General features: G+C 44.2%; 100 protein-coding genes, 1 other RNA gene and 1 pseudogene. 42 read left to right on the top strand and 60 right to left on the bottom strand.

Features of this window, described 5'->3' with window-relative positions; genetic code table 11:
* Positions 1-532: 532 nt before the first annotated feature.
* The 4 genes from rapA to EV690_RS01755 all read left to right on the top strand — a co-directional run bounded on the left by rapA (position 533) and on the right by EV690_RS01755 (position 6010).
* Complete coding sequence (gene rapA / locus EV690_RS01770; protein ID WP_131911232.1) at positions 533-3439, top strand: RNA polymerase-associated protein RapA; 2907 nt, start codon at positions 533-535, stop codon at positions 3437-3439.
* Between the two features lie 43 nt (positions 3440-3482).
* Complete coding sequence (locus EV690_RS01765) at positions 3483-4142, top strand: RluA family pseudouridine synthase (protein ID WP_131911237.1); 660 nt, start codon at positions 3483-3485, stop codon at positions 4140-4142.
* A gap of 67 nt (positions 4143-4209) precedes the next feature.
* Positions 4210-4968, top strand: coding sequence for a DUF3530 family protein (locus EV690_RS01760; RefSeq protein ID WP_131911231.1), 759 nt, complete (start codon positions 4210-4212; stop codon positions 4966-4968).
* 88 nt (positions 4969-5056) lie between these two features.
* Entirely contained in the window at positions 5057-6010 is a 954-nt protein-coding gene (locus EV690_RS01755; protein ID WP_131911230.1) for a D-2-hydroxyacid dehydrogenase, read from the top strand.
* Between the two features lie 18 nt (positions 6011-6028).
* Here the strand turns inward: EV690_RS01755 and djlA are convergent, their stop codons facing one another.
* Complete coding sequence (gene djlA / locus EV690_RS01750; RefSeq protein WP_131911229.1) at positions 6029-6886, bottom strand: co-chaperone DjlA; 858 nt, start codon at positions 6884-6886, stop codon at positions 6029-6031.
* 291 nt (positions 6887-7177) lie between these two features.
* Between djlA and lptD the strand changes: the two genes are divergently transcribed.
* The 5 genes and pseudogenes from lptD to EV690_RS01725 all read left to right on the top strand — a co-directional run bounded on the left by lptD (position 7178) and on the right by EV690_RS01725 (position 13122).
* Positions 7178-9469: an LPS assembly protein LptD gene (gene lptD, locus EV690_RS01745; RefSeq protein ID WP_131911228.1), complete on the top strand. Its 2292-nt coding sequence runs from the start codon at positions 7178-7180 to the stop codon at positions 9467-9469.
* A 51-nt stretch (positions 9470-9520) separates the two neighbouring features.
* Positions 9521-10819 (top strand): annotated as a pseudogene (gene surA / locus EV690_RS01740) (peptidylprolyl isomerase SurA); the annotation flags it as partial.
* A 232-nt stretch (positions 10820-11051) separates the two neighbouring features.
* Complete coding sequence (rsmA, locus tag EV690_RS01735) at positions 11052-11852, top strand: 16S rRNA (adenine(1518)-N(6)/adenine(1519)-N(6))-dimethyltransferase RsmA (protein WP_131911226.1); 801 nt, start codon at positions 11052-11054, stop codon at positions 11850-11852.
* A 22-nt stretch (positions 11853-11874) separates the two neighbouring features.
* A complete protein-coding gene (gene apaG, locus EV690_RS01730) occupies positions 11875-12255 on the top strand; it encodes a Co2+/Mg2+ efflux protein ApaG (protein ID WP_131911225.1) in 381 nt (126 codons plus the stop codon).
* A gap of 48 nt (positions 12256-12303) precedes the next feature.
* The gene (locus EV690_RS01725) at positions 12304-13122 is read left to right on the top strand and encodes a symmetrical bis(5'-nucleosyl)-tetraphosphatase (RefSeq protein ID WP_131911224.1); all 819 of its coding nucleotides are present in this window, start codon (positions 12304-12306) and stop codon (positions 13120-13122) included.
* On the opposite strand, the gene folA is transcribed toward EV690_RS01725, so the two are convergent.
* The 4 genes from folA to rplU form a co-directional block, all read right to left on the bottom strand.
* Positions 13104-13598 carry a type 3 dihydrofolate reductase gene (folA, locus tag EV690_RS01720; protein ID WP_207907498.1) on the bottom strand — a complete coding sequence of 165 codons (495 nt, stop codon included), beginning with the start codon at positions 13596-13598 and terminating at the stop codon, positions 13104-13106. The genes EV690_RS01725 and folA overlap by 19 nt on opposite strands.
* 161 nt (positions 13599-13759) lie before the next feature.
* Positions 13760-14926, bottom strand: coding sequence for an Obg family GTPase CgtA (gene cgtA, locus EV690_RS01715; protein ID WP_131911223.1), 1167 nt, complete (start codon positions 14924-14926; stop codon positions 13760-13762).
* Between the two features lie 115 nt (positions 14927-15041).
* Entirely contained in the window at positions 15042-15299 is a 258-nt protein-coding gene (gene rpmA / locus EV690_RS01710; RefSeq protein ID WP_131911222.1) for a 50S ribosomal protein L27, read from the bottom strand.
* A 15-nt stretch (positions 15300-15314) separates the two neighbouring features.
* Positions 15315-15626, bottom strand: coding sequence for a 50S ribosomal protein L21 (gene rplU, locus EV690_RS01705; RefSeq protein WP_131911221.1), 312 nt, complete (start codon positions 15624-15626; stop codon positions 15315-15317).
* A 241-nt stretch (positions 15627-15867) separates the two neighbouring features.
* On the opposite strand from rplU, the gene ispB reads away from it, so the two are divergent.
* Entirely contained in the window at positions 15868-16842 is a 975-nt protein-coding gene (gene ispB, locus EV690_RS01700) for an octaprenyl diphosphate synthase (protein ID WP_131911220.1), read from the top strand.
* 245 nt (positions 16843-17087) lie between these two features.
* Entirely contained in the window at positions 17088-17816 is a 729-nt protein-coding gene (locus EV690_RS01695) for a glutathione peroxidase (RefSeq protein WP_131911219.1), read from the top strand.
* A gap of 197 nt (positions 17817-18013) precedes the next feature.
* On the opposite strand, the gene EV690_RS01690 is transcribed toward EV690_RS01695, so the two are convergent.
* The gene (locus tag EV690_RS01690; RefSeq protein WP_131911218.1) at positions 18014-18886 is read right to left on the bottom strand and encodes a LysR family transcriptional regulator; all 873 of its coding nucleotides are present in this window, start codon (positions 18884-18886) and stop codon (positions 18014-18016) included.
* Between the two features lie 125 nt (positions 18887-19011).
* Between EV690_RS01690 and EV690_RS01685 the strand changes: the two genes are divergently transcribed.
* Both EV690_RS01685 and fghA read left to right on the top strand, forming a co-directional pair.
* Entirely contained in the window at positions 19012-20139 is a 1128-nt protein-coding gene (locus EV690_RS01685; protein ID WP_131911217.1) for an S-(hydroxymethyl)glutathione dehydrogenase/class III alcohol dehydrogenase, read from the top strand.
* 75 nt (positions 20140-20214) lie between these two features.
* Complete coding sequence (fghA, locus tag EV690_RS01680) at positions 20215-21066, top strand: S-formylglutathione hydrolase (RefSeq protein ID WP_131911216.1); 852 nt, start codon at positions 20215-20217, stop codon at positions 21064-21066.
* Positions 21067-21270: 204 nt separating this feature from the next.
* On the opposite strand, the gene rnpB is transcribed toward fghA, so the two are convergent.
* Together rnpB and rsmI are read right to left on the bottom strand one after the other, a co-directional pair.
* An RNA gene (gene rnpB, locus EV690_RS01675) (RNase P RNA component class A) lies at positions 21271-21645 on the bottom strand.
* A 47-nt stretch (positions 21646-21692) separates the two neighbouring features.
* Entirely contained in the window at positions 21693-22532 is an 840-nt protein-coding gene (rsmI, locus tag EV690_RS01670; RefSeq protein WP_131911215.1) for a 16S rRNA (cytidine(1402)-2'-O)-methyltransferase, read from the bottom strand.
* 161 nt (positions 22533-22693) lie between these two features.
* Between rsmI and EV690_RS01665 the strand changes: the two genes are divergently transcribed.
* Genes EV690_RS01665 through dolP form a run of 4 tightly spaced genes read left to right on the top strand, consistent with a single transcriptional unit; the run spans position 22694 to position 26082 of the window.
* Positions 22694-24523 carry a penicillin-binding protein activator gene (locus EV690_RS01665; RefSeq protein WP_131911214.1) on the top strand — a complete coding sequence of 610 codons (1830 nt, stop codon included), beginning with the start codon at positions 22694-22696 and terminating at the stop codon, positions 24521-24523.
* Positions 24492-24887, top strand: a complete 396-nt coding sequence (locus EV690_RS01660) for a YraN family protein (protein ID WP_131911213.1) — start codon at positions 24492-24494, stop codon at positions 24885-24887. Before EV690_RS01665 ends, EV690_RS01660 begins: the two co-directional genes overlap by 32 nt.
* A 1-nt stretch (position 24888) precedes the next feature.
* Positions 24889-25479, top strand: a complete 591-nt coding sequence (locus tag EV690_RS01655; protein WP_131911212.1) for an SIS domain-containing protein — start codon at positions 24889-24891, stop codon at positions 25477-25479.
* 24 nt (positions 25480-25503) lie between these two features.
* Positions 25504-26082, top strand: a complete 579-nt coding sequence (gene dolP / locus EV690_RS01650) for a division/outer membrane stress-associated lipid-binding lipoprotein (protein ID WP_224054979.1) — start codon at positions 25504-25506, stop codon at positions 26080-26082.
* A 48-nt stretch (positions 26083-26130) separates the two neighbouring features.
* Here dolP and sspB read toward each other — a convergent pair whose 3' ends face one another.
* The 5 genes from sspB to zapE all read right to left on the bottom strand — a co-directional run bounded on the left by sspB (position 26131) and on the right by zapE (position 29638).
* Entirely contained in the window at positions 26131-26610 is a 480-nt protein-coding gene (sspB, locus tag EV690_RS01645) for a ClpXP protease specificity-enhancing factor (RefSeq protein WP_224054978.1), read from the bottom strand.
* Between the two features lies 1 nt (position 26611).
* A complete protein-coding gene (gene sspA, locus EV690_RS01640; protein ID WP_131911211.1) occupies positions 26612-27247 on the bottom strand; it encodes a stringent starvation protein SspA in 636 nt (211 codons plus the stop codon).
* Positions 27248-27476: 229 nt separating this feature from the next.
* A complete protein-coding gene (gene rpsI, locus EV690_RS01635) occupies positions 27477-27869 on the bottom strand; it encodes a 30S ribosomal protein S9 (RefSeq protein ID WP_131911210.1) in 393 nt (130 codons plus the stop codon).
* Positions 27870-27885: 16 nt separating this feature from the next.
* Complete coding sequence (rplM, locus tag EV690_RS01630; protein WP_131911209.1) at positions 27886-28314, bottom strand: 50S ribosomal protein L13; 429 nt, start codon at positions 28312-28314, stop codon at positions 27886-27888.
* A gap of 220 nt (positions 28315-28534) precedes the next feature.
* On the bottom strand, positions 28535-29638 hold the full coding sequence (gene zapE, locus EV690_RS01625; RefSeq protein WP_131911208.1) for a cell division protein ZapE: 1104 nt from the start codon (positions 29636-29638) through the stop codon (positions 28535-28537).
* Positions 29639-29862: 224 nt separating this feature from the next.
* Between zapE and EV690_RS01620 the strand changes: the two genes are divergently transcribed.
* The 3 genes from EV690_RS01620 (at position 29863) to degS (ending at position 33192) form a co-directional block, all read left to right on the top strand.
* Complete coding sequence (locus tag EV690_RS01620; protein WP_131911207.1) at positions 29863-30291, top strand: Z-ring associated ZapG family protein; 429 nt, start codon at positions 29863-29865, stop codon at positions 30289-30291.
* Between the two features lie 287 nt (positions 30292-30578).
* Entirely contained in the window at positions 30579-31958 is a 1380-nt protein-coding gene (locus EV690_RS01615) for a Do family serine endopeptidase (protein WP_131911206.1), read from the top strand.
* A 133-nt stretch (positions 31959-32091) separates the two neighbouring features.
* A complete protein-coding gene (degS, locus tag EV690_RS01610; protein ID WP_131911205.1) occupies positions 32092-33192 on the top strand; it encodes an outer membrane-stress sensor serine endopeptidase DegS in 1101 nt (366 codons plus the stop codon).
* An 85-nt stretch (positions 33193-33277) separates the two neighbouring features.
* Here the strand turns inward: degS and murA are convergent, their stop codons facing one another.
* The 7 genes from murA to EV690_RS01575 are packed head-to-tail and all read right to left on the bottom strand — an operon-like array spanning position 33278 to position 37860.
* Complete coding sequence (gene murA / locus EV690_RS01605) at positions 33278-34537, bottom strand: UDP-N-acetylglucosamine 1-carboxyvinyltransferase (protein WP_131911204.1); 1260 nt, start codon at positions 34535-34537, stop codon at positions 33278-33280.
* Positions 34538-34552: 15 nt separating this feature from the next.
* Entirely contained in the window at positions 34553-34810 is a 258-nt protein-coding gene (locus EV690_RS01600; protein ID WP_131911203.1) for a BolA family protein, read from the bottom strand.
* Between the two features lie 9 nt (positions 34811-34819).
* Positions 34820-35128 carry an STAS domain-containing protein gene (locus tag EV690_RS01595; RefSeq protein ID WP_131911202.1) on the bottom strand — a complete coding sequence of 103 codons (309 nt, stop codon included), beginning with the start codon at positions 35126-35128 and terminating at the stop codon, positions 34820-34822.
* The gene (locus EV690_RS01590) at positions 35121-35804 is read right to left on the bottom strand and encodes an MlaC/ttg2D family ABC transporter substrate-binding protein (protein ID WP_131911201.1); all 684 of its coding nucleotides are present in this window, start codon (positions 35802-35804) and stop codon (positions 35121-35123) included. The genes EV690_RS01595 and EV690_RS01590 overlap by 8 nt, the downstream gene beginning before the upstream one ends.
* On the bottom strand, positions 35804-36286 hold the full coding sequence (gene mlaD / locus EV690_RS01585) for an outer membrane lipid asymmetry maintenance protein MlaD (protein WP_131911200.1): 483 nt from the start codon (positions 36284-36286) through the stop codon (positions 35804-35806). Before mlaD ends, EV690_RS01590 begins: the two co-directional genes overlap by 1 nt.
* 3 nt (positions 36287-36289) lie before the next feature.
* On the bottom strand, positions 36290-37069 hold the full coding sequence (gene mlaE / locus EV690_RS01580) for a lipid asymmetry maintenance ABC transporter permease subunit MlaE (protein ID WP_131911199.1): 780 nt from the start codon (positions 37067-37069) through the stop codon (positions 36290-36292).
* On the bottom strand, positions 37066-37860 hold the full coding sequence (locus EV690_RS01575) for an ATP-binding cassette domain-containing protein (protein WP_131911198.1): 795 nt from the start codon (positions 37858-37860) through the stop codon (positions 37066-37068). Before EV690_RS01575 ends, mlaE begins: the two co-directional genes overlap by 4 nt.
* Before the next feature lie 141 nt (positions 37861-38001).
* Between EV690_RS01575 and EV690_RS01570 the strand changes: the two genes are divergently transcribed.
* The 11 genes from EV690_RS01570 to mgtE all read left to right on the top strand — a co-directional run bounded on the left by EV690_RS01570 (position 38002) and on the right by mgtE (position 47082).
* Positions 38002-38991, top strand: coding sequence for a calcium/sodium antiporter (locus EV690_RS01570; protein ID WP_131911197.1), 990 nt, complete (start codon positions 38002-38004; stop codon positions 38989-38991).
* Between the two features lie 34 nt (positions 38992-39025).
* Positions 39026-39994: a KpsF/GutQ family sugar-phosphate isomerase gene (locus EV690_RS01565; RefSeq protein WP_396022820.1), complete on the top strand. Its 969-nt coding sequence runs from the start codon at positions 39026-39028 to the stop codon at positions 39992-39994.
* On the top strand, positions 39994-40554 hold the full coding sequence (gene kdsC, locus EV690_RS01560; protein WP_131911195.1) for a 3-deoxy-manno-octulosonate-8-phosphatase KdsC: 561 nt from the start codon (positions 39994-39996) through the stop codon (positions 40552-40554). Before EV690_RS01565 ends, kdsC begins: the two co-directional genes overlap by 1 nt.
* Positions 40551-41108: an LPS export ABC transporter periplasmic protein LptC gene (gene lptC / locus EV690_RS01555; protein ID WP_131911194.1), complete on the top strand. Its 558-nt coding sequence runs from the start codon at positions 40551-40553 to the stop codon at positions 41106-41108. Before kdsC ends, lptC begins: the two co-directional genes overlap by 4 nt.
* On the top strand, positions 41095-41607 hold the full coding sequence (gene lptA, locus EV690_RS01550) for a lipopolysaccharide transport periplasmic protein LptA (protein WP_131911193.1): 513 nt from the start codon (positions 41095-41097) through the stop codon (positions 41605-41607). The genes lptC and lptA overlap by 14 nt, the downstream gene beginning before the upstream one ends.
* 7 nt (positions 41608-41614) lie before the next feature.
* Positions 41615-42340 carry an LPS export ABC transporter ATP-binding protein gene (gene lptB / locus EV690_RS01545; RefSeq protein ID WP_131911192.1) on the top strand — a complete coding sequence of 242 codons (726 nt, stop codon included), beginning with the start codon at positions 41615-41617 and terminating at the stop codon, positions 42338-42340.
* A gap of 57 nt (positions 42341-42397) precedes the next feature.
* Positions 42398-43873 (top strand): RNA polymerase factor sigma-54, encoded by a 1476-nt coding sequence (locus EV690_RS01540; RefSeq protein WP_131911191.1) that lies wholly within the window; start codon positions 42398-42400, stop codon positions 43871-43873.
* A 184-nt stretch (positions 43874-44057) separates the two neighbouring features.
* Positions 44058-44501, top strand: a complete 444-nt coding sequence (ptsN, locus tag EV690_RS01535) for a PTS IIA-like nitrogen regulatory protein PtsN (protein ID WP_131911190.1) — start codon at positions 44058-44060, stop codon at positions 44499-44501.
* Positions 44502-44510: 9 nt separating this feature from the next.
* The gene (rapZ, locus tag EV690_RS01530; RefSeq protein WP_131911189.1) at positions 44511-45395 is read left to right on the top strand and encodes an RNase adapter RapZ; all 885 of its coding nucleotides are present in this window, start codon (positions 44511-44513) and stop codon (positions 45393-45395) included.
* The gene (locus EV690_RS01525) at positions 45367-45639 is read left to right on the top strand and encodes an HPr family phosphocarrier protein (RefSeq protein ID WP_131911188.1); all 273 of its coding nucleotides are present in this window, start codon (positions 45367-45369) and stop codon (positions 45637-45639) included. The genes rapZ and EV690_RS01525 overlap by 29 nt, the downstream gene beginning before the upstream one ends.
* Before the next feature lie 66 nt (positions 45640-45705).
* A complete protein-coding gene (gene mgtE, locus EV690_RS01520) occupies positions 45706-47082 on the top strand; it encodes a magnesium transporter (protein ID WP_131911187.1) in 1377 nt (458 codons plus the stop codon).
* Positions 47083-47142: 60 nt separating this feature from the next.
* On the opposite strand, the gene pmbA is transcribed toward mgtE, so the two are convergent.
* On the bottom strand, positions 47143-48483 hold the full coding sequence (gene pmbA / locus EV690_RS01515) for a metalloprotease PmbA (protein WP_131911186.1): 1341 nt from the start codon (positions 48481-48483) through the stop codon (positions 47143-47145).
* Between the two features lie 148 nt (positions 48484-48631).
* On the opposite strand from pmbA, the gene yjgA reads away from it, so the two are divergent.
* Positions 48632-49165: a ribosome biogenesis factor YjgA gene (yjgA, locus tag EV690_RS01510; protein ID WP_131911185.1), complete on the top strand. Its 534-nt coding sequence runs from the start codon at positions 48632-48634 to the stop codon at positions 49163-49165.
* A 28-nt stretch (positions 49166-49193) separates the two neighbouring features.
* On the opposite strand, the gene tldD is transcribed toward yjgA, so the two are convergent.
* The 9 genes from tldD to EV690_RS01465 all read right to left on the bottom strand — a co-directional run bounded on the left by tldD (position 49194) and on the right by EV690_RS01465 (position 62064).
* Positions 49194-50639: a metalloprotease TldD gene (tldD, locus tag EV690_RS01505; protein WP_131911184.1), complete on the bottom strand. Its 1446-nt coding sequence runs from the start codon at positions 50637-50639 to the stop codon at positions 49194-49196.
* A gap of 5 nt (positions 50640-50644) precedes the next feature.
* Positions 50645-51493, bottom strand: a complete 849-nt coding sequence (locus EV690_RS01500; protein WP_131911183.1) for a carbon-nitrogen hydrolase family protein — start codon at positions 51491-51493, stop codon at positions 50645-50647.
* A complete protein-coding gene (locus tag EV690_RS01495; RefSeq protein ID WP_131911182.1) occupies positions 51480-55406 on the bottom strand; it encodes a YhdP family protein in 3927 nt (1308 codons plus the stop codon). Before EV690_RS01495 ends, EV690_RS01500 begins: the two co-directional genes overlap by 14 nt.
* Before the next feature lie 4 nt (positions 55407-55410).
* Positions 55411-56880: a ribonuclease G gene (gene rng / locus EV690_RS01490; RefSeq protein WP_131911181.1), complete on the bottom strand. Its 1470-nt coding sequence runs from the start codon at positions 56878-56880 to the stop codon at positions 55411-55413.
* Between the two features lie 21 nt (positions 56881-56901).
* Positions 56902-57465 (bottom strand): Maf family protein, encoded by a 564-nt coding sequence (locus EV690_RS01485; protein WP_131911180.1) that lies wholly within the window; start codon positions 57463-57465, stop codon positions 56902-56904.
* The gene (mreD, locus tag EV690_RS01480; protein WP_131911179.1) at positions 57465-57950 is read right to left on the bottom strand and encodes a rod shape-determining protein MreD; all 486 of its coding nucleotides are present in this window, start codon (positions 57948-57950) and stop codon (positions 57465-57467) included. The genes EV690_RS01485 and mreD overlap by 1 nt, the downstream gene beginning before the upstream one ends.
* On the bottom strand, positions 57947-58825 hold the full coding sequence (gene mreC, locus EV690_RS01475; RefSeq protein ID WP_131911178.1) for a rod shape-determining protein MreC: 879 nt from the start codon (positions 58823-58825) through the stop codon (positions 57947-57949). Before mreC ends, mreD begins: the two co-directional genes overlap by 4 nt.
* A 30-nt stretch (positions 58826-58855) precedes the next feature.
* A complete protein-coding gene (locus tag EV690_RS01470) occupies positions 58856-59899 on the bottom strand; it encodes a rod shape-determining protein (RefSeq protein ID WP_131911177.1) in 1044 nt (347 codons plus the stop codon).
* Positions 59900-60159: 260 nt separating this feature from the next.
* Entirely contained in the window at positions 60160-62064 is a 1905-nt protein-coding gene (locus EV690_RS01465; protein WP_131911176.1) for an EAL domain-containing protein, read from the bottom strand.
* A 152-nt stretch (positions 62065-62216) separates the two neighbouring features.
* On the opposite strand from EV690_RS01465, the gene EV690_RS01460 reads away from it, so the two are divergent.
* From EV690_RS01460 to EV690_RS01450, 3 genes are all read left to right on the top strand, one after another.
* A complete protein-coding gene (locus tag EV690_RS01460) occupies positions 62217-62798 on the top strand; it encodes a DNA-3-methyladenine glycosylase I (protein ID WP_131911175.1) in 582 nt (193 codons plus the stop codon).
* 13 nt (positions 62799-62811) lie between these two features.
* On the top strand, positions 62812-63432 hold the full coding sequence (locus EV690_RS01455) for a LysE family translocator (protein ID WP_131911174.1): 621 nt from the start codon (positions 62812-62814) through the stop codon (positions 63430-63432).
* Positions 63433-63635: 203 nt separating this feature from the next.
* Entirely contained in the window at positions 63636-64202 is a 567-nt protein-coding gene (locus EV690_RS01450) for a YfaZ family outer membrane protein (RefSeq protein WP_165872626.1), read from the top strand.
* Between the two features lie 33 nt (positions 64203-64235).
* Here EV690_RS01450 and EV690_RS01445 read toward each other — a convergent pair whose 3' ends face one another.
* From EV690_RS01445 to EV690_RS01425, 5 genes are all read right to left on the bottom strand, one after another.
* On the bottom strand, positions 64236-64598 hold the full coding sequence (locus EV690_RS01445) for a sirohydrochlorin chelatase (protein WP_165872625.1): 363 nt from the start codon (positions 64596-64598) through the stop codon (positions 64236-64238).
* 108 nt (positions 64599-64706) lie between these two features.
* A complete protein-coding gene (locus EV690_RS01440) occupies positions 64707-64979 on the bottom strand; it encodes an HU family DNA-binding protein (RefSeq protein WP_131911171.1) in 273 nt (90 codons plus the stop codon).
* 170 nt (positions 64980-65149) lie between these two features.
* Positions 65150-65734, bottom strand: coding sequence for a YjaG family protein (locus tag EV690_RS01435; RefSeq protein ID WP_131911170.1), 585 nt, complete (start codon positions 65732-65734; stop codon positions 65150-65152).
* 343 nt (positions 65735-66077) lie between these two features.
* Positions 66078-66785, bottom strand: a complete 708-nt coding sequence (gene nfi, locus EV690_RS01430; protein WP_131911169.1) for a deoxyribonuclease V — start codon at positions 66783-66785, stop codon at positions 66078-66080.
* A 15-nt stretch (positions 66786-66800) separates the two neighbouring features.
* Positions 66801-67439 (bottom strand): hypothetical protein, encoded by a 639-nt coding sequence (locus EV690_RS01425; RefSeq protein ID WP_131911168.1) that lies wholly within the window; start codon positions 67437-67439, stop codon positions 66801-66803.
* A 179-nt stretch (positions 67440-67618) separates the two neighbouring features.
* On the opposite strand from EV690_RS01425, the gene EV690_RS01420 reads away from it, so the two are divergent.
* Positions 67619-68461 carry a 5'-nucleotidase, lipoprotein e(P4) family gene (locus EV690_RS01420; RefSeq protein ID WP_131911167.1) on the top strand — a complete coding sequence of 281 codons (843 nt, stop codon included), beginning with the start codon at positions 67619-67621 and terminating at the stop codon, positions 68459-68461.
* Positions 68462-68497: 36 nt separating this feature from the next.
* Here EV690_RS01420 and EV690_RS01415 read toward each other — a convergent pair whose 3' ends face one another.
* From EV690_RS01415 to nudC, 3 genes are all read right to left on the bottom strand, one after another.
* On the bottom strand, positions 68498-69280 hold the full coding sequence (locus EV690_RS01415) for a sulfite exporter TauE/SafE family protein (protein WP_131911166.1): 783 nt from the start codon (positions 69278-69280) through the stop codon (positions 68498-68500).
* Between the two features lie 70 nt (positions 69281-69350).
* A complete protein-coding gene (hemE, locus tag EV690_RS01410; protein ID WP_131911165.1) occupies positions 69351-70430 on the bottom strand; it encodes a uroporphyrinogen decarboxylase in 1080 nt (359 codons plus the stop codon).
* A 75-nt stretch (positions 70431-70505) separates the two neighbouring features.
* Positions 70506-71330, bottom strand: a complete 825-nt coding sequence (nudC, locus tag EV690_RS01405; protein ID WP_131911164.1) for an NAD(+) diphosphatase — start codon at positions 71328-71330, stop codon at positions 70506-70508.
* Positions 71331-71441: 111 nt separating this feature from the next.
* Between nudC and rsd the strand changes: the two genes are divergently transcribed.
* Positions 71442-71915, top strand: a complete 474-nt coding sequence (rsd, locus tag EV690_RS01400; protein ID WP_131911163.1) for a sigma D regulator — start codon at positions 71442-71444, stop codon at positions 71913-71915.
* A gap of 54 nt (positions 71916-71969) precedes the next feature.
* On the opposite strand, the gene fkpA is transcribed toward rsd, so the two are convergent.
* Positions 71970-72749, bottom strand: a complete 780-nt coding sequence (fkpA, locus tag EV690_RS01395) for an FKBP-type peptidyl-prolyl cis-trans isomerase (RefSeq protein ID WP_263433844.1) — start codon at positions 72747-72749, stop codon at positions 71970-71972.
* Positions 72750-72858: 109 nt separating this feature from the next.
* Here fkpA and EV690_RS01390 point away from each other — a divergent pair, with 109 nt between their 5' ends.
* The 3 genes from EV690_RS01390 to EV690_RS01380 are packed head-to-tail and all read left to right on the top strand — an operon-like array spanning position 72859 to position 74600.
* Positions 72859-73863, top strand: coding sequence for a WD40 repeat domain-containing protein (locus EV690_RS01390; protein WP_131911161.1), 1005 nt, complete (start codon positions 72859-72861; stop codon positions 73861-73863).
* A gap of 4 nt (positions 73864-73867) precedes the next feature.
* Positions 73868-74083, top strand: coding sequence for a SlyX family protein (locus EV690_RS01385; protein ID WP_131911160.1), 216 nt, complete (start codon positions 73868-73870; stop codon positions 74081-74083).
* Between the two features lie 16 nt (positions 74084-74099).
* The gene (locus EV690_RS01380) at positions 74100-74600 is read left to right on the top strand and encodes a GNAT family N-acetyltransferase (protein ID WP_131911159.1); all 501 of its coding nucleotides are present in this window, start codon (positions 74100-74102) and stop codon (positions 74598-74600) included.
* Here EV690_RS01380 and EV690_RS01375 read toward each other — a convergent pair.
* On the bottom strand, positions 74597-74794 hold the full coding sequence (locus tag EV690_RS01375) for a YheV family putative zinc ribbon protein (protein ID WP_131911158.1): 198 nt from the start codon (positions 74792-74794) through the stop codon (positions 74597-74599). The two genes, EV690_RS01380 and EV690_RS01375, sit on opposite strands and share 4 nt — an antisense overlap.
* 82 nt (positions 74795-74876) lie before the next feature.
* Between EV690_RS01375 and EV690_RS01370 the strand changes: the two genes are divergently transcribed.
* Entirely contained in the window at positions 74877-76781 is a 1905-nt protein-coding gene (locus EV690_RS01370) for an ABC transporter ATP-binding protein (protein WP_131911157.1), read from the top strand.
* 65 nt (positions 76782-76846) lie between these two features.
* Here the strand turns inward: EV690_RS01370 and EV690_RS01365 are convergent, their stop codons facing one another.
* The 3 genes from EV690_RS01365 to EV690_RS01355 all read right to left on the bottom strand — a co-directional run bounded on the left by EV690_RS01365 (position 76847) and on the right by EV690_RS01355 (position 82183).
* The gene (locus EV690_RS01365; RefSeq protein WP_131911156.1) at positions 76847-77434 is read right to left on the bottom strand and encodes an FMN-dependent NADH-azoreductase; all 588 of its coding nucleotides are present in this window, start codon (positions 77432-77434) and stop codon (positions 76847-76849) included.
* Positions 77435-77545: 111 nt separating this feature from the next.
* The gene (gene metH / locus EV690_RS01360) at positions 77546-81226 is read right to left on the bottom strand and encodes a methionine synthase (protein ID WP_131911155.1); all 3681 of its coding nucleotides are present in this window, start codon (positions 81224-81226) and stop codon (positions 77546-77548) included.
* Between the two features lie 21 nt (positions 81227-81247).
* Entirely contained in the window at positions 81248-82183 is a 936-nt protein-coding gene (locus EV690_RS01355) for a homoserine O-succinyltransferase (protein WP_131911154.1), read from the bottom strand.
* Between the two features lie 145 nt (positions 82184-82328).
* On the opposite strand from EV690_RS01355, the gene EV690_RS01350 reads away from it, so the two are divergent.
* Positions 82329-83534 (top strand): HD-GYP domain-containing protein, encoded by a 1206-nt coding sequence (locus tag EV690_RS01350; protein ID WP_131911153.1) that lies wholly within the window; start codon positions 82329-82331, stop codon positions 83532-83534.
* A 55-nt stretch (positions 83535-83589) separates the two neighbouring features.
* Here EV690_RS01350 and rplQ read toward each other — a convergent pair whose 3' ends face one another.
* From rplQ to rplN, 17 genes are all read right to left on the bottom strand, one after another.
* Complete coding sequence (gene rplQ / locus EV690_RS01345; protein WP_131911152.1) at positions 83590-83973, bottom strand: 50S ribosomal protein L17; 384 nt, start codon at positions 83971-83973, stop codon at positions 83590-83592.
* Positions 83974-84014: 41 nt separating this feature from the next.
* Positions 84015-85001, bottom strand: a complete 987-nt coding sequence (locus EV690_RS01340; RefSeq protein ID WP_131911151.1) for a DNA-directed RNA polymerase subunit alpha — start codon at positions 84999-85001, stop codon at positions 84015-84017.
* A 24-nt stretch (positions 85002-85025) separates the two neighbouring features.
* On the bottom strand, positions 85026-85646 hold the full coding sequence (rpsD, locus tag EV690_RS01335) for a 30S ribosomal protein S4 (protein ID WP_131911150.1): 621 nt from the start codon (positions 85644-85646) through the stop codon (positions 85026-85028).
* A gap of 27 nt (positions 85647-85673) precedes the next feature.
* Positions 85674-86063 carry a 30S ribosomal protein S11 gene (gene rpsK / locus EV690_RS01330; RefSeq protein ID WP_131911149.1) on the bottom strand — a complete coding sequence of 130 codons (390 nt, stop codon included), beginning with the start codon at positions 86061-86063 and terminating at the stop codon, positions 85674-85676.
* A gap of 11 nt (positions 86064-86074) precedes the next feature.
* Positions 86075-86431 (bottom strand): 30S ribosomal protein S13, encoded by a 357-nt coding sequence (gene rpsM / locus EV690_RS01325; RefSeq protein WP_131911148.1) that lies wholly within the window; start codon positions 86429-86431, stop codon positions 86075-86077.
* A gap of 108 nt (positions 86432-86539) precedes the next feature.
* Positions 86540-86653, bottom strand: coding sequence for a 50S ribosomal protein L36 (rpmJ, locus tag EV690_RS01320; protein WP_131911147.1), 114 nt, complete (start codon positions 86651-86653; stop codon positions 86540-86542).
* Between the two features lie 44 nt (positions 86654-86697).
* Positions 86698-88023, bottom strand: a complete 1326-nt coding sequence (secY, locus tag EV690_RS01315) for a preprotein translocase subunit SecY (protein ID WP_131911146.1) — start codon at positions 88021-88023, stop codon at positions 86698-86700.
* 7 nt (positions 88024-88030) lie between these two features.
* A complete protein-coding gene (gene rplO, locus EV690_RS01310) occupies positions 88031-88465 on the bottom strand; it encodes a 50S ribosomal protein L15 (RefSeq protein ID WP_131911145.1) in 435 nt (144 codons plus the stop codon).
* A 1-nt stretch (position 88466) separates the two neighbouring features.
* Entirely contained in the window at positions 88467-88646 is a 180-nt protein-coding gene (rpmD, locus tag EV690_RS01305; protein WP_131911144.1) for a 50S ribosomal protein L30, read from the bottom strand.
* A 6-nt stretch (positions 88647-88652) separates the two neighbouring features.
* Positions 88653-89153, bottom strand: coding sequence for a 30S ribosomal protein S5 (rpsE, locus tag EV690_RS01300; RefSeq protein WP_131911143.1), 501 nt, complete (start codon positions 89151-89153; stop codon positions 88653-88655).
* Between the two features lie 10 nt (positions 89154-89163).
* Positions 89164-89514 carry a 50S ribosomal protein L18 gene (rplR, locus tag EV690_RS01295; RefSeq protein ID WP_131911142.1) on the bottom strand — a complete coding sequence of 117 codons (351 nt, stop codon included), beginning with the start codon at positions 89512-89514 and terminating at the stop codon, positions 89164-89166.
* Positions 89515-89523: 9 nt separating this feature from the next.
* A complete protein-coding gene (rplF, locus tag EV690_RS01290; RefSeq protein WP_131911141.1) occupies positions 89524-90051 on the bottom strand; it encodes a 50S ribosomal protein L6 in 528 nt (175 codons plus the stop codon).
* A gap of 14 nt (positions 90052-90065) precedes the next feature.
* Positions 90066-90458 (bottom strand): 30S ribosomal protein S8, encoded by a 393-nt coding sequence (rpsH, locus tag EV690_RS01285; RefSeq protein WP_131911140.1) that lies wholly within the window; start codon positions 90456-90458, stop codon positions 90066-90068.
* Positions 90459-90484: 26 nt separating this feature from the next.
* Positions 90485-90790, bottom strand: coding sequence for a 30S ribosomal protein S14 (rpsN, locus tag EV690_RS01280; protein WP_131911139.1), 306 nt, complete (start codon positions 90788-90790; stop codon positions 90485-90487).
* A 13-nt stretch (positions 90791-90803) separates the two neighbouring features.
* On the bottom strand, positions 90804-91343 hold the full coding sequence (gene rplE / locus EV690_RS01275; protein ID WP_131911138.1) for a 50S ribosomal protein L5: 540 nt from the start codon (positions 91341-91343) through the stop codon (positions 90804-90806).
* A 13-nt stretch (positions 91344-91356) separates the two neighbouring features.
* Positions 91357-91674 carry a 50S ribosomal protein L24 gene (gene rplX, locus EV690_RS01270; RefSeq protein WP_131911137.1) on the bottom strand — a complete coding sequence of 106 codons (318 nt, stop codon included), beginning with the start codon at positions 91672-91674 and terminating at the stop codon, positions 91357-91359.
* 13 nt (positions 91675-91687) lie between these two features.
* A complete protein-coding gene (gene rplN / locus EV690_RS01265) occupies positions 91688-92056 on the bottom strand; it encodes a 50S ribosomal protein L14 (protein ID WP_131911233.1) in 369 nt (122 codons plus the stop codon).
* Positions 92057-93069: the final 1013 nt, after the last annotated feature.

Here is a 93069-nt window from a genome sequence, read left to right as displayed (position 1 = left end):
TCTGTGAGTGCCCACACAGATTGCTTGATAGATTGTTAAAGAACGTTGCTTCATCAGCACTTTGCCGTTGAAGCGGATGCGCATCTTACGCATCAACGGAAAGTCTGTCAACGATTATTTTCGTTTTTTGCTTTCCGTTTCAACCGTGATAAACCCGGCTGAAACCCTGATAGAGCAACCGTTGAAGCGGTGTGCCGTGTCAGTGGTGGTGCATTATAGGGATACGGCAGTTTTACGCAAGGGCTTTTTATGAAAAACTTCGTTTTTTTATTTACTTGCACAATATTCAAACAAATTCAGAAACTCTTCTATATAAGACTCTCAAGGTTCTGTTGTATGCCTTAATTGGTCGACCAAATATGACAGTTGATTTTTCTTGGGTAGCATTCTTTATTCAAATTAAATGTGTTTTATTTAATAAAGAAAATTCCTGTATAGAAGAGCTAAATGGAGGTGACTTCACTAGCGCCCATCGGTTAACATAGCCGCCTTTTTCTTGAAGCTATATAAATATCCTAGGAGTAATTGTTCAATGGTTTTTTCCCTCGGTCAACGTTGGATTAGTGATTCCGAATCAGAGTTAGGTCTAGGTACAGTTGTTGGTGTTGAAGGCCGCATGATTACAGTGTTGTTTCCGGCAACGGGTGAGAGCCGACTTTATGCAAAAGAAGATGCCCCTATTACACGCGTTGTTTTTAATCTCGGTGATGAAATCACCCATGTTGATGGCTGGCATTTGAGCATCACGAATGTCATTGAGCAAGATGGCTTACTCGTCTATCAAGGAACACGCCATGACAATGACCAAGAAGATGAAATAAAGGAAGTCTTTTTAAGTCATTTCTTAAAATTTAATAAACCGCAGGACCGACTGTTTGCCGGACAGATTGATCGCTTTGATCGCTTTGTGATTCGTCATAATGCCCTATTACAACGATATTCAAACCAACGATCTCCTCTTCGAGGATTACTTGGGGGTAAAGTCAGCTTAATTGCGCATCAATTATACATTGCCAAGGAGGTCGGTCGACGCTTTGCTCCTCGGGTCATGCTTGCCGACGAAGTCGGATTAGGTAAGACCATTGAAGCGGGATTAATCATCCACCAGCAACTAACCGCAGGACTTGCCCAGCGTATTTTGATTGTGGTCCCCGAAACTCTCCAGCACCAATGGTTAGTCGAAATGCTGCGCCGTTTTAATTTATCATTTAGTCTATTCGATGAGCAGCGTTGTGTTGAAGCCTATGCGGATTCGGATAACCCATTTGACACCGCTCAGTTGGTATTAGTAAGCATGGATATGCTGAAGGCGAAAAAACGCCGCTTTGAGCAGATTTGCGAAGCACAATGGGATTTAATGGTTGTTGACGAAGCGCACCACCTTGAATGGCATGCGGAACAACCAAACCGACAGTTCCAGATTGTGGAAGCCCTCAGCGATGAAATTCCCGGTCTATTACTATTAACGGCAACCCCTGACCAACTCGGCCACTTTAGCCATTTTGCTCGTCTGCGACTCCTCGACAGTGCCCGTTTTCATGACTATGACGCTTTCTTAGAAGAAGAGAAGCATTATCACCAATTAGCCGAAATTGCTGAACCACTGATGAGTGACGCAGCGATTAGTGCACAGCATTTGGATAATCTAACATCTTTAAGTGGCATCTCTTTAACCGCTTCTCTTGAACAGATTAACCATTCACAAAACGATATTCGTCAATCAGCTCGCCATAAATTGTTTAATGAACTTTTAGATTGTCATGGAACCGGTCGAGTTATGTTCCGTAATACTCGTTCAGCGGTGGATGGTTTTAAACAGCGCCGGTTGCAAGCCCATCCGTTAAAACTCCCTAGTCAATACCAGACCGCTTTACGAGTACATAATATGATGAGTGCTCAACAAAGCCATGAAAGCCGAGCCGAGCAGTTACTGTATCCGGAATCACTCTACCAAGCTCTCGAGGGAGAAGGAATTCAGTGGACTCACTATGACCCTCGAGTACAGTGGCTCATTGATTTTCTACTCGCAAATAAACGCGAAAAAGTGTTAGTGATCTGTGCCAGTGCACAAACGGCCTTGGCTATCGAGGAAGCGGCCCGAACCGAAGAAGGGATTCGTGGTACGGTTTTCCATGAAGAAATGAGTATTCTCGAGCGTGACAAAGCAGGCGCTTATTTTGCCCAAGAAGAAGCCGGTGCCCAGGTCATGGTATGCTCAGAAATTGGTTCTGAAGGGCGCAACTTCCAATTTGCGCGTCATCTGGTGTTATTTGATTTACCAACTAATCCGGATTTACTTGAGCAACGGATTGGTCGACTGGATCGAATCGGGCAACAACATGATATCGCCATTCATGTCCCATTTATGCAAGACACAGCTCAGGATAAACTGTTGCAATGGTACCATCATGGACTTAATGCGTTCGAACAACCGTGTGCTACAGGCAGTGCCTTATATCAAAAATATGCGCCACATTTAATGGAAGTTCTAGCTACCGGGCAAAGTGATAAATTAGAGACCCTGATTGAACAAACTCATCAAGATCATCTGGCGCTGCTAGCTCAGATGGAAGCTGGCCGAGACCGCTTACTCGAAATGCATTCCAACGGTGGCGAGCAAGCCCATCAACTTGTTACTGAAATTAGCGAACACGAAAACCACCCAGAATTTATCAACCAAACGTTACGTCTCTTTGATGTTCTGGGAGTTCAGCAGGATGATTTAGGCGAACAGATTATGCTGTTTAAACCGACCGAACATATGCTCGTTGCTTCACTGCCAGGATTAGCAGCCGAAGGGCAATTAGTAACATTTGATCGGGACAGTTCTCTGCATCGGGATGAAGTTGCGCTGCTCAATGAAGAACACCCGCTTTTCGAAGCAGCATTGGATGCCATTTTATCTTCCGAAACAGGTTCAACATCAGTTGCTCTACTAAAAAATAATGCTCTTCCAGCAGGGAATTTCTTTTTAGAGTGTTTGTTTGTCGTTGAAACTTCCGCACCACCACAGTATCAGGTTAGCCAATACCTCCCAGCAACACCAATCCGTATACTACTGGATAAAAATGGTAATGATCTTTCGGCCAAAGTAGGCTTCGAAACGTTTAACAAACAGCTCAGTGCAGTTAACCGTCACATTGGTAGTAAATTAGTGAATGCCTCACAAACTCAGATCCATGAATTGCTACGGCAAGCCCAACAGCGGGTAAAACCGCAGGTCGAAACGTTAGTTAAGCACGCGGCAATGCGAGCCAAAACTCAATTAGGCGATGAATTAAGCCGCATGCAGGCACTGAAACAACGTAACCCAGCTATTCGCGATGATGAACTGGAGTTCTGGCAGACGCAACAACAGGAAGTGCTAAATTATCTGGATAAAGCTCAACTTAAACTCGATGCACTGCGCTTTATTGTGATTGCACCTTCAAAATCTTAACTACATTAAAAATAGAATGAATACATTAAGCACTGCAATCGCAATGGATGGTTTTGTTTATCAGCCACCCCAGTCACCTTATATGCCGGTGATCTATCATGATGATGATATTGTGGTCTTTAACAAACCCTCGGGGTTACTTTCAGTGCCCGGTCGACAACAAGCCCACCGCGAGAGTCTAGCTCTTCGAGCATTGCGCGTCTGGCCAGATGTCCGGGTCGTTCATCGTTTGGATATGGCGACCTCAGGATTAATCGTAATGGCTCTGAATAAGGCGGCCCAAAGTCATTTGAGCCGCCAGTTCCAGCAGCGGCAACCTAAGAAAACCTATTTAGCAGAGGTTTGGGGACATCCATGTGAAAGTCAAGGTGGCATTGAACTGCCTTTACGTTGCGATTGGCCTAACCGGCCAAGACAGATCGTTGATCATACACAGGGAAAATACGCGCTCACTCACTGGCAAATCATCGAGTGGCGCGAGCAAACCGCACTGGTAAAACTCATGCCGGTTACGGGCCGTTCCCATCAGCTACGTGTCCACATGCAAAGCCTCGGTCACCCGATTATCGGAGATAAGCTCTATGCCAGCACTCCAGCATTAGCTGCAGCCTCCAGACTGCACTTGCATGCGGCCCAACTTAGCTTTTATCATCCTCGCAGCAATCAATGGTTAAGCTTTGAATCACCAGCGCAATTCAGTTAAATTTTATATTTTCTGTGATAAGCCGATAATGACAGCATAATCTTAACCCTTTATAAGGATTAAACTTATGCTGCGCTGGATTTTGCTAGCGATTGTTGCCATATCATCGAGTATTCAGGCTCAAACCATCTCTGCGCTTTGGCAACAGGTTCCCGGTTTTAAGCCCCTTGATGTCGGGACTCATCAAGAAGTTTCGCTATGGCTCAATGAACGCACCGCAAAAAAAATGGGGAGCATTATTTTATTACCTGACTGGGGTAATCGTCCTACTGATGACGATGCTATCGAACCACTACGCCAACAGCTTCCCAATTGGGGATGGCAAACCATCGCAATTACTCCACCCCAGCCAGCCAAGCGTGACACGCTCATTGAAGGTAAAGATACACAAGCCATTGAGGACTATCAAAAGCAGTTACTGGCAAGCCTCGATGCACTAGATAAAGCTAGAAACGAGCGATTTGGATATCAGGTCGTCGTCGCGCAAGGGGCAATGGCAGCTTGGATCATCCGTATTTATGCACAGCGGCAACGGCCACTGCCAGATGCATTAGTCATTATTGACAGTTATTACCCAAATTTGGCGCTGAACAAAGCAATCGCCAAAGAACTTGCACAACTAACCTGCCCAGTTTACGACTTGTATTTCCGCGATGCTAACAACTGGGCATTAGCCGGTGTCAACGCTCGGCGTATAGCAATGCAAAAAGCTCAAAAAAGTAATTATCGCCAAAGTGAAATTCAAAGTGCAGCTTATCTTTCGGTATCCGGGAGTTTACTCGCGAAACGCTTATATGGCTGGCTAAGTTCGTTAGGTTGGAATTAAATTGTGAATCGTTCAATTCAGACATACCGTTGACAAACATAACACGTTACCATAAACGCCCAAGCTAAAAACAATAAAGGAGCATCGAATGGCTATAGTCGTTTGTCTAGAACGTGATAGTCTGGGCCAGCAATTTACCCTCCCAAGCCTCAACGGCGATCATGAGTGGCGGGATTATCCCAGCACAACGCCTGAGCAAGTTGCCCCCAGACTACGCGATGCCGATGTGGTTGTTGTCAATAAAGTCGTCCTTAATGAAAGTTTGTTAAGTCAGTTGCCCAAGCTTAAATGCATCGCGGTCAGTGCAACTGGTGTGAATAATGTTGATTTAAGCGCCGCAAGCCGTCTTGGAATTAAAGTTTGCAATATCCAGCGCTATTCAGGGGATGGTGTCGCCGAGCATACCTTTATGCTGATGCTGGCGCTGCGCCGCAGTTTGATCTCCTATCATCAAGCCCAACAAAACGGTCATTGGCAAGCATGTGGGCAATTCTTCTATGCCGATTTTCCAATCGATAATTTAAAAGGTCAGACTCTTGGACTCATTGGCAGCGGAGACTTAGGTCAGCATGTTGCTCACATTGCCCAAGCATTTGGTATGAAAGTACTATTTGCTGCTCGCAAAGGACAAGCAGCGAGTAATGGCAAGGTGGCCTTTGAACAATTGCTGGAACAAAGTGATATTATTTCGCTTCATTGTCCACTAACCCCCGAGACACAAAATCTAATTGGTGAACCTGAATTTGCGAAAATGAAGGAAACGGCCATCTTGATCAATACCGCTCGTGGGGGGATAGTCAATGAGCAGGCGTTATTGCAGGCTCTTGAGACAAAACAAATAGCTGGCGCTGGATTTGATGTCAGTGAACAAGAGCCTCCCAGTGATAACTCACCATTAATGCAAGCAGCTCAATACGATAATTGCATTGTGACCCCCCATATCGCTTGGGCGAGTCAACAAAGTCGCCAAATATTAATCGATCAACTGATTCATAATATCCAGAGCTTCTTAGATGGTCACCCTAAGCATCTGGTAAACTAACAATGCTTATAAAGCAGGCTAACGCATCCCGCGTTCCTGCTTTATTAACTCATAAGCATGCTGAATTTCCTGAGCCTTTTTCTTAGCCAGCTCCAACATCTGTGGTGGCAATCCCTTCGAAACCAATTTATCAGGGTGATGCTGGCTCATTTGGCGACGATAGGCCCGCTTTACTTCTTGATCCGTTGCCGAAGCTTCAATATTCAATAGCTTATATGCATCAGACAACGACTGTTTAGAACTCTCATAGTGATCCCTCGAAGACGACCCTGAATAACTATTTCCCTCAGCCCCTCGATGCGACCAATGTCCCCCGCTTTGACGACGTTGTTGAAAACGCATTTCAGCTTCCCAGCGCGCAATGACTCGTTCTAAATCAATTTGACTAAATCCTAGAGCTCGGCCTACACGCTCAATCATCTGTCGTTCAACCGGATCAATGATGCCATCAGCAAAAACACCTGACATTTGCAACTCCAAAAACATCTGCAACATGTCAGAACGCCCTCGCACTAATTTAACGAGCTTCTGCAATTCTTGTTCAAGTGGATAGTCGCTGCGTTTACCATCGCGGAAAGCTTCTTGTGCTTGTTGGCGAGCTTCACCTTGTAATCCCATCTGGTCCATTAACATACTAGCGATCTGGATCTCTTGAGAAGTGACCACTCCTTTCGCTTTGGCAATGTGCCCCATCACAGCAAAAGTAGTTACAAAAAACTGAGACTGCCCATCAGCGCTACTAAATGAACCTAAGTTAAAGTTCTGACCTAATGCTCGATCGAACATATGGCCAAGCCATAATCCAATGATTGCGCCCAACCATCCTGCGAACATCAATCCAAATATAAAACCGAAAATTTTTCCCAAAATACGCATTAACTAACCTTGCACTCGATAAAATTAAGAAGGCACTTCACTTTCAGACCGCGAAAATAAAATTTGGTTGCAGCAACCATAAGCTACCATTTAGATTGCAATAAAGACCGACAAGTCTCAATAACTATGAATAAATTCATGAATTATTCACCATTTAATTGGTCTTACGATAGCCGAATAGCATAATTTCCAGTAAGATGACCAATTAAAGTTCACAATGGTCCCTGCCCGACATAAATATTTTAAATGGGCAGCATTTGACCCAATGATGATGAGTATGATTCAAAGGATATGACCAGCCCTAAATCTCTTTTATTTTGTGCAACATCTATTGCATTGCTTTCTTTGAGCGCTAAAAGCTACGCGGATGTCAATTCGAATCAACCTTTACCGAATGGCAGGTGTTATGTACCACCAGCGCCGCGATTAAACACGCCTCAAACACAAAATAATAAACAAATTGCGATCCGCTCCAAAACTGCGAAGTTAGTCCGTGGGAAAAATGCAGAATTTAACGATGACGTTGCGGCCACGCAAGGCAAGCGTCGCATGGTATCCGATAAAGCATCGCTGAATCAGCAGACTCAAACATTAACTGCTCAGGGTAATGTCAAATATCAAGATAACCTGATAGATGTTGACAGTAATAAGATCCAGACTAACTTAAAATCGCACGCCACAACGATTGATCAAGCAAAATATCGCTTTAATGGCCAGAGTGGACGCGGGGCAGCGGATAACCTGAAACTAGAAACCAATAAAGCTTTGTTGATGGATAACGCCGTTTATACGGCATGCCCACCGGGCGATGAGAGCTGGTCCATTAGTGCATCAAGTCTTTATATTGACAAAAATAGGGATTGGGCAACCGCTCATAATGCAGTATTTCATGTCCTAGATGTGCCGGTTTTTTATCTTCCTTACTTCAGTTACCCTATTAGTAACAAACGGCAAACAGGTTTTCTCTACCCACAATTTACCAGCTCATCTAATAATGGTTTTGATCTAAAAACGCCATTTTATTGGAACATGGCTCCTAACTATGATTTAACTCTGACCCCTCGATTAATGACCAAACGTGGTCAACAATTGACCACCAGTTTTCGTTATTTAACACTAGGGCAGTTAGGCCAACTTGACTATGAATACCTACCCAATGACAAGATTACTCATAGAAACCGTTATCTGATTCACTGGCAGAACAACGGTGGGATTGGTGATCACTGGCGACTGCACAGTGATTATTCACGGGTAAGCGATCCAAACTATTTTTCTGATCTTGGTAGCACAACAATCGGTAGTACAGATGAATTGCTCCAACAAGGTAAGGTTGACTATCGAGATGAAACTTGGAATGCGGGGTTACTGGTTAATAATTATCAGATCTTAGGGAGTACCGAAGACCCCCATAAAGTCTTGCCTGAACTGCATTTTAATGGCCTTTGGGATACTGGATTAGGCAGTTTGAAATTTGGATTAAAGGGGCAGATGGTCAATTTTACTGATAGTGACCCAACTGTTTATACCGCCCAACGCTACCATATTGAACCTACTCTGAAACTACCATTAAGTGTTCCTGGCGGGTATCTCAACAGCCAGATATCCTTAATGCAAACTTATTACAATCAGGATACAAAAGGCGACAGCGCACTTAAAGCACATATCAGCCGGACGCTCCCTGAGTATCGAGTCAAAGCTGGCCTTAACTTCGACCGTTCAATGAACTGGTTTGGTGAAAAATATCAGCAGACCTTCGAACCACAGGTTCAGTACTTATATATTCCATATAAAAATCAATCAGATATTGGTATTTACGATACTGCAACTTTAGAGCAGGATTATTTTGGTATGTTCCGTGACCGCCGCTATAGTGGTTTAGACCGGATCTCGGATGCCAATCAGATCACAGCAGGGGCAACGACACGTTTTCTGAATGCCAATAACGAAGAAAAATTGCGATTATCGGCCGCACAGATCTTTTATTTGCAATCACCTAAAGTAACCATACCCGACAATGACGACCAATATACCTACAGCTCTGACCGGTCAGCACTAGCCATTGAAGGTGACCTAAATGTATATCATGATTGGTTTTTCCACTCAGGTATGCAGGTTAATGACACCACTTGGAAAATTAATAAAAGTAATACCGCACTGGAGTGGAAACCCGGTGTCAACAAGATGATCCAACTTAATTATCGTTATGGACGCGATGATAACGGAACCTTACGCAATGAAATTAATCAAATAGGTACGAAGATGGTCTGGCCGCTACGCCCGAACATTCATTTAGTAGGAAGCTACTATCGTGATTTGTACTTGAATCGTAGTATTGAATCAATTCTGGGAGTCCAGTACGATTCATGCTGCTGGGCATTTCAGATTTCATTCCAACGCGCGCTGACTACGCATTATGAATATAACGGCGCAACGGATCCACGAGGTGAAATTGATAACGCGATTAAATTCCAGTTCATCCTCAAAGGAATCGGGAGTGGAACCAGCAATGACTCAGATGCTTATCGTAAAATGATGGATTCAGGTCGATTGCCTTATGGTCATCCTTTTTACTTAAACAATTAATCAAATACAAATAACTAACAGGCAGTCTCATCAGACTGCCTCAGCAATTTTAGGGTTCACATGAAAGTAGTATATCGATTATCACTGCTCCTATTAGCTTTACTCAGCCCAATCTTATGGGCCAAGCCAGTGCTAGTGGATCAGGCCATTGCCATCGTCAACAACGAAATCATCACACAAACAGATTATGATCAGCTCAAAGCTACGGTTGAACGTAATGCCCGAGAAGATAATCGTCAACTTCCACCAGCAAAAGCGCTGCGCCGCCAATTGATGGATAAATTAATCGATGACCAGTTGATCTTGCAACAAGCTAAACGCATGGGGATTGAAATTAGTGATGCCCAGTTAGATCAAACGATTGAAAATATTATTCAGCAGTCAGGTAAAAGTCGCCAACAGTTTATCAAAGACTTAAAAAGTCAGCAGAATCTATCTTATAAAGAATTTCAGCGTCAAATTCGCCAACAGCTATTAATTAGTCAAACCTCACAAAGTGCGGTTCGTCGTCAGATCAGTATTGATAAACAAGCGGTTAAATCCATGGTTAAACTCCTGGATCAGCAAGGCGAAAAACGGATCCGCTACCATATTGAGCATATCATGGTGAAATTTTCCGACTCAGCGAGCCCACAAGCCGCGCAAAAACAAGCGCAGCATATTATGGCACAGTTAAAAGCGGGGGCAAATTTCACCAAGCTTGCTTTAAGTGAATCTCAAGGGCCGAAAGCGCTCAAAGGAGGTGACTGGGGCTGGATGGGGATTAATGAGATGCCGACAATCTTTGCTCAGGTGATTCATCAACAACCTGCAGGCACCCTCATTGGGCCATTTAAATCGGATGCTGGCTACCACATTCTGAAAATAGCCGGGGTGAAAGGTATCGATAAAGTCGAAGCCACCGAAGTCAAAGTTAGGCACATTTTGATCAAACCATCCATCATTATGAGCGATGCCAAAGCAAGAGAGCTACTCAGCCAGATCCGTAAAGACATTTTATCGGGTAAAGGAACCTTCGCCCAATATGCCCGGAAGTATTCTCAAGACACAGGCTCAGCCGTAAAAGGAGGGGAACTGGGGTGGACAGATCCGAGCTCGTTTGTACCCGCTTTTCGTAAAATGGTCGAAACCTTGCCAATCGGTAAAATTAGCCAACCATTTCATAGTCAGTTTGGTTGGCACATCGTTGAAGTTGAAGCACGGCGTAAAACAGATAAAACAGCCGAGTCGAAACAGCAACAAGCATTTCAGATCCTCTATCGCCGTCAATACCAAGAACAGATGCAGAACTGGCTCGACGATTTACATCGGCACGCCTATATTAAAAAACTTAACGTTAGCATCCATTAACCTCAATTCGGAGCCGATTCTCTTCGGCTCCGATTATATTTTGAACAGATTGGACATCATCCAGATATTCACATCAAGCAAAGCAAGGTAAAATTATTCACTACAGCCACATTCTGTTACTATAGTGAATTAGTCTCAATTTGCGATTCAGACTATCTGGACGTATTTTCTTCGCGCGCTAAGATAGCGCAACGTAGCCGTATAAATTACACCCAAATGGTTAATAACCTTAATGAATAACAAGCTCCATCAAGGCCACCAAGCTCGTAAACGGTTTGGTCAAAACTTCTTAAGCGATGACTACATCATTAGTCAAATCGTCTCAGCAATCTATCCCCAACCCAGCGAAACACTTGTTGAGATTGGGCCTGGATTAGCCGCGCTGACTAAACCTGTCGCTGAACAGGCAGGCCACCTGAATGTCATTGAATTGGATCGCGACTTGGCTGACCGACTTCGTCATCGCTCCGATTTAAGTGATAAATTAACGGTTTACGAAGCAGATGCAATGAAGTTCGATTTTACCCAGTTGCAGCAAGGTGATCAGAAAATACGTGTGTTTGGGAATTTGCCTTATAACATATCGACTCCGCTGATTTTTCATCTACTCTCATTCAGCTCACTAATTAATGACATGCATTTCATGCTGCAAAAAGAAGTCGTACAACGTATGGCCGCCGGACCGGGAAGCAAAGCCTATGGAAGACTAAGTGTCATGACCCAATACCACTGTAAGGTGATTCCTGTTATGGAAGTACCACCGGAATCATTTAAGCCAGCTCCAAAAGTTGATTCGGCGGTTGTCAGATTAGAACCTTATGAGCAAGTGCCCTATCCTGTTAGCAATATCAAAGCATTAGATCGGGTTTGCCGAGAAGCCTTCAATAAACGACGTAAAACATTGCGCAACGCATTAGGACAGTTATTTAGTAGTGAACAATTAGAAGAGCTTGGTTTTGATCTCAGCCTACGGCCCGAACAGTTAAGTGTAGCCGATTTCGTTAAGCTGGCTAGCCACCTCGATTTACAATAAAAGCTTGTCACGGAGAAACCGAATGTGTTCAGCCTCTGCAACCATCCAGATTGGTGTTGAAACCGAATATTTAGAAGAACACTCTTCTGAGCAAGATGAACAATTTACGTTCGTCTATACCATCACAATTACCAATCAGGATGATATTCCTCTTAAACTACTTCGCCGCCACTGGCATATCACTGATGGCAATGGCAAAACTAATGAAGTAGAAGGTGAAGGAGTCGTGGGCAAACAACCTACCCTGAAACCGAAAAAGCCGTTTACCTATACCAGCAGTGTCGTGATTCAAACCCCAGTTGGAGTAATGGAAGGAAACTACACTCTGCAAACTGAAAAAGGTGAGCTTCTAAGCGCTCCTATCCCTGCCTTCCGCTTGGCCAAGCCCAATAGCTTACACTAAGCAATTGATCTTACAGGTAATGATAATTATAGAGTATACAGGTAGTTAATAATGCATTATATGATTGGGGATCTCCATGGTTGCTACGACGAGTTACGCCAGTTATTGGAGATTGCAGACGTTAATCTTGATGATAATCAATTCTGGTTTACGGGTGATTTAATCGGACGAGGCAACCAGCCTTTGGAAACCCTGCGATTTGTTCGCTCCTTAGGAAAAAATGCTCAAGTCGTACTTGGTAATCACGACCTGCATTTTTTAGCCGTCGCCGATGGTGTTGCAAAGGTAAAAGCTAAGGATAAAATCGATACACTGCTTGAGGCACCCGATCGAGATGAACTCATTGACTGGCTTTGGAACCAACCATTGCTCGCTCAATTAGATCCACAAACCGTCATGGTTCATGCCGGAATAACACCGCAATGGTCACTTGAAAAAGCCTTAGATTGCGCCGCCGAAGTCCATAACCTGTTTGTTCAACCACAGCTACGCCATGAGCTGTTGATGAATATGTATGGCGATGAGCCGAATTTATGGGATGAAAATCTAACAGGTGCAGAGCGTTATCGCTTTATCATTAACAGTTTTACTCGCATGCGTTTTTGTTACCATGACTTCACCCTAGATTTCAGCTATAAAGAAGGGCTAGCAAATGCCCCGAAAGAACTGATCCCATGGTATAAACTCCGTCAGGATGAGACAGTCATTATCTTTGGTCATTGGGCCGCTTTAATGGGTCAAGTCGATAACCCGCAGATAAAAGCCATGGATACTGGTTGCATCTGGGGAAACCAGCTATCCATGCTTGAGTGGGAAACAGGCCGTCTCTATCAGAGCCAATGTGATGCTTACCGACGTTCGAACTGAACAAAACGGTAATTATATGGATTATGCTCATCGGCTTGATGAGCACTCTCAACACTAACTTGCCATTGGTCTGGCTCATAATCAGGAAAGAATGTATCGGCATCACCCACATTCAAATCGATAAACGTTAGATACAAGCGTTGAGCGAATGGCAGAAACAGCCGATACAGCTCACCACCGCCTATAATTACTAGTTCTTCCGTTTCATTCAGCTGTTCTAACTCGATTGCTTGTTGCAATGCAGTAATTGCAATCACCCCATCAGATTGCCAATGGCTATCTCGGGTTAGAACATAGTTATGCCGTCCAGGTAGTGCACGCCCAATCGACTCATAAGTTTTGCGTCCCATAACGATAGGCTTACCTAAAGTGGTCTGCTTAAAGTGCTTTAAATCTGCAGGCAAATACCAGGGCATCTGATTGCCTCGTCCAATAACTCGATTATTTGCCATGGCAGCAATCATAGATATCAACATAACTATCCTTTATACAGCAGCTAACTTAGAACGGCTCATTATATACGCAAAGCATCGTATCGATACAACCGGACATAAGGCATGCATCCACTTATCCAATAAAAAGTCAGCTTATCGCTGACTTTTTATGCATGATTTAGCCGAAATTTTAAATCGAAAATTTAATCACGGACATAAATGACTTCAACCCCATCATCGTCATCATCATCGTCATCCCAATCATCCTTTTCATAAGCTGGCGCCTGTTCAGCAATTTTCGACTGGTGGTATTCATCCCACTGAAAATCAACTTGCTCAGTGAGTGGTTCATCCTCAATATCAGGCAACGTTTCAATATAGTCCATGAGATCTTTACAAAGCTCATCTGTGCCTTGTTGTGTAATAGCTGATATTTCATAAACAGGACCTTTCCAGTCAAGTGCCTGACAGACCTGCTCTTTTACTTGGATAAGTGTTTCCCTATCAAGTAATTCAACTTTATTTAAAATCAACCAACGAGGTTTATCACAAAGTTTTTGACTATATTGACACAATTCATCAATAATCGTTTGAGCATGCACCGCAGGTTCACCGCCATCGACGGGACAGACATCGACCATGTGTAATAAAACACGGCACCGTTCCAAATGTTTTAAGAAGCGAATACCAAGCCCAGCCCCTTCAGCAGCACCTTCGATCAACCCTGGTATATCTGCAATGACAAAACTCCGTTGGCTTGACTGACGAACCACACCAAGATTAGGTACTAACGTGGTAAACGGATAATCTGCAACTTTAGGTTTCGCCGCTGAAACACTACGAATAAACGTTGATTTCCCCGCATTTGGCAAACCTAATAGCCCTACATCAGCAAGGAGCATTAGCTCTAGCTGCAACATGCGAACTTCACCCGGAGTTCCATTGGTTTTTTTTCGAGGGGCTCGATTCACACTGCTTTTAAAGCGTGTATTACCTAATCCGTGAAAACCACCCTGAGCGACTTTAAGCCGTTGACCATGACGTGTTAAATCGCCAATCACTTCAGCTGTATCAGCATCTGTGGCACGCGTTCCAACTGGCACTTTAAGATCAATACTGCCGCCTCTCCGTCCAGTACAGTTACTCCCTTGCCCATTTTCGCCACGCTGAGCCCGGTGAAATCTCTCAAACCGATAATCAATAAGCGTATTTAAATTTTCATCCGCGACCAGATAGACACTTCCGCCATCGCCGCCATCACCGCCATCGGGCCCACCTTTAGGAACGTATTTTTCCCGGCGGAAACTAATACACCCATTACCACCATCTCCGGCTTCGACTCGGATTGTCGCTTCATCTACGAATTTCATGTTCGCTCCGTCGGTTATTACCGAACAACTTTAACTATCGTGCTTATGGTTTTTAGTATACAAATAAAAAGCCCCGCTTGATAAGCGGGGCTTTGCTATTTTCTAAAAGGTCTAGTTATTCAGCGATAACACTGACGAACTTACGATTCTTAGGACCTTTTATTTCAAACTTCACTGTTCCTTCAGCAGTCGCAAACAAGGTATGGTCTTTACCTAAACCAACGTTTGCACCGGCATGGAATTTAGTACCACGCTGACGAACAAGAATGTTACCCGCTAAAACAGATTCACCACCAAAACGTTTAACGCCCAGGCGTTTACTTTCTGAGTCACGACCGTTACGGGTGCTACCACCTGCTTTTTTATGTGCCATGAGTGAGACTCCTAATTAAGCGTTAATACCGGTAATACGAACTTCAGTAAACCACTGGCGGTGACCAGCTTGTTTCCGAGCATGTTTACGGCGACGGAACTTGACGATTTTCACTTTATCGCCACGACCGTGAGAAACAACTTCTGCTGTTACTTTACTACCTTCAACATAAGGCGCGCCGATTTTAACATCTTCACCGTTGGCTATCATCAGAACGTTGTCAAACTCGACAGTAGCGCCAGTTTCAACTTCTAACTTTTCCAGGCGAATGGTTTGACCTTCGGCGACACGGTGCTGTTTACCACCACTTTGGATAACCGCGTACATAATTCAAACTCCGCTAGCGCCTAAATTACTTTTCGATGTATAGGCGCATTAAATTCTTAACAATGGCCGCGAATTCTACGCAAAATCGAGCAGCTCGGCAAGTCCAAACTGTAAAAAAGTCTAAAAAACATTCACTCTTAAGAAAAAAGCACCATCAAAGCTGCGTTTATGCGACTTTTCATGTAAAATTTGCCTCATTCTTGCCTTGCGCCAAACTAATAAAAGGTAATCGTACAACTTTATGGATCTCCAAGCCATTCGCGATTTATCCGAAAAGGATATGAACGCCGTCAACCAATTGATCTATCAAGAATTAAGTTCTGATGTTGCACTGATAAACCAAGTGGCAGTCTATATTGTCAACAGCGGTGGCAAACGGATGCGCCCTCTCCTTGCGGTGCTAGCCAGCCAAGCGCTTGGTTATAATCAAGGTGACGATCATATAAAGATGGCTGCCATCATTGAGTTTATTCATACTTCGACTCTGCTGCATGACGATGTCGTCGATGAATCAGAACAGCGTCGGGGACAAGACACTGCTAATGAGCGTTTTGGTAATGCTCCAAGTGTCTTAGTCGGGGACTTTCTTTACACCCGGGCATTTCAGTTGATGACGCAGCTACACGACCTAAAAATCATGAATATTTTGGCCGAAGCGACAAACATCATCGCCGAAGGTGAAGTTCAACAGCTGATGAATTGCAATAACCCGGATATTAGCGAAGCGGATTACTTCAAAGTCATTTATTGTAAGACAGCAAAACTGTTTGAAGCCGCAACGCGACTGGCCGCAGTACTAGCCAAACAGGATGAAAAAATAGAGCAGGCACTTGCTAATTACGGCAAATATTTGGGGACTGCATTTCAGATTATGGACGATATTCTTGATTATGACGCTGACACGTCCAAAACTGGTAAAAATGTCGGCGACGATTTAGCCGAAGGAAAGCCCACCTTACCGCTTCTTTATGCTATGCACCATGGGAATACAGAGCAAGCCCAAATGATTCGTCAAACGATTGAACAAGGTGATGGCCGTGGTCGGTTTGATGAGGTTCTTAGTACCATGCGTGAAACCGGTGCGCTAGAATATAGTCATCGCGCGGCCCAAGCGGAAGCAGATAAAGCCATTGCCGCGTTATCTATTCTTGAAGATTCACCCTATAAAGAAGCATTAATTGGCTTGGCTCATATTGCGGCGGAACGCCAAAATTAATGACCAAGAGCGGTACTCAGTCACCGCTCTTAGCTCTTCTTCTCTGGTTTTGGACTCAATGTCGCAAGACACTCTCCCCAGCAAAAACTGATCTAATACATCTTTAATAATTTATTGAGATGTAATACTGAGGAAGTCGCTGCCTTATTTTCCTTATATGCCTTTATTTAGTTGATAATCAATTTAACTAATTGATTAGAAACGCTATGCTTAATATACATATTATCAACTAGAGGAAGTCTTATATGTTTGAATCTAAAGAAGGTCAAGCCGTCCCTCAGGTCACCTTCCCGATTCGTCAAAATGATGAATGGATAAATATCACCAGCGACGCGCTCTTTAAAAATAAAACGGTCATTGTATTTAGTCTCCCCGGGGCTTTTACTCCAACATGTTCATCGGCTCATCTGCCGCGTTATAACGAGCTGTATTCTGTTTTTAAAGCGCACGGAATCGATGATATTCTTTGTGTTGCAGTCAATGATACGTTTGTAATGAATGCTTGGAAAGATAGCCAAGAAGCAGACAATATCACCTTTGTGCCCGATGGTAATGCTGAATTTACCGACGGTATGGGGATGTTGGTTGATAAAAAAGATCTCGGTTTTGGCAAACGCTCATGGCGTTATAGCATGCTAGTTAAAGATGGCATCATCAAAAAAATGTTTATTGAACCTGATGAACCAGGTGACCCATTCAAAGTTTCTGATGCAGATACCATGCTCCAATATATTGCACCGGATTATCAGACTCAAGAATCAGTTACCATGTTTACCAAACCAGGTTGCCCATTTTGTGCCAAAGCCAAACACTTGCTCTCTGACAAAGGGCTCCAGTTTGAAGAAGTTGTTTTAGGTAAAGACGCGACCACGGTTAGTTTAAGGGCAGTTTCTGGCTCGGTGACAACACCACAAGTATTTATTGGCGGTAAACTCATCGGTGGCAGTGAAGATTTAGCAGCTTACTTAGCTTAACGTTTAAAGCCCCCGAGGGGGCTTTTTTATAGACAGGGTTGGTTTTTCGTAAGCGCTAACCAATCACAGTCTCATCATGCACAAATCGTTCTGTTCCTTTATATGGGAACGAACATTCCTAACCTTTAAGCGTCAATACACTTCATCAAGAGCTAATTTCAATATACTCCAGTAGTATCACGAGAATACAAGAGGTTTTAACCGCCTAAATGTTCGGCTAAATAATCCACCATTAAGCGCACTTTAAGCGACAATAACCGATTATGCGGAAACAGCGCCCAAACGCCTTCACGGTCATCTCGCAATGCAGGCAGTACTTCAATGAGCTCACCATTTTTGAGGTATTCACTGATGTAATAATCTGGTAACTGCACCAACCCCATCCCTTTGCGCGCTGCATCTAAAAGTGCATAACCACTATTACAGGCAACTTTACCACTCACTTTTAAAGTGCGAGCATAGCCATCGACTTTAAATCGCCAATGATCATAGGTTCCCACCAAGCACTGATGCCCATTCAGTTCAGAAAGGGTATGAGGTGTACCATATCGTTCTAAATAATCTTGAGTTGCACAGACATAGAGTTGACGATTACATAGCTTTCGATAAGCAAAGCTTGAGTCATCTAACTGCCCCAGTCTTACCGCGATATCGACGCTCTGCTCAATCAAATCTAACTTACGGTTAGTCAGCACTAACTCTAATTCAAGCTCTGGATACACTTTTAAAAAGTCATGTAACAGCGGTGCTATTTTACGCTCACCATAATTAACTGGCGCAGTGACTTTGACTTTCCCTTTAGGCGTTTGTTGCATCTGTGTCACAACGAGCTCAGCCTGAGAGAGCCCTTCCACTAATAGCCGACAATGCTGATAATAAAGCTCGCCAGCTTCACTCAGAGACACCTTACGTGTCGTTCGATGCAAGAGTTTTACACCTAAGCGTTGCTCCAGCAGATTGACTCGCCGGCTAATATTGGCAACCGACGTAGCTAATCGCTTGGCGGCATGGGTAAAACTACGAGTATCAGCCACAGCCACAAATTCATTAACGCCTTCCCAATTCGCCATACCATCTCAATTATTACAAATATGTAAAAGTAATTCTTATTTTGCCCTGATTATCAATCAAAATCGAACAACTATAATTAAATTTTGGTTCAACCAGCCATCTCAATCAAAAAGAGGAAGCGCACATGCCACAAGATAAGTTTATTAAATCCCGAGCAGCGGTTGCTTGGGGACCCAATCAACCTCTCAAAGTTGAAGAAGTTGATGTCATGTTGCCACGTAAAGGTGAAGTACTCATTCGTATCGTGGCTTCCGGAGTTTGCCATACGGATGCCTTCACCCTCTCAGGCGATGATCCAGAAGGCGTATTCCCGGCCATTTTGGGCCATGAAGGTGGCGGCATTGTCGAGATGGTTGGTGAAGGTGTTACCAGTGTCGAAGTGGGCGATCACGTCATTCCCCTTTATACCGCTGAGTGCGGCGAATGCAAATTTTGTAAATCAGGTAAAACAAACCTTTGTTCTGCCGTGCGCGAAACGCAAGGGAAAGGCCTGATGCCAGATGGAACCACACGTTTTTACAAAGATGGCGAGCCGATTTACCACTACATGGGATGCTCCACATTCTCCGAATACACAGTCTTGCCAGAAATTTCTCTGGCAAAAGTCAATAAAACAGCACCATTAGAAGAAGTTTGTCTGCTGGGCTGCGGCGTCACAACAGGCATGGGAGCGGTCATCAATACCGCCAAAGTTCAAAAAGGTGACAATGTCGCAATTTTCGGACTGGGTGGCATTGGCTTGTCGGCTGTTATCGGTGCAAGAATGGCAGGTGCCGGACGTATTATCGGTATTGATATCAATGAGTCTAAATTCGAGCTTGCCAAACAATTGGGAGCAACAGATGTCATTAACCCACAAAAATTCGATAAACCAATTCAAGAAGTCATTATCGATATGACCGATGGTGGCGTTGAATTCTCCTTTGAGTGTATTGGCAATGTCAATGTGATGCGCCAAGCATTGGAATGCTGCCATAAAGGCTGGGGAGAATCCGTGATCATTGGTGTGGCGGGAGCTGGGCAAGAAATTTCGACTCGGCCATTCCAACTGGTCACAGGCCGGGTTTGGCGTGGCAGTGCGTTTGGCGGAGTGAAGGGGCGTTCACAACTACCAGGCATCGTCGAACAATATCTGGCTGGTGAGTTTGGCTTACAAGAGTTTATCACTCATACCATGAGCTTAGATGATATTAACGATGCATTTGAGCTAATGCACAAGGGAGAAAGTATTCGCTCGGTTATTCATTTTTAATTCACTTCCAGAGCTGCTCGCTATGCAGCTCTGGAGACTATCGTTTTGTATTTCCAAATCCCCGAGGAAGCTCTTATGGATTTATCACATGTCAGTCAATCAAAAGTATTTGGCGGTTGGCACAAACAATACCGACATGACTCTAAGATACTGAACTGCCCCATGCGCTTTAGTATTTTTCTCCCTTTGAATGCAACGGATACCACACCAGTTCCGGTATTATATTGGCTGTCAGGTCTCACCTGTACTGATGAAAACTTCATGCAAAAGGCTGGCGCATTTCGCAAAGCAGCCGAGTTGGGCATCGCTATTGTCGCACCAGATACCAGCCCTCGAGGCGACTCGGTTCCAGACGATCCACAGGGCAGTTATGACTTCGGTCTAGGAGCTGGATTTTATCTCAATGCGACTCAAGAACCTTGGAAAAAACATTACCAAATGTATTCGTATATCACTAATGAGCTTCCCAAGCTGATTGAAAAAAATTTTCCGGTCACATCGCGTAAAGCCATTTCAGGGCATAGTATGGGGGGGCATGGCGCATTGACCATTGGTCTTAAAAACCAGGATCAATATGTGTCTATTTCAGCGTTTAGCCCTATTTGCCATCCCAGTATTGTTCCTTGGGGACAAAAAGCCTTTCGCCATTATTTAGGTGAAGATAAATCCAGTTGGTCAGAATATGATGCGACAGAGCTGCTTAAAGCATGGTCATTGAAACGTCCGATTCTTATTGATCAAGGCGATGCAGATAACTTTCTGGAAGAACAGCTCAAACCTGAAATACTACAATCCGTTGCATTACAAAAACAGCTCCCAGTTACTTTGCGCATGCAACCGGGATATGATCACAGTTATTTTTTCATCCAGACTTTTATCGGAGAACATCTTAAGTTCCATGCTCATCATTTAAGTGAGTCTTTATAAACAATTCACTTCCAATATTCAGCAACAGCTGCTCACATCATGGCAGCTGTCCTCTCTTTTCGTTGCCTCGAACATCAAAACTGTGTGTCTGATTAGTCAATCTATTAGGCAAGTCAAAATATAACTATGAATGCTGAAATGACTATTCGTCACGTTTACCAGCCATTGTAGATAACCCCACCGCTAAGGCTGGTTAAAGAAGGGAGAGGGAGTTGGCCGATAAGCCGGGTTCTGTCGTGGACAACCATTCCTCTAGGCCATCAGTCGCCCGATGGCTCAAGCAGCCTACCCGCCCCCAACGCGGGCCGCGCCGTACGGGGGCCTATTTGGCCTTGCTCCGGGTGGAGTTTACCATGCCATGAACAGTTACCTGCCACGCGGTGCGCTCTTACCGCACCCTTTCACCCTTACCTGTGCCCGAAGGCCATCGGCGGTTTGCTCTCTGTTGCACTTGTCGTAAGCTTTCGCTTCCCAGGCGTTACCTGGCACCCTGCCCTATGGAGCCCGGACTTTCCTCCCCTTTGCCCGTCTGCCCAACCAAGGACACAACGACAAAGCGGCGATTGTCTGGCCAACTCCGCGGCGCAGCATAGGGGATGGAGGCACAAGAGTCAAGCAAAGTTCGCCTACAACCCCATCTCCAACCCTAATTTATAGAGCATATTCTTTTTCAACTGATAAATTTGTGCTGTTAGCGCTGCCGCCTTTTTAAGTGGTAACTCTTGGCTTAACAAACTTAGCGTCTGCCTAGCCTCACCAGAGATGGCATCAGGATCTTTTACAAATCCTGCGATCATTAATACGATTTCGCCTTTTTGCTGGTCACTGTCACTTTTGACCCAAGCCAACATATCACCCGCACTTTTACTCGCAAAAGTCTCGAATGTTTTGGTTAACTCGCGAGCCAATACCAACTGCCGATCAGCCCCGAGCACCTCGATAATATCACTGAGAGTGTCGACAATCCGATGAGGAGATTCATAAAAAACTAACGTAGCGGACTGTTCTTTTAATGCCTCAAGAGTTTGCTTACGCGCATGCGATTTAGCTGGAAAAAAACCTTCATAGTGAAACCGATCAGTAGGCAAACCAGCAGCAGACAACGCAGTAATTGCAGCACAAGCCCCCGGAACAGGAATCACTTGAATATCAGAGCTCCGGCAGAGGTTTACCAATCGATAGCCGGGATCATTAATTAAAGGCGTGCCCGCATCCGAAACCAATGCCAGATTTTGCCCTGCAACAAGTCGCTCAACCATTGCGGCTGCCTTTTGTTGTTCATTATGGTCATGAAAAGCAATGCACGGTGTCGCAATATCAAAATGTCGTAACAGTCGCCCCGTATTGCGCGTATCTTCAGCACAGATAAAATCGACCTCGGCGAGGGTTGTCAACGCTCTTTGCGATATATCAGCTAGGTTACCAATCGGCGTTGCCACTACATATAACGAGCCTTGCTCAGCCATTATTCTTCGCTCCTTAATCAAGATGTTGCAACTGTAAAGAAAAGCACTGGCAAGCTCAATGACTAATGTTGATTGTCGATGGTCGCTGGATTATTTGGCGCTAGACTTTTAAGATATCACCTGTATTTATCTCTATTTAGCTACAGCAGGTCATTTTGTTCATGAAAACTATGTCGTATTGGCGCATTTTAATTCCTACGCTTGGCTTATTGCTACTGACCGCCTGTAGCTCCAATGGCATTGCGCCCAAGCTAACCGCTCAGCATCCACCATCGATTACTCAATGGGCGCAGTACGATGCGACAGATTATCTCGCGCAGGCTAAAGCCGTCCAAGGCCCTTTAATTTTTGACTGGCAGTTACTGGCGGCTAAAGCGTATATTCAAAATGGACAAATGGGTCAGGGACAACAATTACTCGAAACACTCCACCTTAAAGCTCACTCCGCCCGACAAAAAGCGGCTTGGCGATTAGTCTCAGCTTATGCAGCACAGCTTAATCATCATCCTCTACAAGCTATCAAGTGGCTGCAATTTCCGAGCGATGAGCAGTCGTTGCCTAAGGACTATTACAAAAGCGCCTATCAACAATTGGCCCAACTTTATGAATCTCAACATCAGCCCATCAATGCAGCTAATGCACTGATTAAATTAGAACCTTATTTACCCCAGCAGCAAGTCAACAATAATCGTCATCATATTTGGCAACTACTGAAGCCATTAAGTAGCTTTAAATTACGCAGCTATGAACAGCCCGGACAGGATATGCTTAACGGCTATTTAGAACTCATTGCGATCAGTAATGAGCCAGTGAAAAGCCCTCAGCAATTACTTGATCGGCTCAACCAATGGAAACAAACCTACCCAAATAACCCAGCTGCTAATTTCATTCAAGGCAGCTTAAGTAAAGCGCTTCAACGTAGCTTATATCAACCTAAGAAAATTGCAGTTCTGCTGCCACTTTCTGGCCACTTTGCTCAAAGTGGTCAATGGGTACGCGACGGACTCTTAGCAGCCTACAGCGACTTAGACCGAGGGAATGTACAACTCGATTTTATTGATACGAACAGCCAAAGCATGGCAACGATCGGTCATAAAATTACGGCACTCAATAGTGATTTTATTATTGGTCCGTTACTAAAGAGCAATGTTCGTGAATACGCTAAATTGGATCTAAACAAGCCTTGGCTAGCCCTGAATAACCTTGATGATGTCAACGCAGATAATAATGACCGTGCTAAGCGTTATAGTCTGTCACTCGATCCAGAAACAGAAGCTGTACAGGCAGCGATTCAAATGAGCAATTTAGGTGCAATCCACCCATTATTACTCGTACCTGATAATGACATTGGGAAGCGAATGGCGGACAGTTTTAGCCTAACGTGGCAGAAAAATCATAAAGATATGCCTGATATCACTTTCTATCATGGCCGCAATGACTTACAAAATGCGGTTAAACGCATGCTTCTGACTACCCAAAGTGCACAGCGTATTAATCGAATCAAGGCATTGCTGGGGCAAGATTTAAAAACAGAAGTCCGTTCGAGACGTGACTCGAATAGTGTCTATATTGTGGCCAATAATATTGATACTAAGCTTATCGTTCCCTTTATTAGTGTCACAATCAGTCCATTTGCCAAACCTCTGCAACTTTTTGGTAGTTCGCGTAGCCATCAAGAAGGGGTCAATAATAATGAACTTAACGGTATGAGTGTCACCGAAATGCCATGGTTATTAGATAAAGTCAGTGACAATGCCCAGCGGTTCGCAAAACTCTGGCCACATGCAACGGATACTGATAAAAGTTTATATGCGATAGGTTATGATGCTTATAAAATTCTGCCACACCTTGCCCAAATGCGGGGCTTTAAAGATTATCATCTGCAAGGACTTACAGGGATTTTAAGTGTGACAGAAAATGGAACGATTCATCGCCAGCTAGTATGGAGCAGTTATCAGGATGGCCATCTGGAATCTGTTTACGAACAATAATCCTAAAACGCAGACGACCCGGGTTCGAGGTCAGCAGGGAGAAGATTTAGCCTGCCATTATTTGCAAGCGCAAGGATTAAAAATTATCAGGCGAAATTATTACTGCAAAGGCGGTGAAATCGATATTATCGCGCAAGACAAAGACGTGTTAGTTTTTGTTGAAGTCCGGATGCGCAAAAATCGTCGTTATGGTGGTGCTCTTGCCAGCGTAGATGCAGCCAAACAGCAAAAATTGCGTCATAGCGCCTACTGTTATTTGAACCAGCAGCAAATAAATCCCACCCAACTAGCAGTTCGATTTGATATTATAGCGATCGAGCAAGCGGAGCAAATCCACTGGTTAAAAAATGCGTTTGGGGAGTAGTATGCAAGAGCGTATCAAAGAGATTTTTCGCGAAAGTATTCAGACAAAAATAGCTGCAGCTGAAGCACTGCCAGATAGTATTGAAAAAGGCGCAACTACTATTGCGCACAGCCTGTTAAATGGAAACAAAATTCTGACCTGTGGCAATGGTATTGCAGCCAGTTTAGCCCATCTTTTAACCTGTCAGTTGGTAAACCGGTTTGAAGCTGAGCGTCCAAGCCTACCCGCATTATCATTATGTGCAGATCAAGCTTTGATTGGTGCCATCGCTGGCGACGGAGTCATGGATGATATCTATGCAAAACAGATTAGAGCTTTGGGGCAAGCCGGAGATGTTTTAGTCGCCATTACCGATGATGGTAATGCCCGTAATCTAACCAAAGCACTGGAAGCTGCAGTAAACCGCGATATGACCATCATTGCGTTATCTGGCAAAGATGGTGGTGAAATGGCGGGCTTACTCAGCCAACAAGACGTCGAGATTCGAGTCCCGTCAGACCGAAGTGTGCGAATTTTTGAAGTGCATCATCTGACTCTCAACAGTATGTGTGATTTGGTTGACCATATGCTGTTTCCTCGTCAAGATAGCTAAGACTCATAATAAAGGTAATTCAACATGCGTAAAATGCTTCCCGTTGCTTTGGCAGTAACATTGATGTTGCAAGGATGCGCGGCTGGAGTTATTGCCGTCGGTGCCGGAGTTGCCACTGATTCTGCGATGGATAATCGAACTGTGGGCACCCAGATTGATGATCAAACTGTATCACTACGTGTCACTCACGCACTTGGAACCCATAAAAAACTATGGGAAGACAGCAATTTATCCCCTGTTGTACTTGATGGGCAAGTGTTAATGATTGGCCAAACGCCAACACCACAAATGCGCAATCAGATCACTGAGATTGTCAAAAACGTAGATGGTGTGAGAAAAGTTCTGAATGAAGTTCGACTGGGACAACCCATATCAGTCTCTACTGAAGCCCGAGACACTTGGATTACGACTAAAGTCAAAGCGCGGTTGTATGCCAATAAAATTCCACCAGGAAGAATTAAAGTGATCACTGAAAATAGTGAAGTATTTTTAGTCGGAGTGGTCACTGAAAAACAAGCGAACATAGCGGTGAATGAAGCGCGCTATGTCAGTGGTGTCAGTCGCGTAATCAAATTCTTTAAAATTATTAAGCCATCTAAATAGCATATGATAGACAACAAATAGCCCGCTATAAGCGGGCTTTCATGATTGCTATTTAATCACACGAAGTGAGGGTCGCCCTTTACCTTTGGGAGGAGTTGGCGGTTCATCATCATTTTCTTCATCTGATTCAGCGACAACTTCTTCATCTACAGGGCGCAGCGCTGGCTCATGTGCTTTGGAAGCACCATCTTCACCTTGCTGATCATAATATGGGTCAGGTTCAAACATTGTTCCAGCACCATTTTCACGCGCATAAATTGCCAGAACAGCCCCCATAGGGATATAAACTTGGAAAGGGACTCCGCCAAAGCGAGCATTAAAACTCACATCTTCCATTCCCATATTAAACTGCCCCACAGCATTCGGTGAAATATTCAAAACAATCTGCCCGTTTTGTACAAATTGTTGAGGCACTTCAACCCCAAAATAGGTTGCATCAACTACCAAATGAGGCGTCAGCTGATTATCCAGTAGCCAGTCAAAAAAGGCTCTGAGTAAATAAGGACGGTTAGGAGTCATATCATTCATATTAGTTTAATGGACCAGTACGCAACTCACGCTCAACTTCAGTCAATGAAGCCTGAAACGAATCCCGTTCAAATACACGCAACATATACGCTTTGACAGATTTAGCGCCAGAACCAGTTAGCTCGATACCAAGCTCCGGCAAACGCCATAATAGTGGTGCCATATAGCAATCCACTAAAGTAAATTCTTCGCTCATAAAGTATGGGTATTCAGCAAAGACCGGACCTAGTGCTAATAGGCTTTCTTTAAGTTCTTGACGAGCTTGCTGAATATTATCCCCATCCATAATGCGTTTAGCCAGTGAATACCAGTCGTTTTCGATCCGGTACATCATCAGCCGGCTAGAGCCACGAGATACAGGATATACAGGCATCAATGGCGGATGAGGAAACCGCTCATCTAAATATTCCATAATAATCTGAGCTTGGTATAAAACCAACTCACGATCCACCAGTGTCGGAACACTGTTATATGGGTTCAACTCGATTAAATCTTCAGGCAACACATCGGGGGATACCTGATGGATCTCAACACTCACGCCTTTTTCGGCCAAAACAATTCGAACTTGGTGACTATATAAATCGTTGGCACCCGAAAACAGTGTCATCACTGAGCGCTTATTGGCAGCAATAGCCATTGAACCCTCCAAAACCTTCATTTAGCGAATATTATTCAGACTCTACAGACTAATTATAATGTCAACTCATTGATATTTAGTCAGCTATAGAGATATCAGCATAAGATTGTATCAAATTTCGCGACTCTTGGGGGAAATTTAGCCCCCTGTCTAGGACAAGATACAGATCAAATAATAAAGCCCGGCAATACACCGGGCTTTTTCATCACAATACCAGTTAATTTGACAATTAACGTTTTGAGTATTGTGGACGTTTACGCGCTTTGTGCAAACCAACTTTCTTACGTTCAACTTTACGAGCATCACGAGTAACATAACCTGCTTTACGCAGATCACCACGCAGACTTTCGTCGTATTGCATGAGTGCACGAGTGATCCCGTGACGAATAGCGCCAGCTTGACCAGAGGTACCACCGCCAACAACAGTGATGTTCAAGTCAACTTTTTCCAGTAATTCAGTCAGTTCAAGTGGTTGACGAACAACCATCCGAGCTGTTTCACGACCGAAATAAGTTTCTAGTGAACGTTTATTAATAGTGATATTGCCGCTTCCTGCTTTCAAGAATACTCGAGCAGTTGAGCTTTTGCGACGGCCTGTGCCGTAGTATTGATTCTCAGCCATTTTCTAATTCCGTAACTTAAATGTCTAAAACCTGTGGTTGCTGAGCTGCATGGGTATGCTCAGGACCGGCGAATACTTTCAGTTTACGGAACATTGCACGGCCCAGAGGACCTTTTGGCAACATACCTTTCACTGCTGACTGGATAACACGTTCAGGTGCTTTATCAATTAATTTATCAAAAGTAATTGATTTAAGCCCACCTGGGTAACCAGTGTGCGAGTGATAGACTTTGTTTTTCGCTTTGTTACCAGTTACGGCAACTTTTTCTGCGTTGACCACGATGATGTAATCACCAGTATCAACATGCGGAGTATATTCCGGTTTATGTTTACCACGCAGACGAGTCGCGATTTCAGTAGCTAGGCGACCTAACGTTTTACCTTCCGCGTCAACAACGAACCATTCACGTTTAACCGATTCTGGTTTTGCTACAAAAGTTTTCATTTGTATATAACCCAAAAAAACTGTTACAAATAACTTGCTAATCATTTAACAAGCATAAAAAAGCTAGCCTGCTACCCCTTCGAGTATGGCTGCTGTATAAACTATTACGCCACCTTATTGGCAGCTGGTAACGTGGGCATGCGTATTATAGGCAAAGGAGTTATAAAGATCACCCCCAATTTGCAGAAAATTTCACCGTTATACCCAGAGTCAGTTCAATTTATGGTAAGTGCTCAAGATCTAAATATTCTTGGGAGTCCATCTGCTGTAATCTAGAGCAACAACGCTGATATTCAAATGCCAGTCGTTGCCCTTCATAGAGATCTTGCGGTCTGGCTTGCATACTCGCCACGATAATGACATGCCGTTCATAAAATTCATCAACGAGCGTGATAAAACGGCGCAAGGCATCGCTCTGGTCGTCATTAAGAAGTGGAATATCACCAATGATAACGGTATGAAAACGATGAGCTAGTTCAATATAATCATTGGCAGAACGAGCACTTTGGCATAATCGAGAAAAATCACTATATAACACCCCGTTGTAGCAGCCGCGACAGGCCACTTTACGATGGTTTACTTCAATTTCTTGTGGATTAGGCAGAGTATGAGTTAACTGCTCAAACATCTTGTTGAGCGAGGTTGTCGCTGACTCTGATAAAGGCCAATAAAAACAATGACCACTTTGAATGACATTTTGTCTGTAATCGGTTGGCCCATCTAAATTAATCACCTCGCAATGGCGTTTAATGAGCGCTATCGCTGGTAAAAAACGACTACGCTGCAATCCATTATGATAAAGATCATCCGGTACAATATTTGATGTAGCGACCAGTGATATACCACGCCTAAAAAGTGCCGAAAACAACGTGCCAAGCAACATGGCATCCGTAATATCGGTGACAAAAAATTCATCAAAACAAATCAAACGAACCTGCTGGGCTATCTGCTCAGCAATTTTTTCAAGTGGATCGGTTTGACCTTGATATATTTTTAACTGCTGATGAATATCTTGCATAAAGTGGTAGAAATGCTGTCGTCGAACCACTGATGCTGGCAAACTAGCAACCAATAAATCCATTAAATAGGTTTTACCACGCCCAACGCCACCCCATAAATAGACACCTCGAATCGGGTCATTTAGAGTTGTTTTAGCCGTAAAGCGTTGCCACCAACGGGTTTTGGGCACGAGTGAATCCGGCTTCGGTTGCGAAAAAGCACGATGAACACGCTCAAGTTCATCAACCACTTGCATCTGCGCGGCATCAAATACAATTTTTTGTTCACTGATATCTTTTTTATAACGCTGCTTTGGGGAGAGCACAGTTCAATAACACCTTGTAAAGAGACTAAATAATAGGAATAGTTAAATATTAATTGCTATCTTAGATAGATAAAACAACTCACATATATCAGCAATAACATATTGCAATGCTACAGCCAACAATTAAAGACCTTATCATGGATGACTGGCCGTGTTATAAAAAGAAGTAAGGTGCAGAAAAGCTATCAATTGTGCAATACAAACACATACTATGAGGTGGCGCTATGGATATAATGACTAGCCTGATACTGGTTGCCGCGGGGGTAATCATCGGGGTTTTAATCAGTCAAATTTTGACACACAACCACAAACATGAAAGCTCCCTCAAAAAAGAGTTAGAACAAAACCAAGCCGAGTTCAAGGCCTACCGCAAACAAGTCAATGAACATTTTCAAAGCAGTGCTCAAATGTTGGATGAACTCGCGCAGCAGTATCAAAAAATCTATCAGCATATGGCTGAACAGTCGACCCAGCTTTTAGATGATCAACGCCAAAACTTTCCCATGTTTGATCCGGATAAAAAGATCCTTTATCCCCCAACTCAATCACAACTGGATGCGGAAATTGACGAAACTGAAGAGAGCAGCCCATCGGCTCCACCGAAAGATTATACCAATGAGCGTTCGGGAATTTTAAAAAATGACCCAACCTAAGCGATCAGCGGAGATTAAAACAAAGGAATGTATGAAAAATAAAGCTTTGGTCATTTTATGTAAATCTAATTCGCTCAGGATGATAATTCGGTAGGATAACGTCTACATCATTATTGAGTTAGAGTTAGCAATTTAATTCTCAGACCTCTCTTAAAGAGATGTTTGTAGAAATAACATGAATTGTCTAGCTCTATCAGGAGTCATTTTGCTCAGAAATGCGTTTAATTCGCATTTTTGGGCCCCATAAAATAACTCCAATGGTTTATTCACAAAGGAGCTCTCTTGATATGAAGAAGTTAACCATGGGTCTTGTTCCCGTTGCTCTGGCACTGACTTTAGGCTTATCCACAAGCCCTGTTGCATTGGCACATCAATTACCGAAAGCAGTTGAAGACCAGCAAATGCCAAGTCTTGCCCCAATTGTGGCAAAAGTTTCACCGGCAGTTGTAAGCATCTCAGTTGATGGAGAAATGGTCACTAATGCCCAAGCTCCTGAACTGTTTCAGTTTTTCTTTGGTCAGCAACCACCGCAAATGCAAGGACCACATAAAACGCCATTTAAAGGGCTAGGTTCTGGTGTCATCATTAATGCTGACAAAGGTTATATAGTCACAAATAATCACGTCATCAAAGACGCCAGCAAAATCGAAGTTACCCTGCAAGATGGCCGTCAGTTTAAAGCCAAAGTGATTGGGGCTGACCCTATGTCAGATATTGCTTTATTGCAGATCAAAGCAAAACATCTGACCCAAGTAAAAATGGCTAACTCAGATGATCTGAAAGTAGGTGATTTTGCAATTGCTTTAGGTAACCCGTTTGGGCTTGGACAGACAGTTACATCGGGGATCGTGAGTGCTTTAGGCCGAAGCGGCCTGAATATCGAAGGTTATGAAAACTTCATTCAAACCGATGCTGCGATCAACAAGGGGAACTCCGGCGGTGCTTTGGTTAACCTTAAAGGTCAACTCATTGGGATTAACACCGCTATTTTAGCACCGGGTGGTGGGAATATCGGGATCGGATTTGCCATTCCATCAGATATGGTCCAAAACATTGTCCACCAGCTGATCAAATATGGTGAAGTTCGCCGCGGAATGCTTGGTGTTGCGGGAGGTAACTTAACTCCGGAACTGGCTCAAGCGATGGGAAGTTCTATACAACATGGAGCTTTTGTTAATCAGGTCATGCCACACTCCGGTGCTGCAAAAGCGGGATTAAAACCTGGCGATATCATCGTTTCTTTGGATGGCAAACCCATTCACAATTTCTCTGAACTAAGGGCTCGCGTGGCAACCAGAGGTTCGGGTACGACCATTGAGCTAGGAATTATCCGTGATGGCCATGAACTACACGTCAAAGCTACATTACAAAAACCGAAAAGCTCTCAAATAAATGCCAATAATATTAGTACAGCGCTCTCTGGTGCAACGCTTACTAATACCGATACAAAAGGTGAGAAAGGTGTTGAAATCACCTCAGTTAAACCCAACAGTTCAGCCGATCAGTTTGGTCTGAAAAAAGGTGATATTATCCTAGGTGTAAATAAACATCGGGTTAAAAACATCAGTGAGTTACGTAACATTCTAAAAAGTAAACCAGATGTTCTAGCCTTAAATATCAAACGAGGCGATGCCCAGCTTTACATCGTTGTGCAACAGAATCAATAAATCAGCAGATTTCTTTGCCAGTTTACTGAAAAGGGCTACTTATGTAGCCCTTTTTTATTTGCACATAGCTTGAGCAAATCAAGCCGTGCTATTCTAAAGAAGTTTTTTCTGCCAAAGCAAGGGCTTGCTATCCATGATCAAATACCTAGCCAAATCCATTGTGTTGGGACTGACCATTGCCGTCATTTTTTTATTTGTCGTACCAAATACCCAAAAAAGCAATTCATTACTACACTGGGCTGATAAGCCTCAAGAAAAACCAATGAGCTTTGCCAGAGCAGCGCGTTTAGCCTCTCCGGCGGTGGTAAATATCTATACACGCAGTTTTAGCGATAGTCACTTAAGTAATAAACCGCCAACGGTCACCAGTGAAGGGCTCGGCTCTGGGGTGATTATGAATAAACAAGGTTACATTCTCACGAACATGCATGTAATCGCGAATGCGGATCAGATTATTGTCGCATTACAAGATGGCCGCGTCTTTATCGCCGAGTTGGTTGGAAGTGATGCCATCACTGATTTAGCCGTCTTAAAAATTGATGCAGGAACTACAGCCCTCCCCGTCATTCCACAGTCGAACCAATTACACACTCAGGTTGGCGAGGTCGTTCTAGCAATCGGCAACCCATACAATGTGGGCCAAACGGTTACTCAAGGCATTATTTCGGCAACTGGGCGCAGTGGCATGAGCGCGAGCGGACGACAAGACTTTTTACAAACTGACGCCGCAATTAATCGGGGCAACTCAGGCGGTGCGTTGGTGAATACTTTAGGACAGCTAGTTGGCATCAATACTGCCGCCTATCATCTAGGACGCAATAGCGAAACTTATGGAATAAGCTTTGCGATTCCTTACCCATTAGCCAAACGCATTCTAGAAAGTTTAATCAGGTATGGAAAAGTCGTGCGAGGCTATGTGGGTGTTGATGCGATCAATATTCGCCATATGAACCCCAAAGAACTCAAAAAACTTCACATTAAAAACAATCATGGCCTCTATGTCGAAAAGGTCGATCCAAAAGGCCCAGCCAGTAAAGCCGGATTACGAACCAATGATGTCATTTTAAAAATGGATAATCGCGCAGTGAAATCGGTGAAAGATGCTATGGATTTTGTTGCAGAAACGAAACCGGGGAAAATCATCACTCTGACAATTGTCCGCAATAATAAGCAACAGAAATTAGATATAAAAGTCGCTGAACTCAAAGTAAATGAAGTTAGGCATTCTGATTAAGCTTATCCCCACTCACAGCTATAAAAAAAGGAGCAGATATCTGCTCCTTTTTCTTAACTACGACAACATAGTCAGCGTTTGCCAGTTATTCAGCGACACGTTCAATTTTAGCACCGAGACCTGCAAGTTTTTTCTCAATTTTTTCATAACCTCGGTCAATATGATAAATACGCTCAACGACGGTTTCATGCTCGGCAACCAATCCAGCGATAACAAGGCTAGCCGATGCGCGCAAGTCAGTTGCCATCACTTGAGCCCCTGTCAAACGCTCACAGGGGTGGCAAATGGCACTATTGCCCTCTAAATCAATCTCTGCCCCCATTCGAATTAACTCTGGGACATGCATGAAGCGGTTTTCAAAAATCGTTTCTGTTACCCTAGCACTGCCCTCTCCGATCACATTCAGCAAGGTAAACTGCGCCTGCATATCAGTTGGAAACGCTGGGTGTGGTGCAGTTTTGATATTCACCGCTTTTAGTTTTCGACCACGCATATCTAATTCGATCCAGTCATCACCCGTGGTAACCTCTGCTCCCGCTTCACGTAATTTTAAGATAACTGCTTCCAAACAGGATGGCGCGGCATTCAAGCAACGAACATAACCCCCGGTCACAGCAGCAGCAACCAAAAAGGTGCCTGTTTCGATACGATCCGGGAGAACTTTGTAATACCCCCCATTTAAGGACTCAACACCATTAATAGTAATCGTATCGCTACCCGCGCCCTGGATATCGGCGCCAAGGTTAATCAGAAACTCAGCTAAATCGACCACTTCTGGTTCCCGAGCAGCATTCTCAATGACCGTCTGTCCTTGAGCTAAAGTTGCAGCCATCATCAGATTTTCAGTGCCGGTCACACTGACAATATCCATCAGGATATGAGCCCCTTTTAACCGACCATCAATGCTGGCATTAATATAACCATCTTCAACAGTAATGGTCGCTCCCATCTGCTGAAGTCCTTGAATATGTAAGTTGACTGGCCGGGCACCAATTGCACATCCACCAGGCAAAGACACTCGAGCTTGGCTATAGCGAGCCAACAATGGCCCTAAAGCCAAAATGGAAGCGCGCATTGTTTTGACGAGTTCATAAGGTGCTTCAAAATAGGTAGCTGCCCCGGCTTCAACAATCAGTTTGTTATTGTCAAAACAAATCTGACGTCCCGTCTCTTTTAACATCTCACAACTGGTGCAAATATCTTTCAGATGAGGCACATTATCAATGATAATCCGACTTTGACTCAGCAACGTTGCAAACACAATCGGCAAAGCTGCATTTTTAGCACCTGAAATGTTGACGTCACCATTGATCTGGCAACCACCTTGAATCACAAACTTTTCCATCAAATACCTCAAGCGCTAAATGGGCTGACCAAACTTTTTAGCTTTTTCCCACTCCGCTGGAGTATAAGCTTTTATAGTCAATGCATGAATAGTGTTATCAGCAATATATTCTGCTAATGGTGCATAGATCATTTGTTGCTTCTTGACTCGTGATAGTCCGTCAAAGATTTCGCCGACCGCAAAAACTTCAAAATGACTATCCTCGCCTTTAACTTGAAGCTCATCGACAGCGAGGGCAGTCTGCAAAATTTGTTTAATCTGCTCCGGTTGCATAAGGCTATGTTACTCCGCGGTTAAACCGGTTTCGGATGAATGAATCAGGTAAGGCTCAAAACCATAGAGCGTTACCAAGGGTTTGATTGACTCAGGGCAATGACGAAGATTAATCTCTTCACTGTCATGACCACTTAATAGGGCGGTGATGATAGCGGCTAATCCAGCAGAGTCAATTTGTTCAATTTTTTCTAAGTCAGCACAATTAAATGACTCTGTAGATAATTGCTCCCAGAGCTCTCTGACGGTCGCCATTGTCCAGCACCCGGTAAAACCGAGTACCTGGTCATCAATCCGAGCAAAAGACCCATTAGCCATGGTTCGCAGCCTTACTTTGGGCCTGATCCATCGTTTTACTGGCATCAGATTTAAGCTGGCGGTTTTCCAACATTTGAGTCACCGCATCAATCCCTTTTTGATTGATAAGGCCCCCTACTTCAGATTGATTCGTCGACAATAAACTAACCCCTTCGGCAATCATATCGAAAGCCAACCACCCTTTATTATCTTGTAAATGACGAAATTTAAACTGGAGATGAATCGCGGGACCATCCGGTTGAAGAATTTTTGCTGGGACAACCATGATTTGTTTGTTCTTGAATGGACGAGGACGAGCAATTTCAATCTTCTGGTGATCGTATTTCCCCAAAGCCTGAGAATATGTATTCACAAGATAAGTATAAAATGCCTTCACAAACTTTTCTCGTTGAGCTCTGGTCGTTTTGGGTAGGTCACGACCGATCACCATGTATGCAGCATAACGATAATCGATATACGGCATGACATTATTAATAATAATATCTCGAGCAGAATTTTCGTTTAACTTTCCTTCACTGTTTAATTTTTGCAGTTTTGGAAAAGTATTTTCTACCACAGATGTCATTGTTTTGTATGGATTTTGAGTCGGCGTATTGGCTACCGGCTGCATGGCATACGATGCGGCTGAAAACAACAAAATCAGTGCAGCTAATCCAATAAATGGTATCTTTTTCATTATTTACCTTTTCCTGAAGATGCGGAATAGAGGAATTGACCAATCAGGTCTTCGAGAATAATGGCTGATTTCGTATCATTAATACTACTGCCATTATGAAGATCCTGCGGTTTTTCACCAGGCATATTAAAGCCAGGACGAATACTGATATATTGTTCACCCAGCAACCCTGAGGTCAGAATTCGAGCTGAACTGTTAGCTGGGAAATCACCATATTTTTTGTACAAACGAATCGTCACTTTGGGTTCAAATGTCTGCGGATTTAAACTAATCGCTTCAACACGCCCCACAACAACCCCCCCCACTTTGACTGGAGAGCGGACTTTTAGTCCACCGATGTTATCAAAGTTAGCATAAACAACATAGCTATCCCCATCGCTGACAAAATCATTGTCAGCGATTCGCAACGCCAATACTAATATGGCGAGCAGCCCTAAGAGCAAAAAAACGCCTACGGCAAATTCTGTTTTATCTACTTTCATGAGTTAACTTCCGAACATGAGCGCTGTTAATATAAAATCCAAACCCAAAACGACTAATGAAGAATGGACGACACTGCGAGTGGTCGCCTGACTAATTCCCCGAGAAGTCGGTTTGGCATCATAACCGTTAAATAGTGCGATCCAGCTAACTGCAATCGCAAATACCACACTTTTTATAAAACCATTGCCGATATCAGAGACTAAATGCACATTAGCATGCATGATTGACCAGAAATTGCCATCATCGACGCCCAACCAACGCACCCCTACTAAGTATCCGCCCCAAATACCAACCACGTTAAATAACATTGCTAATAGCGGCATACTAATCACACCGGCCCAAAAACGAGGGGCAATCACTCGTTTCAGTGGATCGACCGCCATCATCTCCATCGAACTTAATTGTTCGGTGGTTTTCATCAGCCCTATTTCGGCAGTCAACGCAGAACCAGCCCGGCCAGCAAACAACAAACCAGTCACAACTGGCCCTAATTCACGTAACAATGCAAGAGCAACCAACGGCCCTAAACTTGTTTCAGCACCAAACTTAACCAGAATGTTATAGCCTTGCAACGCAAGCACCATACCGATAAACAGACCCGAAACCAGAATAATAACGAGTGACTGCACACCCACAGAATAAATTTGTCGCCAAATATTACGCCACAGTTTAATCTCAGGTTTAACCAAGATAGCCTGAGCCAGCATCATACCAGCTCGACCAACCCCGGCTAAAACGGCCATTCCCCCCGCCCCTAAACGGGTAATCGATTCAATGATCATGCTTTAAGAGACTCCAAATAAGGGGGGGCAGGATAATGAAATGCAGCTGGCCCGTCTGCCTGCCCCTGTAAAAATTGCTGCAGATGAGGATTACTGCTTTTCCTAACACTCGCTACATCCCCTTGCGCTAAGACTTTGCCCTGATCAATGATATAGACATAGTCTGCAATACTTAAGACCTCTTCAACATCATGGGAAACCACTATAGAGGTTAATTGAAGAGCCTGATTAAGATTGCTGATTAGCTTGATTAATACTCCCATTGTAATCGGATCTTGGCCGACAAAGGGTTCATCATACATAATCACATCAGGTTCTAAAGCAATTGCTCTGGCCAACGCAACGCGTCGAGCCATTCCCCCCGAAAGATCAGATGGCATGAGTTCGGCCGCTCCTCGAAGACCGACAGCTTCGAGCTTCATGAAGACCAGATTGCGTAAAACTTTCTCAGGCAAATGAGCATGTTCGCGAAGTGGAAACGCAACATTGTCAAATACATTTAAATCTGTAAATAACGCCCCACTTTGAAAAAGCATTCCCATTCGTTTACGTAGCTGATATAAACTAGAACGGCTCTGACGATGAATATTTTCACCAGCAAATATTACTTCACCGCTATCGGGCTGCAATTGCCCACCTAATAGCTTCAGCAGCGTTGTTTTCCCCGTGCCACTGGGTCCCATCACCGCTGTTACTTTTCCTTGAGGGAAACTGAAATCAATCGAATCAAAAATCTTCCTATCCCCACGGGAAAAGGTTAATCCTCTGACTTCAATAATATTTTCAGCCATAATGGCGATACCTAATTGGTTGTATCAAGAAGATTATTTTATGGGTACATTCAGATCGACTCAAGCTAACTCTTCCCTTTTATTGTTAAAATACCGACAATGTGCCTTTTAATTATCATTTTGACATAGGCTATATTATCAATGTGGATTGATATCATTGTATTAATCACCAGTTTCGCATGCCTTGTATATAGTGCTGACCGGTTTGTGTTTGGGGCAGCGGCTCTAGCTCGAAACCTTGGGATATCGCCCATGATTATTGGCCTGACCATTGTGGCAATGGGCTCTTCTGCCCCAGAAATAATGGTTTCAGCAACCGCATCACTCAATGGTCAACTCAATACTGCGATTGGTAATGCCATTGGTTCAAACATCACCAACATTACTTTAGTACTTGGTGTCACTGCGCTCATGCACCCTATATTAGTCGGCAAATCAAGCTTGCGCAGAGAAATCCCAGCAATGCTCTTTGCCACTGCCATCACGGGGTATTTACTCAGTGATAATGATCTGAGCTTTTTCGACGGGTGTACGCTCTTTGGGCTATTTTTTCTCATGATGGGATACCTTATCTGGCGCTTGCAAAAACAGCACAACCAATTACAACCTTCTAACGCTGCAAACAAGAGTGAAGAAGACCAACTAATCGAGCAATATGAAGCTGATATTCCAGATCAAGTGCCAATGACTAGGGCCATTTTTTGGCTGATTGTAGGCTTAGTGATCCTGCCGATAAGTTCTGATTTTCTGGTGGATTCAGCCAGTAATATTGCCCGTCACTTGGGAATTAGTGAACTGGTCATAGGTCTCACTATCATTGCTGTAGGCACTAGTTTACCTGAGTTAGCTGCATGTGTAATTAGCGTCATCAAAAAGGAAAATGATATTGCCTTAGGCAACATCATTGGCTCCAATATTTTTAATCTATTAGTCGTTTTGGCGATTTGTGGAGTGTTAGCGCCTGGGAAAGTAGATCCGGCAGCATTTGCCCGAGATTACTGGTGGATGCTCGCCACGAGTGCTTCAATTGGGTTACTAAGCTTGCTCGTTAAACCACATCGATTAACACGATGGGCTGGAGGATTGCTTTTGATCACCTTTATCAGCTACCAGCTCGTGCTATTTTTATGAATCTATTTTATAAGTTTAAATTTTATAGGTCACGATTGTGAGTTTCGATTATATAAAAACAGCCCAACGGGTTATTAACATAGAAGCACAAGCAGTCAACGAGCTTCTCAGTCATTTAAATGCGGATTTTAGCGCCGTATGTCGTCAGTTGGCGCAATGCCAGGGCAAAGTGATCGTCACTGGAATGGGCAAATCCGGACATGTTGGTCGCAAAATTGCTGCCACCTTGGCATCAACTGGAACACCTGCGTTTTTTGTTCATCCCGGAGAAGCAAGCCACGGAGACTTAGGGATGATTAGCGCAGGCGACCTTGTATTTGCGCTCTCTAATTCCGGAGAATCTGGCGAAATATTAGCGCTTTATCCGGTCTTGCAACACCGCCAGATCACAATTATTGCGATGACCAGCAACCCAGGTTCGGCGATGGCCCGCGGCGCTAATTTACATTTGAATATTAATGTTCGTCGTGAAGCTTGTCCTTTGGGTTTAGCCCCCACAGCAAGCACCACTGCAGCCTTAGTGATGGGAGATGCGATCGCGGTAACCTTACTCGAAGAACGTGGCTTTACCGCCAATGATTTTGCGTTATCTCACCCAGGTGGTGCATTAGGTAAGAAATTATTACTCAGCGTTCCAGATATTATGCTTAGCAAAGATGAGATCCCTCTGGTAGGGGTTGAACAAACTATCCGTGAAGCACTGCTGGAAATGAGTGAGAAAGGACTAGGTATGACCGGTGTGATTGACTCTGAAGGACGTCTGGTGGGGGTATTTACCGATGGGGATTTACGTCGAATACTTGACCTTCGAGCCGATATCCACGAGACTGCCATCGGCACCGTTATGACCAAAGATCCCTACGTCATTGAAGCGGATTGGCTGGCATTTGATGCTTTAAAATTTATGAAAGAAAAATCAATTAATGGGCTATTTGTAACTGACCAACGAATCCCAATTGGAGCCTTTAACATGCATTCACTTTTGCAAGCTGGAGTTTATTAATGTCAGCTGCTTTTATCACCACCCCTTATGGACAGGTAAGTCACGACATATTTGATAAAGCATCACGTACAGCTCTGCTCATTTGCGATGTTGATGGTGTTTTTTCAGATGGCCGAATTTATCTGGGAAATCAGGGAGAAGAGCTAAAAGCATTTCATACTCGAGATGGGTTTGGTATCAAGGCTGTTGTCCGTCATCAGATAGAAGTTGCAGTCATTACGGGCCGACACTCAAAGATTGTTCAACAGCGTATGCAACAGCTCAATGTCCGCTATATTTTCCAAGGGCAGGAGAATAAACAAGCTGCCTTTACAAAACTTTTAACTCAAGCAGGTGTCAGCGCAGCACAATGCGCTTATATTGGTGATGATGTAGTTGATTTACCCGTGATGCAGCAGGTAGGATTAGCTATCGCAGTCAATGATGCGCACCCATTAGTCAGCGCCAAAGCCGATTACCAAACTTTCTTAAAAGGCGGTTTTGGTGCCGTACGCGAAGTCTGCGATTTACTCTTGCAAGCTCACGGCCAACTCAGTGATTTTACCGGGAGCAGCATATGAAGGGGCAGAATTTAACGATTCTGGCACTACTTGTTCTAGCAGCTCTTATCTGGGGATGGCGAAATTTGCATTCAGGATCAGAGCAACCGGCTCAAACGGTGCAAGCACCTGATTTTACGGCAAGTGGGTTATATAGTGTAAGCTATGATAAATTAGGCCATGTGCAATATCGAGTCTATGCGGATCAAATGCAATATTACGAAAAAACGCAAATTAGCACATTTGATTCGCCGCGGATCCTGATTTATCCAGGTCCGAATAAACCGATTTGGCAGGTGGTTTCCCGAACAGCGAAAGCTTATAAACAAGAATTAGTGACTTTTCAAAAGGATGTGGTGATCAAAAATTTAAGCAACGATGGCTATATTCAAGACCTATTAACCCCACTGCTACACGTAGACTTAACGACGAAGACAATGGATACAGACCGTCAAGTAACGGTTGTGGGCCCACAATATGAACAAACTGGAATAGGTATGCATGGCAGTCTTACCACGGAAGTAGTGAACTTACATCAGGACATAAACGCGGTATATCATAATGAACAAAATTAATTCAATAGCCTTCTTTGTATTATTAACGCTCAGTGCATCAGCGCAAGCTCTTGAGTCCGACTACAGCCAGAAAATAGTCGTGAATGCAGATCAACAGAAAGTCGATATAAAGAAAAATACAGTAACGTTCTTTAATCATGTGACTGTAACACAAGGCTCAATTAAACTTAACGCTGATAAAGTAACCGTATATGGAACAGGTGAAAAAGGTAGTGAAGTCATGATTGCAGATGGCCATCCTGCTAAATTCCAGCAGAAAATGGATGATGGCCGACTCATGAAAGGCCATGCAAACCATCTTCGCTACGAGCTTAAATCGAGAATTGTGACATTAACTGGCGATGCCCAACTGCAACAGCAGGAAAGTCTCGTCAAAGGTGACACAATCCGCTACAACATCAAATCACAAGAAATGGTGGCAGATGGCGGTAAGCAAGGTCACGTCACTACTATTTTTGAGCCACAGCAGCTCCAACAGAACAAAAACAAGCAGAAGTAATTTATATATGGCATTGCTTAAAGCAGAGAATCTGGCCAAGAGTTACAAAAAGCGACAGGTCGTAAAAAACGTCAGTTTAGAAGTTGAAACTGGCCAAATTGTCGGTTTATTAGGTCCCAATGGCGCAGGGAAAACAACGACCTTTTACATGGTCGTTGGGTTGGTGGCGCGTGACGAAGGCCGCATCAGTATTGATGAGCAAGATATTACGCTCAAGGCAATGCACTCAAGAGCTCGCATGGGGATCGGTTATCTTCCCCAAGAAGCCTCTATTTTTCGCACCTTATCGGTCGAAGACAATATTATGGCCGTGCTAGAAACGCGAAAAGAGCTAGACCGAGGTGCCAGACAACTGGTACTTGACGAATTACTCGATGAATTTCACATTGGTCATATTCGTAAAAGTTTAGGACAGAGTTTGTCCGGAGGTGAACGCCGACGTGCAGAAATAGCCAGGGCGCTAGCGGCAGGACCAAAGTTTATTTTACTTGATGAACCGTTTGCAGGTGTTGACCCCATTTCGGTGATTGATATAAAAAAGATTATTGAGCATTTACGTGACCGAGGATTAGGGGTGTTAATCACCGACCATAATGTTCGAGAAACATTGGATGTTTGCGAACATGCATATATCGTCAGTCAGGGAGAACTTATTGCATCAGGAACCCCAGAACAAGTTCTATCGAATGACCATGTTAAAAAGGTCTATTTAGGTGAACAATTTAAACTATAGTAGGGGTTCATAAACCTAGTTTAAGGCTGAAAAAATAAAAAGGGATCAGATTCGTTAATGAAAGCCGCTTTGCAGTTACGTCTTGGTCAACAACTGACCATGACGCCACAGTTACAACAAGCCATCAGGCTTTTACAATTATCGACATTGGACTTGCAACAAGAAATCCAAGAGGCACTCGACGCCAATCCATTATTAGAAACAGCCGAGGAAGATAATGCCGATAACGACAATAGCTATGATGATAATCAGCAAGAACAGGAACCCACAGTTACAGCAAAAGACTCGAGTCAAGTTGAAACAAGTGATGCGATAACCAACGAGCAAGTCAGTGATGATCTTCCAGTTGATTCAACTTGGGATGAAATCTATAGCGCCTCTTCGGCGCCAGCGGCACCATTGCCTGATGACAATGAACATGTTTATCAAGGCGAAACAGTCGAGTCACTTCAAGAGCATTTATTGTGGCAAATGCGTCTAACCCCTTTTAGTGACACGGATCAGGTCATTGCGCTGGCAATTATCGATGCCGTCGATGAGTCAGGTTATTTAACCCAGAGTAGTGAACAATTACTCGAAAGCCTCAATAGTGATGATGATCAGGAGTTATCACTTGAAGAAGTCAACGCAGTCATTAAACGCATCCAGCATTTTGATCCATTAGGCGTTGCCTCTCATACGCTTCAGGAATGTCTGCTGTTACAACTCGAGCAGTTCGATCACCAGACGCCATGGCTGGCTGAAGCGAAATTGATTGTCAGTGAATATATTGATTTGTTAGGAAATCGCGATTATCGAACACTATCGCGCAAAACTAAGCTCAAAGAATCTCAGCTTGCTGAAATTATGCGCCTAATTCAAAGTCTTGATCCTCGTCCAGGCAGTAGCATCAACCCATCGCAGGCCGAATATGTCATTCCGGATGTATCAGTCAGTAAAAAAATGGGGCATTGGGTCGTTGAGTTAAACCCAGATGCCGTCCCTAAATTACGGGTCAATGCCCAATATGCCGCTCTAAGCCGCCAATCAAAAAATAGTGACGATAGTCAATATATTCGTTCACACTTACAAGAAGCAAAATGGTTTATTAAAAGCTTAGAGAGTCGCAATGAAACGCTTCTAAAAGTAGCTCGTTGCATTGTCAGTCACCAGCAAGCATTCTTTGAATATGGTGATGAAGCCATGAAGCCAATGGTCCTTAACGATGTTGCCGAGGCAGTTGAAATGCATGAATCGACCATTTCCAGGGTAACAACACAAAAATATATGCACACCCCTCGCGGCATTTATGAGCTAAAATATTTCTTTTCCAGTCATGTCAGTACTGAAGGAGGTGGCGAGTGTTCATCTACAGCTATTCGAGCCTTGATCAAAAAATTAGTGGCCGCCGAAAACCCAGTTAAACCGCTCAGTGACAGTAAAATTGCAGATGTATTAGCCGACCAAGGAATTAAAGTCGCACGGCGTACCATTGCCAAATACCGTGAATCTTTATCAATTCCGCCTTCCAATCAGCGCAAGAGCCTGATATAAAGGCCGGCCAATAGATGGGAGAGTTAATTCATGTACACATGAATTAAACCACTCAACTCATACACAAAGCATGTAGGTTTTCTATAAATAAGGATAAAGCCTTAAGGGTATGGACAATAATCTAATATGAATAGAAACGTTCAGCAAAGAAAACCTCTTGCATTAGGTAATAGACATTCACGTTATGCAACTGACTCAAGTTCTAAGTAAAGACTGCACACGCCGAGTAGACGCCTGTCAGTCCAAAAAAAGGGTACTGGAGATCATTAGTGAACTCGCAGCCAATCGACTTGGTGTCTCGGAAAAAGAGATCTTTGATAGTTTGTTTAACCGGGAAAAGCTAGGCAGTACAGGCATTGGACAAGGGATCGCTATACCTCATGGTCGCGTGGAAAATGATTTACCACCGACAGCGGTATTTATTCGTTGTGATCAACCTATTGGGTATGATGCCATCGATAAACAGCCTGTCGATTTATTATTCGCACTCATTGTCCCCGGAGAAGAGAACAAACAGTATTTACAGATATTAGCTGCGGCGGCAGAAAAGCTGCATAACAAGCAGATTTGCAAAAGCCTGCGCCAAGCTGAAAGTGATGAGCAGATCTATCAGATCATCACATCTTAGGGGGTAAGGATGGAGTTCTTTATTGTAAGTGGGCGCTCCGGTTCAGGTAAAACCATTGCTCTGCGAGTCCTCGAAGATTTAGGGTTTTATTGTGTCGATAATTTGCCATTGGAATTATTGCCTCAGCTCCCCAAAACTCTAGCTGGAAATTATCCCAAAGCGGCCGTCAGTATTGACGTGCGAAATCTGCCTGATAACGTGCAGCGGCTCAAAGAGCTTATGTCACAATTTCGCGCACAAGTTCAGCTTACTAGCTTGTTCGTAGATGCTGATGACTCGACCCTGATTCGCCGTTATAGTGAAACACGCAGACTCCATCCACTGAATAAGACCCACCATTCTCTAGCCGATGCAATTGCGGCTGAATCGACCTTACTTGAACCTTTGGCAAGTAAAGCGGATATGCATATTGATACCAGTAAGTTGTCGATTCACCAACTCAGAGAACAACTGACAGAGCGGGTTTTAGGTAAACCGAATCAGGAGCTGGTTTTAGTCTTTAAATCATTCGGTTTTAAATATGGACTTCCTCAAGATGCAGATTACGTTTTCGACGTTCGATTCCTCCCCAACCCTCATTGGCATGATGAACTGCGCCCTTATACGGGGATAGATCTTCCTGTTCAGCGTTTTTTGGGACAGCAACCAGAAGTTAGAGAACTAATCTGGCAGTTAGAAAGTCTGCTGAGCAGTTGGTTGCCCCATTTAGAACGAAATACCCGAGCTTACGTTACCGTTGCCATAGGTTGTACAGGGGGCAAGCACCGTTCTGTTTATATTGCTGAACAACTGAGCGAATATTTCTCAAACCAATATCACGTTCAGACTCAACATCTCAACCTTGACCAAAAGGCGCACCCAGCAGATGAAAGTAAGAGCCCAGCTAACCATTGAAAATAAATTAGGACTCCATGCCAGAGCCGCGATTAAGCTCGTTGAACTAGCCGCCAAATACGATTCTGAAGTCTTGTTTATTACCGACGAGAAGCAAGCTTCAGCAGCAAGTGTATTGGGATTGTTACTACTGGAACGCTCCCAAGGCGAACAAATCACCATTGAATGTGACGGGCCAGATGCTGAACAGGCATTGACCGCTATCAAAGCACTTATTGAAGCGCGCTTTGACGAACAGGTATAGCATCTTTTTTAGTCTCAAATAAGTATAAACTAATCGGTATTCACCCTAGCTTAAGAGCAAAACATTATGTCTGAGCGGGAAAATCATCATAGCCAACACCAACGGATACTCGAACTTAACCGTGCTTTAAACGACGGTATGTTCGTTCACGTGCGACGTATGCTTGCCCAGATGCCCGCTTGTGATGTCGCATTGCTGCTGCAATCAACGCCAGTTGCAGGGCGAAAAATCCTATGGCAGTTAACCGACCCTGAGCAACAGGGTGAGATCCTTGAAGAACTCAATGAAGATGCCATGGAAAGCATCCTCAAAATGATGGATCCGGAAAACTTAGCAGCTGCAACCGAGGGCATGGATATCGATGACTTATCCTATGTCTTGCGCAGTCTGCCAGCTGATATTTATCAGCAAGTCCTTGAACAGATGGACAGCGAAGAGCGCCACCGCGTCGAGATAGCACTGGCTTACCCCGAAGATACCGCGGGAAGCCTGATGAACAACGATACCATCGCTCTACGTCCTGATATCTCAGTGGATGTTGTATTACGCTATCTGCGTCTACGGGGTGAGTTGCCAGAAGCAACTGATGCATTGTTTGTAGTCGATAAAGACAACAAATATTTAGGCGATATCTCTTTAGCGCGCTTAGTGACCGTTGATCCCAAAGAACAAGTTGCAGCGATTATGGGAAAGCGCCCAGAGCGCATTATTCCGGTCTCTATGCATGAAGGGCAAGTCGCGCAATTGTTTGAACGCCACGACTGGATTTCTGCCCCCGTAGTTGACCCCAACGGTCAACTGGTGGGACGGATCACCATTGATGATGTCGTTGATATTATTCGCGAAGACGCTGAACACTCAATGATGGGAATGGCCGGGGTTGATGATGACGAAGATACATTTGCCCCTATTTGGCAAAGTACTCGTGGCCGAACCTTATGGTTGGCGATTAACTTACTGACCGCACTCATGGCCGCATCCATTAGTAACTTATTTGAAAACACCCTTGCGCAAATGGCGACTTTAGCCGTCTTAATGACCATTGTCCCCAGTCAAGGTGGCATTGCAGGGACTCAAACGCTGGCTGTTGTTATCCGAGGGCTAGCTGTTGGCCACATTGGGGAAAGTAATACACGCTGGCTAATCCTCAAAGAAGTCGCTATCGGTGTACTCAATGGCATTATCTGGGCAATAGTTATCGCGTTGGTCGTAACACTCTGGAAGGATAGTATTCAACTGGGGTTAATTAGCGCAGCTGCGATGTTTGCAGATATGTTTATGGCCGGATTAGCAGGAGTTTGTATTCCCTTGGTGATGAAAAAGATTCACATCGACCCGGCTCTTGCTGGCGGGATGGTGCTTACAACAGTGACCGACACCGTGGGTCTATTTGCCTTTTTAGGCATCGCAACCGTTTTGTTAAACCATCACATCGCGATCTGAACACTCAAAAAACCGGCAAATGCCTAATGCCGGTTTTTTATGAGTCTATCTTCTAATAAATTAATTCCCAGCAATTTTCATCGAGTCGACTAATATTGAGCCCGTTCGAATTGCATGAGTGGGGTCAATATCATTGCCAATTGCTACAATATTTTGAAATATATCTTTGAGATTTCCAGCAATGGTAATTTCATGAACAGGATAGGCAATTTCACCATTTTCAATCCAAAAACCAGCCGCACCACGCGAATAGTCTCCGGTCACAATATTTACACCCTGCCCCATTAATTCAGTAACTAATAACCCCGTTCCCATCTGTTTAATCAGTTCTGCTTGGCTTAGTGCAGAATTGGTCACTAACCAGTTGTGGATCCCACCGGCATGTCCGGTCGGTTGCATCGCCATTTTACGAGCCGCATAGCTGGTGAGCAGATAGGTTTGCAAAGTCCCATCAGTGATAATATCCCGTGCCTGTGTTTGCAAGCCCTCATTATCAAATGGACTACTGCCCAGCGCTTTTTTAAGCCAAGGATCTTCATGGATTGAGAGCCATTTTGGAAAGACCGCTTGTCCTAATGAATCGAGTAAAAATGATGAACGCCGATATAGATTCCCACCACTAATTGCCATGACGAAATGGCCCAACAGACCGCTTGCCACATTTTTGTCAAATATAACTGGCACTTGAGATGTATTAATCTTGCGGCTATTTAAACGGCTCAAGGTTTTTGCAACAGCCTCATCGGCAACCGATTGTGCTGAACGAAGTTCATTATAGTCAATCGCGACACTGTACGCGTAATCGCGTTGCATCTGCTCTTCTCCAGCGATAAGCACACAGCTCAAGCTATGGCGACTCGTTGGATAACCTTCAATAAATCCGTGGGTGTTGCCATAAACCCGAACACCATAATGGCTATTCACACTCGCGCCATCACTGGCCTTAATCCCGGGCTGAGAGAGTGCTATTTTTTCACATTCACTGGCTAAACTAACAAACCGTTGTGGTTCAAGATTAGTCGGATGAAACAAATCTAAATCGGGGATCTCTGTAGCCATCAGCTCTTTGGGAGCAAGTCCCGCAGCGGGATCAGCTGAGGTAACATCACTAATATCTACCGCTGCCTTCACGCTACGACTGATAGCTTCTTTACTTAAATCAGAGGTAGAGGCATTCCCTTTTTGCTGCCCTTGATAGACGGCAATGCCTAACGCCCCATCACGGTTAAACTCGAGGGTTTCTATCTCACCAGAGCGCGTTGAGACTGAAATACCAGTCTGTTTAGAGATAGAAACCTCAGCGGCACTGGCCCCAAACCGTTTCGCTTCATCTAAGGCAAACTCAACGGCTTGTTTTAACTGAGTTAATTCTTTATCCATGGACTGCTGAATTGATGACATATCCAACCTTATATCTACGCGTATTACCCTAAGCATAACAAATCGAAGCACTCAATTGTTAGCTTACCCGCCAAAGAACAGTAAAGCCTGCCCATCCGGTTCTATTTCTTGATAAACTTACCCTATGTACCTTCAACGACAACCAGCTATGAACGAGCCAACCCCAAAGCGCCAAGACGACGAGCAATGGATCAGCAAGACTCAGCTCAAGCATGAAGCCCAACAACTGAAGCAGCTTGGCCAACAGATTTGTGAATTAAAACCCGCCTTCTTAGCCACTGTACCCATAAGTGATGCGATGCTTGAAGCGGTGTCACTAGCCAAACGACTCGCGGGCAAACGAGAAGCCTATCGACGCCATATGAACTATATTGGCAAACTCATGCGCACAGAAGATATTGAAGCAATTGAGCAAGCGATGGAAAAAATTAAAAATCGCCATTTTTATACACAACAACATCAACACCAACTCGAACGGATTGCCGTTGAATTGATTGAATCAGAACAAAGCGATGACAAAATCCAGCAGCTGCTGGAAGAATACCCATCACTTGATCGCCAAAAACTAAGGCAACAAGTGCGAACCGCCAAACGACAAGCGCAACAATCAACAGAGCTACCGATCAGTCAAGTAGCTAAAGAATTGCAGCGTTATCTAGGTGAACATATTCACCGCAGTTAACACTAAAGATTGGGCACTAGCCCAATCTTTAAGCTGTGCCACCGACAGTCAGTTCATCTAATTTCAAAGTCGGTTGACCAACCCCAACAGGCACACTCTGACCATCTTTACCACAAACGCCAACGCCAGCATCCAAATCAAGATCATTGCCGACCATAGAGACTTTAGCCATCGCCTGCGGCCCGTTACCAATCAGGGTTGCCCCTTTAATCGGAGCCGTAATTTTACCATCTTCAATGAGGTACGCTTCTGATGCGGAAAACACAAATTTTCCAGAGGTGATATCGACCTGTCCCCCGCCAAAATTCGGCGCATAGATACCGCGTTTCACTGATGCGATCATCTCTTCTTTTTCAGATTCACCAGCGAGCATATAAGTATTGGTCATCCTCGGCATCGGCACGTTGGCATATGACTCACGACGCCCGTTTCCTGTCGGAGCAACGCCCATCAACCGAGCATTAAGTTTATCTTGCATGTAACCTTTGAGAACACCGTTTTCGATCAAAACATTATACTGAGAAGGCGTTCCTTCATCGTCAATGGTGAGCGAGCCACGGCGATTCGCCAGCGTTCCATCATCCACAATAGTGCATAAACTGGAAGCAACCTGCTCACCAATTCGGCCACTAAACGCAGAAGAGCCTTTGCGGTTAAAGTCGCCTTCGAGACCATGGCCGACAGCTTCATGCAGTAATACTCCTGGCCAGCCAGCCCCTAATACAACAGGCATCATACCAGCAGGGGCATCAACCGCTTCAAGATTCACCAGAGCCTGACGAACCGCTTCACGAACATATTGCATCGCGCGTTCTTGACCATCATCAAGCTCTAAAAAGTACTGATAATCGAACCGGCCTCCGCCACCAGCACTCCCCCGTTCACGGCGACTTCCTCGCTCAGCTAATACGCTACAATTAAAGCGTACTAACGGACGAATATCAGCGGCCATCGTTCCATCCAGAGCGGCAACCAAGACCTGTTCATAAACCCCACTGAGACTGACAATCACTTGAGTGATGGCCGGATCTAAACTACGAGCAAATTTATCAGCTCGTTGCAACAATGCAATTTTTTCTAATTTATCTAAACTTTGGATTGGATTTTGCGAACTATAGAGTTCTTTCACTGGCGCTGACTGCGTAACCTGCACGCGGCCTTCACCTTGACTACGACTAATCCCGCGGGCTGCCTGGCAAGCCTTTTCAAGAGATTGAAAATTAATATCATCTGAGTAGGCAAATCCGGTTTTATCTCCCGAAATCGAACGGACACCCACCCCCTGCTCGATATTAAAACTACCATCTTTGACAATACCATCCTCAAGAACCCAAGATTCATGGCGACTATGCTGAAAATACAAATCACCCTGGTCAATATCAGGGCCTCCGAGTATAGCCAAAGCTTGATTTAATGATGAAAGCTCAAGTCCTGCAGGCACCAATAACGATTGATTTACTTGTTCAAATGACATCGTAATTATTTACTCCAGCTGATGGTCAGGTGGGAATGTGGTTTCACGGGCATTCGTGCGCGCAAAGAACGCACCTGTTGAGAATCAAATTTACCATAACAAATGCCGCTTTGCTGCTCTAACTGGGCAATGACAGTTCCCCAAGGGTCAATAATACAGGAATGCCCCCAGCTCTGGCGAGTATCGTCATGCTGACCACATTGAGCCGCCGCGACAACATAACATTGATTTTCAATCGCTCTGGCTTTGAGCAAGGTCAACCAATGCGCCTTACCCGTCAATTGCGTAAATGCTGCCGGAACCAGCAAAATTTCGCAACCTTGGCTAGCGAGCCAGTGATAAAGGTAGCTAAAACGCAAATCAAAACAAATGGATAAACCAATTTTAGTCTGTTGACAGGTAAACCACTTGGGGTGATTGCCAGCGATAAATCGCGATGATTCACGATAAGACCCTACATTATCCGCTAAATCAACATCAAACAAATGCATTTTGTGATAATGGCCAATGTAACGACCAAAGCTATCAAACACTAAGCTACTTGCTCGACAGCGTTTGTGACCATTCACTTTTGTCGGCAAACTGCCTGCAATCAAGGTAATTTGATGCTGTTTAGCCAATTGAGCCAACCACCGCTGAATCGGACCTTCCCCAGTTTTTTCAGCGATTTTAGAGTAATCGGCCCCTACCCCCAAATAAGCAAAATTTTCGGGTAGTAATAACACATCGCCGGGTTGAGGCGGATAAGCTGCTAATAACCGCTCAATTTCGGCTTGATTCGCACTAAGATCTAAGCGACTAGTCATCTGCAATGCTCCCAGACGCCAGTTTTGATCAGGATTAATTTGAGCCATCAGGTCTACCTTGTAAGTTTACAGGAACTTTGATTTTTCGTTTTTCGCGTTTGACTTCTATCAGTTTAGGATGGTCGATATCACCTGTTATATCAAAATCAACCTGAGTTATCACATCAATAACCGGTTCAAGCAACTTTGATAACGCCAAAACGGCAGCGCCTGTCACCGGTGTCACAGCAAAAGCAGCTAATACGGGCAAACTTGAAGTAATCTTCGGAGAAAAACTCACATGATAATTAACCTGACCTGAGATTAAATTTAATTCGCCATGGCCATGTAATATTCCCGAGACTGCGTCCATATAATAATCATCATTTTTTAACACGCCATTGGTAATGGTCGCGGATGCTTTAGCAGAATTAAAATATAAGCCTTTATCAAAGATGTCTCGAAAATCTAATTTTAGACGCCGCCGTAAGGTATCCAGACTGGCAAGGGTGAACAAGCGCGCGCCCTTGTCACTAACATCAGTTAAAACCCCTTCACCGGCTTTCCATTTGAGCTGCCCATTGAGCGTTTTTTTATCTATTTGATAAGGTAATCCGTGCCAGCGAAGGCCAAATGACCCTTTCATGGGGGTTTGTTCAAGCTCTTTGGCAAATCCTAGCGATGCTAAAAATTTCCCCGTTTCTTTGGTTTTGAATGTACCCTGATAAAAACTGGTCATGCCCCCGGGTCCAGGAAGCCAATTAACGGTTGCATCTAGTTTCATACCGCCGACCCCGTGCATTGTGACCTTACCATTTTTCATTTGCCCATTGGCAAACGGTAAGACAACATTCAATTGCCCAAGCCGATACCGACCAATCTGACAGCTCTGGCATTCAAACTCAATAGGCATCAGCATTGGCGATTTCGCTGCTGGTTTAGTCTTTCCTTTTACCGATGGTGAATGGGTTAGCGACTTCAGTGCCGACAGATCTAATTGAGGTAAAGTGGCTTTCACAATATTGAGCCGCCACGGATTTGTAAGAGAGGGCTTCACGGGCGCGATGAAAGAGCCATTTAATTGCTGACTGTTAATCTTCCATACATGGCCAGTTTGCTGATAATCCAACTGCATCTGGTCAAGTGGTTGGGAAAAAGCATCAAGTTGCTGGGCCAAAATATGAATCGACTTCAAATCAGGCAATAATGATACATTCTGAACATGGTCGGAGTCCGACTCACTCGCAGCATGGGATTTTACGCTAGATGCCGATGAGATCATTGGCAAGATATAATCTAGCCACGGTTTTAAACGGGTCTTGTCAATATTGGCATTAATGACACTGCCCTGTTCGGGAAGCTGCTCAGAAAGATGAGGAAGGCTCTGAGCATTACCGACATTCAAACGTAACTGATCCAAATGGAACGGCTGATAAAGATAATGAAAACGGCTCTCTAATCGGTCTTCGATCGAGAGCGAGCCATGGCCACTCTGATCATCACCGCTCACATTAAGTGTCGTTGGCCATGACTGGTTGGCAGATTTATCAAACGGCTTAGCTAATGCTAATTTAAACTGAGCAAGTTGTGAGGAAAACTTAGCGTTATACTGAAAAGCACTATTTTTCAAAAAAGCTATATTTATTTGGCCCTGCCAGTTGAGCTGCCCAGAGGCTGGCTTTAAAAGCTTTGGATTAGATAGCTGTTTCTGTAAAGAGCGCATATCCCAATGGCCACTTAACCCAATCCCCAAGTGATATTTCGATGGGTTGACCTGCTCACTGCCTATATCAATAGCAAGTGGTTGACCCAACCATTGAGCGTGGAGATTATGGGCACTAAGGTTGCCTTGCTGAAAGAATAACCGCCCATTCAGAGAATCCAGATCCATCTGCATAGTTTTCACCTGCATAGCCGCATCTTTAAAATCTGCATAGCCAGCAACTTTCACCTCAGAGTTGTCTAACGGAATATCCAACAGTAACTGTCCACTTAATGTTCCAGCGCTCATCGGCAACTGTTGCATGGTTGAAACCAAGCTGGTCACTGGTGATTTTTCTAAAAGCTGATGAACTCCCGTCAGATCAGTATGATGCAGTTGGGCTTGTATCTGAACTTTTCCTTGGGAATTCATTTCTTCGATAGCGGCATCAATATGCTTAATTGGAATTCCGGCGATATTAGCCCGATCACTTGCCATATGCAGCGAATCGTCTTGAAATAACAGATTTAAATCCATATCCGTTAAAGCTGGCCAGTCAGGCTGAAATTTAAAGGTACTATGGCGAAGCGGTACATAAACTTGAAATATTCCCTGGTGAGCACGGTAAGGGAAATGATTTACTCGACCAAACCATAATAACTGCGCATCCTTAACAGAACCAGACTGAATAGAGGCCTTGAGGTAATTTGCCACGTTCTCCGGCATCAATGGATGTGGATAAAAATGATGAGCCTTTCCCGCATCGGGAAGGTTCAATTGGGCACTTAAACTCAACCAAGGACTCGCCTGGTCGTCTTGCCAACTCAACACCCCCAGAGCATTCACATTGAGCCAAGGACTCTGCATTACCAGTCGATCTAACCTGACAACAGGATGCGCATTAGCCCATGAGACTTGTCCGTGGGCAGACAACGATTCGATTGGCCAACTTTGATCAAAGCTATGCTTAAAATTAACCTGAGATTGGCCTAATCCAACTGAAAAATTAAGATGTCGCTGATCCCCCTCAATCTTCGCGGATAATCCAGTCACCCCAGGCCATACGCCCGTTGCCTGAGAACTAAAATTATGGACCTGCGTACGATAATTAAGTTGACCATCACGCCAATTATAACGTAGCCGGATGTCTTGAAATTGCCCAGTTTTAATCTTCACAAGCGCCATCTGTTGTGGCTTGGGCAATAAAGATATTAACGGTTCCATCTCAGCCATCGGCAGTTGATTGATATACCAGTGCTGAGCTTGACTGTTAAGAGCACCTTGAACCGTAACATTCCCCCAAGATTTGCCATCGGTTTTTAATGACAAATCACTACTATCAACTTGGTAATAATCGCCTTTGTCGCGGAGTGTAAACACCCCTTTATCAAGACTGAGATGATGCTTATGGCCTTGTGGATTTTGCCAATCTAAAGTACTCGGTTGCCATTGCCATTGCCAAAGTGCTGGCTGTTTACCACCAAATTTTCCCCACAACTTAAAGTTAAGGTCAGTATTAAATTTCATCAGCTGGCTGACATTAAGCAAATGCCCAATTCGGGACAATTGAATATGTTTTCCCTGTGCATAAAACTGCCCAGGAATATCTAGCAAGTGATGACGGCCACCGCTATTATCCAGCTTTAAAGCAAAATGGATGGTACTCGTAGATTGCCCAAAGTGAGGTAAGTAAGCATCGCCCTCGGCTTGATGAATATGGCCTTGGTTACGCCAAAACATCGATTTTATATAAAGTTTATGCGATTGATTGTGCTCTGCGAGAAAATTAATTTGGGCATTCTTAACTTGAAAGTGATCTAGTTGATGTAAAAATAGCTTCGCAAACGTCTTCGCAACACTGATATCAACGGGATGAGAGCTTTTATCAGTGCCATTGTGCTGAACCCAAGGTAAGGTTGCATTAACATCATTAAGCTGAATATTACGAAAAACTAAGTGCCCCTGCTTAAGCGAATTTAATAAACTAAAATCAAGTAGGATCGAGCGCATTTTCAGCTGATAACGGCTCGAATTTTGCGGACTAAAACGAACATCTTTGAGAATCAAAATGGGATGGAATTGCTCTAACGACGCACTCATGCTACCAATCTGCAACTGCTGCGCAGAATACCCAGTTAGCCACTGGGTCATCTCATCGCGGAAATCATTAGCGTAGACAAAAAAACCTCGTAAAACGCTCAATAATACAGCAGCAGCAATAATGATAATCGCTAAGGTTAACCAACAATGATGTGCAATTCTTCGCAATAATGGCGCCATAGGATTACATCATGACAACATCAAACTGTTCTTGGTTATACATGGTTTCGGTCTGCACTCGAACTTCTTTTCCCATAAAAACCTCGAGTTCAGCCAAACTGTGCGACTCTTCCCCAGTTAACAATGCAGCAACCGGAGCCGAAGCATAAACAATGAAATGATCCGCTTGATACGCTTTTTTAATCCGTAGAACTTCGCGCAAAATCTCAAAACAAACTGTTTCAGCTGTTTTCACCGATCCCCTGCCATGGCAAGCAGGACAAGGTTCACACAATACGTGCTCCAAGCTTTCTCGCGTTCGTTTACGAGTCATCTCAACCAGACCCAGCTGAGAAAAACCGCTGATATTAGTTTTTGCTCGATCATGGGCTAAAGCTTGTTCGAGACTCAATAATACGCGTTGACGATGCTCTTCTTGCTGCATATCGATAAAATCGATAATGATAATACCACCTAAATTGCGCAATCGCAGTTGTCGCGCTATCGCCTGCGTTGCTTCAACATTGGTATTAAATATTGTTTCTTCTAAATTACGATGTCCAACAAAAGCGCCCGTATTAATATCGATAGTGGTCATTGCCTCAGTCTGATCAATAATCAAGTATCCTCCTGATTTCAGATCGACCCGCCGTTTAAGTGCTCGCTGCGCTTCATTTTCAATATCATAGAGATCAAAAATAGGCCGATCAGCGCAATAGTACTCAAGTATCGGGGCAAATTCAGGCACATAGTCCTGACAAAAAATGATCAATTCTTCATAACTGGCTCGTGAATCAACCAAAATTTTGTCCAATTGAGTGCCCACAAAATCACGAACAGTGCGAGGCGCAAGCGACAAGTCCTCATAGAGCATACTACAGCTGGGGTATTTTTCCTTACGTTGCAGAACCTTACGCCACAAGCGCTTTAAAAAAGCCGCATCTTGAGACAACTCATGCTCACCCACACCTTCAGCGGCGGTTCGAACAATAAATCCTCCCAAATCATCAACATATTTACTCGCGAGTGCTTTAAGGTGGTCCCGAGATTCTTCCCCCTCAATACGCTGGGAAACGCCAACATGGGAGCTTCCAGGCATTAATACCAAATACCGAGATGGTAAAGTAATATCTGTTGTCAATCGAGCCCCTTTGGTTCCCAACGGATCTTTAACAACTTGAACCATAATATCCTGCCCTTGACGAACAAGAGCGGCAATATTACCTGCCTGGAAATTTGCCTGCTCCTGAGTATCAACACATTCAGTATGAGGCATGATATCGGATGCATGTAGAAACGCAGCTTTATCTAAGCCAATATCAACAAAGGCAGCTTGCATACCGGGTAATACCCGGCTAACCTTACCTTTGTAAATATTGCCCACGATACCGCGTTTAGCTTCACGTTCAATATGGATCTCTTGGAGGATCCCCGTTTCGACCAATGCAACACGCGTTTCGGTTGGGGTCACATTGATCAATAACTCGGCCGGCATTATAACTCCTCATTATCCAACCTATCTGGATAAAAACATTTTTAGCAATTGTTCGCTTTCAACCAACGGTAATCCGACCACAGCGCTGTAGCTACCATCAATAGCCTTTACAAATTTTCCGCCAATCCCCTGAATTGCATAACTCCCTGCTTTATCACAAGGTTCACCACTTTGCCAATATAATTTGATTTCATCATCACTGATTGAGCGCATTTTTACTATCGTAGTGACTAATATCTGTTCCATCCGCTCTTGATTCACCACACAAACGGCTGTTAATACTTTATGAGCTCGCCCTGAAAGCCGGCGTAGCATATACCGACTATGTTCAAAAGATTCTGGCTTAGCTAATATTTCATTATCGACGCTGATCGTGGTATCTGCACCTAAAACGGGGCGACCATCTGCACTGTTTTTCAGTCCACAATAGGCTTTGGAGCGAGCCATTCGCACCACATAATCACAATCCGATTCAGAGACCGCTGGCGTTTCATCGATATGCCCATCAACAATATCAAAGGTATAGTCAAGATATTGCAGTAACTGAGATCGACGAGGTGATTGTGATGCGAGATGAAAATCCACTAAGCCTCCACACGGAATCGACGCCGGAGTTTACGCAATAACAGATATATCCAAGGCCAAATAATCAACGAACCAATCGCAGAATAGAAATAACCAGCCGGCATTTGTACTCCATGGACAATATAATTGATCCAGAATATCACAGCCTTATTCGCAATACAGGTTAAAGCAAATACAATGGCCTGCTGCCAGAGCGACATATTACGGATACGCACATAGTTGATTGCAGCAATATAGCCAACCAACGAAAAAGATAGCGCCCGAATCCCTAAAGTTGACCCTAATAATAGATCTAACACCAGACCGCAAACAAATGCGCCCAAAACATTAAATCGCATCGGTAACGCAATACACCAGTAAAAAACACATGCCAATAACCAGTCGGGACGGAAATTAGCAAACTGTTCTGGAACTGGCAGGATCTGTAAAACAATAGCGACCAGCAATGTCAAAATAACAATCAGCAGACTGACAAAGCCTCTCATTTATGGGCCCCCTCAGTAGCTTTATTCTTAGCATTAATCGGTTGTTTTAAATCACTTTTATTTGGCCATAATAACAACAAATAACGCAATCTCTCTAAATTGACGACAGGCTTAGCTTTAATCGAGGCAAATGGTTGCCCTTCCCGATAATCAAATTGAGTCACTCTGGCAACCGGATAACCTTCAGGAAAACGGCCTCCCAGTCCAGAAGTAACGAGCTCATCACCAACTTTAATATCAGTACTGCGGGGCACATTCGGCACACGCAAACTATTGATATTTCCATCACCTTCTGCAATAACTCGAATGTCATTGCGCATGACTCGAACAGGAATAGCGGCAGAACTATCGCTAATGAGCAGAACGCGACTACTGTCAGTTGCTACATGGACGATAAAACCAACCACACCAACATCATTAATCACTGGCTGACCTTGATAAACGCCATCATGACTGCCTTTATTGATCACAACCTGCTGAGAAAACGGATCGGAATCAACCGCAAGAATTTCAGCTACCATACGCCGACCATCGGTATGTACAGGCGATCCAAGCAGTGCTCGCAACTGTGCATTCTCTTTTTTTAAATTCGCCATAGTCAGTAGTTGCGCCTGCTGCAAACGCAACTGCTGTTTTAGACGAGTGTTTTCTTGGCGTAGTCGATGAGCACTAATAAATTGTTCGGAAGCATCATCAAGAAATTCACGAGGAGAATTAGCGACATACTGCAAAGGCGAAACCAGCGAGGCTAGATAGCCTCGCACAATGGAGAACGGCTTAAAATGGGAATCGGTATAAATCAACGCCATCGATACAATTAATGCCAAAAGTAAGCGTAACTGTAATGATGGTCCACTAGAAAAAATTGGCTTCATAAGCAAAAACCGAGCTAACTAAAGCCGACCTTATTCATATTGAAACAGATCGCCACCATGCATATCAATCATTTCGAGCGCTTTACCACCGCCACGAGCGACACACGTTAATGGATCATCTGCGATCACAACTGGAATCCCTGTTTCTTCCATCAGTAACCGGTCTAAATCCTTCACCAGCGCTCCACCACCTGTTAACACCATGCCTCGTTCAGAAATATCAGAGGCAAGTTCTGGTGGTGACTGCTCTAAAGCAACCATCACTGCACTGACAATACCAGAAAGGGGCTCTTGCAATGCCTCAAGAATTTCATTGGAGTTCAGAGTAAAGCTTCTTGGAACCCCTTCGGCGAGGTTTCGACCGCGCACTTCAATCTCTTTGACTTCATCACCAGGATAAGCAGACCCAATGACATGTTTAATCCGTTCAGCTGTCGCTTCACCAATCAAGCTACCGTAATTACGGCGCACATAATTAATGATAGCATCATCAAATTTATCACCACCAATACGTACCGATGAAGAATAAACCACCCCATTCAAGGAGATAATCGCCACTTCAGTGGTCCCACCACCAATATCAACCACCATTGAACCGGTCGCTTCAGACACCGGTAAGCCGGCGCCAATTGCAGCAGCCATGGGTTCATCAATCAAAACGACATCACGAGCCCCTGCACCTAATGCAGACTCTTTAATCGCTCGACGTTCAACCTGAGTTGAACCACAAGGCACACAAACCAACACGCGAGGACTCGGGCGCAGAAAATTGTTTTCATGAACCTGCTTGATAAAATACTGCAGCATTTTTTCGGTCACGTAAAAATCAGCAATCACACCATCTTTCATCGGCCGAATGGCAGAAATGTTACCTGGCGTACGGCCCAACATCTGTTTGGCTGCATGCCCCACTGCGGCAACATTCTTGGGGCTCCCAGCACGCTCCAAACGAATAGCAACAACTGACGGTTCATTAAGGACGATGCCCTGGTCTTTAACATAAATGAGGGTATTGGCGGTTCCCAAATCGATCGATAGATCGTTGGAAAAAAGGCCTCTGAGCTTCTTAAACATCGCTAGCTAAAATCCTGAAAATTTTGGGGATGGATTATCTCTAAATGAGCCTAACTTTACCAACGCTCGACCAATAGAGCAAGCGCAACCGTAGGCTTATAAGTGATCGCTTACATTTCAATTCTACCATCTTATTTAGTGCTATCCAGTATGGCACAGAATCAATGAATAGGAAGAGCGTTTTCGTAATAAAATAAAAGCCGCACAAAGATTATCCAATCCCCGCAAATTTAACTATTGAGTAACAATTCGAATCAATATTAATCCTCTTTTTCGGGGGCTATCACTGGGGAAAACCAATTCCCCTGGCCAGCATTCACCCCCAAGCGCTCTAGGACTTGCCAGTCTCGATCCGATTCGACCCCGACAGCAACAACTTTGGCTTTGCCTTCAGCACTGGCCAACAAACTGCTAATTGCTAAGCGATTCACCTGCCGTCTGGCCAGATCTCTAACAAGACTCGGATGAAGCTTAATATAAGCGGGTTGAAGATCATTGATATACTGAGTGCTGAGCACATTTTGCCCAGCACGGTCAATAGCGATCAGAATTCCTTTTTCACGTAATGCATTAATGCGAGCCTGTTGACGACGCCCCAAAAAAGCAACTTGCTGTTCTTTAAGCTCGATGATTAACCGCCCAGCCTGGCGCGGATTGGTTTCCATCGCCCAATAAATGAGTCGTCTGATCACCGCTTTTTCTTGAAGCGTTTCGACATCTAAGTTGATATTTACAGAGATAGTACTCGTTTTTAATCGTTCCAAGGCATTCTCGATAGCCAGATAATCAAATTGTTTGACCATGCCACAGCGTTCCACCCAGGGCCAAAACACACTAGCCGTCAACCAAGTCGAATCTGAATCTTGGATCCTAGCCAGTAATTCCACCGAATAGGGAATTCGATTTCGAGCATAAATTAACTGCTCGAAATAACATACTTTGCCTAATGAAAGAGCTTCTTCTAACATCGCCCGCCAACGCACTGAACCTTGCCCAATATAGGTAGCTGTCAATTGCCGGTCGACCGTAAACCAAGCATTTCCGCCTTGCTGTTTGGCAACACGCAGTGCGTCTTCAGCCTGATGCATCACCTCTTGTGGAGAATCGCCAAACTGATATCCAGCAATGCCAACAGCAATATAATCATCACTGTAAAATCCTGAAGGCAGCGGGATCCGCTCTAACTGTTTTAACAATGCCAGCGACACCGATTCGGCTTGTGCCAAAGTCACCTGAGCTAACAGTAATGCAAACTGGTCGCCACCAACCCGCCCCACAATCGCATTGGTATTATTTTTCGCATAATTGTTCAGCAACTGCGCAAACTGCTGGAGTAAAACATCACCAGCCTCTTGCGAATGGATGTAGTTAAATTCATCCAAAATCGTAATCTGAAAAAGCAAAACGGCTCCGATGTTGGCATCCCCATCGAGCATCTCTGTTTCAAGACGATTACTGAAATGCGTGAGGTTCGCCAGCCCGGTCAACTCATCGATAAAAGCATTCTCGCGGATCATTCGGTCAAATCGGGCCCGATCCTGGCGACTATTTTCCAGCTGCAAGAGCAACTGGTTAATCGCCCGGCTGGCACTTCGAGGCCATTCGCCAGGCTCCGCATTCATCACGCCATCTTGATGACCACCAATAATTCGCCTTCCTCGCCACTCAAGGCGCTCAGCCCCCTTAAACGCATTTTTGAGCCACTGAATACTAATTAGCAACCCGACCGCCACAATAATCACCCCTAAGAAGACATACACCATTGCATCCGGCGCATAACGCAGCCTTTTAAATGGACTCTCGACCCATAACGTAATAGAAAAATTGGGATGGGATTTCAGCTGGAAATGATAATGAATCAGTAAATTAGTATTCCCGTGATAACGAACGTCACGAAAGGTATAAACTGTTCCTCCCTTATTCGATACATCCATCCGAATAATTTGGTGGGCATGTAACCAATTGGGTAACCACTGTTCAAACTCCGGAGTATCAGGCTGAACATCCAATTGACTATCGAGAAGCTGCACAATCGCTTTGATTTTAAACGATTGTTGATCATAGGCGAGTTTACGGAATGTCAAGGCACCACCAATCCCTACCAAACCAACGGCAGTCACCACACAAATAACAATAAACAGAATAAATTTATTCGACAGTTTCACAGATATTCAATCACTTTTAATACTTATTCATTAACTCTCTAGGTGAACTGCCTAGCTTATCTAATTCATCCCAATAAATCGCCTTTTCGATATTGTAAATATCACCAGCAATGGCAAACTGTTATTTCATCTGACAACAACTAAGGAACTTTATGCCTGAATGCAGTTGGCCAGGGAACGATGCTCAATACCGCCAGTACCACGATCAATGCTGGGGAATGCCTGTTGTCGATAGCCAGGAACTTTTTGCTAAATTGTGTCTTGATGGCCAGCAAGCCGGATTATCTTGGATCACCATCTTACGTAAACAATCAGAGTATTATCGCTTATTTGAACAATTTAACCCTGAAAAAATAGTTCTGTTTGATGACAATAAAATCCAACAACTTCTGCAAGAGCCAGGTATTGTGCGTAATCGTCTCAAAATCAACTCTATCGTGCAAAATGCACAAGCCTATCTGAACTTACGTGACCAAGGCATTAATTTTAGCGATTATTTATGGTCTTTTGTAAATAATTTCCCAATTGACCACCAATTAGTTGATGGCAAAGATACACCAACGACCAGCCCAGAATCGAAGGCAATGGCTAAGTCACTCAAGAAACAGGGCTTTAAATTTGTCGGGGAAACGATTTGCTATGCCTTTATGCAAGCCGTTGGCATAATTAATGACCACCTTGTCAGTTGCAGTGCCCATTCTCGTTGTAATCAACGCGCCCGCGAATTGTTCTAGGAGAAAACATCAAATGCACGGACACGTCATCATAGCTTTTATAGGGACTTTTTTCGTTGTTTCGCTCACCCCGGGAATGTGTATGACACTGTCGATGACGCTCGGGATGACTATTGGTATCAAACGAACTTTATGGATGATGATAGGAGAACTGATTGGCGTGGGCATAGTAGCTGTTACTGCGGTTGTTGGTGTTGCGGCCATCATGCTCAACTATCCACATCTGTTTCACATCTTAAAGTATTTAGGTGGTGCTTACTTACTCTACTTGGGAATTCAGATGTGGCGATCTCGCTCGAAGCTATCATTGGCACAATCACAAGGCAATGTTAAACCACAATCGCGCAAAGCTCTCGCCTTTCAAGGACTGATTACTGCAATCGCCAACCCCAAAGGCTGGGCATTCATGGTCTCATTATTACCACCATTCATTGATGTCAATGAGCCCGCTGCTCCTCAACTGATGCTACTGGTTGCAATGATACTGTGTATTGAATTTACCTGTTTGATTATCTATGCCTCTGGCGGTAAAACACTTGGGTACTATCTCGCTCACTCGGGCAAACTAAAATGGCTTAATCGCATCTCTGGTGCTTTGATGGCGATGGTTGGGGTCTGGCTCGCGGCCAGTTAGTTAGTTAGTGCACTTTCATACCAATCAGCCGACTTACAGCTACAATCAATAATAAAGGATGACCACCATCCTTTATTATTTTTAGAACTGGCATGTTATTTGTAATAATTCAGTGTAGCGACAAAAACGTGACATCACGCTGTATCAATGCATCACTAAACTTGTCAGTTAACTTTGTTCGATTTCAAATGAGTGAGACTACAATGCAAAAACGAATCATTGCACTTTCAATAGCATACGCTGGATTGCTGCTGACAGGACAGTCAGCATTTGCCGCCACAGGCCACACTAACAACAGCATTAATGTTCAAGTAAACAACAAAAATATTAAAGGTGGAATTCAAGCGGCAGCTGGTGACAATGCTAAATTTTTTGCCAATGGCCAATATTCTGACGATAGTGGAACACTCGCTCAGGTTGGCGCTGAATTTGTAGGCAATTCAGACCCTATTTCCTTTGGTTTTGGCAGTAAAGCTGTTTTTCTGGATGCAAAAGATCATAGAAACGGTGGTGTGGTCGCTTTAGGTGGACATGTCTCTTATCAATTGAATGACCGACTTAAAGCAACAGCAGAAACTTATTATGCGCCCGATCTTCTTTCATTCCACCACATCGACCGCTATATGCAGTACGGAGCAAAAGCATCTTATATGGCAGTTGATAATGTCGATGTGGTTGTCGGATGGCGACGGACAACTTTTGGTTATAACGCTGGGCCTGATCTACGTTATGAGAACAACTTTTATCTTGGCACTGATTATAATTTTTAAAAAATACGCACATCATTCAGGAAGTAGGCAGGCTTATAGTACCGCTTCCTGAATCAATTTCACCAAACCACTTTGTTTGCCTAAATGCTCAAGCAGTACGAATTCGCAATGAGGGTATTTCTGCTTAAGTTCAGCCACTAAATCGGGCAAATCATGGCGGACATGCTTACCTGCAGCTAAGAAAAATGGAAATAAAGTGACGGAATGAACGCCCTCAGTAATCAATTGCTCAAGTCGGGCATGAAGATCTGGCTCACACAATTCTAAGAAAGCATGGCAAATCGTCTTAAAATGCCCTGCTAAAGCAGGTTGTAACTGCTGGGTGAACGCAATGATTTCGTGGTTGGATTCATCTTTGCGACTGCCATGAGCTACTAAAACAAAAGCTTTAGACATGAGATGTCTCCGGTTTACAACAAGAGCAGAAAAATATGGGCAACGAATGCCCATATTTATTCTAAAAGTAACCAGTTAATACTGATGCCAATCGGTTAGATAGACAAATTACCTAACTGCGTCTTTAAGAGCTTTACCAGGAGTAAATGCAGGCACGTTCGCTTCAGCGATATCAATTTCAGCGCCAGTCTGAGGGTTACGGCCTTTACGAGCTGCTCGATGATTTACTTTGAAAGTACCGAAACCAATCAGCTGAACCTGATCACCACCTTTAAGCGCGCCAGAGATTGATTCAATAGTAGTTTCTAATGCCACTTTTGCTTGAGCTTTAGACAGATCCGCCTTTTCTGCGATAGCGTCAATCAGTTCAGTTTTATTCATAGATAAGTAATCCTTTGTGATTATTTTCGATTAGCCGAGAACACTTTAAGAGAAAAAAATAAGCTTCGCAAAGATTTTTTTATCCAAGAAGCCAGATTTGACGCGGGATTAACACTATTTTGGAAAAAAATGAATGAAATATCCCATGCCACAGGCCACTGTAACAGGAATTATTCGTCCCGCAAACAGATCCCCAGATTACTGACATCTTCTTGTCGAGCTACTTTTCTCACCTGTTTGATGTAATCATGATTTCTCTGAAAACTAAGAGCAAAATCATAACATTGTTTTTGAAATGCCAACTCTTCTACTGCTAAGGGCTCTTTGAACACCGCCTCATCATCAGCAAAATCATTTTGCATCTGCAAAAAATTCGTCACCGAACTCAACGATAACTGACTTGCCTGTGCCGCCTCATCTCCATCAAACGTCAAGACGACACTAAATAATAATTCTAGTGCGACACAACAATCTAGGGCCGGATATACACCATAAATATCAAAATTTTTTACCTCTGGAATAACCGGATCTAATTGCTCGCGCTGCAAGGCAAAATTAATACGGGCTTTTGGATACCCCAAATACTCCCAAAACAGCGCCATGTATTTATCCAATGCATCATCACTGGCAAACCCAGTAGCCTGAGCAAACAACTTATAATTTGGCATCATTCGCTGTGCTAAACAAGCACAGAATAGCAGTTGCGCCATTCTTGGCAAATTTTTTAGATTTGTCAAAAAAGAAGCTGGTAGCATCAATAAACTCCTAGGTTGATGGAAGAGGTGATTTTAAAAGAAAGTCGTGAAATCACCAGTAAAATTATACATAAAAAGGCTAAAAATAAATCATTTGCTTGAAGATGGTACAATAAGTTTAAAAAGCAACCAAAAAAGTTGGAACACAAGCACTCTGAATGCGATCACTCGTATACGGATGTCACACTTATAGGACAAAATTAGGAGAGATAGAGCGACATTTCCTTATACATTATCTGACAGTTAGCATTTTGTATGCTTAAAAATATTCAAACCTCATCAACACAGACCAACGATCTCACTCGAAGTGACCCGTTATCATCTTGCGACCAATAAACTACCTCTATGTGATCTGGTGGACTTTGTCCGGTGAGAGCAATTTCAGTAATTTAGCTGCCGATGGTCGATTAGAGGCAAATGCATCAGCCCAACGGGTCGGCTTTGGTAACCGATAGCCATCCAAACACTGTCGAACAAAAGACAAACTTTGCTCTGTCGAGACCCTATTGCCTGGTGATAGGTATAATGGCTTACAACGTGCTTTTGAGCGCAATACATAACCAACGATATGGTTCTCATCGATAAGCGGTTGGACACTGCCCGGTGGTGCTTCAAGTGGTTGGTGCTCACCGGTTAATTTTGATTTGGCCACGCCGATTGTTGCGATATTAAGTTGCCACCCCAGCTGAGATGCATTACCAAAGCGACGCGGATGAGCAATCCCCTGGCCATCCACCAACACCAACTGAGGTTTATTCTCTAACAATTCATAAGCCCGAACCAACGCCGGAACCTCTCGAAAACCAAGCAACCCAGGAATATATGGCATGGTATTCGGTAAAGTGACAATACTAAGTTCTAACGGAGTTAAGCAGTTGGCATCAAAAGTACAAATTGCTGCTCGAACCATGGAACCCTTATTCGGTAAACCAATGTCAGCTCCCGCAATACAGCGAACGGGGTGTTGAAAAGGGGTTAACTGCAGTTGGGATGCGGCTCGAGTTTGAAATTCACGAGCTTGCTGGACTGAAAAAGGCCATTGCCAGTCCATGAGAGGCTCCATCTTTTATCTTGAATCGTTACTGGATGTTAGCACACCCAATAAAGGCGATATATCATCATCGTTCAAAAAAGACGCGGGTGGGTTCAATAGAATCACCGTTGCATTATCGTCTGATAATTCATCCACATGGGTCTGAATATCAGCCTTAGCCAAACAATCATCATAACGACTAAACGCATCTACAACGACAGCATCCACTAATACTGATTCCAGCTGGGATCTACTTGGCATATGCAAGCTTTGCAACCAAACTTGAACCTGGCATGAGCGCAACCAATAAATGGACTGATTCGCTTTGGCAATATCATTATGTCTGGGCCAATCTTTGACAAGTACAATGAGATTACGCCAAGAAAAATGAATTTTTAACAGTCTATCGAGCAACTGCTCAAACCAAAATTTATCGCTGAGCAACTCATCATCGATCACAATTAACAACGGCCCAGCAACATGTTCAAGCAACATTTTCTCGGCACACGACTGAGCCTCCTCTAAAAACTGAGAAGTATTAAGACACTTGTCTTCATCGTTAAGCATCCAGCCATCCCACTGCAAACAAAGCTCACTGGCATTTTTTTGCATGAGCTGCACTGGTTGACAGGCTGGAATTTCAACACGGGATTCAGCCTGAGCTGATTTCATTACATTGCTCATGGAATAAGCATATGCACCTTATTGAATTGACTCAATTGGGGAAAATCCCTACATAGGCATCGCATAAGACCTGCAAAAATTTACAACATCTAGCACTGTTCTCCTCTGGCGAATGCGCTATCATGTAATTCAATACTGATAAATTGAATAATCTCTAGGATATTTTTATGCTCAAACAGCTTTCAATTATCGCTTTCAGTTCACTAATTTTATCTGGATGTGCGCAATTATCCCCCACTGATAGCCAGACCCAGTCCGCCCATCCCGGTGCATCACAGACTTATTCAACCAAAGATTTGAACGAACAACAGATGCAAGCTTTAGTCTGGATGCAACGCTCAGCTGAATATCGCGCACTGTGTTACCAAGCATTTAATGTTGCCACGAATCAGTTGAAAAAAGAGCTATCTAGTGATCATGACAAACCTTTGGCGGTTGTCGTCGACATTGATGAAACCATTTTAAATAATTCGCCGTATCAGGCTTGGTTAATCGGTAAAAATCAGGGCTATTCAAGTAAAACCTGGCAACAGTGGGTCAAACAGAGCAAAGCGAAAGCAATCCCTGGAGCATTATCGTTTTTAAATTTCGCCAGTGAAAATGGTGTTCAGGTATTCTATGTCACTAATCGTGCTGAGAAAGTTCGTCAGGCGACCTTAACAAACCTTAAACAGCTGGGATTCCCGGATGTTGTTAACTCACACCTGCTCATGAAAACCACCAGCAGTAATAAAGGGCCTCGACGCGACCAAATCCGCGCTCATTATGATGTAGCTCTCTACATGGGAGATAATTTAGGTGACTTCAGTCATAAGTTTGATGGCAAAAGCATGCAACAACGCCAGCAATTAGCAGACCAATATCGTCCACAATGGGGAACCAAATACATTGTACTACCAAACCCAGTTTATGGGACTTGGGATGGTGCCGCCATTGATTATAAATGGGGAGCAAGTGCTGCAACTAAAAACAAACTGCGTAAAGAAGCCCTGCGCGTCTGGCACCCATAAGACTTAAATACTTTCTCACCACGTAAAGGGCATTATTTAAGCCATAAATATTTTAATAGCAATGGCCAATAACAAGATCGCAAATAGACGCTGCAAACGCTGTTGTGACCAGCGATGAGAGAGTTTTGCACCAAAGCGAGCAAAAACAGAGCTGGTTAAGATAATCCCCAACCAAGCGGGCAGATACACATACCCAACGCTCCACGCGGGTAAAACTGCGTTCTGGCTCCCTGCAAGGAGATAGCCGAGCGTACCGCTAATAGCGATCGGTAATCCACAGGCCGCTGAAATCCCAGCGGCTCGTTTCATTGACTGACCAAAATAATTTAAAAACGGTACCGTCACGGTGCCGCCCCCAACACCGAAAATAGCAGATTTAAATCCGATAAAGATACCGACGCAATTGGTAACCCACACAGCAGGCATAGACCGATTAGATATTTGCGGATGGGCAAATAACATTTTTAAGGCGATCAACACTAAATAGACCCCGAAAGCCCACTCTAACCAACGACCATCGATAAAATGCGCCAGCCAACTTCCGGAGAAAGCACCGATAATAATCCCTATGGTCAATTGCCGAACAATTTTCCAGTCGACACTTCCTTGTTTGTAATGGCTATAAGTTGAACTTGCTGCGGTAAAAATAATGGTCGCTAACGATGTTCCCATTGCCATATGGATGGACAACTCAGGAGGAAAATTCGCCCAGTGAAAAATGACCACTAAAGCTGGCACAATCAGGACGCCTCCCCCCAGACCAAATAATCCCGAGAGTGTGCCGGCAACGGCACCTAACACCAAACAGATCAAAAACATAAATAACCTTAGAACAAATACACTAACTTAAAGAGCGCTTGTTATCTCTAAGAGAGACGACGGCCGCGATTCACTCCTTTATAGGAGTTTGATGATAAGACCGACTATATTGGTGAACTGCATCCACAAAAACACCAGCATGATCGGCAGGGACATCCTGGTGAATACCATGTCCCAGATTAAAGACATGGCCACTACCATGACCATATTGATTAAGGATTCGCTGGACTTCACGCTCAATTTTATCTGCTGGTGCGTACAACATCGACGGATCCATATTCCCCTGCAGAGCGACTTTATCGCCAACTCGGCGACGCGCGTCATCCATATCACATGTCCAGTCAATCCCAATCGCATCACAGCCCGTTTCGGCAATCCACTCCAGCCATTGTCCCCCGTTTTTAGTAAACAGAGTGACCGGAATATGTTGCCCATGAGCAGAATGGTGGATCCCTTCGACAATCTTTTGCATATATGCCAGTGAAAACTCTTTATAACAATCGCCACTTAATACCCCACCCCAAGTGTCGAAAATCATCACAGAGTCAACCCCAGCCTCAATTTGCGCATTAAGATAGTCAATGACAGACAGCGCTAATTTATCCAGCAAAAGATGCAATGTTGCGGGGTCACTAAAGAGCATTTTTTTGATTTTACTAAACTGCTTGCTTGACGCGCCCTCCACCATATAAGTAGCCAATGTCCAAGGGCTGCCAGAAAAACCAATCAACGGAACTTGCGAATCTAATTCACGGACAATGGTTTTAATCGCCGCTGGCACATAAGCCAGTGACTTAAGCGGGTCTGGCACTGACAGCGCTTTAACATCGCTTAACGAGCGAATGGGATGAGCAAACTGAGGCCCCTCGCCTTTCACAAAATAGAGCCCCAGTCCCATGGCATCAGGAATAGTTAGAATATCAGAAAAAAGAATGGCTGCATCCAAAGCAAACCGCCGCAGTGGCTGCAGTGTCACCTCACAGGCCAGCTCAGGACTTTGACAAACCGACATGAAGTCACCCGCTTTCATACGCAATTCACGGTATTCTGGCAGATATCGGCCAGCCTGACGCATCATCCATACCGGCGTCATATCGACCTCTTCGCGGCGTAATGCTCTTAAGTAACGGTCATTTTTTAACTTGCTCATAATATTCCTGAAGCTGGCACAAACTGTCGGCATTGTATGGCGATTTGCCAATAAAGGCTATAGTGATGCACTGAATTAGCTCTGCACAGATCCAGCAATTTCATCGACTAAAGTGTCAATAATTTTACGGGCGATCGTCCCCGGCTTCGGTAATAGCGGTAGTTTGGTAATCTCAAACCAGTTGGCATCAATCAGCTCGCTACGTTGGACTTTGATCTCACCCGATCGATAGTCGGCTAAAAATGCCATCATTAAAGAATGAGGAAACGGCCACGGTTGGCTACCTGCATAACGTATGTTATCGACCCTAATACCAGTTTCCTCAAATACTTCACGCACGACACACTGTTCAAGGGTTTCACCTGTTTCGACGAATCCCGCTACGGCAGTGTAAATGGGATTATCTTTTTTGGCATGTCGTTTATGACAGGCCAACAAAATTGAATTTTCTCGACGAATCGCGACAATAATACACGGCGAAATTCGTGGATAAGCACGAAATCCACAATGATTACATTGCATTGCAAATTCCCAGTCAACACGCTCCATCGGCTTGCCACACTGCCCACAAAACTGATGCGTCTTTAAAAACAGAGACTGTTGCATCGCTTGCCCAGCGAGCATCAAGAAATCCTCATTCAGTTCACTCACCAACTGATAAAGCGACTCCCACTCTCCTAACCCTAGGTCAATCGGTCCATCTAATGCTAACCGGTAGCATGGCTCACCCATGTAATCATTAAAATACTCGGCTTGAGTCAACCACGATTCAGTCACGGGCAGATCATCCATTTGGCCAAACGGAATACGTTGGCCTTGAGGCACACACAATAATTTATCTTGCGAGGTAAAAAACCACCAGCCGGCTAACGACTGACGATGAGGATGGAAAGCAGACATAGAACTCCTTATTTTTCGATCTTTAGCGCTGGATAACTTGATCAAATCCGCTCATTCAGCCACAGTTAAATTAAGATAGCTCCCTGTATTATAAAGAAGCCGGAGGTCACTATGCTTAAACGAGTCGCCCAAGCCCAACAACGTTGGGGTGGTGCTAGTCAGGTTATTGATAACTGGCTTGCTGAGCGCAGCCAACTAATCGTTGAATATTGCCAGTTGGTCGGACAAAAACAACCTAAATCAATGCAGAAATTGCCACAACTAGAGCAGATCCAACATTTCTGCCACCATCTGGTCGATTACGTTTCAACCGGACACTTCGGTGTTTTTGACCAGATAATCGAAGATTGCCAAGACTATCGAAGAGTTCATGGCTACATCCAACAACTTGCGCCCACCACAGAAATAATCGTTGATTTTTACGACAAATACGTCGAAGTCAGTGACTTAAGCGAACTCAATGAATTTATCGATACATTAGGGATTATCGGTGAAAGTTTAGAAAACCGTTTTGCCATTGAAGATAAGTTGCTCGCTGAGCTTTATCAACATGTTGTTGCAGAGCAAGCTCAAACAAACCCTTAAACTAAAGAATAATTAAGCGATCCCAACTTATATTAGGATCGCCTCGATTCTCGATTATTTAGTTGAGCTATCAGAGGTTGAATTTGATGATTTTTTGACCTTAAGTAAATCAACATCAAAAATCAATGTCGAATTACCAGGGATAGAACCTGTTGCATGGTCACCATAAGCCAGTTTTGCTGGAATATAGAAACGATATTTACCGCCTTGATGCATCAATTGTACACCTTCAGTCCAACCAGGAATCACCTGATCCAGTTTAAAGGTTGCAGGCTGATGATGCTTCGCAGAACTATCAAACACAGTACCATCGATCAGAGAACCTTTGTAATTCACTGTAACAATGTCAGAAGGTTTTGGCTGCGGGCCCGTTCCTTTTTTCAGAACTTTATACTGCAACCCTGATTTGGTTGTTTTTACACCTGGTTTTTTAGCATTCTCTTTAAGAAACTTCGCGCCTTCAATTTTCGCTTTTGCTGCTTCCTCAGCCGCTTTTTTCTTCGCTTTCGCTGCCAAGTCTTTACTCATGTCAGTTAAAACGGTTTGAATTTCTTTATCAGAAAGCTTCGATTTGCCATGAAGGCCGTCTTTCATACCTTCGATGATCAGATTACGATCTAGTTTGACACCGATCTTTTCCTGCTGCTGCAGTGATTTATCCAAATAACGAGCCATTGAAGCACCCACGGCATACGCTTGTTCTTGTGCTTCGTTTTTAAAATGCTCGGTTGCAGCACTCGCTTGAGCCGTTGCAAACAATACCGAGCTGGCTAGTAGCGATACTGCTAAATATTTTTTCATGAGATGAACTCTCCAGACCTTAAGTTTTGCCAATAATAATCAATAGAATGGCTTCATTTCTATACACATTAGCCGATATACTTATCTACTGATTCGTCAATCAGCCGTCTATACTAGCGTCTATAAACCTATGTAGAAAGATATGAATACTTATTTCACACAAATTTACTTAAGACGCGGCTATTTCAGCGCTATTTTATTCCTCATAGCACTTTTAGCCGGCTGCACGCCTAAAACAGAGGCAATTAAGACTATCACACAAGATAGTAATGGCGTATTTGATGCTGCTCTGAGCCGTGATGGCTCTCTCAGTTTAATGTCAAGCGCCGACAATGATGTGACGCTCTGGCAGCTAACCCCCAAAGCTCAAGCCAAGTTTCGCTGGCAACAACAATCGCAAAATAATGTTTTTCTTGTAAAATTTTCGCCAGGTCATCAGTATGCCGTAACGGCTTCACGCCACGATTTTGCCATTTGGTCAACGCATACCGGACATTCATTAGGTTTTTATTCGATTGCCCAATCGGTGATCCGCGACCTTGCGATATCGGCTAATGGTCAGAATGTCCTCGTCGGTTTAGAAAATAGCAAAGTTTTGTTTATCAATCTAAAAACCGGCCGCCGCTTAGAATTTTTAGCTCATACCCAAGCCATTAATGTAGTGCGATTATCAGCCAATGGACGTTATGCATTTAGCGCTGGCAATGGCGGGGATGCCATTTTATGGGATACGCAAAGTGCACAAATCATCACCAAAATCCATATGGATAGCCGGATCACGCAGATCGCGATGACTCCCGATGGTAAATATATCTTTGTGGCCGGTAGCCACAATCTGGCCAAGATCTTCACCATTCCGCAGGGCAAACTCGTAAGTAAACTAGCCATCCACACTCGCCAAGAAATTTTTAGTTCAGCACGCTTTGTCCATCATGATCAGTGGCTGCTCACTGGTTCAGCGAATCGTAGGCTCCGTTTATGGGATATCAAGAGTGGGCAATTACTTGAACAGTGGAAAGTTGGTCTTAATACTAACCGTCGACCGGCCAGTGCGGTTGTATATGATGCCACAATCGATGACAATGGACAGGTAATAAGTGCCAGCTCTAGTGGCTTGGTTGAATACTGGTCTGTACATAATGAATAATCTGATGACATCTGAATTACAAGAGCATATTGAACAACTGGAAAGCCAGCTGACTTTTCAGGAAGATACCATCGCGCAGCTCAATGACGCGATTACTAATCAGCAATGGCAAATTGATAAATTAACTCGCCAGCTAAAACTGCTCAGCAATAAAATTCAGCAGATTCAGCCTTCCCAGATTGCATCTCAGTCTGAGGAAACACCACCACCACACTATTAAAGACAAAGGAAGTTTGATGGTAGAGTATCAATTACGCAACGCAACACCGGCGGATCTTGAAGCGATTGTGGCTATTTACAACACAACTATCGCCTCCCGGCAAGTGACCGCAGATATGGAGCCGATTAGCGTTGCTGATCGTAACGGTTGGCTGGAAGAGCATCAGCGTATCGGACACCCGATTCAAGTCGCGATTTCTCAGAATAAAGTAATTGCTTGGTTTAGTTTTAGTACCTTTTATGATCGCCCGGCGTATCAGCAAACTCGCGAGATTAGTATCTATCTGGCCGAACAGGTTCGTGGGCACGGCTTAGGTAAAAAGCTCTTAGCTGATGCCGAAAAATTAGCCAAAGAGCAAAATATTAATGTTTTGATCGGTTTTATTTTTAGTCATAACACTCCCAGCATGAAGTTATTTGAACACCATGGCTATCAACTTTGGGGGGAATTACCAAAGGTTGCAAAGCTGGATCACACGCTATACAACCTATCCATTTTAGGGAAGCGCCTTGATTAGAGTTTAAATCGCGCAATGGATGCCTCTGGTGGCTGTTTTGGTGAAGACTGAGATGCGTCTTCTTGATCTTCAAATAGATAGCCACAGTGAACACATTTGACTTTATCATGCCCTTCGCTATCTGACTCAATAACCAGTGTATCTTGTTGATGACAGTGTGGGCAATTGGCTCCAGCAATAAATCGTCTTTTCATTATTAACCTATTTTTCGCAGATTTCGACAGTTCAACCATTTTTACGATATGATCCATCATTATTGCATTTTAAGTTATCACTATGATCACAGCTCAACAAATTAGTCTGCAGCGCGGCATCAAAATCCTACTGGATAAAGCATCGATGACGATTCATCCTGGCCAATCAGTCGGTTTAGTCGGCAAAAATGGCTGCGGCAAATCCTCTTTATTCAGTCTGTTAAAAGGAGAGATAACGCTTGACAGTGGCGAGCTCGACTTTCCAGTGAACTGGCAAATTGCCAGTGTCGCACAAAATACGCCAGCACTTGAATGTTCGGCTATCGACTACGTGATTGATGGTGATCAGGAATATCGACACGTGCAGGCCAAGCTTGTCGAAGCGGAAGCCAACCAGGATGGTATTGCCATTGCAGCCCTGCATGGGCAATTAGATGCCATTGGTGGCTACCAGATCCAGACTCGCGCCGCGACACTGCTAGCCGGTTTAGGGTTTGATGAAGCAGCACAACAGCATCGTGTCGCTAGTTTTTCTGGCGGCTGGCGCATGCGCTTGAACTTGGCCCAGGCACTATTATGCCGCAGCGATCTACTACTGCTTGATGAACCGACAAACCACCTCGATATCAACACCGTTGTTTGGCTAGAGCAATGGCTAGGACGCTACCAAGGGACATTAATCATTATATCCCATGACCGCGATTTTCTAGATCAAACCACTGAACGCATCATCCATATTGAAAATGCTCAATTTAATGAATACACCGGCAACTACTCAAGCTTTGAACGCCAAAGAGCGACCAAATTGGCTCAGCAGCAAGCATTGCATGAAAAACAGCTCAAACAGCGCGATCATCTGCAAAAATATGTTGACCGATTTCGTTACAAAGCCTCCAAGGCGAAACAAGCCCAAAGCCGTTTAAAAGCGCTCGAAAAAATGGAACTGGTCGGTCCAGCGCATGTCGACTCACAATTTAGTTTTGAATTTCAGCCGCCAGATACACTCCCAATGCCGCTACTGCGAATGGAAAAGGTCAGTGCCGGATATCAAAACAAAACGGTTCTCAGCGAAATTCAGTTTAACCTCGTTCCCGGCAGTCGGATTGGCCTGCTTGGCCGTAATGGCGCAGGAAAATCGACGTTCATTAAATTATTAAGCGGTGATTTAACCCCGCTTAATGGCGTACTCGATCTGAATAGCAACGTTAAAATTGGCTACTTTGCACAGCACCAGTTGGAGACACTTCGAGTCGACGACACTCCACTGGATCATCTGCGCCGCTTAGCCCCAGACCAGAACGAGCAGCAACTACGTAATTATCTGGGAAGTTTCGGTTTTATTGGCGAACAAGCCCTTGCGAAAGTAGCGCCATTTAGTGGCGGCGAAAAAGCGCGATTAGTTCTAGCGATGATTGTCTTTCAGCGACCTAACCTGTTATTACTTGATGAGCCGACTAACCATCTGGATCTGGATATGCGTCATGCCTTAACCATCGCACTGCAAAGCTTTGAAGGCGCAATGGTATTGGTCTCGCATGACCGGGCTCTACTGCGAGCCAGCTGCGATGAATTCTATCTGGTTGATAATGGCAGTGTCCACGCTTTCAAAGGCGATTTAGATGAATACCAGACGTGGTTAAAAAGGCAAAACCAAGGCAACAGTGCGCAAAGTAAACCGCAATCCCTAAACTCTCAAAGCTCAAGACAAGAGCAAAAGCGCCTGCAGGCAGAGTTTCGCAAAAAAACGCAGCCGTTACGCAAAGAGCTGGAACGACTCGAAAAACAGACGGAGAAATTAACCGCACAACTGTATGAAATCGAAACTCAAATGAGTAATCCGAAATTATATGAAGCGGACCAGAAATCCCAATTAGACACGCTCATAAAACAACAAGCCAGTGTTCGCTCACAACTGGAACAAACCGAAGAAACTTGGTTAGAATATGAGTCGCAACTTGAAGAACTTAACGAGCAAGCAGCTGAATAGACAGGTCGCTCTCGCCTAAAAATAAAAAAGGCTGCAATGCAGCCTTTTTTATCACTCAAACAAACTTAGATTTGATAGTTACTTAATTTAGCAACAGCTTCATCTAACTGAGGTTTAGCAACATCTTCGCCCATTGCCAAACCTTGAGCATAGACCACTTCAACTTCACGGATGCCCAAAAAGCCTAACAGGGTTTTCAGATAAGGGATTTCAAAATCACTTCCACCTTCTTGGTGAATGCCACCCCGAGTGGTCACAATTAATGCTTTAGTATTTTCAATCAGACCCACGGCACCCGTTTCAGTATAAGTGAAAGTTTCGCCAGCACGAGCCACAAAATCAAACCAGGTTTTAAGCTGGGTTGGGATAGCAAAGTTGTACATTGGAGCGGCCATGACTAACAAGTCAGCTTCTTTAACTTCTTTAATCAGTGTGTCAGAAAGTTCTTTCGCTTCTTGCTGACGAGCACTCAACTCACCAGAAGGACGCAGCATGCCAACTAATTCTCCGTCCAAGACAGGGACAGGATTAGCTGCTAAATCACGCACAATCACTTCACTATCTTTGTATTGAGCAAGAAATTCATCAATCAATTTTGAAGACTGAGAATATTCACCAAGCACGCTTGATTTGAGCGCTAAAATCTTTGCCATCTTTTTGATCTCCTTGTTTATGATGCAAAAAGAGTAACACGGCCTTACATTCGAATATATGTGATTATTTTAACTATTGTGTTCGATTTTTTTGAACATTCACTCTTTTTATTAATCATCAAGATTCGGCGCCAGCCATCGCGAAGCTTCTTCAATCGTCATTCCAGCACGCTTAGCATAGTCTTCAAGTTGATCTCTTTGAATTTTCGCCACAGTAAAATAACGCGCTTGGGGATGACTGAAATACCAACCTGATACAGAAGCTCCAGGCCACATCGCGTAACTATCAGTGAGTTTCATGCCAATACGCTTTTCAACATCCAACAATTGCCAAATCAAGCGCTTTTCCGTATGCTCCGGACAAGCCGGATACCCCGGCGCAGGACGAATCCCCTGATACCGCTCACGAATTAATTCATCGTTTGTTAAGGATTCATCTGGACTATATCCCCAATGGTCGCGGCGCACTTGAGCATGCAGGTATTCAGCAAACGCTTCAGCAAGACGATCAGCGACCGCTTTAACCATAATAGCGTTGTAATCATCACCAGTTGTCTTAAAGCTATCAGCCCATTCGTCCTCACCAATGCCCCCCGTCACCGCAAAGGCACCAATATAATCAGCCACACCAGAGTCTTTGGGCGCAATAAAATCCGCTAGTGAATAATTACACCCTTTGGCTTTTTCACTTTGCTGACGCAGCTGATGGCTGACCCCCAGCACTCGAGCGCGCGACTCATCAGCATAGATCTCAATATCATCCCCGACACGATTGGCCGCAAATAAACCGAGCACACCACGGACTTTCATTTGAGGATCTATCTGAAGCGTATCGAGTATCGCATTAGCATCATCAAAAAGCGCTTGAGCCTGAGTTCCCACTACTTTGTCAGTTAATATGCGCGGATATTTACCAGCCAGCGACCAAGTCATAAAAAATGGAGTCCAGTCGATGTACTTACGCAACGTTGCAATCGGGACACTATCAAATACTTGAACGCCAAGTTGATTAGGCACCTTTGGACGATAACTTTGCCAGTCAGTGACAAATGCGTTATCGCGAGCTTTTTGCAATGAAACTGGCGCACTACGAGGCCGTTTTCTAGCATGTTGTTCACGGACAACCTCATATTCTTGTGCTAAGCGCTTCACAAAATCCACTCTAAGAGTTTTCGATAGTAAATTCTGGCAGACTCCCACAGCACGTGATGCATTTGCCACATAGACGACAGGATGAGAATAATTTTGCTCAATCTTAACGGCGGTATGCGCTTTTGAGGTCGTTGCCCCCCCGATTAATAACGGAATATCGAACCCTTGGCGTTCCATCTCTTTGGCCACATGGACCATTTCATCTAACGATGGTGTAATTAAACCTGACAAGCCGATCATATCAGCCTGTTCATCTCTGGCTACTTGCAAGATTTTTTCGCACGGGACCATCACGCCAAGATCAATCACTTCAAAGTTATTACACTGCAACACGACACCAACAATATTTTTGCCAATATCATGCACATCACCTTTGACCGTGGCCATCACAATTTTACCGTTAGACTTTTGATCGGCTGATTTTTCAGCTTCAATGAACGGATTGAGATACGCAACTGCTCGTTTCATGACTCGGGCGGATTTCACTACCTGAGGCAAAAACATTTTACCGTCGCCAAACAGATCCCCCACGACGTTCATGCCATCCATCAAAGGCCCTTCAATAACATGTAAGGGCCGCTCAGCCTCTTGGCGGGCCGCTTCGGTATCCTCTTCAATAAACTCTGTGATACCTTTGACTAACGCATGCTCTAGACGCTTACTAACAGGCAAACTACGCCATTCTAACTCTTTAGCATCAGTCTGGTTCGCTTGGCCATCTGCCCGATAGCTTTCCGCGACCTCTAGCAGTTCATCGGTAGCTCCTGGATGCGTATTGAGGATCACTGCTTCAACTTTTTGTCGAAGAGCAAGGGGGATATCTTCATAAATCGCTAACTGCCCAGCATTAACGATCCCCATATCCATGCCATTGGCAATTGCATGGTAGAGAAACACCGCGTGAATAGCCTCCCGAACAGGATTATTGCCACGAAATGAGAACGAAACATTAGACACGCCCCCAGAGATCATGGCATAAGGCAACTGCGCTTTAATCTCTTTAACCGCCTCGATAAAATCTAGGGCATAGTTATTGTGCTCTTCAATCCCCGTAGCCACAGCAAAAATATTGGGGTCGAAAATAATATCTTCCGGCGGAAACCCAACTTCATCGACCAATACGCGATAGCTACGCCGACAAATTTCAACTTTACGTGCTTTCGTATCGGCTTGGCCGGTCTCATCAAACGCCATGACAATGACAGCGGCACCATAGCGACGCAATAATTTAGCCTGATGAACAAATTTCTCTTTCCCCTCTTTGAGCGAGATAGAGTTCACAATCGGTTTGCCCTGCACACATTTAAGGCCAGCTTCTAAGATGTCCCATTTGGAGGAATCAATCATCACCGGAACTTTGGCAATGTCGGGCTCAGCCGCAACCAGATTTAAAAACCGCACCATCGCGGTTTTAGAATCGAGCATCCCTTCGTCCATATTGATGTCGATAATCTGAGCGCCATTCTCGACCTGCAGTGCGGCCACCTCTAATGCCTTGTCATAATCCTCATTCACAATCAGACGCTTAAACAACGCGGAACCTGTCACGTTATTGCGCTCGCCGACATTAACAAACAAACTCTGAGCCGAGATATTGAGCGCTTCTAAGCCAGACAGCCGACATTCATGAGCCAGTTTTGGCAAAGGTCGAGGAGGAATATCAGCGACGGCATCCGCCATTGCTCGAATATGTTCCGGCGTCGTACCGCAGCATCCGCCCACAATGTTTAAAAAACCATCCTTCGCCCACTGCTCTATCTCACGCGCCATATCCTGAGCATTCAGATCATACTCGCCAAAGGCATTTGGCAACCCAGCATTAGGATGAGCACTGACAAAACTTTCACTGATTCGCGAAAGCTCCTGCACATATTGACGCAACTCTTTGGGCCCTAACGCACAGTTAAGCCCGATCGCTATCGGCTCGGCATGACGTAACGAATTATAAAACGCCTCCGTTGTCTGTCCTGATAACGTTCGTCCAGAAGCATCGGTAATAGTTCCCGATATCAGGATAGGCAATTCATATCCAAGTGTTTCAAAAACCGATTTCACAGCAAAAATCGCAGCTTTGGCATTGAGGGTATCGAAGATAGTTTCGATAAGAATAAGGTCTGCGCCACCTTTGATCAGTGCTGTCGTTGATTCCTCATAGGCACTCACCAGCTCATCAAAGTGGACATTGCGAAATCCCGGATCATTGACGTCTGGCGAGATCGAACAGGTGCGGTTGGTCGGCCCTAGCACACCAGCAACAAATCGCGGTTTTGATGGCTCACTGGCGGTCACTTCATCTGCAACTTGGCGCGCAAGCTTCGCTGCCTCATAGTTGATCTCATACGATATTGCCTCCAACTGATAGTCAGCCATGGCAATAGTCGTCGCATTAAAGGTATTCGTCTCAATGATATCGGCACCACTTTGCAGGTACTGTCGATGAATATCGGCGATCTTGTCACTTTGGGTGAGCACTAACAGATCATTATTGCCTTTGAGATCACATGGCCAATCGGCGAATCGTTCGCCACGATAGTCTGACTCACTCAGTTTCAACTGCTGAATCATGGTTCCCATCGCGCCATCGAGAATCAGTATGCGCTGCTGTAATTGTTCGGTTAACAACTCAAGGGTATTGGCCATGAGTACTCCTACATGGTCGATTTAATCATTTTCAGAGGGATGCATTACTTTCAAATCATACGGAGTGATCTGATAAACACAATAATTAATCCAGTTACTATAGAGCAAACTACCGTGACTCCGCCAAGTCGCTAGCGGCTCACAACTGGCATCATTATTAGGAAAATAATTGTGGGGTAAAGCAGGTGACAATCCAGCGGATTCATCACGGCGATATTCATTGGCTAGGGTATCGGCATCATATTCAGGATGACCGGTAACAAATACTTGGCGCAGATCATGGCTCGCAGCCAAATAGAGTTCATCACTTTCAGGTAATTTAGCAAGAACATCCAAATCGGTATATTGCTGAATTGCGTGAATAGGAAAAGCAGCATTTCTTGATAGCGGGGCTAAAAAAGTGTCATCAAAGCCACGCAATAGTTTGCTATGACCACCGACACTCTGATGTTCATAGACCCCTGAAAGTTTATTATCCAGCGTATACCGAGGTATTCCATAGAGCACATTTAACGCAACTTGAGCCGCCCAACACAAAAACAACGAAGAGGTCACATGCGTTGTGGACCAGCGAATAATTTCACAGATCTGCTCCCAATAATAAACATCTTCAAATGGGGTAAGCCCTAATGGCGCACCAGTGATAATCAACCCGTCAAAATTGCTCTGGCGGATCTTATCAAAATCCCGATAGAAGCGATCAATATGCGCCTTAGGTGTATTTTTAGACACTCGGTGATCGATACGTAATAAGTGGACATCAATCTGCAATGGCGTATTTGACAGCAACCGCAGGATCTGATTTTCAGTCTCGATCTTTTTGGGCATCAGATTTAACAAAATAACCTTTAAAGGACGAATTTCCTGAGCTATTGCACGAGTTTGTGGCATAACAAAAATATTTTCGCCACGTAACACCTCTGCCGCCGGCAGTCCATCAGGGATCCGAATGGGCATCTTTAGCACTCCAAAATACAAGTCTAGACATCTAGATGCCTATTCTAGATGGTTTGCCGGTTAAGTCCAGCCTTAATCAAGTGAAAACCACAACATAAAATTTTTGACTAATATAAAAAGAAGGCAGGCTAACCGACTAAAAACCATGAGTGATATAAAAGTAGCTGTGAACCGACTTGCTATTGGCATCTATGTTAAGTTGCCGGTTAGTTGGCACCAACACCCCTTTTTACGCTCAAATTTTAAGATCACTAGCCAAAGTGAGCTGACAATTTTACATAACCTCGGACTCAAGTATGTCTTTATCGACCCTGTTAAAAGTGATGCTCCCCCGCTCCCGCCAACAAGTCACTGCTTGGGAGATCTAGAGCATCCCATTCAGGCTGATACGGATAGGCTAACCAGCGAAGCTAAAACTCTGGCGCAGTGGGAGCAACTTGACCACCAACAACGCTATACACTAAGTCTGAAACAGGCTAAGACACTTTATACTGACTGTTTAGATCAACTAAACCAACTCTATCAGAGTCCCCCCAAATTAGATAATATTCGCAGTTCAGCAGAACGAATCGTCAATAACTTCTGGAATAAATTGAACGAGTCAGATGAACATATTATCCATATCATTCCATCTGATGAGCAAGTAAATCAGCTAGGCGCTCATTGCTTAAATGTGACCATCTTGAGTATGCTCATAGCGCAATCGGCAATGCGTAGTGAATACGAGATTAAGCTCATTGGGCGGGCAGCATTGTTTCACGATTTAGGCTGTTTGGTGATTGATGATCCGCAACAGCATCATGCAATGCGCTCTAGCCAGATACTCAACGCGGCAGGCATTAATGATCATCAACTATTGAATATAATTAATCAGCATCATGAGTACTTAGATGGTAGCGGTGAACCAGGGAAATTAATTGATGAACAAATTCATCCACTCGCCCAGATATTAAATGTAACCAACACCTTTGACAATTTGTGTAACCAAGATGCGATTAAAAGCCCCCACATCGCACTAACAGCATTAGCGCAGCACTATCAGACCAAACTGAATAAAAACTATATTCAGCTCTTAAGTAATGAAATAGGGATCTACCCGCCAGGGACATTGCTAAGGCTTTCTGATGGACAACTTGCGCTGGTTGTCGCCATCAACCAACATTACCTGTTATACCCGTTTGTTCAGTTTATTGAACAACCTCTGCGGCCTGTACTTTCAATGGCGGATTTGGATGTTGAAGTGAGCCAAGTGCTAACAGAGCGAGATACAACCCAAGCCCAAAGAATTCTGCCAAAAGCACAACGTATCAATTTTATGCCAGAGGCATTTAGCAACGCAGTTCTTAAATAAATTTCAGACATAAAAAAAGCCGGGCTTAAGGCCCGGCTTGATAAATATTTTGTAGTTACTCGGCTGATTCTTCTTGAGAATCTGCGCGATCAACCAGCTCAATATAAGCCATTGGAGCGTTATCACCAGCTCGGAAACCACATTTCAAGATACGAGTATAACCACCCGCACGAGCCTGAAAACGAGGTCCCAAATCTGAGAACAGTTTACCAACTACTTCTTTGTCACGAGTACGTGCAAAAGCCAGACGGCGGTTAGCAACACTGTCGTTTTTAGCCAATGTAATCAAAGGCTCTACAACACGCCGAAGCTCTTTAGCTTTAGGCAGAGTTGTTTTGATAACTTCATGGCGAACCAATGAACTGGCCATATTGCGAAACATAGCTTGACGGTGGCTGCTGTTTCGGTTCAATTGACGACCACTCTTACGATGGCGCATGACCTTATCCTTCTAAATAATACTATCGGACCAGTGACTGATTACTTCTCAGCAATACTAGCAGGTGGCCAGTTTTCTAGGCGCATGCCCAGAGACAATCCACGACTTGCCAGAACATCTTTAATCTCTGTAAGAGATTTTTTACCTAAGTTAGGAGTTTTTAACAACTCAACTTCGGTACGCTGAACCAAGTCACCAATATAATGAATCGCTTCTGCTTTTAAGCAGTTAGCGGAGCGAACAGTTAATTCCAGATCATCAACAGGACGTAGCAGGATCGGATCGAACTCCGGTTTTTCCTCTTTCTCTTCGGGTTCACTGACATCACGCAAATCAACAAATGCATCTAGTTGCTCGGCCAGGATCGTAGCAGAACGACGAATCGCTTCTTCAGGATCCAAAGTACCATTGGTTTCCATATCGATCACTAACTTATCTAAGTCAGTGCGCTGTTCTACACGAGCAGCTTCGACATTATAAGCAATACGCACAACTGGGCTGTAAGCTGCGTCGACTAACAAACGACCAATAGGGCGTTCTTCGTCTTCGGCGTGAACGCGAGTTGATGCAGGAATATAACCGCGACCCCGTTCTACTTTAATCCGCATGTTAACTTCAGCATTGCTGCTTAAATGACAGATAACATGTTCTGGATTAGCAATTTCGACATCACCATCATGGGCGATATCACCCGCTACGACTGGGCCTGCACCAGATTTGGTAAGAGTAAGCATTGCTTCATCTTTACCTTCGAGCTTCACAGCAATACCTTTCAGATTCAACAAGATTTCTAAAATATCTTCCTGAACCCCTTCCTTACTGCTGTACTCATGCAACACGCCGTCAATCTCAACCTCGGTGACTGCGCAGCCAGGCATAGATGAAAGCAGAATGCGACGCAGCGCATTACCAAGCGTATGACCGAACCCCCTTTCAAGAGGTTCTAAAGTCACTTTTGCATGAGTAGGGCTAAGTTGTTCAATATCAACTAGCCGTGGCTTAAGAAATTCTGTTACAGAACCCTGCATTGTGTCCTCTCTTAGAAATTAGCTTTACTTAGAGTAAAGCTCGACGATCAGCTGTTCGTTAATGTCTGCAGACAGATCTGTGCGTTCTGGGATACGTTTGAAAACGCTTTCCATTTTAGTCGCATCAGTTTCTACCCAAGTTGGTTTTTCACGCTGTCCTGCAATTTCCAGAGCAGCTGTGATACGAGATTGCTTTTTGGCTTTCTCGCGAACGCTGATAACATCTTCCGGTGAAACCTGGAAAGAAGGTACGTTAACTACTTTACCATTAACCAGGATCGCTTTATGGCTTACCAGCTGACGTGCTTCAGCACGAGTTGAGCCAAAACCGATACGATAAACAACGTTATCCAGACGGCTTTCAAGCAAAGTCAGCAGATTTTCACCAGTATTACCTTTTAAACGTGCCGCTTCTTTATAGTAGTTACGGAATTGTTTTTCCAATACACCATAAATACGACGAACTTTTTGCTTCTCACGAAGCTGTAAACCGTAATCAGACAGACGTGGTTTACGTGCACCATGTTGGCCTGGTGCTGAATCAAGCTTACACTTAGTATCTACCGCGCGGACACCGCTCTTTAAGAACAGATCAGTACCTTCACGACGGCTAAGTTTGAGCTTAGGCCCCAAATATCTTGCCATTATTCTATCTCCTGTCTATCCCAAGAATTACACGCGGCGTTTCTTAGGCGGACGACAACCGTTATGTGGAATTGGAGTCACATCAGTAATGTTAGTGACGCGGAAACCTGCCGCGTTTAACGCACGGATTGATGACTCACGACCTGGACCCGGGCCATTCACGAAAACTTCTACATTTTTCAGGCCATAGTCTTTTGCAGCTTCAGCTGCACGTTCAGCAGCAACCTGCGCTGCAAACGGAGTAGACTTACGTGAACCACGGAAACCAGATCCACCGGCAGTTGCCCAAGATAGAGCATTACCTTGGCGATCGGTAATAGTAATAATTGTATTGTTGAATGAAGCATGGATATGAGCCATACCATCAGCAACTTGCTTTTTAACGCGTTTACGAGCGCGAGTCGGAGTTTTAGCCATTTGTCCTCACCTTATTTCTTAATAGGTTTACGAGGCCCTTTACGGGTACGCGCATTAGTTTTAGTGCGCTGACCACGAACGGGCAAACTACGACGATGACGAAGTCCACGGTTACAACCGAGGTCCATCAGGCGCTTGATATTCATTGAAACTTCGCGACGTAAATCACCTTCAACAGTAAAATGACCTACCTGCTCACGCAGTTTTTCAACTTGAGATTCATCTAGTTCTCTGATCTTCACATCTTCAGCGATGCCAGCAGCTGCGCAGATCTCTTTTGCGCGGGTCTTGCCGATACCGTAAATAGCAGTTAACGCGATAACTGCGTGTTTCTGATCAGGAATGTTAATGCCGGCTATACGGGCCATTAGGGAACACTCCTATAATTTCGTAAAACGAAGGCCATCTGTGAAAAGCCCGTAAGGATACTCAACAGATGACCAATTTGCAATCTAAAATGTCTAGAAATCTGCTTATTAGCCTTGACGCTGTTTGTGCTTAGGCTCTGTGCAAATTACCCGAACAACACCGTTGCGTCTGATAATTTTGCAGTTACGGCAGATTTTCTTAACGGAAGCACGAACTTTCATTGCTATCTCCGCAAAAGTTTCACTAACTTTAATTGACTCGGACCTTATCGACCGTAGTTTTTCAAATTAGCCTTTTTCAGGACAGAATCATATTGATGACTCATCATATGGGTCTGAACCTGTGCCATGAAGTCCATGATGACTACAACGATAATGAGCAATGAAGTACCACCGAAGTAGAACTGCACATTCATCACCTGCATCATAAACTGTGGAATTAAACAAATAAACGTGATGTACAAGGCACCAGCTAGTGTCAAGCGAGTCATCACCTTATCAATGTAACGCGAGGTTTGTTCTCCTGGGCGAATACCCGGAATAAACGCACCACTCTTTTTCAAATTATCCGCTGTTTCGCGTGGATTAAACACCAATGCAGTATAGAAGAAACTGAAAAAGATAATCGCGGCCGCGTATAGTATCACATAAAGTGGCTGACCGGGCTGCAATGTTAAAGAAATATCAGATAAAAAGCCAAAGCCCTTATGCTGACCAAACCATTGCGCCAGTGTTCCTGGGAACAAAATGACACTTGATGCAAAAATTGCCGGAATCACACCTGACATATTAACTTTCAATGGCAAATGTGAACTTTGCGCGGCATATACTCGGCGTCCCTGTTGGCGTTTAGCATAGTTCACGACAATCCGTCGCTGACCACGTTCCATAAACACCACAAAAAACGTAACCGCAAAAACGATGACAACGATAAGTAATAGCAGCAAGACATTAATTTCACCCAAACGAGCCTGTTCGATTGTCCGGCCAATTGCAGGCGGAAGCCCAGCAATAATCCCGGCAAAGATCAAGATCGAAATACCGTTACCAATACCACGCTCAGTAATTTGCTCACCTAGCCACATCAAGAACATTGTTCCTGTTACTAGACAAACCACCGCGGTGATATAAAACGCCATACTTGGGTTATGAACCAATCCAGTCACCATTCGAGGTAACCCAGTAGCGATACCAATTGATTGGAACAAGCCCAGCACTAACGTGCCATAACGAGTATATTGAGTAATTTTACGCCGCCCAGCTTCGCCTTCTTTTTTCAATTCGGCCAAAGTTGGATTCACCACAGTCAGCAACTGAATAATAATTGATGCCGAAATATACGGCATAATACCCAGTGCGAAGATTGAGGCTCGAGCTAAGGCACCACCAGAGAACATGTTAAACATTTCAATGATGGTCCCTTTTTGTTGCTGCATTAACCCAGCAAGTACATTAGCGTCGATCCCAGGAATTGGAATAAACGAGCCTGCTCGGAACACAATCAATGCCCCCAGCACGAATAACAAACGTCGCTTTAGCTCGCTCAGCCCGCCTTGTCCACCTTTTGATGGTAATCCTGGTTTCTTAGCCATTTACGTACTATCCTTCGATTTTACCGCCTGCTGCTTCAATAGCAGCACGTGCGCCTTTGGTTACACCGACACCCTGGATAGTTACCGCTTTTGTGACGTCGCCAGAAAGTACGATTTTCGCAGTTTTGGCTGTACGAGCGATAACGCCAGATTGTTTGAGAGTGTCCAAACTTACCACGCCTTGCGCTACTTTAGCCAGTTCTGATGTACGAACTTCAGCTGCGGTAGCGGCTTTACGAGACGTAAAACCAAATTTTGGTAAGCGTTGTTTCAATGGCATCTGACCGCCTTCAAAACCTGCACGTACGCGGCCGCCAGAACGAGATTTCTGACCTTTATGACCACGACCACCGGTTTTACCCAGGCCAGAACCGATACCACGGCCTACACGTTTAGCTGAAGGTTTAGCACCTTCAGCTGGTGATAGAGTATTTAAACGCATCTTATTCACCCTCTACCTTAACCATGTAGTAAACCTTATTAATCATACCGCGAACAGAAGGAGTATCTTCTAATTCAACTGTGTGACCAATGCGACGCAGACCTAAACCAGTCAGAGTTGCGCGATGTTTTGGCAAACGACCGATAGAGCTCTTAGTTTGTGTTACTTTAATTTTCGCCATGCCCAATTACCCCAGAATTTCTTCTACGCTCAGGCCACGCTTCGCAGCGACATCTTCAGGAGCATGCATATGCTCTAAAGCGTCGATGGTTGCACGGACGATGTTAATCGGGTTAGTCGAACCGTAAGCTTTAGACAGTACGTTCTGTACGCCTGCGACTTCCAGTACGGCACGCATCGCGCCACCGGCAATAATACCGGTACCTTCTGATGCTGGCTGCATGTATACCCGAGAACCAGAATGACGGCCCTTAATCGGGTGCTGCAATGTTGTACCGTTTAATTTAACAGCACGTAGATTGCGGCGAGCTTTTTCCATTGCTTTTTGAATAGCAGCTGGAACTTCTTTTGCTTTACCGTAACCAAACCCTACTCGGCCATTTCCATCGCCTACTACAGTCAATGCAGTAAAGCTAAAGATACGACCACCTTTCACTACCTTAGAAACGCGGTTAACTGCGATTAGCTTCTCGTTCAGATCACCGGTTTGTGTTTCAAATTTAGCCATGACTCACCCCTTAGAGCTGAAGGCCAGCTTCACGCGCAGCCTCTGCTAATGCAGCGACACGACCATGATACTGGAAACCAGAGCGATCGAAAGAAACTTGAGTAATGCCTTTTTCTAAAGCGCGTTCTGCAATTGCTTTACCAACAGCTTTAGCGGCTTCGACATTACCGGTTTTTGTTAACGCCTCACGAACTGCTTTATCAACAGTTGAGGCAGTTGCAACAACGTTAGCATCTGGTGAAATAACCTGCGCATAAATATGGCGCGGAGTACGGTGAATCACCAGGCGAGTTGCACCCAACTCTTGCATAGCTTTGCGTGCGCGAGTCGCGCGACGCAGACGAGCACTTTTCTTATCCATAGTGTTACCTTACTTCTTCTTAGCCTCTTTGCGGCGAACTTGTTCGTCTGCATAGCGAACACCTTTACCTTTATAAGGTTCAGGCTCACGATAACGACGAATGTGCGCAGCCACTTGACCAACGACTTGTTTATCAGCACCTTTGATAACCAGTTCAGTTTGAGAAGGTGCTTCAGCACTCACCTCTTCAGGCAGTTCGTAAACTACTGGATGTGAGTAACCAAGAGTCAAATTCAATTTTTTGCCTTGAACTTGAACACGATAACCGACACCGACCAACTGCAGACGTTTTTCAAAGCCTTCAGTAACACCGATAACCATGTTGTTTGCCAATGCACGAGCAGTACCAGCCTGCGCAGTGGGTGCACCATCAGCAACAGAAAATGTCAGTTCATTTTCTTCTTTGGTGATGATAACAGCGTCATTCAAAGTACGAGAAACCGCACCTTTAGCGCCTTTAATTGTCAGCTCCTGGCCATTTAAAACCACTTCTACACCAGCAGGAATGGCTACGGGAGCTTTAGCGACACGAGACATATGAATACCTCCGATTAAGCTACGTAGCAGACGATTTCACCGCCCATACCCGCTTTACGCGCGGCACGGTCAGTCATAACGCCTTTTGATGTAGAAACAACTGCAATCCCTAAACCGCCAAGAACTCTAGGAAGTTCAGTAGCGCCTTTATAGATCCGCAGACCTGGACGGCTAACGCGTTGAATTGTTTCAATAACTTTTTTACCCTCAAAATATTTGAGAGTGACTTCTAGTTCGGCTTTAACGTCACCAGAAACAGCATAGTCAGTGATGTAACCCTCGTCTTTCAAAACCTTGGCAATTGCCACTTTCAGTTTAGAAGAAGGCATCTTGACAGATACTTTATTGGCCGCTTGACCGTTACGGATGCGGGTTAGCATATCCGCAATAGGATCTTGCATGCTCATAATTGCTTACTCCGTGAATGATTGGCTTACCAGCTGGCTTTTCTAAGACCAGGTACTTCACCACGCATAGCTGCTTCACGCAGCTTAATACGGCTCACACCGAATTTGCGCAGAAAACCATGTGGACGACCTGTAATGTTACAGCGATTACGCTGACGACTACGAGATGAGTCACGTGGCAGTTCCTGAAGTTTCAATACTGCATCCCAACGTTCTTCATCAGAAGAATTAACGCTTGAGATGACCTCTTTTAGAGCCGCACGCTTTTCAGCATATTTAGCGGCCAGCTTGGCACGTTTCACTTCACGTGCTTTCATTGATTGTTTTGCCATAACCCTAACCCTTTTATTTACGGAATGGGAAGTTAAAGGCAGCCAGCAGAGCACGGCCTTCTTCATCGGATGTCGCGCTAGTTGTGATAGTCACATCTAGACCACGAATTTTATCAACTTTGTCATAGTCGATTTCCGGGAAGATGATTTGCTCACGCACGCCCATACTGTAATTACCACGGCCGTCAAAAGATTTTGTACTGACGCCACGGAAGTCACGAATACGAGGCATTGCGATCGAAATCAGGCGCTCGAGGAACTCCCACATCCGCTCACCACGGAGGGTTACTTTACAACCAATAGGGTAGCCTTCACGGATTTTGAAGCCCGCAACGGATTTACGAGCTTTGGTGACAAGCGGTTTTTGACCAGAAATCGCAGCTAGATCTGCAACAGCATTCTCTAGCAATTTCTTATCATTTAACGCTTCACCTACACCCATGTTCAGGGTGATTTTCTCGATCCGAGGGACTTGCATGATGGATTTGTAGCCGTACTCCTTAAGAAGTGCAGGCACTACAGACTCCTTATACAAATCATGCAGTTTCGCCATCGTTTTACTCCAATTACTTAACTAGTTCACCAGAAGATTTAAAGAAACGGACTTTTTTGCCGTCTTCAAATCGGAAACCAACGCGATCTGCTTTGCCTGAATCGGCATTGTAAATCGCTACATTAGATACATCGATTGCAGCTTCCTGTTCAACGATACCACCATTCTCACCCGCTTGAGGGTTTGGTTTTTGGTGTTTCTTAACCAGGTTAATGCCTTCGACAAAAACTTTTCCGGCAGAAGGAAGGACTTTAGTGACTTTGCCACGTTTGCCTTTATCTTTACCGGTTAATACTACTACTTCATCTTCACGACGAATTTTATTAGCCATCTCTTGTTACTCCTTACAGTACTTCAGGCGCTAGAGACACAATTTTCATGAACTGATCGTTACGAAGTTCACGTGTCACAGGGCCAAAGATACGAGTACCAATCGGCTGGTTATTATTATTCAGAACAACCGCTGCATTGCGATCAAACCGAATTAAAGAACCGTCGGGACGACGAACGCCTTTACGTGTCCGCACTACCACAGCCTTGAGAACATCACCTTTTTTTACTTTGCCGCGAGGAATTGCTTCTTTCACAGCAACTTTGATGATGTCACCAATGTTTGCATAACGGCGGTGCGAGCCACCCAGGACCTTAATACACTGTACGCTACGTGCGCCGGAATTATCGGCCACGTCAAGCATAGATTGCATCTGGATCATTTCAGTGCTCCGCTTAATTTTTACATGAGGCGATTTATGCCTCTGTAACATTACAACTGACCTTAAAAGGTCTATGGCTGCCTATTTAAAGGGCGCGAAATTATAGCACCCTAAAAAGACAAATGATAGCCCTATACAAAAAATAGCCAATCATTAGTCAACAATATGTTTGAGATATCGCTACCAAGGGAGGATATGAATAGGGTAACGAAAGAGCGCGATTATATACATAATCAGTCAAAAATTCCAACGACTTATCAATTAATTATTAAATCAGTGAAATAATTATAGCGTTAGCCCCTCAGATCGAATCAATCGACTCAGTTCTTATAGTGATATTTATATCATTTTTGGCGATAAAGGTTAGCAAAAACTACTATGGACTCACACCAATTAGCATTCCCAGCAGAATTGGCACAAATACCCGCCTTTCGGAAAGGCTAAACCCGCCGGAGATAGGTCACTCACCTATAGCATCGAACCATTATTATTTATTGCAAACCACTGCTATAACTTCGCTCCCTATATGATGGAAACGGTTATGGCGATGGTTGTCAGCATTAAAAACAAGTTTAAGTATCTCAGATAACAACACTGCTTGACCGTGCTAATGGCCCTAAGCGCTTAGCATGTGGCAAATAACCATTTGTTTGGACATGCTGGTCATTGCTATCTGAAACCGACCTGACTTGAAGAGCTAACTCGCTCCCCATCCCAAAAATGAACTTCAAACCGGAACAAGGCGACACACTGAACTTTCAAAAACTAGCATTCCAACCCAATAGACATATGGTCCACACAGGGATCTCCTGAGTAAAACAACTGGGATTTTTTAGAACAGCAGAAAAGCGAAGAAGATAGACACGAGGGAACACCAGGCAGTGCCCGTCAATCAACAGCACCCCGGAGCAGGGGCAAAATCCCACCCATAAAAAAAGCCCCATCCAATGGATGGGGCTCAATTCGAAGCCTGGCAGTGACCTACTTTCACATGGGGAAACCCCACACTATCA

The sequence above is a fragment of the Celerinatantimonas diazotrophica genome, from assembly GCF_004339545.1.
Lineage (GTDB): Bacteria > Pseudomonadota > Gammaproteobacteria > Enterobacterales > Celerinatantimonadaceae > Celerinatantimonas > Celerinatantimonas diazotrophica.
Note: the sequence above shows the minus strand (reverse complement) of the source record. Positions and strands in the feature narration are given on the sequence as shown.

What these genes read in the sequence shown, in the direction of transcription:
- rapA (WP_131911232.1), top strand. Translation starts at nt 533, where the DNA reads ATGGTTTTTTCCCTCGGTCAACGTTGGATTAGTGATTCCGAATCAGAG.
- EV690_RS01765 (WP_131911237.1), top strand. Translation starts at nt 3,483, where the DNA reads ATGGATGGTTTTGTTTATCAGCCACCCCAGTCACCTTATATGCCGGTG.
- EV690_RS01760 (WP_131911231.1), top strand. Translation starts at nt 4,210, where the DNA reads ATGCTGCGCTGGATTTTGCTAGCGATTGTTGCCATATCATCGAGTATT.
- EV690_RS01755 (WP_131911230.1), top strand. Translation starts at nt 5,057, where the DNA reads ATGGCTATAGTCGTTTGTCTAGAACGTGATAGTCTGGGCCAGCAATTT.
- djlA (WP_131911229.1), bottom strand. Translation starts at nt 6,886, where the DNA reads ATGCGTATTTTGGGAAAAATTTTCGGTTTTATATTTGGATTGATGTTC.
- lptD (WP_131911228.1), top strand. Translation starts at nt 7,178, where the DNA reads ATGACCAGCCCTAAATCTCTTTTATTTTGTGCAACATCTATTGCATTG.
- rsmA (WP_131911226.1), top strand. Translation starts at nt 11,052, where the DNA reads ATGAATAACAAGCTCCATCAAGGCCACCAAGCTCGTAAACGGTTTGGT.
- apaG (WP_131911225.1), top strand. Translation starts at nt 11,875, where the DNA reads ATGTGTTCAGCCTCTGCAACCATCCAGATTGGTGTTGAAACCGAATAT.
- folA (WP_207907498.1), bottom strand. Translation starts at nt 13,598, where the DNA reads ATGTTGATATCTATGATTGCTGCCATGGCAAATAATCGAGTTATTGGA.
- cgtA (WP_131911223.1), bottom strand. Translation starts at nt 14,926, where the DNA reads ATGAAATTCGTAGATGAAGCGACAATCCGAGTCGAAGCCGGAGATGGT.
- rpmA (WP_131911222.1), bottom strand. Translation starts at nt 15,299, where the DNA reads ATGGCACATAAAAAAGCAGGTGGTAGCACCCGTAACGGTCGTGACTCA.
- rplU (WP_131911221.1), bottom strand. Translation starts at nt 15,626, where the DNA reads ATGTACGCGGTTATCCAAAGTGGTGGTAAACAGCACCGTGTCGCCGAA.
- ispB (WP_131911220.1), top strand. Translation starts at nt 15,868, where the DNA reads ATGGATCTCCAAGCCATTCGCGATTTATCCGAAAAGGATATGAACGCC.
- EV690_RS01695 (WP_131911219.1), top strand. Translation starts at nt 17,088, where the DNA reads ATGTTTGAATCTAAAGAAGGTCAAGCCGTCCCTCAGGTCACCTTCCCG.
- EV690_RS01690 (WP_131911218.1), bottom strand. Translation starts at nt 18,886, where the DNA reads ATGGCGAATTGGGAAGGCGTTAATGAATTTGTGGCTGTGGCTGATACT.
- EV690_RS01685 (WP_131911217.1), top strand. Translation starts at nt 19,012, where the DNA reads ATGCCACAAGATAAGTTTATTAAATCCCGAGCAGCGGTTGCTTGGGGA.
- fghA (WP_131911216.1), top strand. Translation starts at nt 20,215, where the DNA reads ATGGATTTATCACATGTCAGTCAATCAAAAGTATTTGGCGGTTGGCAC.
- rsmI (WP_131911215.1), bottom strand. Translation starts at nt 22,532, where the DNA reads ATGGCTGAGCAAGGCTCGTTATATGTAGTGGCAACGCCGATTGGTAAC.
- EV690_RS01665 (WP_131911214.1), top strand. Translation starts at nt 22,694, where the DNA reads ATGAAAACTATGTCGTATTGGCGCATTTTAATTCCTACGCTTGGCTTA.
- EV690_RS01660 (WP_131911213.1), top strand. Translation starts at nt 24,492, where the DNA reads ATGGCCATCTGGAATCTGTTTACGAACAATAATCCTAAAACGCAGACG.
- EV690_RS01655 (WP_131911212.1), top strand. Translation starts at nt 24,889, where the DNA reads ATGCAAGAGCGTATCAAAGAGATTTTTCGCGAAAGTATTCAGACAAAA.
- dolP (WP_224054979.1), top strand. Translation starts at nt 25,504, where the DNA reads ATGCGTAAAATGCTTCCCGTTGCTTTGGCAGTAACATTGATGTTGCAA.
- sspB (WP_224054978.1), bottom strand. Translation starts at nt 26,610, where the DNA reads ATGAATGATATGACTCCTAACCGTCCTTATTTACTCAGAGCCTTTTTT.
- sspA (WP_131911211.1), bottom strand. Translation starts at nt 27,247, where the DNA reads ATGGCTATTGCTGCCAATAAGCGCTCAGTGATGACACTGTTTTCGGGT.
- rpsI (WP_131911210.1), bottom strand. Translation starts at nt 27,869, where the DNA reads ATGGCTGAGAATCAATACTACGGCACAGGCCGTCGCAAAAGCTCAACT.
- rplM (WP_131911209.1), bottom strand. Translation starts at nt 28,314, where the DNA reads ATGAAAACTTTTGTAGCAAAACCAGAATCGGTTAAACGTGAATGGTTC.
- EV690_RS01620 (WP_131911207.1), top strand. Translation starts at nt 29,863, where the DNA reads ATGGATATAATGACTAGCCTGATACTGGTTGCCGCGGGGGTAATCATC.
- EV690_RS01615 (WP_131911206.1), top strand. Translation starts at nt 30,579, where the DNA reads ATGAAGAAGTTAACCATGGGTCTTGTTCCCGTTGCTCTGGCACTGACT.
- degS (WP_131911205.1), top strand. Translation starts at nt 32,092, where the DNA reads ATGATCAAATACCTAGCCAAATCCATTGTGTTGGGACTGACCATTGCC.
- murA (WP_131911204.1), bottom strand. Translation starts at nt 34,537, where the DNA reads ATGGAAAAGTTTGTGATTCAAGGTGGTTGCCAGATCAATGGTGACGTC.
- EV690_RS01600 (WP_131911203.1), bottom strand. Translation starts at nt 34,810, where the DNA reads ATGCAACCGGAGCAGATTAAACAAATTTTGCAGACTGCCCTCGCTGTC.
- EV690_RS01595 (WP_131911202.1), bottom strand. Translation starts at nt 35,128, where the DNA reads ATGGCTAATGGGTCTTTTGCTCGGATTGATGACCAGGTACTCGGTTTT.
- EV690_RS01590 (WP_131911201.1), bottom strand. Translation starts at nt 35,804, where the DNA reads ATGAAAAAGATACCATTTATTGGATTAGCTGCACTGATTTTGTTGTTT.
- mlaD (WP_131911200.1), bottom strand. Translation starts at nt 36,286, where the DNA reads ATGAAAGTAGATAAAACAGAATTTGCCGTAGGCGTTTTTTTGCTCTTA.
- mlaE (WP_131911199.1), bottom strand. Translation starts at nt 37,069, where the DNA reads ATGATCATTGAATCGATTACCCGTTTAGGGGCGGGGGGAATGGCCGTT.
- EV690_RS01575 (WP_131911198.1), bottom strand. Translation starts at nt 37,860, where the DNA reads ATGGCTGAAAATATTATTGAAGTCAGAGGATTAACCTTTTCCCGTGGG.
- EV690_RS01570 (WP_131911197.1), top strand. Translation starts at nt 38,002, where the DNA reads ATGTGGATTGATATCATTGTATTAATCACCAGTTTCGCATGCCTTGTA.
- kdsC (WP_131911195.1), top strand. Translation starts at nt 39,994, where the DNA reads ATGTCAGCTGCTTTTATCACCACCCCTTATGGACAGGTAAGTCACGAC.
- lptC (WP_131911194.1), top strand. Translation starts at nt 40,551, where the DNA reads ATGAAGGGGCAGAATTTAACGATTCTGGCACTACTTGTTCTAGCAGCT.
- lptA (WP_131911193.1), top strand. Translation starts at nt 41,095, where the DNA reads ATGAACAAAATTAATTCAATAGCCTTCTTTGTATTATTAACGCTCAGT.
- lptB (WP_131911192.1), top strand. Translation starts at nt 41,615, where the DNA reads ATGGCATTGCTTAAAGCAGAGAATCTGGCCAAGAGTTACAAAAAGCGA.
- EV690_RS01540 (WP_131911191.1), top strand. Translation starts at nt 42,398, where the DNA reads ATGAAAGCCGCTTTGCAGTTACGTCTTGGTCAACAACTGACCATGACG.
- ptsN (WP_131911190.1), top strand. Translation starts at nt 44,058, where the DNA reads ATGCAACTGACTCAAGTTCTAAGTAAAGACTGCACACGCCGAGTAGAC.
- rapZ (WP_131911189.1), top strand. Translation starts at nt 44,511, where the DNA reads ATGGAGTTCTTTATTGTAAGTGGGCGCTCCGGTTCAGGTAAAACCATT.
- EV690_RS01525 (WP_131911188.1), top strand. Translation starts at nt 45,367, where the DNA reads ATGAAAGTAAGAGCCCAGCTAACCATTGAAAATAAATTAGGACTCCAT.
- mgtE (WP_131911187.1), top strand. Translation starts at nt 45,706, where the DNA reads ATGTCTGAGCGGGAAAATCATCATAGCCAACACCAACGGATACTCGAA.
- pmbA (WP_131911186.1), bottom strand. Translation starts at nt 48,483, where the DNA reads ATGTCATCAATTCAGCAGTCCATGGATAAAGAATTAACTCAGTTAAAA.
- yjgA (WP_131911185.1), top strand. Translation starts at nt 48,632, where the DNA reads ATGAACGAGCCAACCCCAAAGCGCCAAGACGACGAGCAATGGATCAGC.
- tldD (WP_131911184.1), bottom strand. Translation starts at nt 50,639, where the DNA reads ATGTCATTTGAACAAGTAAATCAATCGTTATTGGTGCCTGCAGGACTT.
- EV690_RS01500 (WP_131911183.1), bottom strand. Translation starts at nt 51,493, where the DNA reads ATGGCTCAAATTAATCCTGATCAAAACTGGCGTCTGGGAGCATTGCAG.
- EV690_RS01495 (WP_131911182.1), bottom strand. Translation starts at nt 55,406, where the DNA reads ATGGCGCCATTATTGCGAAGAATTGCACATCATTGTTGGTTAACCTTA.
- rng (WP_131911181.1), bottom strand. Translation starts at nt 56,880, where the DNA reads ATGCCGGCCGAGTTATTGATCAATGTGACCCCAACCGAAACGCGTGTT.
- mreD (WP_131911179.1), bottom strand. Translation starts at nt 57,950, where the DNA reads ATGAGAGGCTTTGTCAGTCTGCTGATTGTTATTTTGACATTGCTGGTC.
- mreC (WP_131911178.1), bottom strand. Translation starts at nt 58,825, where the DNA reads ATGAAGCCAATTTTTTCTAGTGGACCATCATTACAGTTACGCTTACTT.
- EV690_RS01470 (WP_131911177.1), bottom strand. Translation starts at nt 59,899, where the DNA reads ATGTTTAAGAAGCTCAGAGGCCTTTTTTCCAACGATCTATCGATCGAT.
- EV690_RS01460 (WP_131911175.1), top strand. Translation starts at nt 62,217, where the DNA reads ATGCCTGAATGCAGTTGGCCAGGGAACGATGCTCAATACCGCCAGTAC.
- EV690_RS01455 (WP_131911174.1), top strand. Translation starts at nt 62,812, where the DNA reads ATGCACGGACACGTCATCATAGCTTTTATAGGGACTTTTTTCGTTGTT.
- EV690_RS01450 (WP_165872626.1), top strand. Translation starts at nt 63,636, where the DNA reads ATGCAAAAACGAATCATTGCACTTTCAATAGCATACGCTGGATTGCTG.
- EV690_RS01445 (WP_165872625.1), bottom strand. Translation starts at nt 64,598, where the DNA reads ATGTCTAAAGCTTTTGTTTTAGTAGCTCATGGCAGTCGCAAAGATGAA.
- EV690_RS01440 (WP_131911171.1), bottom strand. Translation starts at nt 64,979, where the DNA reads ATGAATAAAACTGAACTGATTGACGCTATCGCAGAAAAGGCGGATCTG.
- EV690_RS01435 (WP_131911170.1), bottom strand. Translation starts at nt 65,734, where the DNA reads ATGCTACCAGCTTCTTTTTTGACAAATCTAAAAAATTTGCCAAGAATG.
- nfi (WP_131911169.1), bottom strand. Translation starts at nt 66,785, where the DNA reads ATGGACTGGCAATGGCCTTTTTCAGTCCAGCAAGCTCGTGAATTTCAA.
- EV690_RS01425 (WP_131911168.1), bottom strand. Translation starts at nt 67,439, where the DNA reads ATGAAATCAGCTCAGGCTGAATCCCGTGTTGAAATTCCAGCCTGTCAA.
- EV690_RS01420 (WP_131911167.1), top strand. Translation starts at nt 67,619, where the DNA reads ATGCTCAAACAGCTTTCAATTATCGCTTTCAGTTCACTAATTTTATCT.
- EV690_RS01415 (WP_131911166.1), bottom strand. Translation starts at nt 69,280, where the DNA reads ATGTTTTTGATCTGTTTGGTGTTAGGTGCCGTTGCCGGCACACTCTCG.
- hemE (WP_131911165.1), bottom strand. Translation starts at nt 70,430, where the DNA reads ATGAGCAAGTTAAAAAATGACCGTTACTTAAGAGCATTACGCCGCGAA.
- nudC (WP_131911164.1), bottom strand. Translation starts at nt 71,330, where the DNA reads ATGTCTGCTTTCCATCCTCATCGTCAGTCGTTAGCCGGCTGGTGGTTT.
- rsd (WP_131911163.1), top strand. Translation starts at nt 71,442, where the DNA reads ATGCTTAAACGAGTCGCCCAAGCCCAACAACGTTGGGGTGGTGCTAGT.
- EV690_RS01390 (WP_131911161.1), top strand. Translation starts at nt 72,859, where the DNA reads ATGAATACTTATTTCACACAAATTTACTTAAGACGCGGCTATTTCAGC.
- EV690_RS01385 (WP_131911160.1), top strand. Translation starts at nt 73,868, where the DNA reads ATGACATCTGAATTACAAGAGCATATTGAACAACTGGAAAGCCAGCTG.
- EV690_RS01380 (WP_131911159.1), top strand. Translation starts at nt 74,100, where the DNA reads ATGGTAGAGTATCAATTACGCAACGCAACACCGGCGGATCTTGAAGCG.
- EV690_RS01375 (WP_131911158.1), bottom strand. Translation starts at nt 74,794, where the DNA reads ATGAAAAGACGATTTATTGCTGGAGCCAATTGCCCACACTGTCATCAA.
- EV690_RS01370 (WP_131911157.1), top strand. Translation starts at nt 74,877, where the DNA reads ATGATCACAGCTCAACAAATTAGTCTGCAGCGCGGCATCAAAATCCTA.
- EV690_RS01365 (WP_131911156.1), bottom strand. Translation starts at nt 77,434, where the DNA reads ATGGCAAAGATTTTAGCGCTCAAATCAAGCGTGCTTGGTGAATATTCT.
- metH (WP_131911155.1), bottom strand. Translation starts at nt 81,226, where the DNA reads ATGGCCAATACCCTTGAGTTGTTAACCGAACAATTACAGCAGCGCATA.
- EV690_RS01355 (WP_131911154.1), bottom strand. Translation starts at nt 82,183, where the DNA reads ATGCCCATTCGGATCCCTGATGGACTGCCGGCGGCAGAGGTGTTACGT.
- EV690_RS01350 (WP_131911153.1), top strand. Translation starts at nt 82,329, where the DNA reads ATGAGTGATATAAAAGTAGCTGTGAACCGACTTGCTATTGGCATCTAT.
- rplQ (WP_131911152.1), bottom strand. Translation starts at nt 83,973, where the DNA reads ATGCGCCATCGTAAGAGTGGTCGTCAATTGAACCGAAACAGCAGCCAC.
- EV690_RS01340 (WP_131911151.1), bottom strand. Translation starts at nt 85,001, where the DNA reads ATGCAGGGTTCTGTAACAGAATTTCTTAAGCCACGGCTAGTTGATATT.
- rpsD (WP_131911150.1), bottom strand. Translation starts at nt 85,646, where the DNA reads ATGGCAAGATATTTGGGGCCTAAGCTCAAACTTAGCCGTCGTGAAGGT.
- rpsK (WP_131911149.1), bottom strand. Translation starts at nt 86,063, where the DNA reads ATGGCTAAAACTCCGACTCGCGCTCGTAAACGCGTTAAAAAGCAAGTT.
- rpsM (WP_131911148.1), bottom strand. Translation starts at nt 86,431, where the DNA reads ATGGCCCGTATAGCCGGCATTAACATTCCTGATCAGAAACACGCAGTT.
- rpmJ (WP_131911147.1), bottom strand. Translation starts at nt 86,653, where the DNA reads ATGAAAGTTCGTGCTTCCGTTAAGAAAATCTGCCGTAACTGCAAAATT.
- secY (WP_131911146.1), bottom strand. Translation starts at nt 88,023, where the DNA reads ATGGCTAAGAAACCAGGATTACCATCAAAAGGTGGACAAGGCGGGCTG.
- rplO (WP_131911145.1), bottom strand. Translation starts at nt 88,465, where the DNA reads ATGCGTTTAAATACTCTATCACCAGCTGAAGGTGCTAAACCTTCAGCT.
- rpmD (WP_131911144.1), bottom strand. Translation starts at nt 88,646, where the DNA reads ATGGCGAAAATTAAAGTAACACAAACTAAGAGCTCTATCGGTCGTTTG.
- rpsE (WP_131911143.1), bottom strand. Translation starts at nt 89,153, where the DNA reads ATGGCTAAATTTGAAACACAAACCGGTGATCTGAACGAGAAGCTAATC.
- rplR (WP_131911142.1), bottom strand. Translation starts at nt 89,514, where the DNA reads ATGGATAAGAAAAGTGCTCGTCTGCGTCGCGCGACTCGCGCACGCAAA.
- rplF (WP_131911141.1), bottom strand. Translation starts at nt 90,051, where the DNA reads ATGTCTCGTGTCGCTAAAGCTCCCGTAGCCATTCCTGCTGGTGTAGAA.
- rpsH (WP_131911140.1), bottom strand. Translation starts at nt 90,458, where the DNA reads ATGAGCATGCAAGATCCTATTGCGGATATGCTAACCCGCATCCGTAAC.
- rpsN (WP_131911139.1), bottom strand. Translation starts at nt 90,790, where the DNA reads ATGGCAAAACAATCAATGAAAGCACGTGAAGTGAAACGTGCCAAGCTG.
- rplE (WP_131911138.1), bottom strand. Translation starts at nt 91,343, where the DNA reads ATGGCGAAACTGCATGATTTGTATAAGGAGTCTGTAGTGCCTGCACTT.
- rplX (WP_131911137.1), bottom strand. Translation starts at nt 91,674, where the DNA reads ATGGCTAATAAAATTCGTCGTGAAGATGAAGTAGTAGTATTAACCGGT.
- rplN (WP_131911233.1), bottom strand. Translation starts at nt 92,056, where the DNA reads ATGATCCAGATGCAATCTATGCTTGACGTGGCCGATAATTCCGGCGCA.